Source organism: Cupriavidus sp. SZY C1 (assembly GCF_032190535.1).
GTDB lineage: Bacteria > Pseudomonadota > Gammaproteobacteria > Burkholderiales > Burkholderiaceae > Cupriavidus > Cupriavidus pauculus_C.
The window spans coordinates 57,382-170,035 of the sequence record NZ_JAUANU010000013.1 but is presented as its reverse complement, the minus strand read 5'-3'; the positions used below and the strand labels follow the sequence as shown (position 1 = coordinate 170,035).

The following is a 112,654-nucleotide window of genomic DNA, read 5'->3' as shown; positions in this document are numbered from 1 at the left end:
TTGACGAACTTCTTGTTGCCCGGGTGGATCCACTCCCGCTTGCCGCCCTGGCCGTGATGGAAAATCGGCTCGGAGATGTCCTTGACCGGAATGGACACCTGCCCGCTCTGTTCGATGTCCATGATCTTCCGGCCGGACACCGCCTTCGCCACCGCTTGCCGGATCTGCTCGCGGTAGCGCTTGATGAAGCGTTGCTGATTGACGGCGCTTTTATTGCCGCCGTTCTCGCGCCGATCGATGACCGTAGCCATATGCCGTTCGCCCGCCTGTTAAGACGCCAGAAAAGTCAGCGCCGTGGAAAAAGACCGCGTCCGGTGTAATTACGACGATTTCCTGACGCGCAGATACCACTCCACCAGAAGCCGAACCTGCTTGGGTGTATAGCCTTTCTCAACCATGCGGTTGACGAAGTTCTCGTGCTTGTCCTGGTCCTCCCGCGACGACTTCGCGTTGAACGAGATCACCGGCAGCAGGTCCTCCGTGGTGGAGAACATGCGCTTCTCGATCACCATCCGCAGCTTCTCGTAGCTGGTCCAGACCGGGTTCTTGCCTCCATTGTTGGCACGCGCCCGCAGCACGAAGTTGACGATCTCGTTGCGGAAGTCCTTCGGGTTCGAGATGCCCGCCGGCTTCTCCACCTTTTCGAGCTCGTCGTTCAGTGCGTTGCGGTCAAGGATTTCACCGGTGTTCGGATCGCGGTACTCCTGGTCCTGGATCCACAGGTCGGCAAACACCACGTAGCGGTCGAAGATGTTCTGCCCGTACTCGGAATACGATTCCAGGTACGCCGTCTGGATCTCCTTGCCGATGAACTCCACATAAGGCGTGGTCAGGTACTCCTTGATGTACGACATCAGCTTGGCTTCCTGCTCCGGCGGAAACTGCTCGCGCTCGATCTGCTGTTCGAGCACGTAGAGCAGGTGCACCGGATTGGCGGCCACCTCGGTGTTGTCGAAGTTGAAGACCTTGGACAGCACCTTGAACGCGAAGCGCGTGGACAACCCGTTCATGCCCTCGTCGATGCCGGCGTAGTCGCGGTACTCCTGGTACGACTTGGCCTTCGGGTCCACGTCCTTGAGGCTTTCGCCGTCGTAGACGCGCATCTTCGAGAAGATGTTCGAGTTCTCGGGCTCCTTGATCCGCGTGAGCACCGCGAACTGCGCCATCATCTTCAGCGTGTTCGGGGCGTTGGGCGCGGCGGACAGCGAACTGCTGCGCAGCAGCTTGTCGTAGATCTTCACCTCGTCGGACACGCGCAGGCAGTACGGCACCTTGACGATGTAGATCCGGTCCAGGAATGCCTCGTTGTTCTTGTCCGCCTTGAACGTCTGCCATTCGGCCTCGTTCGAGTGGGCCAGGATGACGCCATCGAACGGAATCGCGCCAAAGCCTTCCGTGCCCTTGTAGTTGCCTTCCTGCGTGGCGGTCAGCAGCGGGTGCAGCACCTTGATCGGTGCCTTGAACATTTCCACGAACTCCAGCAGGCCGCGGTTGGCCAGGCAGAGCCCGCCCGAATACGAGTACGCGTCCGGATCGTCCTGCGGAAAGTCTTCCAGCTTGCGGATGTCGACCTTGCCCACCAGCGACGAGATGTCCTGGTTATTTTCGTCGCCCGGCTCGGTCTTGGAGATGGCGATCTGCGCCAGCACCGACGGCCGCAGCTTCACCACGCGGAACTTGGTGATGTCCCCGTTGAACTCGTGCAGCCGCTTGACGGCCCACGGCGACGGGATGGTATTCAGGTAGCGGATGGGAATGCCATAGTCTTCCTCCATGATCTTGCCGTCCTCTTCCGGAGAGAAGAGGCCGAGCGGCGATTCATGGATGGGCGAGCCCTTCAGTGCGTAGATGGGAATCTCTTCCATCAGCGCCTTGAGCTTCTCGGCCAGCGACGACTTGCCGCCTCCGGGAGGCCCCAGCAGATAGAGGATCTGCTTGCGCTCTTCCAGGCCCTGCGCCGCGTGCTTGAAGAACGAGACGATCTGCTCGATCGTGTCCTCCATGCCATAGAAGTCGCGGAACGCCGGGTAGACCCGGATCACCTTGTTGAAGAACAGTCGGGACAGGCGCGGATCGTGGTGGGTGTCCACCAGTTCGGGCTGTCCGATTGCGGCGAGCATGCGTTCGGCAGCGGTCGCGTAGGCAGTAGGATCCTTCTTGCAGATCTCCAGGTACTCCTGGATGCTGTATTCCTCTTCCTTGCGAGCTTCGAAGCGCGTGGCGTAGTGGCCAAAAATGTCCATACCTCACTCCCGTCAGAGTCCCACGTCCGAGGCGAAGGTAGTTCTACTCCCCTAAGATCTTCGCGGCAACTTTGCTGGTCCACCACCCCGGCCTGGTGGAGTTGCCAAGTTGCGAAGTCTTTACTTCATCATAGTCAAATAACGGCGAACGTGAATCCGGAGTTGACCGCTTCTGTTGCCGGTCGGTTCGGTCGCCGACACGCACGCTCATGACATGCACGCCGTTCACCGAACCCTCGCGTCATCACCCCGCTGCGACGGGCCATTGACCATGCTTGTGACACACATTACACCTTAAGCGCGGATGATGCACAGCGTGTTGTGTAACGGCCCATCAAATCCGGAAACATCTGACAGCAACTGTCGGCTGCGCTCCTACAGTCAGCGCGGCGCGATGCATGAACGCTGCCGCCGCCGGCATCGTGCAAACGCATGATTTCCCCCGCTTTTCGCATATCGAAGCGCGCGCCGCGCATGCGCGGCGAGCCAGCCTCGCGGCATGTTCGCCGCCGCACCATCATGCACGCATGACCCTGTGCGCGACATGGAAAGTCTGCCGGCCGGCAACGTCGCCGCCGGCGTCATCGCGGCATGCGACCCAATGACGCACGCGCGGCGCGTCGCACCAGCACTGTCGGCGCGAGAGTGCCAGCCCGCGTCACGCACATCGCCGGGCGCGCGCATGCACCGCCATGCGTCCCGGCCCGCCACGCCGCACAGTCGAGGTGCGCGGGACCGGCGCCAAACGCCTGGCCGACATCACGAAAGTCGAATAAGCCAGGATAAGGACCGAATGAGCAGGTTGCGTGCCACGCACTGGCGTTGCTGCGCCGCAGCGTGCGGTGCCGCACGTGGAATGCGGCGGCTGCGGCGCCCCGGGGTGACTCCGGTGGATCAGATCGGATCCCAGTTGATCACATCGGGCGAGCGTTCGAGCTTGAAGAAGCTGCCCTGCATGGCCGGCATGGCGATCTCGGCCACGGTCTCGGGCGTCCAGCCTTCGCTGGTATGGACCGAGCGCACCGGGCGCGGCTGGCTCATCAGCATGATCTCGTTGGCGCGCACGGCAAAGATCTGGCCGTTCACCTGCTGCGCCGCGTCGCTGGCCAGGAACACCGCCACCGGGGCGATCTTGCCCGCCTCCATCTTCTGCAGCCGGGCCACGCGCGCCTTTTCCTCGGGCGTCTCGGCGGGGATCGAGCTGGTCATCCGGCTCCAGGCAAATGGTGCAATGCAATTCGACCGGACGTTGAAGCGCTGCATGTCCAGCGCGATCGATTTGGACAGCGCCGCAATGCCGAGCTTGGCCGCCGAGTAGTTGGCCTGCCCCAGGTTGCCGATCAGCCCGGAGGTCGACGTCATGTGCACGAACGCCCCACCCTCCTGGTCCTTGAAATAGCTGGCCGCCGCCCGGCTGACGAAGAACGTGCCGTGCAGGTGCACGTCGATCACGGACCGCCATTCTTCCTCGTTCATCTTGAAGAACATGCGGTCGCGCAGGTTGCCTGCATTGTTGACCACGGCGTCGATGCGGCCGAAATTGTCCATCGCGCACTGCACGATGGCATTGGCGCCGGCCCACGTGGACACGCTGTCGGTGCTGGCCACGGCCTCGCCGCCGGCGGCCCGGATCTCCTCGACCACGCGCTGCGCCGGGCCGGCGTCGCCGCCCTCGCCGCTCATCGATACGCCAAGGTCGTTCGCCACCACGCGCGCGCCGGCAGCGGCCATGCCCAGCGCGATGCCACGGCCAATGCCGCCGCCTGCGCCCGTCACCACCACGACCTTGCCTGCCATCATTCCACTCATCTTTGCCTCCTTGGCTGCCGGATTACCGGGGTCCGGACTGGCCCCCGTTCTATTGCCGAGGCGGATACGATAAATTGGCGGCGCCGTTTGTGGAATTCTCGAATGACAAAAGCGGGCTTCACGCCCGCTGAACCCATGCACTACGACCTGACCGACCTGCGCCTCTTCCTCAATGTCGGGGAAACCGAGAACCTGACCCGCGCCGCGGAACGCAGCTTCCTGTCCCTGCCCGCCGCCAGCTCCCGCATCAAGCAACTGGAGGAAGCGTTCCAGACGCAGTTGCTGATCCGCCAGGTGAAGGGCGTCCGCCTGACGCCCGCTGGCGACGAACTGCTGCGCCACGCCCGCGAGGTGTTCCGCCAGCTGGAATGCCTGCACGCCGACCTGCGGCCCTATGCCAAGGGCGTCAAGGGTCGCGTCCGCCTGCTGGCCAACACCACGGCCACCAACTCGTTCCTGGCGCACGGGCTGTCGCGCTTCCTGTCCGAGAACCCCGATGTCGATGTCGAGCTGGAAGAACACCTGTCGGCCGACATCGTCTCGGCGGTGGGCGCCGGCGCCGCCGACCTGGGCATCGTGGCCGGAGAAGTGGCCACGGCCGACCTGGACGCCATGCACCTGTGCAGCGACGAACTGATCGTCATCGCGCCCGTCAACCATGCGCTGCCGGCGTTCAAGGCGCTGCATTTCGCCGATCTGCTCGATACCTGCCGCTTCGTGGGCCTGAACCAGTCATCGGCGATCCAGTCGTTTCTGGACCGCATTGCCGGCGGCATGGGTAAGCGCATCAGCCTGCGCATCCAGGTGGGCAGCTTCGACGCGGTGTGCCGGATGGTGGAAGCGGGCGCGGGCATCGCCATCGTGCCGAACAGCTGCGCGCGCCGCTACGCCAGCCGCAAGGTGCTGCGCTTCATCAAGCTGGAAGACGACTGGGCCCGCCGCGAGCTGCGCCTGGTGCGCCGCCCGGGCCGCGAGCTGCCGCAGTTCGCGGAAACCCTGATCCAGTACCTGGCGGAAGCGGCAAGGCAGCCGGTGTAGAAACCGGCTGCCGCTGCCTCGTTGCTCCCTGGCCGGTTCAACCCATCAATCCGCCTTCACCCCCGCGGCCTTGATGATCGGCGACCACTTGTCGATCTCCGATGCCAGCCACGTGTGCAGTCCTTCGGGGGTCTGCTTGTCGGCCGGCACGATCACCGCGCCCAGTTCCGTCATGCGGGTCACCACGGCCGGGTCCTTGAGCGCCGCGCGCAGGGCGCCGTTGAGCTTGTCGATGACGGCCGGCGGCGTGCCCTTGGGGGCGTAGATGCCGTGCCAGACCTTGACCTCGAAGCCCTTCAGCCCGCCCTCGCGCAGCGTCGGCGTGTCCGGCAGCGCCGGAATCCGCTCGGTCGTGGTTACGCCGTACAGCTTGACCTTGCCGGACTTGATATGGGGCAGCGTCTGCGTGGTCTGGTCGCACAGGATGTCCACCTGCCCGCCCAGCAGCGCGGTCAGCGCCGGCGCCGTGCCCTGGTAAGGGATGGTCTGCAGGTCCACGCCGATCGCCTTCTGGAACAGCATGCCGCACAGCTGCGACACCGCGCCCAGCCCCGCATTGGCCAGGTTCACCTTGGTCTGGTTCTGCTTGATGTAGCTGACCAGCTCGGGCAGCGTGCTGGCCGGCAGGTCGTGGCGGCCCAGCAGCGTCATCGGCACGTCGGCTACCTGGCCCACGAACGAAAAATCGGTCAGCGGCTTGTAGGGCAACTTGGAATAGAGCGCCGGCGCGGTGGCCATGCCGTTGTGGTGGATCAGGATCGTGTAGCCGTCCGGCGCCGACTTGGCCACGTAGGCGGCCGACACCGTGCCGCCCGCGCCCAGCCGGTTCTCGACCACCACGCTCTGGCCCAGCGACTTCGACATCGCCGCGGCCACCGAGCGCGCCACCACGTCGGTGGGGCCGCCCGCCGCGAACGGCACCACCATCGTGATGGGCCGCGACGGGTACGGGTCGGCCGCGAGCGCCGTGCCGGGCGTCACCGCCACGGCGGCCACGCTCATGGCGGCCCAGGCCAGCCAGGCCGGCATCCGGGGGATCAGGGTGGGGAAAGGGATCATGCGGATCATGCGGGTCATGCGTCGTCTCCGGTCTGCGCGCGTGTCGCGCGTCTCTCGTTCGGGCTGCGAAATCATCCAGGTGCCAGCGTGAAAGCAAACGCCGCCGCACACAATTCCGATTTGCCGAAGGCTGGACACGGCGCCGGAAAAGCCACGGGATAACCCTGACCGGCCCAGGCAAACCCTAAGCCCCGCAAAAGCCGCGCTTCAGCAAATCCGAATAGGGCGGCCGGGGCGGCTCGGGGAATAATGGCCACCACTCCCCGACATCGACCGGACATCGCCATGCAAGCAGCGCAGGACCCCGACCAGCTCTACCCCGAAATCCGCGAGGCCGTACGCGACCTCTGCGCGCAGTTCGACTCCGCCTACTGGCAGCGGATCGAGGAACACAACGGCTTTCCCGAGGAATTCGTCCAGGCCCTGACCCAGGCCGGCTGGCTGTCCGCGCTGATCCCGGAGGCGTATGGCGGCTCGGGCCTGCCGCTGACGGCCGCGTCCGTGATCATGGAGGAAATCAACCGCAACGGCGGCAACTCCGGCGCCTGCCACGGCCAGATGTACGTGATGGGATGCCTGCTGCGCCACGGCTCCGACGCCCAGAAGCAGCGCTGGCTGCCCGGCATCGCCTCGGGCGAACTGCGCATGCAGTCGATGGCCGTCACCGAGCCCACCACGGGCACCGATACCACCAAGCTCAAGACCACCGCCGTCCGCAAGGGCGACAAGTACGTGATCAACGGCCAAAAGGTGTGGATCTCGCGCGTGCAGCACTCTGACCTGATGCTGCTGCTGGCCCGCACCACGCCGCTGGACCAGGTGAAGAAGAAGTCCGAGGGCCTGTCCGTGTTCGTCGTGGACCTGCGCGAGGCCATCGGCAACGGCCTGACCGTGCAGCCGATCCGCAACATGGTCAACCACGAGACCAACGAGCTGTTCTTCGACAACCTTGAAATCCCTGCCGAGAACCTGATCGGCGAGGAAGGCCGCGGCCTCAAGTACATCCTCGACGGCCTGAACGCCGAGCGCATCCTGATTGCCGCCGAGTGCATTGGCGACGGCTACTGGTTCGTCGAGCGCGCCAGCGGCTATGCCCGCGAGCGCATCGTCTTCGACCGCCCCATCGGCCAGAACCAGGGCGTGCAGTTCCCGATCGCGCGCGCCTACGTCAACGTGGAAGCGGCCAGCCTGATGCGCTACAAGGCAGCGCAGCTGTTCGACGCCGGCAAGCCCTGCGGCAAGGAAGCCAACATGGCCAAGCTGCTGGCCGCCGATGCCTCGTGGGAAGCGGCCAACGTCTGCCTGCAGACGCACGGCGGCTTCGGCTTTGCCGCCGAATACGACATCGAGCGCAAGTTCCGCGAGACCCGGCTCTACCAGGTGGCGCCGATCTCGACGAACCTGATCCTGTCCTACGTGGCCGAGCACGTGCTCGACCTGCCACGTTCGTTCTGATTCCGCCCCACTGCCCATGCCCACCGACCTCTACCCGACCCGCCAGCTCTGCGACTTCCTGGCGCGCCTGAAGCTCGAAGACGTACCCGCGCCCGTGGTGGCGCGCACGCAGGACCTGTTTCTCGACTGGATCGCGTCCGCCATCGCCGGCAAGGACGCCCCGGCCATCCGCCGCATCCAGGAATTCGCCGCCGCGATGGGCCCGTCCACCGGCGACGCCGAAGTCTTTGTCGACCGCCGCCGCACCTCGCCCTACTTCGCCGCGCTGATCAACGGCGCGTCGTCGCACGTGGTGGAGCAGGACGACGTGCACAACGGCTCGGTGCTGCACCCGGCCGCCGTGGTCTTCCCGGCCGTGGTGGCCGCGGCCCAGGCCGAGGGCAAGACCGGAGCCGACGTGCTGCTGGCGTCGATCGCCGGCTACGAGGCCGGCATCCGCATCGGCGAATTCATGGGCCGCTCGCACTACCGCGTGTTCCACACCACGGGCACCGTCGGCACGCTGGCCGCCGCCGCGGCGGTGGCCAAGCTCTACGGGCTGGACGCCGAAGGCATCAACCAGGCGCTCGGCTCCGCCGGCACGCAGGCCGCCGGCCTGTGGGAATTCCTGCGCGATGCCGCCGATTCCAAGCAGCTCCACACGGCCAAGGCCGCCGCCGACGGCCTGCAATCGGCCTGGCTGGCGCGCGCCGGCTTTACCGGGGCGAAGCAGATCCTCGAAGGCGCGCAGGGCATGGCCGCCGGCATGTCCAGCGACGCCAATCCCGCCGCGCTGACCGACGGGCTGGGCACGCGCTGGGCCACGGCCGAAACGTCGTTCAAGTTCTTCGCGTCGTGCCGCCACACCCACCCCGCCGCCGACGCGCTCAAGGCGCTGATGCTGCGCGAGGGGCTGCAGGCCGACCAGATCGACGCCGTGACGGCCCACGTGCACCAGGGCGCCATCGACGTGCTCGGCCCCGTGGTCAACCCGGTCACGATCCACCAGGCCAAGTTCTCGATGGGCACCGTGCTGGGCCTGGTGGCCGTGCACGCGCACGCCGGCCTGGGCGAGTTCGAGCAGCACGCGCTGCAGGACCCGCGCATCGCCGCATTCTGCAACCGGGTGTCGATGGCGCTCGACGACGAGATCAACGCCGCCTATCCGCGCCAGTGGATGGGCCGCGTGACCGTGCGCACCACCGACGGCCGCACGCTCGAAGCGCGCGTGGACGTGCCCAAGGGCGACCCCGACAACACGCTGTCGCGGCCCGAACTGGAAGCCAAGGCCGTGCAGCTTGGCGCGTTCCGCCACGGCGCCAGCGAGGCCGAGATGCGCGCCATCATCGCGCGCGTCTGGCGCCTGGACGGCGAGGCGCACGTCAACGACTGGCTGCCCGCCGCCCAATGACCCCTGGAGCCACGATGACCACCCCTACGCTCGAACACCTGCGCGAATGGATCGGCCGCTCGGAGACGCGCACCGAGACGCTCGCCGCCGAACCCGTGCACGCGCTGGCCGCCACCTTCGACCTCGACGGCCCCGCCATCGCCGCGCAGCCGCTGCCGCCGCTCTGGCACTGGCTCTACTTCCTGCCGCGCGCGCCGCAGCACACGCTGGGCCCGGACGGGCACCCCGCGCTGGGCGGCTTCCTGCCGCCCGTGCCGCTGCCGCGCCGCATGTGGGCCGGCGGCGAGCTGACGTTCCACCGGGGGCTGTCGGTCGGCGAGACGGTCACCAAGACGTCGACGATTGCCGATGTCCAGCACAAGTCGGGCCGCACTGGCGAATTGTGGTTCGTCGGCGTGGACCACCAGTACACGGTCGGCGGCGAGACCCGGCTGACCGAGCGCCACGACATCGTCTACCGCGCGATGCCCGAGCGCGGCCAGCCGCAGCCGCCGCGCCCCCGCCTGCCGCACGCGGCGCAGTTCGGCCGCACGCTCCAGGCCGATCCGGTGATGCTGTTCCGCTTCTCGGCGCTGACGTTCAACGGCCACCGCATCCACTACGACCTCGACTACGTGCGCGACGTGGAAGGCTATCCGGGCCTGATCGTCCATGGCCCGCTGCAGGCCATGCTGACGCTGGAGCTGCTGCGGCAGGCTCGACCCGATGCCCGCGTGCGCCGCTTCGGCTTCCGGGGCGTGGCGCCGCTGTTCCACCAGGACACGGTGACCGTCGGCGGCATGGACGACCCCGCCACACCGGGCAAGGTCGTGCTCTGGACCGGCGACGACGCCGGCGGCCAGGCCATGTCGGCCTGGGCCGAGGTCGACCGCTGACGTTCAGCTTGGCAGCGGATTCACGGCGATCAGGTACAGCACGGGCTTGTTAGCGCTCTCCCGGCTGCTGAACTGGAACACCCGCCCCGCGCCCGCGCCGCGGATGCAGAACGCCACGGTGTCCCGCCCGGCGGCCAGCGCCTCGTTGACGGCCTGGGTGACCGTGAAGCCCCGGTACTGCATCGTGTTGTCGAGGTAGAGCGCGGCGCTGGTGCCGCTGCACGCCGGCGCGTTGGTGCCCGAGATCGTCTGCTCCGACCACGCCGTGGACACGCTGTACGCGTGGATGTTGACGGCCGACGTGTCGGTCACGTTGCCGCCGTCCACCAGCAGCACGTAGCGCGCCGCGAAATCCGGCGGCAGCGCCGCCGCGCCCGACGGGATGCGCACCTTGATGTAGATGGTCGACTCGGGCGTCGTGCCGCTGGCCTGCTCGGCGTACAGCGCGGGCTCCCCGCCCCGGTTGGTGGCGTCGCCGCTGCGCACGGTGGCGTCCTCGGCCACCTCGTCATAGGCGTAGGCCACCTCCCGGTTGCACACGCGGCCCTTGTTCATGCAGTACTCGGCCATGAACCGCGCCGCCTGCTCGCGCCATCCCATGAAGAAGTCGCCATGGGCCGTGTACAGCGACCCCCAGCGCTGGCGCACCACGTTGCCCTGCGCATCCAGCTCCGGATCGAGCGAAAGCTGCACGTTCGTCAGGTCCGTGATCTGCCCCAGCCGGTACGCGATGTTCATGTTCACCTCGGGCAGGTGCACCGGGTAGCCGGCCGGGCAGTTGCCGTCGTTGTCCGGGTAGGCCATGTTGTCGCGGCCGCCCATCACCGGCGCCAGCGTCCGGCCGTCCCAGCACGTGGGGAAGTTCATGCCGATGTTGAACTGCGTGCCGGTCTCCGGGTCGGGCTTGCAGTTGGTCGGGATCGTGTTGGTGTAGCCCCGGCCCGTGCACAGGAACGAGACGCGCGGGTTCGGCCCGCTGCCGGAATGGTCGCCGACCATCATCTGCAACCCCAGCGGGAACGGCCGCACCGTCACCCGGCGGCTCGAAGGCACGGCCTGGTTCGTGTAGTAGGTCTTCTGGTACATCGGCGCCACCACCGTGCCGTCCGGCAGCCGCAGCGACGGCGCCCAGTAGCCCGACGCATCGGCCGCGTTCTCGCAGGTCGTGCCGGACACGCGCTGCAGCGTGCTGGCCGTGGTGTACGCGTTGGCCGTGGTGTTGCCGAAGAAGTCGTGCTGCATCGAGATGCCCGGCTGGCCCGGATAGACGATGGGGTCGTCGGGCAGCCGGTGCGAGAAATTGCAGACGATGTTGTTGCTGCCGTCGGTAAGCGTCTGCGTGGGCGGTGGCGTGTGCACGCAGCCGGGCAAGCCCGGCAGGCTCGCCAGCGCCGCCAAGCCAATCCATGCCTGCCTCATGATGACCTCCGTTGTGGCCGTTGGGGTGCCCCCATGCTGGGGGGCACCCACGGTTGCCACAATGGAAGACGCTGGATCAGGTGGATCGGCGCGCGGTCAGATCACCAGTTCGATCAGGAACGGCCCCTTGCGCTGGTTGGCGCTGGCAAACAGGTCGTTGAACGCGTCCATCGTATCGGCGCGCGCGGCCTCCACGCCCATGCCGTTGGCCATCGCCACCCAGTCCAGGTCCGGGTTGCCCAGGTCCAGCATGTCCATCGCCGTCTTGCCGGGATTGGCGCCCACGCCGGCCAGCTCGCCGAGCAGGATGGCGTACTTGCGGTTGGCCAGCAGCACCACGGTCACGTCCAGCCGCTCGCGCGCCATGGTCCACAGCGATTGCAGCGTGTACATGCCCGAGCCGTCGGCCTGCAGCGCCACCACGCGGCGGCCCGGCGACGCGATGGCCGCGCCCGTGGCCAGCGGCAGGCCCGCGCCGATGGCGCCGCCAGTCAGCTGCAGCCAGTCGTGCGGCGCCGCGTGCACCGTGCCCGGATAGAACGCACGGCCAAAGCTCACGCTTTCCTCCACCACCACGGCCTGCTCGGGCAGCAGCGCGGTCAGCGACTGCGCCACCGCTTCCGACGTGATCGCGCCGCGCGCGACTTCCGTGGCCGGGGGCGTGGACGCGGGCAGCGCCGCGCCCCGTGCGCCCACTTCATCGGCCAGCCGCGCCAGCGCCTCGCCCAGGTCTTCCTCGGCGCGGGCCAGCACGTGGATCACCGCATCCTCGGGATACGGGCGCGGCGACTTGCCCGGATACGCGAAGAACGTGACCGGCGCCGGCGCACCCACCAGGATCACGTTGCGGATGCCAGCCAGCTTCTGGCGCGCCGCATCGCCCGAATACGGAATGCGGTCGACGGCCAGCCGGCCCCGGCCGCGCGTCACGCGGGCGTTCGACATCGGCGTGATCAGCCGCGCGTCCGTGGCGGCGGCGATGCGGTGCGCATCGGCCAGCGCCGCTTCGCGCAGCGCGCCGCCGGCCAGCACGATCAGCGTCGGCTGGCCGCTGCGCAGCACGCGCGCAGCCTTCTGCACGGCATCGGGCGACACCTTCGGCACCGGCAGCGCGGGCAGCGGCCCGGCCACCTGGCCGCCGTCGTCCCAGCACACGTCGGATGGCAGGATCAGGCTCGCGATGCCGCCCGGCGCGCCGCGCGCGGCCTGCACGGCTGCGGCCGCATCGGCACCGACCGACGCCGCGTGCGTCGCGGTGCGCGTCCAGACCGACACCGGGCGGGCCCAGCCCTCGGTATCGGCCGTGAGCGGCGCATCGAGCGGGCGATGGTAGGTGGCCTGGTCGCCGACGATGTTGACGATCGGCGTCTGCGCGCGCTGCGCGTTGTGCAGGTTCGCCAGCCCGTTGGCCAGCCCCGGGCCGCAGTGCAGCAGCGTGGCGGCCGGCTTGTCGGCCATGCGCGCGTAGCCATCGGCCGCGCCGGTGACCACGCCTTCGAACAGCCCCAGCACGCAGCGCATGCCGGGAATGCGGTCGAGCGCGGCCACGAAGTGCATCTCGCTGGTGCCGGGGTTGGCAAAGCAGGTGTCCACGCCGCAGGCCAGCAGCGTCTTCACCAGGCTTTCCGCGCCGTTCATCTTGTCTTGAGTCTCCATCTGGGTATCCGTACGGGTTGGCGGTGTCAGGAAGGGTTGGCGAGCAGGTCGAAGTCCAAGCAGACGTACTCGGTGGGGAATTCGATGCGTGCGTAATAGACGATGACGTCGTCCACGCACGCGAAGCGGCGCAGCTCGGCCACCGGCGCGCCCACGGCCAGCGCCAGCGCGCGCGCGGCCTCGGCGCCGGCCGGCACGATGGTCAGCCGCTGGCGCGCCGCGCTGACCGTCAGGCCCGGAAACCGGTCGAGCACCGGCACCGACGCGCCCTGCCGGAACGCCTCGGGCTCGCGCGCAAAGACATCGGCGGCAATGTAGACCTCGCCCACGGCGAACGGCCGCCCGTCCACGCGGTGCGCGCGGTGCAGGAAGTGGTAGGCGTCGGCCCGGCGACAGTCGCAGAGCATGCCCAGGTCGGCGGGCAGGCTGACGTCGGCCGTCGACTCGACAATGGCTTCGGTCGATAGCTGGCCGCCCACGGCCACGGCTTCGTGCCAGCTCGTCGGCAGCGCCATCGGGCGGCGCGCCCGGCCGGCGGCCTTGACGAAGGTGCCCCGGCCGCGCGCGCGGTCCACCAGGCCCTCGGCATCGAGCTGGGACAGCGCGTGGTGCATCGTCATGCGCGCCACGCCGTACTGGCGGCACAGCGCGTCGAGCGACGGAATCTGCTCGCCCGGCTGCCACGCGCCGCTTTCGATCTGTCGACGAAAGATGGTGGCGAGCTGCAGGTAGACGGGTTCGCGGCTGCGGGAAAGGAGTTCGTTGGCGTCCGGCATCGGTGGCGGCAGGCAGCCCCCCGCCGCACGCGGCACGCGTGGCGGGAGGGCCGATACCGGACTCTAGTAAAAGTCTAGGTAGCTAGACTACTAGGGTTTACGCCGCGCCGTTTCGCCCTGCAGGCCGCCAGGGATCAGGCGGCCGGGACGATGGCCGGCAGGCCGTCGTCGTTGCCGGCGGCGTGGGACGCCGGGTGCAGCGCATCGGCCACCGTATCGCGGATCAACGCCGCCAGCGCCTGCTTGCGCCGCCACGCCGACCGCTTCTTCGAGGCGATTTCGGCAATGTCGCGCTCGGGCGGCTGCGCCGGCATCTCGATGTTGCCATCGGGCAGCGCCGCGCCGTGGTACTCGGCCCAGAAGCCTTCGTAGTCGCACTGGATCTGCCGCGCGTGCAGCCGGTGCCGTCCCACGTGGTTGGCGCGCGAGACCGCGACGATGCGGCGCGCGCCAATGCGCCGGGCAAACCCGAACAGCGCCTGCATCACCGCATCCTTGGGCCGCAGCCCTTCGCAGGCACGTGTGGACGCGCGGATCCAGTCGAGGCTGGCGTCATGCATCGGCCCCTGCAGGCCGCCGATGTAGATCTCGGGGCCGTCGGCGCCACGCCGCAGATAGAAGGAGAGCTGCGACAGGCAGGCGCCGGTCGCCGTATCGGTCCAGTAGAACGCCAGCTCGCCCTCGCGCGTGTTCTGTCCGGCATCGGCCAGCCGCAGCGTGTAGGCGCCCTCGGCAAACGACCGTGTCATGCCACCGGACAGGTAGACGCTGTCGCACACGCAGACGGGCAGCGTGTCGCGCACGGCCGCGTAGTGATCGAGCACCAGCCGCGCCCGCTCGGCAAAGCACAGCCCGTTGGCGCCGAGCGGCCGGTACGGCCGTTCCAGCAGCACCGGCCGCGCGGTCACCACGCGCTGCAGCAGCGCGCACGACGCCGCCGCCCGCAGCCACGGCCGCGCGATCCGCCCGTGCAGCGCCGACAGCGCGACGAGCTTGATGCGGCGCGACAGCCATTTGCGGCTGCCCACCGGATAACAAAACCTGGAAACCGACGCCACGGCCGTCAGGTAACGGACGTACTGGCTCGGAAAAAAGTCAAAGATTCCCCCTGCCCGGGCTTTTGCAAGCCCTTGCAGACACGATACTGGCCCATGCACGACTGACTGCTCCCCTGTCTGGCGCGCCGGTCCTTCTGCGGAACCTGGTCGCGTGGTGTAGACCCTGCGTGCCGCGACCCGAAGCCGGGTGCAGCCGGCGGCCTGCCGTTTTTTCTTGTCGTGGGGAAGCAGGCCCGCTCGTAATCATTCGTAACGCGCCGAAATATTCCGCGTTGACGCCGTTACAAATTTGACAAGCCGTTGACATGGGCGGAGACAAACGGAAAGCGGCGGAGCCGAAGCTCCGCCGCCCTTGGTGCATGCCATGCGTGTCCGCGCACGACATCCAGCCGGCCCTTGCGGGCCCGGTGGCTTACCAGCGCGTGTCGCGCTCCCAGGCCTTCATCTCGTCCTCGACCTGTTCCTTCGTGTAGCCGTAGCGTTCCTGGATACGGCCGGCGAGCTGGTCACGCTTGCCGTTGATGACCGCGATGTCGTCGTCGGTCAGCTTGCCCCACTTTTCCTTGACCTTGCCCTTGGCTTGGTCCCATTTGCCTTCGATCTGGTCCCAGTTCATATCTGGCTCCTTCGTGTCAGTGGACTGCGGATCATGCAAAGCGCCAGCCGTCCGACTGGCGCCTTGCGATGGACTGTGGATGACGGATTACTTGTTGTACTTGGCCTTCACGTTGGCCTGGCACTTGTCCTTGGCATCGCCGGACATGGCATCGCACTTTTCCTTGTCAGCCTTGTAGGCGGCGTCGGCGGTGTCCTTGCGGGCGTCGGCGCGGGCCTCGGCCACGTCGGTGCTGGTGCCGGTGGCGGCAGCCTTCTCGACCTTGGCGCTGCTCAGGGCACGTTCGTGGGTAGCCTTGGCTTCCTTCACGCACACGTCCTTGTCGTTGCCCTTCTTGTCGTCGCACATTTCCTTGGCGACGTCGTAGTCACGGTCGGCCTTGGTCTTCAGGGCCTTGGCGTGGGCCTTCTCGGTGCCGTCGCGCTTGGCTTCGGCGTTGGCCTTGGCCACGTCGTGGTCGCGCTTGGCTTCAGCCTTGCAGACGTCCTTGGCGTTGCCCGACTGGCCGTCGCAACGGCTCTTGGCGGTCTTGTAGTCCGCGTCGGCCTGCTTCACGGCGGCGTCATAGTCGGCCTTGGAGCCGGCCTGTGCGTACGCCACGCCCACCGGGGCGGCAACCATCAGCGAACAAACTGCTGCACTCAGCCACTTCTTTGCAATCATGTCGTGCTCCTTTTCTCGAGGTGGATACTGATCAGGCCCGGCAATCTCCGTGTGACTTGCACTGGATTGCGTTGTGGCCCTGCTGTAGTTGCAGGTTATGTTTTGCGACCTTTCCAAAGCAGAAGTCCGCTGCTGAAACATTCGTAAGACAATTCCCACAACGTCACATTTGCTTAATCTTTCTGTGTGGTGACAGGCAAAGAAAAAGGCCGGCGCGATGCCGGCCTTGCTGAAGAAAAAAAGCTGGCGTGACGCGGGCGTCTCGTTAATAATGCAACACTGTTGCAATAACGACGCCCTCGCCTGCCCATGTCCGGACGCCGCCTCCCGCCCGCCTTCTTCTTCGCCGCCACCGCCGCCACCTCGCCATTTGCCGGCGCCGCCGAGGATCAAACCCTGCCCGAGGTATCGGTCCGTGCCGCCACCACGCCCTACGCCACCGGCGCCACGCGCACCGACACGCCGCTGCTCGAGGTGCCGCAGTCGGTACAGGTGGTGCCGCGCACGCTGATCGATGACGCCGCGGCCACGCGGCTCGACGACACGTTCGACTACGTGAGCGGCGTGTCGCGCCAGAACAACCTGGGCGGCCTGTGGGACAACTTCGCCATCCGCGGCTTCACCGGCAACGAGAACACCGGCGCGGGCTACCTCGTCAACGGCTTTGCCGCCAACCGCGGCTACACCGCCCCGCGCGACACGGCCACCATCGAGCGCATCGAGGTGCTGAAGGGCCCGGCATCGTCGCTCTACGGCAGCGCGGACCCCGGCGGCGTCATCAACCTCGTCACCAGGACACCGCAGTTCAAGCCGGCGCAGACCTATGGCTTCGAGGTGGGCAACCACGACCGCTACCGCGCGTCGGCCGACGTCACCGGCGCGCTGGGCCAGGACGTGGCCGGCCGCCTGATCGCCGTGGCCGAGCACGATGGCAGCACGCGCGACTTCGTCAACAGCCGCCGCTTCCTGCTGGCGCCGTCGTTCACGTGGATGCTCGGCCCGCGCACCGTGATCCAGTACACCGCCGAGTTCCAGCGCTACACCGTGCCGCTGGACCGCGGCATCGTGGCCGTCGCGGGCCGGCTCGACGCGCTGCCGCGCTCGCGCTTCCTGGGCGAGCCCGGCGACGGCGACATCCGGCTGGACAGCCAGTCCCACCAGCTCTCGGTCGAGCACGAGTTTTCCGACCGGTGGAAGGGCCGCGTGGCCATGGCCTACCGCGGCGGTTCGCTGGAGGGCTACTCCACCGAGGCCACCGCGCTGCTGCCCGACAACCGCACGCTGACGCGCCAGCGCCGCTACCGCGACTTCCAGTCCGACGACCTGTCGCTGCAGGCCGACGTGACCGGCCGCTTCGACACCGGCCCGGTGGGCCACGAACTGCTGCTGGGCGTGGATACCTACCGCTTCAGCAACACCCAGGTCATGCTGCGGCGCAACCCCACGGCGGCCGCGCCGTACGCCATCGACATCTACGACCCGGTCTACGGCCAGACGCCGCCGTCGCTGCTGCCCAACACCAGCACCTACGAGCGCCAGACCAACGTCGGCCTGTACGCGCAGGACCAGCTTCGGCTGGGCGACCGGTGGCGCGTGCTGGCCGGCGCGCGCTTTGACATCTACAACCAGTCTCTCGACAACCGCCTGCGCGCCAGCACCGCCAGCCAGCACCAGACCGCGTTCTCGCCCCGCATCGGCGTGACCTACCTGGCCACGCCCACGGTGTCGCTGTTCGCCAACGCCAGCAAGTCGTTCCGGCCCAACCCCGGCAGCGACGCCAGCGGCGACGCGTTCTCGCCCGAGCACGGCCGCGCGGCCGAAACCGGCGTCAAGTACGTCTCCACCGACCAGCGCACCACGGCCACGCTGGCCCTGTTCGACATCCGCAAGCGCAACGTGCTGACCACCGATCCGGCCAACACGTCGTTCCAGATCGCCGCCGGCGAGGCCCGCAGCCGGGGCGTGGAACTGGACGTGGCCGGCCGCATCGGCAACCACTGGCGCGTGACCGGCAGCTTTGCGTTCACCGATGCCGAAGTCACGCAGGACGCCCGGCTGGCCGCCGGCACGCCGCTGGCCAACGTGCCGCGCACCAGCGGCAGCCTGATGGCGATCTACGAGGACCGCGCGCCCGTGGGCCAGCGCTACGGCGTGGGCGCCGGCGTGCGCTACGTGGGCGCGCGCAGCGGCGACACGCAGGACACCTTCTCGCTGCCCGCCTACACGCTGGCCGACGTGCTGGCCTACTGGCAGTACAGCAAGGCCGTGCGCGTGACGCTGAACGTCAACAACCTGTTCGACCGCACCTACTACGCCAGCTCGTACAGCAACGTCTGGATCGCCCCCGGCGAAGGCCGCACGGTGCGGCTGGGCCTGCGGCTCAGCTACTGATGCCGATGCCGCCCCGATCCCCCCGGCGGCGCCGCCTGCTGGGCGCCGCCGCGCTGGCGCCGTGGCTGGCCACAGCGCCGGCCCGCGCCACGGTAGCGCCCGACCGCACGCTGCGCGTGATCGGCCCGTGGGAGCTGTCCAGCCTCGACCCGCTGCGCAACGGCTACCTGTTCTCGCGGATGCAGGTCACCGAGACGCTGGTCGACTACGACGCGGCCGGACGCCCCGCGCCGGGGCTCGCCCGGCAGTGGACGGTCAGCGCCGACCAGTTGCTGTGGACGTTCACGCTGCGCCCCGGCGCACGCTTCCATGACGGCGCGCCGGTGCGTGCAGCCGACGTGGCGGCGGCGCTGGAACGCGCCCGCCACGCGGCCGGCGTGCTGGGCGTGGCACCAATCGCCGCCATCGCGGCGGCAGACACGCCCGCCGAAACCATCCGCATCCGCCTGACCCGGCCCTTCGCGCCGCTGCCGGCGCTGCTGTCGCACAGCAGCACGCAGGTGCTGGCGCCGTCCGCGTTCGGGCCAGACGGCACGGTGCGCACGATCGTCGGCAGCGGGCCGTACCGGATCGTCGAACTGGAGCCGCCGCAGCGCTTTGCCGTGGCCGCGTTCGACGGCTGGCAGGGCGCGCGTCCGGCCATCGCGCGGGCCAGCTACCTGTCCGTCGGCCGTGCCGAGATGCGCGCGCTGATGGCCGAGGGCGGCCAAGCCGACCTGGCCTACGGGCTCGATCCGGGCAGCGTGGTGCGGCTGGCGCAGCGCGCCAGCGTGCGGCTGCGCGCGGTGACACTGCCGCGCACGACCGTGCTCAAGCTCAATGCCGCCCATCCGCTGCTGGCCGACGTGCGCGTGCGGCAGGCGATGTCGCTCGCGCTCGACCGTGCCGGCATCGCCACGGCCATCCTGCGCGACCGGTCGCTGGCGGCGGCGCAGTTGTTCCCGCCCGCGCTGCCCGGCTGGCACGACCCGGCGCTGCCGCCGCTGCCGACCGATCCGGCCCGCGCCCGCGCGTTGCTTGCCGCCGCCGGCTGGCGCCCCGGGCCCGACGGCACGCTGCGGCGCGGCGACGATCGCTTCGCCCTGACGCTGCGCTCGTTCCCGGACCGCCCCGAACTGCCGGTCATCGCCACGGCCATCCAGGAGCAACTGCGCCAGGTCGGTATCGCCGTGCGCGTGGCGGTCGGCAATTCCAGCGAGATTCCGCTGGGCCACCGCGACGGCTCGCTGGAGATGGCGCTGATGTCACGCAACTACGGCGTGGTGCCCGACGCCTTCGGCACCGTGGCGCAGGACCTCGGCGGCCGGGCCGGCGATGGCGGCGACTGGGGTCCGATGCACTGGCGCGCACCCGACGTGACCGATGCACTGGCCGCCCTGCCCGCCGCCAGCGAAGCCGACGCGGCCGCGCTGCGCCGCACCGTCGCCGGCACGCTGCAGCGCGACCTGCCGCTGATTCCCGTGGTCTGGTATCGCCAGACCCTGGCGGCCAGCCCGCAATTGCGCGGCGTGTCGATCGACCCGTTCGAACGCACGTACCGCCTGACACAGATGGAGTGGAACCGATGACCGATCGCGTGGCGGCCCTGCCGGGCGAACCCTCGGACCAGCCGCGCGCCATGGCGGCGCCCGGATCGCTGGTCGGCCGCATCGTGCTGCAGCGGACGATGCAGGCGCTGGTCGTGGCCGCGCTGGTCGGCACGCTGGGCTTCCTGATGATGCGGCTGCTGCCGGGCGATATCGCCTACCGCATTGCCGCCGGCCGCTATGGCTACGACATGGTGACCACGGCCGCCGCCGAGGCCGTGCGCGCGGAGCTGGGGCTGGACCAGCCGTGGACGCACGCGCTGCTGCAATGGTGGAGCCAGCTAATGCGGTTCGACCTGGGCGTGTCCGTGGTGACCGGCGCGCGCGTGGCCGACGAGATCGCGCATCAGCTCGGCCATACGCTGCAACTGGCGCTGGCCGCGCTAGCCGTGTCGTGCGCCATCGCCGTGCCGCTGGGCTTTGCGGCCGGGCTGCGCGCGGGCGGGCTGGCGGACCGCGCCACGCTGGTGGCGTCGGTGCTGCTGCGCGCGCTGCCGCCGTTCGTGCTGGGCATCGTGCTGGTCAGCGTGCTGGCCATCGAATGGAACCTCGTGCCGGCCGGCGGCCACGACACCCACGGCACGCTGCTGCTGCCGGCGCTGACGCTGGGCCTGGGGCTGTCGGCCACGGCGATGCGCGTGGCGCGCCACGCGATGGCGTCGGTCACGGCCGCGCCCTACTTCCAGTTTGCCCGCACCAAGGGCCTGGGCGACGCGCAGGCGCTGTACCGCCATGGCGTGCGCAACGCCGCGATTCCGCTGGTGGCCTACCTGGGCGTGCAACTGGTCTACCTGGTGGAGGGCGTGGTGGTCATCGAGACGCTGTTCGCGTGGCCCGGCATCGGCCATGCGCTGGTCCACGCGATCTTCGGGCGGGACATTCCGATGATCCAGGGCACGGCCATCGTCATGGGGCTGTTGTTCGTCGCGCTGAATGCGCTGGTCGACCTGGCCTGCGCGTGGATCGATCCGCGCGTGCGCGTTGCGCGGGGGGCGTCATGGTGACGCGCCGCCGTCTGGGCATTGCCCTGCTGCTCTGCCTGCTGGCGTTCGCGGTGGCCGCGCCATGGCTGGCGGCGCGCGCGCCGTTCGAGCAGGACCTGTACGCGATCCTGCAGGGGCCGGCGTGGCGCGAGCCGCTGGGCACCGATCACCTGGGCCGCAGCATGCTGGCCCGGCTGGCCAGTGCCACGCGGCTGTCGCTGGGGCTGGCGCTGGCCAGCGCGCTGTCGGCGGCCATTCCGGGCACGCTGCTGGGCCTGGCTGCCGCGTGGCGCGGCGGCTGGCTGCTGCGCATCGCCAACGGGCTGGCCGACACGGTGCTGGCGCTGCCCGGCCTGCTGCTGGTGCTGCTGCTCAGCGCGTTTGCGCCGGGCGCGTACTGGCCGCTCTACGTGGGGCTGTCGCTGGTGCTCTGGGTCGAGTACTTCCGGCTGACCAGCGCCACCGCGCGCGTGGTGCTGGCCAGCCCGCATGTGGAAGCGGCGCGGCTGCTCGGCTTCGGCCCGGCCTACATCCTGCGCCACCACGTGCTGCCCGCGCTGCTGCCGCTGCTGGCCACGCTGATGTGCTTTGGCGCCAGCGCGGCGGTGCTGGCGCTGGCCGCCATGGGCTTTGTCGGGCTCGGCGCGCAGCCGCCGCAGGCCGAACTGGGACTGATGATGACCGAACTGCTGCCCTACGCGGCCGAGGCGCCGTGGATCATCGCCAGCCCGATCGTCGTGCTGACGCTGGCCACGCTGGCGCTGTTGCTGCTGAGCGGGCGCGACGACGCGCAGGGAGACGTGCCATGACGCCGGCGTCCGACATCCTGCTGCGCGTGGACGCGCTCACCGTCGGCAGCGCCACCGGGCCGCGCATCGGGCCGTTCTCGTTCAACCTCGTGGCCGGCCGCGCGCTGACGCTGATCGGCGAAAGCGGCGCGGGCAAGAGCCTGCTGGCCCACGCCATCCTCGGCACGCTGCCGCGCGGGCTGCGCGCGGACGGCCGGATCACGCTGGGCGAGCGGCACTTCGCGGCGATGGACGTACGCGCGCGCCGTGCCGCCTGGGGCCGGCGGCTGGCGCTGCTGCCGCAGGAGCCCGCGCTGGCGCTGGACCCGACCATGCGGCTGGGCCGCCAACTGGCGGAGACGCACGCGCTGGTCGGCGGCCAGTCCTGGCGCGCGGCGTGGCAGCAATCCGCGCACGATCTGGCCGCGCTGGGCATGCCGCAGGCCGGCGACGCCTGGCCGGGCACGCTGTCCGGCGGCATGGCGCAGCGCGCGGCGCTGGCAATCACGCGGGCCGGCCGCGCGCCGGTGCTGATCGTCGACGAGCCGACCAAGGGGCTCGATCCGCACTGGCGCGACGCGGTCATCGCCCAGCTACAGGCCGCGCTGCGCGAAGGCTGCGCCGTGCTGGCCATCACCCACGACCTTGCCGTGGCCCGCGCGCTGGGCGGCGACGTGGCCGTGCTGCGCGACGGCCAGATCGTCGAACAGGGGCCCGCCGCAGACCTGCTGCACGCGCCGCGCCATCCGTACACGGGCACGCTGCTGGCCGCCGCGCCCGACGCGTGGCCGGCGCGGCCCCATCCCGCCACGGGCGACACGGTGCTGCACGCCAGCGGCCTCGCCAAGCAGCTTGGCGGGCGGCCGCTGTTCCGGCAGATCGACCTGACGCTGCGCGCCGGCGAGCGGCTGGCCGTGACGGGCCCGAGCGGCAGCGGCAAGTCGACGCTGGGCAACGTGCTGCTCGGCCTGCTGCCCGCCGATGCCGGCACCGTGCGCCGCGCGCCGCAGGTAGCGCGCGAGCGCTTCCAGAAGCTGTACCAGGACCCTGCCTCGGCCTTTGCGCCCGCGCGCACGATGGGCCGCGCGCTGCACGACCTGTGCGCGCGCCACCGCATGCCGCCCAGCCGGATCGCACCGCTGATGGCGCGCATGCACCTGCGCCCGGCGCTGCTGGAGCGGCGGCCGGCGGCCATGTCCGGCGGCGAGCTGCAACGGTTTGCGCTGCTGCGCGCGCTGCTGGTCGACCCGGTCTTCCTGTTTGCCGACGAGCCCACGTCGCGGCTTGACCCGCTCACGCAGCGCGAGGTGATCGACCTGATGGTCGAGGCCACGGCCGAGCGCGGTTGCGCGCTGATGCTGGTCACGCATGACGCGGCGCTGGCGCGCAACGTGGCCGCGCGGCAGGTGGCCATCGGCGGCTGACCCTGCCTTGCCCCTGCCGCCGGCGGGGTCACTGCCTCCGCCTTGCGTTTTGTATCGATCGATCTATAATCGCTTCCACGGTTTCATACTGATCGATACAAAACGAGGGATGCGATGGCACGACCCCGCCAATTCGACGCCGACGCCGCGCTGTCGGCCGCCCAGCACACGTTCTGGGCCAAGGGCTACCACGCCACGTCCACGCGCGAGCTGACGCAGGCGATGGGCCTGACCCAGCCCAGCCTGTACAACGCGTTTGGCGACAAGCGCCAGCTCTTCCTGCAGGCGCTGGACGACTACCTGAACCGCACGCTGCGCGAGCGCATCGCGCGCATCGAGGCCGGTTTCGCGCCGGCGCAGGCGCTGGTGCGGTTCTTTGCCGAAAGCGTCGAGCGCGGCGCCACCGAGCTGCCGAACCGGGGCTGCATGCTGATCAACACGGCGCTGGAAGCCTCGAACGACGATCCCGAACTCCAGGCCGCCGTGGCGCAGGAGCTATCGCTGCTGCGCGACTTCTTTGCCCGCGCCGTGCGCGGCGCGCAGGCCGACGGCACCATCGCGCCCGGCCATGACCCCGACGAGGCGGCCGCGATGCTGCTGTCGCTGCAGGTGGGCATGCGTGTGCTGTCGCGCGTGATGCCGGACCGCGCGCTGCTGGAGGCGGCGGTGCGGCCCGCGCTGGCGTCGCTGGGCCTGCCCGCCCGCTAGCCTCCACTCCCCCTATCCCGACGTGCACGTCCCGCGCGGCCACCCGCCACGTGGCGCGGGCACTCGTCCTGACCCAGCCGAAGGAACCCCATGTCCGCCGATGCCCCCGCCACCGCTTCCCATCCACCCGTGCCCGATGGCCGCACGCTCGACGCCCGCGCCCTGCACGCCGCATTTGCGGGCCTGTGCGCCAGCCTTGTCGCCATCGGCCTGGCCCGCTTTGCCTATACCCCGCTGATACCGTCGCTGATCCAGGCCCACTGGTTCAGCGCCGCCGATACGGTCGCGCTGGGCGCGGCCAACTTTGCCGGCTACCTGGCCGGTGCGCTGCTGGGCCGGCCGCTGGCCGCGCGGCTGTCGAACCGCCACGCGCTGCGCTGGCTGATGGTCGCGGCCACTGCCGCGTTCTTTGCGTGCGCGTTCCCGGTGTCGGTGGGCTGGTTCTTCGTCTGGCGCTTCCTGTCGGGGCTGTCGGGCGGCGCGATCATGGTGCTGGTGGCCACGGCCATCCTGCCGCATATCGCCCCGGGCCGGCGCGGGCTGGTCAGCGGGATGATCTTCCTGGGGCTGGGGCTCGGCATTGCCGCGTCGGGCACGCTGGTGCCGGAGCTGCTCACGCTCGGCCTGCGCGCCACGTGGTTCGGGCTCGGCGCCGTCGCGCTGGTGCTCACCGCGCTGAGCTGGACGGGCTGGTTCGCCGCCGATACGCCGCCGGCCATGCCCGCCGCCACCGCGGCCGGACACCATGCGGCGGACGGCGCGCTGTCCGGCCAGCGCCACGCGCTGCGCGTGATCTACGTGCAGTACGCGGCCAACGCGCTCGGGCTGGTGCCGGCGATGGTATTGCTCGTGGACTTCGTGGCGCGCGGGCTGGGGCAGGGTGCGGCGGTGGGCGCGCGTTACTGGGTGCTGTACGGCGTGGCCGCCATTGCGGGGCCGCTGCTGACCGGCTGGATCGGCCCGCGCCTTGGCTATCGCAACGGCTACCGCATCGCGATGGCGCTGCAGGGGCTGGCCGCCGCGATGCTGGCGCTGTGCCATGCGCCGGCGGCGCTCTGGACGGCCACGCTGGTGCTGGGCGCCTGCACCACCGGCATCGTGCCGATGGTGCTCGGCCGCGTGCAGGAACTGCTGCCGCACGACCCCGTGGCGCAACGCGCCGCGTGGAGCCGCGCCACCGCGTCGTTCGCGCTGTTCCAGGCCGTGGGCGGCTATGGCTACGCCTGGCTGTTCTCGCACACCCACGAGAACCACGCGCTGATCTTTGCCTGCGGCGCGGTGGCGATGGCGGTGGCGTTCGCGGCCGACTTCACCGTGCGCAAGCCCGCCCCGGCCGCCTGACCGCGTGCGGACGGCCTACTCGCCGTCCGCGAACTTGCGCAGCAGGCGCATGAACTCGTTGAATTCGTCGACGGAGAAATTGCGCAGCCGGTGGTTCAGCACCTCGGGCGCGATCTCGGGCACCTGGGCGGCCACCGCCCTGCCCTTGGCCGACAGGATCAGGTGGATCACGCGCCGGTCGTCCTCGCTGCGCTCGCGCTTGAGCAGGCCCTTGTTTTCCAGCTTGTCCAGCATCCGCGTCATCAGGCCCGTGTCGATGCCGAGCAGCCGGCTGACCTCCAGCGGGGTGCTGGCCACCCCGCGCAGCAGCGACAGCAGGATGCCCATTTGCTGGGCGGTGATGTCCAGCGGGCGCAGCGCGGCATCCATCTCCATCAGCAGGCCGTTGCGCGCCCGGTTCAGGTGAAAGCCAACACTTTGCGTAAGCTGGAAATTTTCGCGTGTGTAGTGTTTCACGGCATTTCAGACAGATCACGAGACGCCAATGTATCTGAGCGATCAGGAAAAGGAAAGGGACGCCGGGGCGTCCCTTTTGCCTGCCGGGGCGCGGGTTTCAGAGCCGCGCGGCACCTGCGGCCGGCGCCTGGCCCAGCACGGCCAGCACCTGGGTGGCCACCGCATCGCCCACGCGCCGCGCCTCGGCCTGCACGCTGTCGCGCTTGATTTCGGTGGCGCCATGCACGCCCACGCCGGCCGCGGCCGATAGCGCCACGTGGCTGGCGGCGGCGCCCACGCCCGCCACTTCGGCGATGCCGGGCATGTGGCCGCTGTCGGCATGGGTGTCGAACAGCGCCAGCGGCACGGCGGCGGCGTTGGCCGGCTGGTACAGCACCTGCACCGACGCCGACACGTCGCTCTGGCCAGCACCCAGCCCGATCAGCGTGCGGCGGCGCTGCATGCCTTCGTCGATCTGGTCGAAGCGGCCCTCGACGATCACCGCGTTGGCGTCGGCCGGCACCGGGCCGTCCAGGCGCACCGCGTGCAGGCCCCGCGCCTGGAGTTGCTTGACGATCTCGTCGGCCGCGGCGTTGCGCGCAGTGTCGGCGGCCTGCGTGGACTCGCTGCCGGCGTTGTCGCCCGTGGCCATCGCCTTGAGCCGGTGGACCATCGTGCCGTCGACCTTCACCTGCCGCGCGTCGGCGTCGAAGCCGCGCACGTAGACCACGTCCGGCCGCACCGGGGCGATTGATGCCGGGACCGATGCCTCGGCGATCATCGTCGCGGCCGATGCGCCGCCGGCCATCAGCAGCGTGGTGGCGGCCACGGCGGCTACGGCGAGGTGGCTGGCGCGGCGGGAAAGGGTGTGGAGCACGTGGGTCATGATGGATTCCTTGCTGGGTAGTTGCCGGTTCGGGTGGCACCGGACATCGGTGCCGGGCAGACCCAGTATTGGACGAAGCCGCGCCACAAGCCAGCCAGGAACTATGTCAATCCATGTCACGCCGGCAGCGACACCACCACGGCCAGCCCGCCGCCCTCGCGCGCGTGGAACGTCAGCGCGCCGCCGTGCATCCGCGCGATGCGGTCGACGATGGCCAGCCCGAGCCCGGTGCCGCCTTCGCCCTGCGTGTTGCTGCCCCGGCTGAATGGCTCCCGCAGCCGCTCCAGCTCAGCCACGCCGATGCCGCTGCCACGGTCGCAGATCGCTACATGGGCGCGGGCGTCGTCCTGCCACGTGCGCACCAGCAGGCCGGTCTTGCCGTACTTCACCGCGTTCTGCATCAGGTTCATCAGCATCCGCAGCATGCTCGTGGGGCGGTACGCCACGGGCCGCAGCGGCCCCAGCTCCAGCGCGAACTCATGCCCGAGCCCGGCAAAATCGGCCGCAAGCTGGCTGACCAGCGCGTTCAGGTCGCCCGGCTGCGGCACCTCTTTCTCGCCACTGCCGGCGTAGTCCATGAATTGCTGGAGGATCGTGTCGATGTGATCGAGATAGCCCTCGACGGACCCCACGAAGGCGTCGTCGGTGCCACGCGGCAGCGCCATCGCCATGGCCAGCCGCAGCTTGGTGAGCGGCGTGCGGATGTCGTGCGAGACGCCCGCCAGCATCAGCGCGCGCGTGGTCTCGGCCTGGCGCAGCGCATCGGTCATGTCGTTGAAGGCGCGGCTGACCTCGGCAATCTCGGTGGGCCCGCTGGTAGGCAGCGGCGCGGGCAGCGCGCCAGCGTGAATCTCGCGCGCCGCCTGCGCCAGGTCGCGCAGCGGGCGGTTGATGTGGCGCTGCAGCAGGTAGCCGGTCAGCGCCGCCAGCGTGGCCAGCGCCGCCGACAGCGCAATGGCGGCCGTGATGCCGCTGGCCTGCGCGTCGGCCGTCATCGGCAGGCCGATCCAGGCCGGATGGCCGGCAGCATGCACCTGGATCCAGATCTTCTCCTCGTCGCCGCCGCTCTGCCAGCGCACGTCGGTATCGCGGTCCAGGTGGCGCCGCAGCGCCTGCATGAAGACGTCGCGCTGCCAGGTACGGAACGGATGCGCCATGTCGGCGCCGGGCGGGTCGTGGGGCGGCGGATCGGCCTGCCCGCCGATGCGGGCCAGCGCGGCGCGGCCCTCGGCGGGCGCCATGTCGTGCAGCGCCCGATCCATCATGGCGATGTACTGCGAGAACACCGTGGCGGCGCGCTCCACGCGCGGGCGCTGCACGTAATGCAGCAGCACGAACAGGGAACACGCCTGCGTGACGACCACCAGGATCACCAGCAGCCCGATGCTGCGGGCCAGCAGCGTGCGGGGCAGCAGGCGCCGCATCACGCGTCCACGCCCGCCACCAGCATGTAGCCCACGCCCCAGACCGTCTTGATGAAGCGCGGCCTGGACGGGTCTTCCTCCACGATCTGGCGCAGCCGCAGGATCTGCACGTCGATGCTGCGGTCCAGCGCGTCGTGGTCGCGGCCGCGCGCGCGGGCCAGCAGGTTCTCGCGGCTGACCGCTCGGTTGGGCGACGAGCCCAGCGCGTGCAGCAGCAGCATCTGGGCCGAATGCACCGCCACCGGCTCGCCAGCGCGCGTGAGCGTCTGCTTGCCCACGTCGAAGCGGAATTCGCCGAAGCTCAGCGTCTGGCTGGTGACGGTGGGATCGCCCGCCGCGATCTTCTGGCGCCGCAGCAGCGCGCGGATGCGCGCCACCAGTTCGTCGGGCAGGAACGGCTTGGCCAGGTAGTCGTCGGCGCCAGTGTCCAGGCCGACCACGCGGTCGGCCGGCTCGCCCTTGGCCGTCAGCATCAGGATCGGCAGCGTCTGGCCCTCGGCGCGCAGCCGGCGGCAGATCGTCAGGCCGTCCTCGGGTTCCATCATCAGGTCCAGCACCAGCAGGTCGTACGGCTCGCGCTGCAGGTAGCGGTTCAGTTGCTTGCCGTCGGCCACGGCGCGCACCTGAAAGCCGTGGCCCGTCAGAAAGCGCTGCAGCATGTTGCGCAGCTCCGCCTCGTCGTCCAGCACGATGATCCGGTGTCCCTGCTCCATGGCGTGTCTCCGGTTCTTGTTCTTGCCGGCGCGGCCTCAGCGCTGCCGCATGCGCTGCGCCAGGAACGCCTCCACCTGCGGCAGCGTGACAAAGCCGGCGTGGTGCGTGTCGATCTCGTCGAAGTGCTTCGCCACCATCGGCATGCCGGCCTGGGCCTGCGTCCGCGTCAGCCGGCCGTCGTGCGTGGTGTTGGCACTGGCAAAGCGCGCCTGCAACTGCGACAGCACCTGCTCGGTCCGCGCCATGCGGTCGCCGCCGCCCATCAGGCCCTGCGCGCTGGCGCCTGCCGAAACAATACACAAGATCATGACTGCGATCATCTTCTTCATGGTGACACTCCGTTGGGTTGCCGACGCAGGCGCCATGCCTGGGCGGCGGGTCGGGAATCGACGGGCTGAACTCTAGGCGGCCCGCCCCGCGTTGTCGCCCTGCAAACCATGTCACGGCATGTCACGCCGGGCCGGTGACATGCGGCGACACAAATGGCCGCCACGCGCGGCGCCGGTGTGCGATCATCGTGGCCTGTCCCGCACCCTCCGGCCGCCGCCCCCATGCCCGAACGCATCAGCGAAGACATCACCTTCCGCAAACTCGAAGCGCTGCTCGCCTTCATGGAGACCGGCAACCTGGCCAAGGCCGCCGAGACGCTGGAGATCAGCACGGTCAGCGTGCACCGGGCGCTGCATTCGCTGGAAGAGGGGCTGCGCTGCGCGCTGTTCCGCCACGAGGGCCGCAACCTGCTGCCCACCGAGGCCGCCCACGTGCTGGCCGACGTGGCGCGCGACGTACTCAAGACCATGGCCGACGGCGTGCGCGTCACGCGCGAGGCGGCCGGCTATTCGGCCGACCAGCTCAAGATCGGCTCGCTCTACTCGCTGACCATCCGCACCGTGCCGCAGGTGGTGATTGGCATCAAGATGCGCCGCCCGGAGCTGCAGACCGAGCTGGTGCTGGGCTCCAACGCCGACCTGCTGGACAAGCTGCGCCAGGGCACCATCGACGCCACGCTGATGGGCATGCCCGAGCCCAGCGCCGAGATCGAGTCGATCCCGATGTTCGAGGACGACATCTTCTTTGCCACCCCGGCCGATTCCCCGTACGCCCGGCTGGACGCCATCGACCTGCGCCAGTGCCGCGACGAGCCGTTCGTGTCGCTGGGCGACGGCTTCGTGACGTCGAGCGGCTTTGCCGAAGCGTTCCGCATTGCCGATTTCACGCCCAACGTGGTGATGAAGGTGGGCGACATCTTCTCGCTGATGAACCTCGTGGGCGGCGGCATCGGCTACTCCCTGCTGCCGGGCCGCGTGCGCGACGTATTCGCGCGCAACGTGGCGTTCGTGCCGCTGACGGCCGACTACGGCATGAAGCAGACCATCGGCCTGTCGTTCCTGCGCCGCCGCGAGCGCGACCCGAACCTGCTGGCGCTGGCGGCCGTCTGCCGCATGCTGACGCCGGCCGGCAAGCCCGCCTGACGAGCGCCGCGCCCAGCGCCGCCGCCATCACATTTACGCCGGCCGTAATGATCCGTCGCCGACGTTGATTGTTCCGCCCGGCCGGCCTGGCCTATCTTTCCGGTAACGACCGCAGCACACCGGAGATGTCATGCTGAACCCGATACCGGAACGACAATGGGACACGCGCCGCACCGAGAAGCGGCGCCGCCAGGCCCTGGGCGCACAGATCGCCACGGGCAAGGTGGTGCCCACGGCAGACATCGTCCGCTTCCTGGAGACGATCACCGCCCCGGGCGACCGCGTGGTGCTGGAGGGCAACAACCAGAAGCAGGCCGACTTCCTGTCCCGCGCGCTGGCCGAGACCGACCCGGCGCGCGTGCACGACCTGCACATGATCATCCCGAGCGTGAGCCGGGTGGAACACCTGGACCTGTTCGAACGCGGCATCGCCCGCAAGCTCGACTTCGCGTACGCCGGCGCCCAGAGCGTGCGGATCTCGCAGTTCCTGGAAGACGGCCTGCTGGAAGTGGGCGCCATCCACACCTACATCGAGCTGTACTCGCGGCTGTACGTGGACCTGACGCCGCACATCGTGCTGACGGCCGGCTACAAGGCCGACCGCCACGGCAACCTGTACACCGGCCCCAGCACCGAGGATTCCCCGGCGCTGGTGGAGGCCGCGGCGTTCCGCGACGGCATCGTGATCGCGCAGGTCAACGAGATCGTCGACGACCCGGCCGACCTGCCGCGCGTGGACATTCCGGGGTCCTGGATCGACTACGTCGTGCAGTCCGACAAGCCGTTCTTCTGCGAGCCGCTGTTCACGCGCGACCCCCGGCTCATCAAGCCCGTGCACATCCTGATGGCGATGATGGCGATCCGCGGCATCTACGAGCGCCACAACGTGCAGTCGCTGAACCACGGCATCGGCTTCAACACGGCGGCCATCGAGCTGATCCTGCCCACCTACGGCGAGCAGCTTGGCCTGAAGGGCAAGATCTGCAAGTACTGGACGCTGAACCCGCACCCCACGCTGATCCCGGCCATCGAGTCCGGCTGGGTGGAAAGCGTGCACAGCTTTGGCAGCGAACTGGGCATGGAGGACTACGTGGCGGCGCGGCCCGACGTGTTCTTCACCGGCGCCGACGGCAGCATGCGCTCCAACCGCGCGTTCTGCCAGTTGGCCGGCCAGTACGCGGTGGACCTGTTCATCGGCTCCACGCTGCAGATCGACGGCGACGGCCATTCGTCGACGGTCACGCGCGGGCGCCTGTCCGGCTTTGGGGGCGCGCCGAACATGGGCCACAACCCCGGCGGCCGCCGCCATGCCACGCCGGCTTGGCTGGACCTGATCGAGACCGACGACCCGCTGGCCCGCGGCCGCAAGCTCGTGGTGCAGATGGTGGAAACGTTCCAGGCCGGCGGCAAGCCGACCTTCGTCGAATCGATGGACGCCGTGCAGGTGGCGCGCGACAGCGGCATGCCGCTGGCCCCGGTCATGATCTACGGCGACGACGTCACCCACGTGCTGACCGAGGAAGGCATCGCCTACCTGTACAAGGCGCGCTCGCTGGAAGAGCGCCGCCGCATGATTGCCGCCGTGGCCGGCGTGACGCCGATCGGCATGAAGCATGACCCGGCCACCACGCGCCAGATGCGCAGCGACGGGCTGATTGCCCTGCCCGAGGACCTTGGCGTGCATCGCGCCCAGGCCACGCGGTCATTGCTGGCCGCGCGCAGCATGGCGGACCTGGTCGAATGGTCGGGCGGCCTCTACAACCCGCCCGCACGCTTCAGGAGCTGGTGATGATGGCGACCCTGGCAGCGCGCCCGCCCGTGGCGCACGGCATGGCCGAGGCGCTGGGCGACCTTGCCGTGGCGGTACTCGTCGACGAAGCCACGCTGGCGCCCAAGCCGGGGCTGGTGGATGCGCGCGGCAACGGCGCCCACGCCGACATGACGCTGCCGCTGATGCTGGCCTCCGCGCGCAGCCTGCGCGACGGCTTTGCCGCGATGGCGCGCGCAGGCCGGCAGGCACCCCGTATCGACGTGACGCTGCGCGAGCGGCTGGGCGCGCTGGGCCGCGACGCCGAGGCGACGATGCTGCACGCCACGGGCGGCGTCAACACCCATCGCGGCGCCATCTGGGCGCTGGGCCTGCTGGCCGGCGCGGCCGGCTGGCTGGGCAAGACCGATGGCGCGCGGCTGCACGCCAAGGCCGTGGTGCAGATGGCCGCCGTGATCGCGCGGCTGCCCGACCGGCATCGCCCCGCCCAGACCGGCAACAAGGGCGAGCTGGCCTGCGCGGCCTACGGCGTGGGCGGCGCGCGCGAGCAGGCCGAGGCCGGCTTTCCGCACGTGACGGGTATCGGCCTGCCGGCGCTGCGCGATGCCCGCGCGCGCGGCGACGCCGAGCCCACGGCGCAGGTCAACGCGCTGCTGGCCATCATGGCGCGGCTCGACGACACCTGCGTGCTGGCCCGCGCGGGCCGGGCCGGGCTGGACGACGTGCAGGCCGGCGCCGAGGCGGTGCTGGAAGCCGGCGGCATCGGCACGCTGGTGGGCCGGCGCCGGCTGCACGACCTGGAAGCCACGATGCAGGCGCGGCACGCATCGCCCGGCGGCGCGGCCGACCTGCTGGCCGCCACCCTATTCCTTGACCGGCTTCCGGCCGTGCAATCTGGAGACATCTGATGGAACAGCTCCGTTTCGAATACGCCGCCGGCAACCCGGCATCACGCCGCGTGCTGGTGGGCGTGGTGGGGTCCGGCGACCTGGAGGTCATCATCGAGCCCGGCGACGCGGGCAAGACGCTGATCGACGTCACCACGTCGGTCAACGGCTACGCGCGCGTCTGGGACGCCCAGCTCACCCGCGTCTTCAGCGCCGAGCCGCGCGCGGCGATGAAGATCCGCATCCACGACTTCGGCGCCACACCGGGCGTGGTGGGCATGCGGCTGGCCGAGGCGTTCGAGGCCCTGGACAGCAAGGAGCCGACATGACCCGCGCCACGCTGCTTTCCCGCGAGAGCTTTGTCGAGATGGGCGCCCGCGAACGCGCCCGCGCGCTGCTGGACCCCGGCAGCTTCCGCGAACTGGCCGGCCCGTTCGACGGCCTGACCTCGCCGTGGCTGGAACGCCAGGGCGTGGTGCCGCAGGGCGACGATGGCGTGATCGTGGCCAAGGGCACGGTCGACGGACTGCCCACGGTGGTCATGGCCATCGAGGGCGCGTTCCAGGGCGGCAGCCTGGGCGAAGTGGGCGGCGCCAAGATTGCCGGCGCGCTGGAGCTGGCCGCCGAGGACAACCGGCGCGGCGTGCCGATGCGCGCGGTCATCCTGTTCGAGACCGGCGGCGTGCGGCTGCAGGAGGCCAACCTGGGCCTGGCCGCGATTGCCGAGATCCACGCCGGCATTGTCGACCTGCGCCGCTACCAGCCCGTGATCGGCGTGATTGCCGGACAGGTGGGCTGCTTTGGCGGCATGTCGATCGCGGCCGGCCTGTGCAGCGCGCTGGTGGTGACGCGCGAGGCGCGCCTGGGCCTGAACGGCCCGGCCGTGATCGAGCAGGAAGCCGGCATCGGCGAATACGATTCGCGCGACCGCCCCTTCATCTGGGGCCTTACCGGCGGCGAGCAGCGCTTTGCCACGGGGCTGGCCGACCGCTACGTCGACGACGACGCGGCCGTCATCCGCGACACCGTGGCCGAACTGGTTGCAGCCCCGGCCACGCCGGCCGCGCGCAGCGACGACTACGACCGCTACCTGCAACGGATGGCCGCCTACGCCGCGGCCGACGCCGTGCATCAGCCCGATCCGGCCACCGTGCGCCGGCTCTATGGAGAACGACAATGAGCGAACCGCATCTGCCCAGCCGTGGCGCGGCGTGGCTGGCCGCGCTGGCCGGCGCCGCCCCCCGGCTGCCCGGCTATCCGCCGTCGGTGCAGGTGGCCGATACCGAGATCGCCGGCCGCGCCGCGCGCCTGATCGCCGTGGTGCCAGACGCCGCCAGCCCATTCCCGCGCGCCCGCCAGGGCGAGGTGGGGCTGCTGGAAGGCTGGTCGCTGGCGCGCGCCGTGCATGACGTGGTGGACGCGGACCGCGACCGGCCGGTCAAGCGCGCCATCGTCGCCGTGGTCGACACGCCCAGCCAGGCCTACGGTCGGCGCGAGGAAGCATTCGGCATCCACCAGGCGCTGGCCAGCGCCGCCGCGGCCTACGCGACGGCCCGGCTGCAGGGGCATCCGGTGATCGCGCTGCTGGTCGGCAAGGCCATGTCGGGCGCGTTCCTGGCGCACGGCTACCAGGCCAACCGCATCCTCGCGCTGCACGACCCCGCCGTGCAGGTGCACGCGATGGGCAAGGAAGCCGCCGCGCGCATCACGCTGCGCAGCGTGGAGGACCTGGAAGCATTCGCGGCCACCGTGCCGCCGATGGCCTATGACCTCGACAACTACGCCACGCTGGGGCTGCTCTGGCGCACGATTCCCGTGCAGCCGGCCGCCACGCCATCGGCCGACGACCTGGCCACGGTCCGCCGCCATCTGCAGGAAGCCCTGGACGATATCGATGCCGATCCGCACCGCGACCTGCGCAGCCGCCTGCATGGCGAGAACCGTGGCGCCACGCGCCGCGCGCGGGAGGCCCTTGCCAGCCAGTGGCACGGCTGACATGCGCCCGCAGCCGCACGACCTGGTCTGGCTGCGCGACCCCGCCGCGTTCATCGCGGCCGGGGACGTGCCGGACTGGGCCGATGCGGACTGGCTGGCGCAGGCCCCGCTCGTGGTGCGGCGCGACCGCGACGGCACGGGCCGCATCCCGGTGGGCATCCGCGGCCGCGTGCGCGCGCAGCGCCATGCCACGTGGATCGATGCCGCCCAGTGCGCCACCGTGGTGTCGCCGTTCGACATCGCACGCGAAGGCTTCTGGCGCCTGCATCCGCGCCGCGACGACATCCCCGCGCTGCATGCGCTGGACCCCATCGCCAGCCGGCTCGCCGCGCTGCCCCACCACTGGGGCGTGACCGGCGCGGTCGGCTTCACGCTGGCGTCCGGCATCGACGTGCTGCACGCCGGCAGCGACATCGACCTGCTGATCCATTGCCCGCAACCGCCAGCGCCCGACGTGCTGGCCGCGCTGCAGGCGCTGGTCGAGCGGGATGACGTGCGGCTCGATATCCAGATCGCCACGCCACACGGCGCGTTCGCGCTGCGCGAGCGGCTGCGCACGCAGGGCCGCGTGCTGCTGAAGACCGACACCGGCCCGGTGCTCTGCGACGACCCGTGGCAGCCGCCATGCCAACCCTGCTGACGTTTCCGGGCCAGGGCGCGCAGCGTCCCGGCATGCTGCACGCGCTGCCGGACGCGCCGGCGGTGGCCCGCACGCTGGCCGAAGCCAGCGACGCGCTGGGCGCCGACATCCTGGCCCACGACGACGCCGCGCACCTGGCCTCGACGGTATCAGTGCAGCTATGCCTGCTGGTCGCGGGCGTGGCGAGCGCCCGGGCGCTGCTGGCAGACGGCCCGCCCGCGCACGCCGTGGCCGGGCTGTCGATCGGCGCCTACGCGGCGGCGGTCACGGCCGGCGTGCTGCCGTTCGCCGATGCCGTACGGCTCGTGGCGCTGCGCGGCCGGCTGATGGAAACCGCCTATCCCGGCGGCTACGGCATGACGGCGATCCTGGGGCTCGACGAGCGCGCGCTGGCCGCCAGCGTCGCGCAAGTCCACGCGCCCGACATGCCGGTCTATATCGCCAACTACAACGCCGAAGGTCAACTCGTCATCGCCGGATCGGACGCCGCCATGGACCGCGTCGCCACGCTGGCCCTGAACGCCGGCGCCCGCACCGCGCAACGCGTGGCGATTGCCGTACCGTCGCACTGCCCGCTACTCGACGAACCGGCCCAGGCCTTGCGCCGGGCCTTCGACGGCATCGCGCTTGCACGCCCGTCGCTACGCTACTTCAGCGCCAGCGCCGCCCGCGAACTCCGCGACCCGTCCCGCATCGCCGAAGACCTGGCCCGCAACATGGCGCTGCCCGTCCGCTGGCACGAAACCATGCTCCTGGCCCGCGCCTGCGCCATGCGCCTGGCCGTGGAAATGCCCCCAGGCAACGTGCTGACCCGTCTGTGCCAGCCAACGTTTCCCCAGGCGGTGGCGCTGGCGGAAATACGTGCCGATAGCGTGCGGGTGCTGATGGGGCGGGAGGACGGCTGAGGGTGGGTGCCAGCGGTTCAAATGGCGACCATCGCGTCTTGCACTGCCTGCCCTCACCCCCGACCCCTCTCCCGCAGGCGGGAGAGGGGAGCAAACCAGTAGCTATTGATGGGCCGATAGCCTGCCGCACACCATGACCTGCTCCCCTCTCCCGCGACGCGGGAGAGGGGCTGGGGGTGAGGGCCAGCGGTTCAAATGGCGACCATCGCGTCTTGCATTGCCTGCCCTCTCCACCGACCCCTCTCCCGCAGGCGGGAGAGGGAAGCAAACCAGCAGCGATTGATGGGCCGGTAGCTTGCCGCACACCATGACCTGCTCCCCTCTCCCGCGTCGCGGGAGAGGGGCTGGGGGAGAGGGCCAGCGGTTCAGATGGCGACCATCGCGTCTTGCACTGCCTGCCCTCTCCCCCGACCCCTCTCCCGCAGGCGGGAGAGGGGAGCAAACCAGCCGCGATTGATATGCCGGTAGCTTGCCAAATCCGATGACCTGCTCCCCTCTCCCGCGGCGCGGGAGAGGGGCCGGGGGTGAGGGCCAGCGGTTCAAATGGCGACCATCGCGTCTTGCACTGCCTGCCCTCACCCCCGACCCGTCTCCCGCAGGCGGGAGAGGGAAGCAAACCGGATGCGATTGATGGGCCGATAGCTTGCCGCACACCATGACCTGCTCCCCTCTCCCGCGCCGCGGGAGAGGGGCTGGGGGTGAGGGCCAGCGGTTCAAATGGCGACCATCGCGTCTTGCACTGCCTGCCCTCTCCCCTACCCCGGAGAGGTAAGCAAACCATGATTCCCCAACGCCTTACCCCACCCCCAACGCCGCCGTCACCGCTTCGCGCAGCGCCTGCAGCAGGCGGTTGTCTTCGTCGGCCTTGCGCAGCACCAGCGACATCTGCAGCACGGGCGCGTCCGGGCCCAGGCGGATGCGGCGGACCGGATAGCGGTCGATCACCGTCGGGTCCATCAACTGCACCACCGACACCCCCAGCCCGGCGCTGACCATCGCGACGATGGCGGTAACGCTGTCGAATTCCATCGCGCTGCGCTTGTCGGGCAGCAGGCCGTGCACGTGGCGGGCGGCCATGGCACCGGTGACGGTGGCCTTGTCGTAGCGGATCCAGTCGTAGCGGGCCAGCAGGTCGGCGGCCGATTCGCCACGGCTGCCGGGTGGGGCGATCAGTTGCAGTTCGCGCGTGGCCACCGGATACCAGCGCAGGCTCGCAAGCCGGCCCGTTTCGGGGCGGGCCACCACGGCGGCGTCCAGCTGGGCGGCCTTGACCATTTCGATGAGCCCCGCGCTGCGGCCGCGCACGGGCTTGACGGTCAGGCGCGGGTAGCGCTCGCGCAGGTAGCGTAGCGTGCCGGGCAGCAGCACCGGCTGCATGGACTCGATGACCCCCAGCCGCACCGTGCCCTCCACGGCCACGCTGGCGCGGCGGCGCAGCGCGTTCAGGTGCCGCAGGCCGCCTTCCATCGCGGCGGCTACCTCGCGGGCCAGCGCGTTGGGCCGCACCTGCAGCCCCGAGCGGTCGAACAGCGGCTGGCCGAGGTACTGTTCCAGCTGCTTCATCTGCATGCTGACCGCGCTCGGCGTCAGGTGCATCGTCGCGGCCGCCGCCGCGAACGAGCCTTCCTCGATCACGGCCGCCAGCGTGGCGAAGGTCTCCAGCTTCATCAGCAATCCTTATGAAGGACGTCAAACAACGTCACTTTTTCTTGTTGCCGGGCAAGCATAGACTGGCTTCACGACGTCGCGCAAGGCTGCACAGCCCCCGCCCACAACCTGACAGAGACAACGATTCCCATGCCCGCACAACGCCCCCAAGCCTGGCTCGCCGCCGATGCCCAGCGCGACACTTCCTGGATCCTGCGCCTGACCGATGCCGAGGTGGCCAGCTTCGACCACGCCCTGGCGCACGCCCGCGCCCTGGGCAAGCCGCTGCTGGAGATGACCCGCGACGACTTTCCGCTTGATGCCGGCGCGCGCCAGGCGCTGGACCGGGCCGTGGCGATGACGCAGGGCCGCTGGGGCATGTGCCTGGTCAAGGGCTTTCCGGTGGACCGCTGGACCGAGGACGACACCCGCCTGGCCTACTGGGGCATGGGGCTGCACATGGGCGTGGCCCGCACCCAGAACCGCACCAGCGACTTCATGAACGACGTGCGCGACGTGGGCGCCGCCTACAAGACCACCAACGGCCGTGGCTACAACACCAACGCCGGGCTCGATTTCCATACCGACTCGGGCGACATCGTCGGCCTGATCTGCCGCCGCGCGGCCCGCTCCGGTGGCGAGAGCAAGGTGGTCAGTTCCATCGCGCTGCGCGATGCCGTGGCCCAGCGCCGCCCGGACCTGATCCCGGTGCTGCAGCAGCCGTTCTACTACAGCTACCAGGGCGCGCAGGACCCGTCGCAGCCGCCGTACTATCCGCTGCCGATCCTGGGCAGCCACCCCACGGCGTTCGCGTTCCGGATCAACCGCAAGAACGTGGTGGCTGCCCAGCGCGACTTTCCCGAAGTGCCGCGCCTGACGCCCGCCCAGTCCGAGGCGCTGGACCTGCTCGACACGCTGCTGGCCGACCCCGCGCTGTGCTTCTCGATGCAGCTGGAGCAGGGCGACATGCAGTTGCTGAACAACTATGTGACCGTCCACTCGCGCACCAACTTCGAGGACTACGAGGCATTCGACCGCAAGCGCCACCTGCTGCGCCTGTGGCTGGCGGTGCCGGGGTCGCAGCCGCTGCCCGACGACTGGGCGGTCTATTTCACCGATGTCCGCGCCGGCGCAGTGCGCGGCGGACTGCGCGGCAGCGCGCGCAGTGCCGCGTTCGACGCCTTCGAGCAGCGCCAGGCGCAGGCGATGGGCATGCCGCTGATGCCCTGGCCGGGCACCGCGGCAACACACCCGGCGGAGCCCGCCACGGCCTGACCCCAAGCCTTGCGGCCGGCGCCCCCCGGCCGCATCCCCGCACGGCGCCCGCCAGACGAGGCGCCGGATTCGAAAGAGAAACGGAGACAACCCATGCAACGACGCGACTTCCTGGCGCTGCTTTCGGCAGCGCTGGTGTTGCCCCCTGAACTGGTACACGCCGCGCCCTCGGTGACCAAGCTGCTGGTGGGTGCCACGCCGGGCGGCGGCACCGACATCGTCGCCCGCGCGCTGGCGGCCGATCTGGAGCAGCGGCTCAAGCATCCGTTCATCGTCGAGAACCGCGGCGGTGCGGCCGGTAACATCGCGGCGGTGGCCGTGTCCAAGGCCGAGCCCGACGGCGGCACGCTGCTGCTCAGCTACACCAGCCACGCGATCAACCCGGCGCTGTTCGACAAGAAGCCGTTCGACCCGATCAAGGACTTCACGCCGATCTCGCTGATCGCCAGCTCTCCGCTCATCCTGGTGGCGCGGCCCGGGCTGGAAGCCAACAACCTGCGCGAGCTGATTGCGCTGGCCAAGGCCAAGCCCGGCAAGATCAGCCTGGCCGTGGCGGGCGTGGGCAGCGCCAACCACCTGGCCGGCGAGATGCTCAAGCACGAGGCCGGCGTCGACATCGTCAGCGTGCCGTACAAGGGTGCCGGCCCGGCCGTGGCCGATGTGGTCGGCAGCCAGGCCGACCTGCTGCTGGGCAACGTCGCCACGGTGCAGCCGCTGCTGCAGGCCGGCAAGATCAAGGGGCTTGGCGTCAGCAGCCCGAACCGGCTGCCCGCCTTTCCGAAGCTGGCGCCAATTGCCGAGACCATCCCGAATTTCGACTATCGATCCTGGTACGGGCTGCTCGGGCCCGCCGGCATGGCGCCGGAGACGGTCAGGGAGCTGGAAGCCGCCGCCGCAGCGGCCGTGGCGTCGCCCGCCACGCGCAAGCGGCTGACTGGCGAAGGGCTGGAGCCGGTTGGCAACAACGCGGCCCAGTTCACGCAATTCCTGCAGGGCGAGATTGCGCGCTGGGCCAAGGTGGTATCGGTCACGCAGACGCGCATCACCTGACGCCGGCGCCGGCCGCAGTGGCGATTACGGTGGCCCGGCCTGCGCCGCCTGCACCGCGTCGCCGATCTCGGCGGCCAGCCGCATCAGCCGGGGGGCCAGCTCGCGCGTGACATCGCCAATGGGCGCGCGCGTGGACACGCTCACGTTCAGCACGTGCACCGGATAGTGTTCCAGCGCCAGCGGCGTGGCGATGGCCACCACCTCGGGCTGCCAGCTTGCCGCGCACCAGCCGTGGCGGCGCACGTGCGCCACGGCCGTGTCGATCTCGCGCCGCAGCGCCGGCCAGTGCGCCGAGCGCGCCGCGAAATCGGCCATGCGGGCCGCGTAGTCGGCCTCGGGCGCCACCGCCAGCCACGCGCGCCCCAGCGACGTGAGCGCCATCGGCACCCGCTGCCCCGCCACCACGCTGCGCAGCGACGCCTTGCGGCCATGCCGGATCGATTCCAGGTACACCATCTCGTCGCGGTCGGCCATGGCCAGCCCCACGTTCAGCGATGCCGCCTGCGCCAGGTCGCGCATGCGCGGCGCCGCCAGTTGCAGCACCGTCGACCCGCTGCGCATCGCATGCGCCAGGCTCAGCACGGGCACGCCCAGCCGGTAGGCGCGCAGCGCCGCGTCGTACTGCAGGAATCCCATGTCGACCAGGCTCTGCGTCAGGCGGCTGACCGTCGAGCGCGCCAGCCCGGTGCGCTCGGCCAGTTCGCCGTTGCCCAGCACCTCCGATCCCGGCCGGAACGCGCGCAGGATCTCGATGCCGCGCTCCAGCGATCGGCTGGACTGCGCATTGGCCGGGCGGCCGCGCGCCCGGCGCCGGGCGTCACCGGCGTCCACGGTCGATGCCGCCGCCCGCCAGCCAGTCGTCCAGCCGCGCATGCACGGCATCGGGCGCCTCGTACTGGACCCAGTGGCCCGCGCCCGCGACGATCGCGCCCTGCCGATCCGCACGGCCGTCGACCAGCGCGGCCAGCACGGCCGGCGGATCGGCCGTGACATCGTGCTCGCCGTAGATGACCAGCACCGGGCCGCCGAAACGGTCCAGCGCCTCGGCCAGCCCGCCCGCGCGGGAAATCTGCTTGCTGCGAAAGCGCGCGTGGCGGCAGGACTCGGTGTAGGCCAGCACGGCCAGCGCGTCGATGCGGCGCGCGTCGGCAATCATGAACGCGGCGATGTTGTGGCGCATCGCGTCGGCCAGCGCCGCCGCGTCCGGCGCGCGGCGCCAGTCGACCAAGTCGATGGCCTGCCGGCGCACGCCGCCGTGGCCGCCCGGCCCCAGCAGCGCCAGGCGGCGCACCGCCGGCAGCACGCTGGCCAGATTCGCGGCGGTCAGGCCGCCGAACGAGAACCCGGCGATGTCGACCGGCCCGTCCACGGGCAGTTGCGCAAAGCCGGCCGCCACGGTGTCCACCAGCGTGCGCAGCGTGCCGTCGCCGGGATCGCCGGACGCGCCGTAGCCGGGCAGGTCCGGCACCCAGACCGTATGCCGCCGCGCCAGCGCCGCGATGTTGTGCGCCCAGTGCAGCCAGCTACCGTGGCCGCCGTGCACCAGCAGCAGGTGCGGCCCGGCGCCAAAGCGGCGCCAGACCATGCGGCAGCCCAGCGCATCGGTCACATGGACGTCCGCCTGCCGCGCCAGTTGGTCGACGAACGCCGCGGCGTCGCGGCTGGCATCGGTGTCGATCGGTACCGCTGTGGCGGCGGCGGGTTCGGTCATCGTGGGCACTCCCCTGTGCTTGCTGTCATGGGCCGATCACCGCCACGCCGTCCGCCGCGCGCACTCCCTGGCCCGCCGGCAGCACGAAGATCGGGTTGATCTCGGCCTCCACCAGACGCGGCCCCAATGCGGCCGCCATCCGCGAAAACGCCACGATAGCATCGACCAGCGCGTCCACGTCGGCCTTCGGGCGGCCGCGATAGCCGTCAAGCAGCGGCCACGTCTTCAGCGCGCGCACCATCGACAGCGCCTCGGCCCGCGACAGCGCGCCCGACGCGGACAGCAGCCGCAGCGTGGTGTCCTGGAACAGTTCGGCCGTCACGCCGCCCATGCCCAGCAGGATGGCCGTGCCGAGCGCATCGCGGTGCGTGCCAAGGATCAGCTCCACGCCGCCGCCGACCATTTCCTGCACCAGGAAGCGCGTGGGCGCATGGCCCGTGTGCTGCCGCACGGCGTCACGCATGGCGGCCAGCCGCGTGCCGATGGCGTCCGGCGCCACGTTCACCGCCACGCCGCCGACGTCGCTCTTGTGCGTGATCGACGCGGACAGGATCTTCAGCACCACGCGCTCGCCCAGCGTGCGCGCGGCGGCCTCTGCGCCGGCCTCGTCCGCCACCACGGTCTCGCGCACGACCGGCACGCCGAACCGCGCGAACAGTTGCTTGGCGGCGTGTTCGTCGAGCGGGCCTTGCGGCAGGTCGCCGGGCGTGGCGGCGGCGGGCACCGGTTCGGCATCGGCGGCGGCCTGGGGCGGCTGGCCCGCCGCCAGCATCGCGGCAAACGCCACCGCGCAGCTTTCGGGCGCGCTGAAGGCCGGCACGCCGCGCTGGTTCAGCACGGCCGCCACCTGCGGCGCGTGCGGGCTGACGTAGGCCAGTACCGGCTTGTCGCTCTCGGGCAGGCAGTCGTTGATCGCGTCGGCCATCAGGTCCGGCATGGCCAGCCCGGATGAGCCGACGATGATCGTCACCGCGTCGTAGCTGGGGCTGGCCAGCAGCGCGCGGATGGCGCCGCGCAGCAGGTCGGGCTGCAGGCCGGCCAGCGTCACGTCGATCGGATTGCGGTCCAGCGCGGCGTGGTCGCCCGTTTGCAGCGCGCGCAGGCGGGCGGCGGTCTGCGGGTCGGGCGCGGGGGTCTCGAAGCCCGACACGCCCAGGCTGTCGGACACCAGCGTCCCGGCGCCGCCGGTGGACGTCAGCACCGCGATGCGGTTGCCGTGCAGCACGCGGCCCGTGGCCAGCGCGGCCGGGATGTCGATCAGGTCCGAGAACGTCTGCGCGCGGATCACGCCGACCTGCCGGAACAGCGCGTCGTACATGCGGTCGGCGCCGGCCATGGCGCCCGTGTGCGACACCGCAGCGCGCGCGCCGGCCTCGGAGCGGCCGATCTTGAACGCCACCACGGGCTTGCCGGCCGCCGCCGCCTTCAGCGCCGCCGCACGAAAGCGCTCGACGTTGCGCACGCTTTCCACGTAGAGCGCAATCACGCGCGTGGCTGGGTCGTCGGCCAGGTAGTCGATGAAGTCGGCCAGCTCCAGGTCGGCCTCGTTGCTGGTGGACACCAGCTTGGACAGCCCGATGCCGCGCGCCGCCGCGCGCGACAGCAGCGCGCCCAGGATGCCGCCGCTCTGCGACACCACGCCGATGCTGCCGGCCGGAAAGTGGTCCATCGCCAGCGCGCCGCTGGCCGACAGCGGGATGTTGTCGGTCAGGTTGACCAGCCCGATCGTGTTCGGCCCCAGCAGGCGCATGCTGCCGGCGGCCTCGATCAGCTCGGCCTGGCGCCGCGCGCCGGCGTCGCCGGTCTCCGTGTAGCCGCTGGCCAGCACGATGGCGGCGCCGGTGCCGCGCGCGGCCAGTTCGCGCACGGCCTGGTGCGCGCGCTCGGCGCCCAGCAGCACGATGCCCACGTCGGGCACCTCGGGCAGCGAGCCGATGTCCGGATAGCAGCGGATGCCGTCGATCGTGTCGACCTTCGGATTAACCGGGTAGATCGCGCCGGCAAAGCCGTGGCGCGTCAGGTACGACACCGGGCGCCCGGCGATCTTGGTGGGGTCCGCCGACGCGCCGATCACGGCCACGCTGCGCGGTTTGACGAGCCGGGCGATGGCGCCGGCGGAAGACTGTGCGGCCATCATGTTCAACCCTTGCTGGCGGTCTTGGCCAGGAACGCCAGCACCGATTCGCGATGCGCGCTGCTGGTGTAGCAGATGCCCTGCGCCTGGCTGCCCTGCGCAAAAACCTGGTCGGCCGTCAGCTCGAAGGTCTGGTTCAGGATCGACTTGCCCAGCGCCAGCGCCGTGGCCGAGCCCTGCGACATCTCGGCCGCCCAGGCCACGGCCTCGTCGACGAGCGAATCGCCCGACGCGCTGAGCCGGTCGGCGATGCCCAGTTGCAGCGCCTCGGCCGCCTCCACCTTGCGGCCGCCGAAGATCAACTGCTTGGCCTGCGCCAGCCCGACGCGGCGCGGCAGGAAGTACATGCCGCCGCCGTCCGGGATCAGGCCGCGATGGATATACGACCACGTGAAGCTGGCCGCCGGCGCGGCGATCACGAGATCGCAGGCCATCGCCAGGTCGGCGCCCAGGCCGTTGGCCCCGCCATTGACGGCGGCGATGACGGGCTTGGGCATGTCATGCAGCAGCGCCACGGAGTGGTGCACGCGCTGCTGGCGCGACCAGCCGTTGAAACCCACTTCGCCCGGCGGCGCGTCCATGCGGCGCTGCATGCCGGCCACGTCGCCACCGGCGCAGAAGCCCTTGCCGCTGCCGGTCAGCACCAGCGCGCGCACGGCACGGTCGGCCGTCACGCGCTCCAGCGCATCGATCAGTTCGGTGCGCATGTCGTCGCTGATGGCGTTGCGCTTGTCGGGTCGGTTCAGGGTCAGCACGGCGATGCCGTCGCGCTGGTCGAGCTGGATCAGGGTGTATGCGGTCATGATCGGGTCAATGCATTGCGGATGGATTCGGGGGTGTGCGGCGCGCGGTCAGTTGACGCCGATGCGGGCGTCCTTGACGACCTTGCCCCAGCGCGCCTCTTCGGCGCGGACGTAGCGGCCCAGTTCGTCAGGCGTGCCGGGGGTGACGATCAGCCCTTCGGCTTCGGCCCGCTTGCGGAATGCGTCGGCCGTGACGGCCTTGCGCGCGGCGGCGTTCAGGCGCGCCACCACGGGCGCCGGGGTGCCGGCCGGAGCGAACAGGCCGTACCAGCTTTCGGCCACGTAGCCGGGTACGCCGCTTTCGGCGATGGTCGGCACCTTGGACAGGTCGGGGCTGGGCGACCGCTGCGCCGTGGTCACGCCCAGCGCGCGCAGCTTGCCGGTTTCCAGCAGGTTGGCGACGGCCGACGCCGTGGCGAACATCAGGTCCACCTGGCCGCCCAGCAGGTCGGTGATGGCCGGGCCGGCACCCTTGTACGGGATGTGGTTCAGGTCCACGCCGGCCAGCCGCTTGAACAGCTCGCCCGCCAGGTGCGCCGACGTGCCCGGCCCCTGCGACGCGAACGACAGGCCACCGGGCTTGCCCTTGGCCGCCGCGATCACGTCGCGCACGGTCTTGTACGGGCTGTCGGCGCGCACCACGAGCACGTTGGGCGAGCGGCCCACCAGCATCACCGGCGTGAACGCCTTGTCGGTGTCGTAGGGCAGCTTCGGCTGCAGGCTCGGATTGATCGCATGCGCGAACGTGGCCATCACGAGCGTGTAGCCGTCCGGCGCGCTCTTGGCAACGTTGTCGGTGCCGATGATCGTGCCGCCACCGGGCTTGTTGTCGACCACCACGGGCTGGCCCAGGTCCTGCGCCATCGCCACGCCCATCGCACGGGCAATCAGGTCCGTGCCGCCACCGGGCGAGAACGGCACGACGATGCGGATCGGCTTGTCGGGGAAGGCGGCGTGGGCCGGTGCGCCGGCCATCACGGCCAGCGGAAGCGCCAGCGCCAGCAGTTGGCGCGCGGCGCGCAGTGCAAAGGTTGCCAAGGGGGTCTCCTGTCTCTGTTCTGGTATGACAGGAGGTTAGGCCGGGCGGAGGCGGAATGCAGCGGGGTAATTCCGTGGGATGGAATTGGGGGTGGCGGGTGGCGGGTGGCGGGTGGTGGGTGGTGGGTGGTGAGTGGTGAGTGGGGAGGTGGGCAGGCGGAGGGAGGTGTGGCGGTGGTGTGCTCCCCTCTCCCGCGCGCGGGAGAGGGGTCGGGGGTGAGGGCAGGCAATGCAAGACGCGATGGTCGCCATTTGAACCGCTGGCCCTCTCCCCCAGCCCCTCTCCCGCAGGCGGGAGAGGGGAGCAACCAAGCGGGATGGACGCGCGCCGGCGTTACACCGCCGACGCCTCCCTGCCCTGCTTCACTTTGGCGTCCAGCACCGGCGGGGCGGTGACGATCGACGTCAGCGCCGGTTCGGCCGGTTTCAGCGCGTCGAGGTCGGGCAGCGGGCGGCGCAGGGACGGGATGGCCGCGAAGGCCTGTTCCATCGCGTGGGAGATGCCCAGCGTCTCGTGGTCCTTGCGGAAGCCGCCCACGACCTGCAGGCCGAACGGCATGCCCTGGCGGTCGCGGCCGCATGGCAGGGACAGTGCCGGGTGCGTGGCCAGCGTGACCACGTACGTCAGCGACAGCCAGCGGTAGTAGTTCTCCTGCCGCACGCCGTTGATCGATTCCGCGTACAGCGACGTCCACGGGAACGGCGACACCGGCGTGGTCGGCGACAGGATCACGTCGTAGTCGCGGTACAGCTGCTGGAACCGCTGCAGGATGCGCGTCTGCTCGGCCTGCGCCCAGGCGCTGTCCAGCAGCGACATCCGAGCGCCCATCTCGAAGTTGGCGCGCGTGTTCGGCCCCAGTTGCGACGGGTCGCGCTCGTAGGCGTCGCGCATGCCGGCCACGAAGCTTTCCGCGCGCAGCACGTCGAAGCAGCGGTGCGCCTCGCCCAGGTCCACGTCGATGGCGTCGCAGGTGCGGAACAGGTGCCGCATGGCGTCGATCTTCTCGCGGAACGTGCGGCGGATGCCGTCGTCCACGTCGCAGCAGCCAAAGTCCTCGGTGTAGGCCACGCGCAGGCTGCCCAGGTCCACCGCCGCCGGGGTCAGGAACGACAGCGGGTCCAGCGGGTAGGTCAGCGGATCGCCGGCCGACACGCCGGCCGACGCGGCAAGCTGCAGGCAGGCGTCGGCCACGGTGCGGCCCATCGGCCCGACCACCGAGATCGGCGTCCAGCCCAGCAGCTTGCGCGAACTGGGCACCACGCCCGGCGACGGCCGGAAGCCCACCACGCCGCACTTGGCGGCCGGGATGCGCAGCGAGCCGCCGGTATCGGACCCCGTGCACACGGGCAGCAGGTCGGCCGCCAGCGCCGCGGCCGAGCCGCCCGACGACCCGCCCGCATTGAGGTTCGGGTTGAACGGGTTGCCCGTGGCGCCCCAGACGTCGTTGCGCGAGTTGGCGCCGGCGCCCATCTCCGGGATGTTGGTCTTGCCGGCCACGATGGCGCCGGCCGCGCGCAGGCGCGCCACCAGCACGTTGTCCTCGGCGGGCACGTTGTCGCGGTACAGCGGCGACCCGTAGGTGGTCAGCAGGCCGGCCGTGGCCTCCAGGTCCTTCACGCCGAGCGGCAGCCCGTGCAGCAGCCCCAGCGGCTGGCCGTCCAGCACGGCGCGCTCGGCGGCGCGGGCTTCGTCGCGGGCCCGGTCGAAGCAGGTGGCCGTCACCGCGTTCAGGAACGGGTTGACCCGCTCGATCTGGGCGATGCACGCGTCGAGCAGCTCGACCGGCGAGATTTCCTTGCTGCCGATCATGCGGCGCAATTCGGTGGCGGGGCGCGCCACCAGCGTCTTCTGGGCGTCGTTCACGACTGTCTCCGGTATGGCTGGGCCATTATTCTGCAGTAATGCTGGCGCGCTGCGCGGTGGCGCGCATCAGCGGCAGTTCCTTGTTGATCAGCGCCGACACGGCCGCGCCGTTGCCTTCCACCGGTTCGAAGCCGGCCTGCGTGAGCTGCTTGCGCGTGTCGGGATCGGCCATGACCTCGGCCAGCGCCTTTTCCAGCTTCTGCTTCACGTCGGCCGGCAGGCCGCGCGGCGCCACCAGCGCCAGCCACGTGTCGGCGTCGATGCCCGGGTAGCCGGCCTCGGCCGCGGTCGGCACATCGGGCAGCAGCGTGGACCGCTTGGCGGTGGTCACCGCGATGGCCTTGACCTTGCCCGACTTCACCTGCGGAATGGCGGCGGCCACGGTGTCCACCGAGAACGGGATCTGTCCGCCGATCAGGTCGGTCATGGCCGGGGCGCTGCCCTTGTACGGCACGTGCAGCAGTTTCACGCCGGCCAGGTTGAACAGCATCTCGCCCGCGAACTGTGCCGTGGTGCCGGTACCGAACGACCCGTACGAATACTTGCCCGGCTGCGCCTTGGCGGCGGCCACGAGCTGCTTGAGGTTGCTGACCGGCTGGTCCTTGTTGGCCAGCAGGATCAGGCCCGTGCGGCCGGCAAACCCGATCGGCTCGAAGCTCTTGACCGGGTCGTACGGCAGCTTGGCGTGGATGGCCGGGTTGACCGTGAACGTGGTGCCCGAGCTGGCCAGCAGCGTGTAGCCGTCCGGCGCGGCCTTGGCCACGAAGCTGGCGCCGACGATGGTGCCGGCGCCGGGCCGGTTGTCGATCACGACCGGCTGGCCCAGCTTGTCGCCAAGCTTCTTGCCCACCAGGCGCCCGATGACGTCGGTGGCGCCGCCGGGCGGGAACGGGATGACAAGCTGGATCGGCTTGGTCGGAAAACCTTGCGCGCACGCCAGCGAGGCGCCGGCAGCCAGGACGCCGGCAACGACGGCGTGGGCGATGGGGAGGGACGATCGGTTCATGGTGAAGCTCCGCAACGATGCAATCGAAAGGAAGAGGTCAGGCCGGCTGGGTGGCCGCCAGCGCCGCGCCGCGTTCGGCAAAGCGCGCGTATTCCTCGGGAGGAACGAACAGGCCGCCGGTGGTCCACACGAGGTGCGTGACGCCGGGCATTGCGCTGTCCAGGTGGTGCTGCCGCAGGTAGGCGCGGCCGGCGTCGGTGCCGGTCAGCATGTGCGGGCCGCTGAAACCGGCCGCCGCAGACGGTTCGATGCGCAGGTCCTGGGTCTCGCGCACGCGGTGCAGGTCTGCGAACAGCGTGTCGTCGGCCACCGTGTAGACGCCGCCCAGCATCGGGCGCATGGCCTGGGCCGCCAGCTCCGATGCCTGCGGCACGGCCAGGCCATCGGCCTCGGTGCGGTTGGTCAGGCCGATGTCATAGACCGACGCACCGGGTGCCACCATTTCGACGAGGAAGCACGGCGACTGGGTGGGCTCCGCGAAGAACGCGTGGACGTGCGGCCCGTAAAGCTGGCGCAGGCCGAACGCGATGCCGGCCGGCGCGCCGCCCACGCCACATGGCAGGTAGACGCACAGCGGGTGGGCAGCGTCGACCTGCACGCCGGCGGCGGCCAACTGGTCGGCCAGATGCAGCGCCGCGGCGCTGTAGCCGAGCATCAGCGACAGCGAGCGCTCGTCGTCGACAAAGTAGGCGTACGGGTCGGCATCGGCCTCGCGCCGGCCGGCGGCCACGGCGGCGGCGTAATCGCCCGTGTGCTCCACCACCTGCACGCCGCGCTTGCGCAGGCGGTCCTTCTTCCACGCCTTGGCATCGGACGACATGTGGACCGCCGCGCGGAAGCCCAGCGCCGAGGCCATCACGCCGATGCTCAGGCCCAGGTTGCCCGTGGAGCCCACGGCCACCTGGTAGCGGCCGAACAGCGCGCGCGCCGGGGCATCGGCCAGGACGGCGTAGTCGGCGTCGAGCGTGACCAGCCCGTGTTCCAGCGCCAGCGACTCGGCAAATTCCAGTACCTCGTGGATGCCGCCACGTGCCTTGATCGACCCGGCCACGGGCAGGCTGTGGTCGGCCTTGATCCACAGCGCGCCGGCCGACGCCGGCAGGCCCAGCGCCTGCTGCATCGCCGGGGCGGGCAGCAGCGGCGACTCGATGCGCCCGGCGCTGTCCTGCAGTTCGGGGAACAGCCGCGCCAGCAGCGGCGCAAACCGTACGAAGCGGGCCTGGGCGGCGCGCACATCAGCTAGACTAATGGCACGCCCGTCCACCGACGTCTGTATCGCGGGCGCCGCACTGCGCGCCGGATTGGCCCAGAACACGGGCCGGCCAGCCTGCAGGTCGGCGAGCAGACTAGGGGTAAATGCCGATACGTCGGCGGTTACATCGCTTGACATGGCAACTCTGTCTTCGGAAGGGGTGATCCCATTCTTGTCCCATTACGCGGGTGTGACAAACCATTTGTACTGATCCAAGCATTAGTCTGACTAATGGCCAACACGCTTTCTGCATCATTATTGGGATGGCTGCGCTGTTTTGAGGCGGCGGCGCGGCATTGCAACTTCACCCAGGCCGCCGCCGAGCTTTGCGTGACCCAGGGCGCGGTCAGCCAGCAGGTCAAGCAGCTGGAACAATGGCTGGACCGGCCGCTGTTCCTGCGCACGCCCCGCGCGCTGGTGCTGACGCCCGAGGGCGAGCGGCTGCGCTTTGTGCTGCGCGAGTCGTTCCAGGCCATCGAAGGCACGCTCACGCAACTGCGCCGGCCGCGCGAGAAGCAGCCCATCGCGCTGTCGTGCTCGCCGTCGTTCGCCATGGTCTGGCTCACGCCACGGCTGGGCGGCTTCTTCCGGCAGCATCCCGACATCGGGCTGCGCGTCTATGGCGAATTCCACGCGCTGGACCGCTCGCGGATGATGCGCGACGGCACCGAGGCGGCCGTGCGTTTCGACCCCGGCGGCTATCCCGACCTGAAGGCGCACCGCTTTCTCGACGAATGGCTGATCCCGGTGGCCAGCCCGGCCTATCTGGCCGCGCACCCCGAACTGCGCACGCCGGACGGCCTGCGCGGCGCCATGCTGCTGCACGACGTGACGCCATGGGACGGCGCCGGCGAGTTCGAGGAATGGCAGGGCTGGCTGCGCCATGCGGGCGTTGACCTGCCCGACGCGGCCGAGGGGCAGCGCTTCAACCTGTCGCAACTGGCCATCAATGCCGCGCTGGCCGGCCAGGGCGTGGCGATGGGCCGCTCCGCGCTGATCCTGGAAGACCTGGAATCGGGCCGGCTGGTGGACCTGTGGGGCATCCACGCGCCGAGCGTGGCCGCCTACCACTTTGTCTGCGCGCACGGGCAGACCGCGCAGGTGGCCGAGGTGGAAGCATGGCTCGTGGCCGAGGGCGCCGCCTTCGACGCCGCCCGCCGGCGCGTGCTGCAGACCGGCTAGCCTAGCCCGGCTGCATGTCGATGATGATTTCCGATTCCAGCGTGCGATGGACCGGGCATTTGTCGGCGATGGCCATCAGCGACGCCCGCTGCTCGGCGGTCAGCTCGCCGCGGATTGCAATGCGCCGCTCGATCCGGTCGACCTTGCCGACCTTGGTCTCGCAGGTGGCGCAATCCTCGGCATGAACCTTCTCGTGGCGCAACTGCACGGCCACGTGCTCCAGCGGCAGCGCCTTGCGTTCCGCGTACATCCGCAGCGTCATCGACGTACACGCGCCCAGCGCCGCCAGCAGCCATTCGTACGGATTCGGCCCGGCATCGTCGCCGCCGAGCGTCGCGGGCTCGTCGGCCACGAGTTCGTGGCGCCCCACGCGCACGGTCTGCTGGTAGCGGCCCCGGTGGCGCTCGGCCACCACGACCACGCCCGGCTCCGGAATCTCGGCCTGCACGTCCTCGGCCAGCGTCGGCAGGTAGTGCTGCGACCAAGCGGCAATCATGCTCGCGGCATAGGCGGCGGCCGCGCGGTTCTGCAGCAGGTGGTCGGCCCCGTCCAGCGACACGAAGCTCTTGGGCTGCGCGGCGGCCGCAAAGATCGCGCTGCCGTTCTCGGGCTCCACCGTATCGTCGATGGGCGATTGCAGCACCAGCAGCGGCTTGCCGAGCCGGGCCACCTCGTCCAGCAGCGCGTGGCCCGACAGGTCGTCGAGGAACTGCCGCGCGATGCGGAACGGCCGGCCCGCCAGCTTCACCTCCAGCTCGCCGGCCTCGCGGATGCGCGTGACGTTGTCGCCAAGCAGCCCGAGCACATGGGACGGCTCGCTGGGCGCCGCAATCGTGGCCACCGCCCGCACCTCGGGCAGCCGCCGCGCCACGCCCAGCACGGCGGCGCCGCCCAGGCTATGACCGATCAGCAGCGCCGGGGCCTGCCCGCGCGCGCGCATGAACTGCGCCACGGCCTCCAGGTCGGCCAGGTTCGACGAGAAGTTGGTGCTGGCGAAATCGCCCTCGCTGGCGCCGATGCCGGTGAAGTCGAAACGCAGCACGGCAATGCCCTGCGCGGTCAGCGCCCGCGCGATGCGCGACGCGGCCAGGCTGTCCTTGCCGCAGGTGAAGCAGTGCGCGAACAGCGCGTGCGCGCGCACCGGGCCGTCCGGCCATTCCATCCGCCCGGCCAGCGTGCCGCCCTGGCTGCCGGGAATTTCGATCTTTTCCACGCTCATGGTCGCCCCTGTGATGCCGCGTCTCGAACCTCCCCAGCATAGTCCACGCCGCCCCGCGCGTCAGGCGGCGTCGATCAGGCGTCGTCGATCAGCGCCGGGTCCATGTAGCGCGCGGCATAGGTCCGGTGGATGCCCGCGCCCAGGAACAGGTCGAACAGTTCGGCGTCGATATGCTGCTGGTCGCGCAGCCGCGTCATGATGGCGATGGCCTCCGACAGCGTCTTGGCCTTCTTGTACGGCCGGTCGGCCGCCGTCAGCGCCTCGAAGATGTCGGCGATGCCCATCATCCGTGCCAGCGGGCTCATCTGGTCGCGGGTCAGCCCGCGCGGGTAGCCGGTGCCGTCCATGCGCTCGTGGTGCCCGCCCGCAATCTCCGGCACCTCGCGCAGGTGCTTGGGGAACGGCAGCTTCGACAGCATGATCTGCGTCTGCACGATGTGGTCCTCGATCTTGAACCGTTCCTCCGGCGTCAGCGTGCCGCGCGCCACCGTCAGGCTGTGCAGCTCGCCGCGGTCGTACAGGTGCGGCGGCATGGTCAGCCGGAAGCCCCACGGGTTGTCCGCGGCGATGCGGTCGCGCGGCCCACGCTCGATGATGTGCTCGGGCCGGTCCGCCAGCAGCGGCTCGTCCGCCGGCAGTGGCGCGGCGGGCCGGCCGCGCCGGCGCGCCAGTTCCTCCTGCGAGATGCCGAGCCGGTCGTCCAGCGTGCGCCGCCAGGTGCGCGCGCCAATCTCGCGCAGGCGCGTCTGGTCCGCCGCGTCCATCTGCTCGCCGCCGATGTTGCAGGCCGCCACGAACGCAAAGTCGTCGTCCAGCCCGCGCAGCGCCGCGTCACGGCGCGCCCGGGCCTGCGCCGGGTCCTCGCCATTGGCCACGGCCTCCAGGCAGGCAATCTCCGCGTCGCGCTTCAGCACCTCGAAGCGCATGCGCACCTCGTGGATGCGGTCGTAGCGGGCCTCAAGCTTGGTGGCCTTGTCGATGACGTCGTCGGGCGTGGTGACCTTGCCGCAGTCGTGCAGCCACGCCGCCACGTGCAGCGCCTCCCATTGCGCCTCGGTAAGCTGGAACGACCGGTACGGGCCGTCCGTCGCGTCGCAGGCGGCCCGGGCCAGCATCTTGGTCAGCTCGGGCACGCGCGCGCAGTGGCTGCCCGTGTGCGGGCTGCGGGCGTCGATGGCGCCGGCCAGCAGGCGGATGAACGCGTCGAACAGGTCGCGCTGGGCCGTGGTCAGCTCGCCGACCTCGATCGCGCCGGCCGACAGGCTCGCCATCGTGCTGACAAACGCCAACTGGGCCGCCTCCATCGGCGTGTCGCGCAGCACCAGCACCACGCCCAGCAGCGCCTGCTGGCGGTTGATCAGCGGGATCACGGCGCCGTGCATCGGCGCCGGCCCGCCCAGCACGTCCAGCCGGGCGCCGCGCACGTCCTGGCTGCCCAGATGGCCGGCCAGCGCCCGGCCCTCGCGCACGGCCGAGCGTGCCAGCGGCAGCGCATCGCGGGGCAGCGGCTCGCCCATTTGCGCGGTCACGTCCTGGCCCTGCCGGTCAAAGCCGACCACGGGCCGCAGGCCGTCGCCCGGCTCCGCCAGGTACAGCGCGCCGGCCTGGCCGCCGGCGGCGCGCAGTGTCTCGCGCAGCAGCAGCGGCAGCAGCGTCTCCAGCCGATGCTCGGCCGAAACCGCCTGCGTGACATGGAGCATGCGCTGGATCGTGGCCCGCATCTCGTCCATCGTGCCGGCCAGCGCATTGACCTCGGTAATGCGCGAGCGGACCGAAACCGGGCGGACGAAATCGAAGCGGCGCACGGCGTCGGCCTCGGTGGCCAGCGACGCCAGCGGCCGCGAGACGCTGCGCGCCACCAGCCAGACCAGCGGCAACGCCAGCAACAGCACCAGCCCCGTCACGGCCATGCCGAGTGCCGCCTGCCGCCGGGGCTCGTGCAGCAGTTCCGACTGCGGGATGGCCGACACCAGCACCAGCGAGTCGCTGGCGCCCGGGTTCAGCCGGTCGATCGACGTGTACCAGTCCTCGTCATCGGCATGCTCCAGCCCGATGCTTTCGGGGCCGCCGGCCGGGCCAGCAGATGGCCCGGCGGCCGGCGGCCGCGACACCGTGCTCGCCGCCAGCCGCGTCAGCACCGCCAGCCCGTAGTCCTGCGGATTGCCGAGCGGATGGGCCTCCATGGTGTCGGGCGCCGAGGCGGAATCGGGCGGCCGGCGGTTGATCGCCACGAGCCGGCCCTGCGGGTCCAGCAACGCTAGCACCGCGCGCGGCGTCACGGTCTCGTGGTTCAGCAACTGGCCCAGCGCATCGAGCCGGAAATCGCCGCCCACCACGGCCCGGCGCGATCCGGTGGGCAGGGCCAGCGTGGCGCCGGACTCGCGGTCCGAATAGAACAGGTAGGGGTCCGTGCGCACCAGCGCGCCAGACGCCATCGCCTGCCGGTACCACGGGCGCTGGCGCGGGTCGAAGCGCGTGGCCAGGTCCGGCGCCGGCGCCTCGCCGGTCACGCGCAGGTCGGCGTCGAGGTAGAAGTAGCGGCCGCGCGGCGCGCCGGCCTCGCGGTCCACGCTCTGGATCAGGAAGGCGGTATGGCCCGGGGCGCCGTAGGTGGCTCGCTCGCGGTCGTCACGGACGGGCCGCACGAAGAAGAAGCTGCCATCCTCGTAGCCGATGTACAGCGACTGCAGCACCGGCGACGTCTCCAGCGCGTCGCGCACCAGCGCCACGCGCGCCATGCGCTGCGCGACGGTGGGCGCATCGGCCAGCGCGCTGTGGCTGACCAGCTTGACGGCCATCTGGGCCGGCCGCATCAGGTTGTCCACTTCCTCCAGCGTCTCGCGGCTGATCCGCTGCGTGGTGTCGGCCACCGAGCGTTCCAGCGTCGCCTTGGTCATCGTGTACTGGATGCCGGAGATCAGCGCGCCCAGCAGCAGCACCAGCGAGGCGAACCATAGCCAGACATGGAGATGGAGCGGCATGCTCCTGCGCACTGCGGTTGCCATACAGCCCTCCCGGTCGGGGTGCTTCATGAAACGACAGTTCAGCGTCCATCGAACCTGCGCGCAAGGCCCCGATTCTCAAAAGCGTCGACGACGAAGTCGATGAACACGCGCGTCTTGGGCGGCAGGAGCTTGCGGTTGGGATAGTAGAGCGTGAGCGGGCCGTTGTCTGCACACCAGCCCGGCAACAGCCGCACCAGCGCCCCGGTTTCCAGCCACGGCGCCGCGTGGGGCATCGGCAGCAGCGCCACGCCCAGCCCCTGCATGGCGGCGTGGGCCATGGCCTCGGGGTCGTCGAAGATCAGCCGCGTGCGCGGTTCGGCCAGCGCGTCCTCGCCCACCTGGTTGCGCAGGCTGTAGGCCCGCAGGCGGCCGGTGGACGCCGAGCGGCGGGCGATGCCGTCGAACGCGGCCAGGTCGGACGGGTGGCGCGGCAGCGGGCGGCCGCGCAGGTACGACGGCGCGGCCGTGGCGACGATGTGAGTGCGTGCCAACTGGCGCGCCACCACGCCCTCGGTCAGCTCGATGCCGCCGCCGATGGCGGCATCGAAGCCGCCGGCGATCAGGTCGACCGCGCGGTTGTCGAAGTGCCAGTCCGGGACGATGGCCGGGTAGCGCGCCAGGAAGTCGCCCAGCAGCGGCACCAGGTATTCGCGGCCGAACGCCACGCCCATGCTCACCCGCAGCACGCCGGCCGGCTTGCCGTCGTCCTGCGCGGCGCTGGCAAACGCGTCGCGCAGCGTCGAATACGGGTGGGCCACCTGCCGCAGGAACTGCTCGCCGCCCAGCGTCAGCGTGAGCTTGCGCGTGCTGCGCTGGAACAGGCGCAGCCCCAGGTGCTGCTCCAGCCGGGCCACGTTCTTGCTGACGGCGGCCGGGGTCAGGCCCAGGCGCCGGGCGGCGGCCGAAAAGCTGCCGGTCTCGGCGCTCTGGACAAACGATTCGAGCAGGTTCAGGGCTTCCATGGCGCCGCATCTTATACCAATGGTTGAAGAAGTTGATCGGGATTTCCGCCTACCGGCAACGGAGTGCGCCGCCCATACTCGGTTCACCTTCACTGACATCCCAAGGAGCCGATCATGACCACCCCTCTCACCAACAAGGTAGCTTTCGTCACCGGCGGCGCACGCGGCATTGGCGCGGCCATCGTCCGCCGGCTGGCCCGCGACGGCGCCGCCGTGGCCTTCACGTACCAGAGCTCGGGCGCCGCCGCGCAGGAACTGGTGGCCGCCATCGAGGCCGCCGGCGGCCGGGCCCGGGCCTATGCCGCCGACGCGGCCGACGCCGCCGCGCTGACCCGCGCCGTCAACGACGCCGCGATCGACTTCGGCCGCATCGACATCCTCGTCAACAACGCCGGCGTGCTGTACCTGGGCCCGGTGGACACCTTCGCGCTGGAAGACTTCGACAAGACCGTGGCCGTCAACGTGCGCGCCGTGTTCGTGGCCAGCAAGGCGGCGCTGTCCCACATGGGCGAAGGCGGCCGGATCATCAACGTCGGCAGCACCAATGCGGACCGCATGCCGTTCGCCGGCGGCGCGGCGTACGCGATGAGCAAGTCGGCGTTGAAGGGGCTGGTGCAGGGCATGGCGCGCGACCTGGGCCCGCGCGGCATCACGGTCAACAACGTGCAGCCGGGGCCCGTGAACACCGACATGAACCCGGAAAACTCCGATTTCGCCACGTCGCTGCACGGGCTGATGGCGCTGCCGCGCCACGCCCATCCGGACGAGATCGCCAGCATGGTCGGCTACCTGGCCGGGCCGGAATCGAGCTTCGTCACCGGCGCCAGCCTCAATGTGGACGGGGGCTTTGCGGCGTAACGGCTGGCTGGCCTCCACGACGCGCGAGGGGCGGACGATGGTCCGCCCGTTGTCATTCTTGTATCTATTTGGAGACAAAGATCGCAAGCAAGGCGCAAATGCGAACAATTCCTATTTATAATTCGGCGCTTTCGTCACCTCGGTGACGCCTTTTTCGCCGCATCTTGCGGCCCCGCCGGAAATCCCCGATGTCGCTTCGCTGTCTGCTCACGCCCACCGCCCTCGCCTGCCTGTCCCTGTTTGCCCTTGCCGCCCATGCCGATGACGACGGCAGCGTGCTGCCCACCGTCACGGTCAGCGCCGGCGCCAATACCGGCGCCGACGTCGGCTTTGCCACGCGCCGGGCAGCTGGCGTGACGAAATCGAACGAATCGGCGGCGGACAGCGCGCAGTCCATCACCGTCATCACGCGCGACCTGATGGACAGCCAGCAGTCGCAAACGCTGAGCGACGTGCTCTGGAACGCCGCCGGGGTCTCCGCCAACACCTACGGCCGCCGCGGCTGGGACGACTTCATCATCCGCGGCCAGCGCGCGTCCGAATCGGTCTTTGCCGACGGGCTGCTGGTGGACAGCAACAACCGCGTGGCGCAGGAAGTGTTTGGCGCCGAGCGCGTGGAAGTGCTCAAGGGGCCGGCGTCGGTCCTGTTCGGCCAGGTGCAGCCGGGCGGGCTGGTCAACATCGTCACCAAGCGGCCCCGGCCCGAACTGTTCGGCGAACTGGGCCTGACCGTCGGCAACTACGGCCTGCGGCAGGTGACCGCCGACGTCGGCACGCCGCTCAAGCCCGGCAGCAAGGCCGCGTTCCGGCTGACGGCGCTGGCGATGGACAGCGACGATCCCACCGACCACGTCTGGTACCGCAACCGCTACGTCGCGCCGTCGCTGACGCTCGATTTTGGCGAGCGCACCGATTTCACGCTGCTGGTCAGCCACAACGAGCGCCACTACGTGCGCCAGCAGGGCCTGCCGGTCAACGGCACGCTGACGCCCAACGTCAACGGCGTGGTGCCGAGTTCGCGCTTCATCGGCGAGCCAGGCGCCCAGCCCTACGATGGCGAGCAGAACCGCGTGGGCTACGCGCTGACTCACCGCTTCGATTCGGGCTGGACGGTCAACCAGAACCTGCGCTACCAGACGTCGTCGCTGACGGGCACGTTCGTCACGGCCGGCACGATGGCCGTGAACAGCCAGACGCTGAACCGCAGCGCCACGCAACAGGACTTCTCGGGCGATTCGTTCGGCGTGGACACCAACGTGCAGAAGACGTTCGCGTTCACCGGCCACCAGCACAGCCTGACCTTCGGCGTCGACTACCGGCACACGAAGGAAGACCGGCTGCAGAAGACGTGCCGCGTGGCCGCGCTGAACGTCTACCGGCCCGTGTACGGCGCCGCCATCAACTGCCCGGCCAGCTTCAGCACCGACAGCACCGACACGCTCAACGCGCTGGGCCTGTACTTCCGCGACCAGATCCGCATTGCCGACCGCTGGACGGTCACGGCCGGCGTGCGCCACGAAACCGCGCGCTCGGCCAGCACCAACCGGCTGGCCGGCACGCGCACCGACAACGACGACCACGCCGTCACCGGCAGCGCCGCCGTGATGTACGACCTGACGCACTGGGCCCGCCCGTACGTCAGCTACGCCACGTCGTTCCTGCCGAACATCGGCACCGACGTGAACAACAGCACGTTCAAGCCCGAGAAGGGCCGCCAGGTGGAAGTGGGCGTGAAGTTCGACATGCCGGGCAAGACCGGCCTGCTGACGCTGGCGGCGTTCGACCTGACGCGCAAGAACGTGCTGGCGTCGGACCCGATCAACACCGGCTTCAGCGTGGCCGTGGGCGAGCAGCGCTCGCGCGGTTTCGAGGCCGAGCTGACGCAGGACCTGGGCAACGGCCTGAGCGTGACCGGCGCCTACGCCTACATCGACAGCGAGGTGACCGAGGACACGGTGGCGGCCAACGTGGGCAAGCCGCTCAACGCGGTGCCGCGGCACAGCTTCTCGCTGTGGACGCAGTACCGCTTCCGCGGCGCGCTGGCCGGCTGGTGGGCCGGCGTGGGCGCGCGCGGCGAAAGCGCCAAACGCGGCTACAGCTTCAGCTACACCGTGCCGGGCTACGCGGTGGCGGACCTGGGCGTCGGCTACACGGCCAACCACTGGCGCGCCGCGCTCAACATCAAGAACGTGTTCGACAAGGCGTACTACGCGGGCGGCCTCAACAACAACGTGCTGCCGGTGGGCAACCCGCGCGTGGCGATGCTGAACGTCGTGGTCAACTACTGATCGGCGGGGGCCTGCGCCGCCAGCTTCATCGGCTTCGCGCGGCGGCGCGACTTCGTCGTCAGGTTCTCTTCCTGCTTCCTGCCAATTAAGGGTCGTAGTTGACGACTCAACCTGAACGGAGCGTGGATTGACATCGGCCGATTGGCTGATCCATGGCGCGGGCCGGCACAAAGTTGCGAACAACAGGCGGTGTGAGACAATCGCAGCCGGTTTCCAGCCGGATTGCCGGCATTCCTTTTTGGCGCCCCCTTCATGTCCAGCACCACCCAGCAGTCCCCGGCCACGTCCGACATGCGCGACCCCTGGTCGGACCTCGACGAAGCCGGCACCGGCCTGACCGTCAACGATTTCCTCACCACGATGCTGAGCCAGCTTGTCACGGCGCTGCGCAACAGCGTGACCGAGCCCTATGCGTCGCAGTTCGACCTGACCGTGCCGGAATGGCGCATCCTGGCGCTGCTGGCCCATGGCGAGCCGATGTCGTTTGCCGAGCTGGTGCGGCAGTCCACGTCGGACAAGGCGCTGGTCAGCCGCACGCTGCGGCTGCTGGAAGACCGGGGACTGGTCACGCTGGAATCGGAAGGCACCACGCCGCGCAAGCGCCTGGCGTGCAAGATCAGCGAAACGGGCGCCGCGCTGCACGCGCAGGTCATCCCGCTCGCGCGGCGCGGCCAGGCGTCGGTGATCCGCCTGCTGACGCCCGAGGAACGGCACGGGCTGTACACGGGCCTGCGCAAGCTGCACGGCATCTGCACCGGCGCTGGCAAGCCCTGAGCTGGCACGCCTAGCGGAACGGCGTCTGAAGGATGCCCATCAGCGTGCGGATGCCGTCGCGGTAGTTGCCCAGCCGCATGTTCTCGTCAAAGCTGTGCTGGTTGTTGTCCGCGTTGACCAGCGGCACGATCACGAACGGCGACTTCAGCGCCTGCACGGCGGCGCCCGTGGGCACCGTACCACCCATCATGCGGATCTGCACCGGCGCGCGGCCGTAGGTGTCCTGCATCACGCCCTGCAGCCACTTGCTGACCGGCGCGTCCAGGTCGGTCCGCGCGGCGGAGCTGGACGCCGATACCTCGCCGGCCGTCAGCGACGCCAGCTTCGGATAGCGCGCCCGTTCCTCGGCCGTGGGCTCGCCGTTCACCAGGTGGTAGCCCTGCTTCTCGATGTGCTTGCGCAGCAGCGCCACCAGCGTCTCGGGCGGCGTCTCGGGCACCGTGCGCAGGTCGATATCGGCCACTGCCACTTCCGGGATGATCGTGCGCGCCTTCGGGCCGACGTCGCCGGCTGCAATGCCGCGCACGTTCAGGCTCGGGTACTGCATCGCCTCCTGGTAATTGGCGCCCACCTTCTCGGGGCTGGCAATGCCCAGCCGGCGCTTCAGCGCGGCCTCGTCGTCGGGCACGGCGGCCATGATCTGCCGGGCGCGCGCGTCGATCTTCACCGGCGTGTAGTAGCCGGGAATGGTCACGCGGCCGTTCTCGTCCTTCATCGACGCCAGCAGGCTGGCCATGCGCTGCACCGGGTTGGCCGAATAGTTGCCGTAGTGGCCGCTGTGCAGCCCCTGCGACGCGCCGAACACCTTGAGCTGCACGAGCTGGATGCCGCGATTGCCGAACACCAGCGTGGGCTGGTTGCTCTGGTGCATCGGGCCGTCCAGGATCACCATGCCGTCGTTGCGCAGCAGCGCGAGGTTCTGGCCGATGACCTGCCCCAGCGACGGCGAGCCCTTTTCCTCCTCCGAATCGAGCAGCACCTTGATGTCGACGCCGGGCTCCACGCCGGCGGCCTTCAGCGCGTCCATCGCGGCCAGGAACATCACGATGGGCCCCTTGTCGTCCGACGATGACCGCGCAAACAGCCGCCATTCCGGATCCACCGGACCCGCGTAGAGCTTGTCCAGCGGCAGCGCCTCCCACTTGCCGTCGGCCGTGCGGGCCTTCAGCGTGGCGTCCCACGGGCTCTTCTGCGCCCACTGCGACGGCGTGACCGACTGGCCGTCCAGGTGCATGTAGAACAGCACGGTCTTGCGGCCGGCAGCCGGGGCGCCCGGCGCCGCGTACTCGGCATAGACCATCGGCTTGTCGCCATTGGGCAGCGCGCGGGCCTGGAAGCCGCGCCGCGCGAACGCCTTGACCAGCCAGTCCACGTTTTTCTGGATGTCGGCCGGCACGGTGGCGTCGTTGGGAATGGCGAGCAGTTCCACCCACTCCTTGTAGCTGGCCGCCGCGGCGCGGTCAGCCGACTGTTCCAGCTGGCCGCGATCCAGCGTGGCGGCCTGCGCCGTGCCAAGCGTGGCCAGCACGAAGGCGGCCATGGTCAGCCGGCGAATACGGGCGTGGGGAGCCGATGGGGCGTGCATGTCTTCCTCTTCTGTCGTGGTAGGGCAACGCGCATTATGCGCCGCATCTGCAGCATGCAAGAAGCCGCGCCCGCTGCCCAGGTGCCGGCCGCCATGGGCCCTGGCGCGGCGAAATTTACAACGGTGCGCAACTTGGCGACCCGGAATGCGCGCGCCGCGGCCTGCAGCCCGCGCCAGCGCTGGCGCCACGCGCTGGTACGAAACATGCGCTGGCACGAATCCACCCGCATCCTTCCTGGAGACGCCCATGGACCCGAACGATCCGAACAACATCAATCCGCCGACTTCCCAGCAGAAGCTGCAATCCGATACCCGGCAACTGGCGCAGGACCTGGACGACCTGCTGGCCCAGCTGCCCAACCTGACCGGCGAAGCCATCCAGGCGGCCAAGGAGAAATTCCTGTCCAAGGCCGCGCAGGGCTCTGACAAGCTCGCGTCGATCAAGGCGTCGGTCACCGACAGCATGTCGCGCGGCCAGGATGCGTGACCGATTACACGCACAAGGAGCCGATGAAGGCGCTGGGCATGGCGCTGGGCGTCGGCGTGCTGCTGGGCGCGCTGCTCTGCCGGCCGACCCATCGTTCCAGCCGCTACGACGACTGAACGTCTTCCGGACGACCGTCCGCCCGCCTGACGCCGCGCATCGCGTGGAGGGTCAGGCCGGCGGGCCGTCGCGGCGCGCCAGATCGCCAAGTGCCGTGTGGAGGATATCGGCCAGCCGTTCCACCTCCGGCGGCATCGTCGCGGCGGCGCGCACCATCGCCAGCGACATCGAGGGCAGCGCCGGCAGGCCCGACGCCTCGGGCGACAACGCGCGCACCCCGGCCGGCAGCCCGTAGCGCGAGCGCACGGTCAGCCCCAGCCCGGCGGCGGCCGCGGCCCACAATCCCCCCAGGTTCGGACTCGAAAACGTGACCCGCCAAGGCCGGCCCGCACGGTCCAGCGCCGCGGTGGCCGCCGCGTGGAACTGGCATGGCCGGTCGAAGGCCACCAGCGACAGCGGATCGCCATCGGCCGACTCCCAGCGTTCCGTCGCGGAACCGACCCAGCACATCGGCACGGCGTCCAGCCGCTCCACGTGCCGCGGGCCCAGCACATAGCCGTCGATCTCCGCCGCCATGGCGGGCTGCATGTCGGCCCACACCAGCGCCAGGTCGCAGCGGCCGGCATCGATCCGCGCCAGCAGGTCGGCATTGCGCGACACCACCGCCTCGATGCGTATCTTGGGATGCGCCCGCGCAAACCGGCCCAACACCTCGGGCAGCAGCCCCTCGCCAAATTCCTCCTGCAGGCCGAGCCGGATGCCGCCCGACAGGTCCACGCCCCGCACGGCCGTCACGGCTTCGTCGTTCAGGTCGACCAGCCGGCGCGCGTAGCCCAGCATCGCCTCGCCGGCCGCCGTCAGCGCCAGGCCCCGGCCAGCCTTGCGGAACAGCGGCGTGCCGGCCTGCTCTTCGAGCTTGCGGATCTGGGCGCTGATGGCGGAGGTGGAGCGGCCCACGCGATCCGCCGCGCGGGCAAAACTGCCCAGTTCCATGCCGGCCAGCAGACTGCGCAGCGCGGCCACATCGAGATTGGTGCGAGACATGGCAACCATCCTGTTTTATCGAACGATGAGCGGAATATTTTCTGATTTTCAGGATAGATTCTCGGTGACAGACTGGATCGCGTCAAACCACTTCCGGATCACGTGTCACCCATGTCCCCGCACACCTTGTGTCTGTCCGATGGCGGCCGGTTGCTGGCGCCATCCCATCGCTGGAAGGTCCTGGGCGTCGGCGTGGCGGCCAACGCCAGCGTGCTGGCCGCCGTCAGCGGCCTGCCCACCACGGCCGTCTGGATGCGCAGCGGCTACCAGCTCGACACCGCCGAAGTCGGCCTGGCCGTGGGCGCCATCGGGCTCGGCACCGCCCTGTCCGAACTGCCGTGGGGCCTTGCCGCCGACCGCTGGGGCGACCGCCCCGTGCTGCTGGCCGGCCTGACGGCCACCTGCGCGGCGTTGCTGGGCATGGCGCTGTGGCTGGCGCCGGCCGCCGGGCATCTGCCGTCGCTGGCGTGGCTGGTGGTCGCCATGACGGTGGTCGGGCTGGTCGGCGGTAGCGTCAATGGCGCCAGCGGCCGCGCCGTGATGCGCTGGTTCCGCGAGGGTGAGCGCGGCCTGGCGATGAGCATCCGCCAGACCGCCGTGCCGCTCGGCGGCGGCATCGGGGCGCTGACGTTACCGTGGCTGGCATCGACCTACGGCTTTGCCTGGGCCTATGGCTGGGTGGCATTGCTGTGCGGCATCGCGGCCGGGCTGACATGGCACTGGCTGCACGAACCGCCGGACAGCCACATCAGCGCTGCCGCCCCGCCCACGCACGAGAATCCGCTACGGCGCGCCGCGGTCTGGCGTCTCGTGCTCGGCATCGGCCTGCTCTGCGTGCCGCAGTTCGCGGTGCTGACGTTCGCGTCGATCTTCCTGCACGACTACGCCCACGCCGGGCTCGGCACCATCACCGCCACGCTGGTCGCGATCCAGGCCGGCGCGATGGCCGCCCGCATCTGGAGCGGCCGCTGGACCGACCGCCACGGCAACCGCCGCGCCTACCTGCGCGGCTGCACGCTGCTATCGGCCGCGGCCTTCCTGCTGCTGGCCGCCGGCGTGCGCGGCAGCGCAGCCAGTCCCGCGCTGATGGCCGCGCTGCCGGTGCTGCTGGCACTGGCCGGCATCGCCGTCTCGGCCTGGCACGGCGTGGGCTACACCGAACTGGCCGCCATGGCCGGCGCCGACCGCGCCGGCACCGCGCTCGGCATGGCCAACACCGCAGTCTTCCTCGGCTTCTTCCTGACCCCGCTCGCGCTGCCGCATTGGCTGGCGCTGACGTCATGGCCGGTGGTGTGGGCCACCACGGGCGGGCTGGCGCTGCTGGTCTGGCCGTTGTTTCGGGCGGGTGGGCGTCGGTGAGGATTTGCTGCGGGTGATGGCCTGACCGCCGGCCAGGCGCCGGCGGCGTACTCCCCGTCGCGCCAGCCAACAAAAAAAGCCGGAGCACCCGCCCCGGCTTTTTCCATCCCACCCCGGCTCAATGCGCCAGCGAGTCGGTCAGGCGGTTGTCGTTGTCCGGCTCGCCTTCCTCGTCGGGCCAGCTTCGGCCAACCATCCACTCGTAGAGCGTCGGCAGCACGATCAGCGTCAGCAGCGTGGCCGTGATCAGGCCGCCGATGATGACGATGGCCAGCGGGCGCTGGGTTTCCGAGCCGATGGCACGCGAGATGGCCATCGGGAACAGGCCCAGCATGGCCAGCATGGCGGTCATCAGCACCGTGCGCAGCCGGTCCATCGATCCGGTCAGCACGGCCTGGCGCACCGACATGCCTTCCTGCCGCAGCTGGTTGAAGTACGTCACCATCACCACGCCGTTCAGCACGGCCTGCCCGAACAGCGCAATGAAGCCGATGGCGGCCGACACCGACAGCGGGATACCGGTCAGGAACAGCGCGAACACGCCGCCGATCAGCGCGAACGGGATGTTGGAGATGATCAGCGCAGCGCTCTTGAACGACTGGAACGCATTGAACAGCAGCAGGAAGATCAGCAGCACCGACAGTGGCACCACGATCGACAGCCGTGCCATGGCGCGCTCCTGGTTCTCGAATTCGCCAGACCAGCTGATCTTGACGTCTTCGGCATTGACGTTCTTCTTGACCAGCGCCTGCATGTCCTTCACCACGCTGCCCATGTCGCGGTCGTGGATGAAGATGCCGATCGACGTGGTGCGCTGGCCGTTCTCGCGGCTGATGTTCATCGCCCCGGACGCCGCGCGGAACGTCACGAGCTGCGACAGCGGCACCTGCGCGCCGTCGGCGGTCTGCATGAAGATGTTCGGCAGGTTCGGCAGCTCGCGCTCGCCGGGCCGCAGCCGCACCACCACGCTGAAGTGGCGCTCGCCTTCCCACAGCTCGGTGGCCGCCTTGCCGGCCAGCGCGCTTTCCATCAGGTCCTGCACGTCGGCCACGTTGATCCCGTAGCGGGCCGCCTGGGCGCGGTCGAATTCCAGCACGTACTGCGGCAGTTCGCCGTCGCGGTCGATGAACGCGCGCATCACGCCCTTGACCGACTGCACGTTGGCCAGGATCTGGTCGGCCACCTGCTTGTTGTGCTCCAGGCTGTCGCTCTGCACCTTGATCACGATCTGGCCCTTGATCTGCGAGATGCTTTCCAGGATGTTGTCGCGCACCGGCTGCGAGAAGTTCGGCTCGATGCCCGGCAACTGGCGCAGGTTGTGGTTGATCTCCTCGATGATCCGGCGCTTGTCGTAGCCGGCGCGCCACTTCTGGTCGCCCTTCAGGTCCACCAGGATTTCCACGGTGTTGATGAGCTTCGGGTCGGTGCCGTCGTCGGGGCGGCCCACCTTCGAGATCGTCGTGTTGACCTCCGGCGTCTTGCGAATCACGCCGCGCAGCATGCGGGCCTGGTCGCGCGCCTCGTCCAGCGACACCGACGCCGGCAGATCGAAGCTGACCCACATCGAGCCCTCGTCCAGCTCTGGCAGGAATTCGCTGCCCAGGAACTTGCCCACGCCGAACGTCACCACCAGCAGCCCCAGCGCCACGCCCACCACCGTCTTCTTGTTGTCCAGCGCCCAGGCCAGCATCGGCTCGTAGAGCCGCTTGCAGAAGCGGACGACGAAGTTGTCGTCGTGGGCGATGTTCTTCGTGAGCAGCAGGTGGCACAGCAGCGGCACCACGGTCAGCGACAGGACCAGCGATCCGATCAGCGCGCCGGTCACCGTGTACGCCATCGGCGCGAAGATCTTGCCCTCGTGGCGCTGCAGCGTGAAGATCGGGATGTGCGCGGCGATGATGATGACCATCGAGAACACGGTGGGCCGGCCCACCTCGGTGGTGGCCTGCAGGATCGCGTACAGCCGCGCCTTGCTGTCCTGGATCTGCTGCTCCTTGAGCTCGCCCAGCCGCTTGAAGATGTTCTCGACGACGATCACCGCGCCGTCGACGATGATCCCGAAGTCCATCGCGCCCAGCGACAGCAGGTTGGCCGGGATGCCCACCCAGGTCAGCCCGATGAACGTGGACAGCAGCGACAGCGGAATCACCAGCGCCACGATGGCCGCCGCGCGCACGTTCGCCAGGAACAGGTACAGCACGGCCAGCACCAGCAGCGCGCCTTCCACCAGGTTGCCGAACACCGTGTGCAGCGTCTTGTCGATCAGCGTGGAGCGGTCGTAGTACGGCACGATCTTCACGCCCTTGGGCAGGATCTGCGTGTCCAGCAGATCGATCTTCTGCTTCAGCGCCTCCAGCACCACCGACGGGTTCTCGCCCTTGCGCATGACCACGATGCCCGACACGATGTCGTCCTCGTCGTCCTGCCCCATCAGCCCCTGCGGCGGCGCCGAGCCCACCTTCACCTCGGCAATGTCCTTCACCAGGATCGGCGTGCCGTTGTTCTCGGCCACCACCACGTTGGCGATGTCGGCCGACGAGCGGAAGCTGCCCAGCGAGCGCAGCAGGTACTGCTGCCGCCCGTGCGCCACCGCGCCGCCGCCGGCGTTGGAATTGCCGCGCTGCAGCGCCGTGAACAGTTGCGACAGCGAGATGCGGGCGTCGCGCATGCGGCCCAGGTTCGGGTTCACTTCGTACTGCTTGATCGACCCGCCGATCGTCACCAGGTCGGCCACGCCCGGCACCTGGCGCAGGTTCTTTTCCACCACCCAGTCCTGCAGCGTGCGCAACTGCTGGGGTGTGTAACCCTTGCCGGTCAGCCGGAAGCGGAAGATCTCGCCGATGGCCGTCGACAGCGGCGCCAGCTCGGGCTGCACGCCGTCGGGCAGGTCCACGCTGCGCAGGCGCTCGATGATCTGCTGGCGCGCGGTCACGTCGGTGGCCTTGTCGTTGAAGGTCACCATCATGAACGACAGGCCGAACTGGGTGTGCGAGAACACCCGCACGGAATTCGGCGTGCCGGCCAGCGCGGTCTCGATCGGGATCGTCACCTGGCGCTCCACCTCCTCGGCGGCGCGGCCCGGGTACAACGTGATCACGTTGACCTGGATGTCCGAGACGTCCGGAAAGGCCTCGATCGGCAGGTTCTTGAACGCGGCCAGGCCGCCCGCGATGAAGATGATCAGGCCGAGCCAGACAAACAGCTTCTGGTGCAGCGCGAAATGAACAATGCGCGAAATCATCGGTCCGCCGTCCTCATTGCTTGGCGGACGCCCGCGCGGCGTTCACCGCGGTGGCATCGCGCAGGATGTCCTGCAGGTAGAGGTTGCCGTCCGTGATGACCACGTCGCCGGCCTTGAGGCCCTGGACCACCTCGGTCGTGCCGGGCAGCGTCACGCCGAGCTTCACCTCGCGGCGCTCGAACACGAACGGCGTGGCCGACGTGCGCACGAACACGTAGTTCCTGTTGTCGGCCAGGAACACGGCCTTGGACGGCACCGAGATACCCTGGAACGACGCCGCCTGCAGCTTCGCGGTCACGTACATCTCGGCCTTCAGGCGGCGGTCGGCGTTGGGCACCGCCAGCCGCACCTTGACGCTGCGCGACGTGGGGTCGACATAGTCCGCGATCTTGACCACGGTGCCCAGGAACGTCTCGCCCGGATAGGCCGCGCTGGTGAGCTGCACGGACACGCCGGCCTTGAACAGGCCCAGGTCCGCCTCGGCCGCGTCAAGCTGGGCCCAGAGCGTGGACGGATCGGTAATCAGGAACAGCGGCGCGTTGGGCTGCTGGTCGGGCCGGAGCTCCATGCCGGTATTGATATTGCGCTCGACCACCACGCCGTCGATGGGGCTGCGCAGCGCGAAGCGCTGGTTTACCGCATCGCCGCCGCCCGCGCCGTACATGCGCAGCGCGGCCTGCGTTCGGGCCAGGTCGGCCGCGGCACGGGCGTTGTCGGCCTGGGCTTGCTCGAAGTCCTTCTGCGCGATCACGCCGGCCTGGTACAGCTCGCGCTGGCGCGCCAGCGACTTGGCCGCCACGGCGCTGTCGGCGGCGGACTTGCGCGCGTCGGCCTGCGCCACGCCAAAGTCCGGCGACGTCAGCATGGCCAGCGGCTGCCCGGCCTTCACGGTGGCGCCGGGCTGCACCAGGATCTCCATCACGCGCCCGGCGAACGGCGTGGCCACGCGCACGGTGCGGTCCTCGTTCCAGACCAGCCGGCCCGGCATGCTCAGCATGCGATCGCCGCCGCTCTGCACGGGCTGGCCCACCACGCCCGGCAGCGCCTTGACGCTGGCCGGGTAGGCGATGGTCTGCCCGGTGATCTTCGGATCGTCGTCGTTGTCCGGCACTTCCTTCTTGCCGCAGCCGGCCAGCACCAGCGCGCACAGCGACAGGACGGCGGCCATCCGCACGGCACCGGGACGGCCCGAGCGGGCGCCACGGGAGAAAAACGGGAAATCAAGGACGCGACGCATCGGTACGAACCTGGGGAAGCTTGTTGATATCGGATTGGGTGGTCTGCAGCGCGGTCAGGTAGGCCGACAGCGCCTTGGCATAGTTGCCCTGCGCCTCCACGGCCTCCACCCGCGTCTGGCGCAGCGCGCGGCGCGCGTCCAGCAGGTCCAGCACGCCGCTGGCGCCCTTCGAATAGGCGAACTCGGCGCTGTTGGCCACGCTCTCGGCGGCCGGCAGCACCGATTCCCGCATCTGCTGCAGGCTGGCCCGCGCGGCATCCAGTTGCGCGCGCAGCCGGCCGATGTCGTTCTGGGCTTCGAGCAGGATGCGGTTGCGGTCGTCCAGCGCGGCGTAGTAGTCCACCTCGGCGCGGCGCGCCTCGCCGCCGTAGCTGTGGCGCACGAACAGCGGGATCGATACGAACGCGCCGTAGCTGTTGCCGCTGCCGGTGGTGTTGGTCTCGGAGATCGGATAGTGCTCGTACTGCACGCCGACGGTCACGTCGGGCACGCGACCGGCGCGGGCCAGGTCGCGCTGCGACGCCGCCGCCGCCAGCCGGGCCTCGGCCGCGGTCACGTCGGGCCGGCGCTGCAGCACGTCGGGGTCGAAGGCCGGCACGGGGGCATCGGGCGCCGGCCAGTCGGCCACCAGCCGGTTGTCGGCCAGCGTGCTCGGCACGCCCATGGCGGCGGCCAGTGCGGCCTTGTCGCTGGTGTGGTCGGCAATTGCGTTGCGCAGGTCGCTCTGGGCGCGCAGGGTTTCCAGCTGGAGCTTGGTCACATCGGCGCGCGACACGTCGCCCGCCTTGAGCCGCACCTCATTGGCCTGCTGCGTGCGGCCGTACAGGCCAACCATCTCGGTGAGCACTTCCACGCGGGTCTGGCTGACCACGGCCTCGTACCACGCCTGGTCCACCGCGCCAAGCTGCTGGGCCACCACGGCCTGCGTCTGCTCGCCGGCCGCGGCGCTGGCCTTGCGGGCGGCCTCGGTGCGCAGGTTGCCCTTGTTGGCGGTCTCGATGACTTGGTCCACGCGGACCGTCGAATCCACGGTCTTGCTGCGCAGGTTGCCGGCGCCCACGCCCAGGTGCGGGTTGATGTTGGCCACGCCCAGGCTCAGCACCGGGTTGGGCCGCTGGGAGGCAATCTGGATATCGGCCTGGCTGGCTTCCTCGCTGCGGCGGGCCGCGATGATGTCGCGGTTGCAGCGCAGCGCGTCGAGCCGGGCCTGCGCCAAGGTCAGGGCCGCCCGGGCCGGCGGCGCCACGCACGGGCCGTCGGGCGGCATGGGCGCGCTGGCCGCGCGGCCAACGCTGGCGGCCAGGGCAAGCAACGCTGCCACGGCCACGCGGGGTACGGGAAAATGCACGATCAGTCTGGCTCGATTCGACTTGCGGTCTGCAGTAAACGACCGTGCCAGCGGATTGGTGCACCGGGTAAGCGACTTTTATGGTTGTTTCATTTCCCGGGCGGCTTCCGTTGCCGCGATGCAATGGGCGTGGCACGACTCCACGCGCATTGGAACGCAAGCTGATTACAAACGGCTTTCATCCTGCTGCGTTTGTTCGACATTTGCCGCGAACCCGCCGGTCAGGGAAAACACCGATTGGCGCCGCAGGGCCGCTATCGCCCCAACGCCGCGACAATGCGCTGCGCCCGTTCCAGCACCGGGCGGTCCACCATCTTGCCGTCCACGGCGATGGCCGCGCCCTGCGCCGCGGCGGCCTGCTCCACCACCCGGCGCGCCCATGCCGCCTCCTGCCCGGTCGGCGCCAGCGCGCGATGCACGCTTTCCACCTGGTTGGGATGGATCAGCAGCTTGGCGCCAAAGCCGAAGCGCCGGCCGCGCTGCGTGTCGGCGGCCAGTGCGTCGGCGTCGCCGATGGCGGTGCAGACGCCGTCCACCGGCGCGGGCAGCCCGGCCGCGCGCGAATGGAGCACGATCTGGCTGCGAAACGCATGCAGCGGCAGGTCGTCGTCGGCCACGTCGAGGTCGAACATCAGGTCGATGCTGCCGAACAGCAGCCGCGTGACGCCCGGTGCCTGCGCCACGTCGCGCAGGCTGGCAAACCCGGCGGCGGTCTCCAGCAGCGCATGGCAAGGCGTGTCGGGCAGCCCGGCCCGCAAGGCCGCCAGCGCGCCGGGGTCGGCCTTGGGCAGCACGATCTCGCGCACCGACTGCGCGCGGCAAAACGCCAGATCGTCGGCAAAGTAGACGGTATCGGCGCCATTCACGCGCAGCAGCAGCGCCACGCCGGCCGCGTCGGCCTGGTCCTGCAGCGTGCGCCATGGTTCGCGCAGGCCGTCCCGCGCCGCCTGCTTGGCGTCGGGCGCGACGGCGTCTTCCAGGTCGACGATCACGGCATCGGCGCCGGCCGCGATGGCCTTGCCGATGCGCTCCGGGCGCGATCCCGGCACGAACAGGTAGCTGCGCGGCAGGCGGGCGGTGGATGTGGTCATGCCGGCTCCCTCAGACCACGCCATCGGCATGCAGGCTGGCGATCTGCGCGGGCGTGCAGCCGGCCTCGGCCAGGATGGCGTCGGTGTGCTGGCCCACGGCCGGCACGGGGTCCATCCGCGCATCGGTCATGCCCGGCGGCAGCAGCGCCGGCACCGGGCCGGCAGCGGTATCCACCTGGCGCCAGCGCTGGCGCGCGGCCAGTTGCGGGTGGTGCCAGACGTCGGCCATGGTATTGACGTTGGCGTTGGCGATATTGGCCGCTTCCAGCCGCGCCACCACCTCGGCGGCGGTTAGGCGCGCGAAGGTCTCGACGATCCGCGCGCGCAACTGGGCGCGGTTGGCGCTGCGCAGGCTGTTGGTGGCAAACGCCGCCTGCGTGGCCAGTTCCGGCTCCTGCAGCACCACCTTGCAGAACACGGCCCACTCGCGCTCGTTCTGCAGGCCCAGCATCACGGTCTTGCCGTCGCCGGTGGGGAACGGGCCATACGGGTAGATCGTGGCGTGGGCGGCACCGGCGCGCGGCGGCGGCTCGGCGCCTTCGAACGCGTAGTACATCGGGAAACTCATCCACTCGACCATCGATTCCAGCATCGACACGTCGATGCGCTTGCCGCGCCCGGTCTGGCCCCGCTCGATCAGCGCGGCCAGCACGTTGCTGTAGGCGTACATGCCGGCGGCGATGTCGGCCACCGACGCGCCGGCCTTGACGCCTTCGTCCGGCGTGCCGGTCACCGACACAAAGCCCGATTCGCTCTGCACCAGCAGGTCGTACGCCTTCTTGTCCCGGTAGGGGCCGTCGCCGCCGTAGCCCGAGATATCGCAGACGATCAGGCGCGGATAGCGGGCCGACAGCGTGTCGTAGTCCAGCCCCAGCCGCGCCGACGCCCCCGGCGCCAGGTTCTGCACCAGCACGTCGGTCTTCTCCAGCAGCGCCGCCAGCACCGGGGCCGCGCCGGGCGCCTTGACGTCCAGCGTCAGGCTTTCCTTCGAGCGGTTGGTCCAGACGAAGTGCGACGACAGCCCGCGCACCCGGCTGTCATACGCGCGTGCGAAATCGCCCGGGCCCGGCCGTTCGATCTTGATCACGCGCGCGCCCAGGTCTGCAAGCTGGCGCGTGCAGAACGGCGCGGCAATGGCCTGTTCGAGGGAGAGGACGGTGATGCCTTCAAGCGGTCTGGACATGGCAGTGTCTGGGGCGGATGGTGCGCATGGCACGATGGCGCCCAATCTACCCGCCCGCGCCGCCGCTGTGAAATAGCAATTGCGGAAGGCACCATAAGTAGAATCAATACCCTGGCGTTTTGCAATCTGATAGATCGACCAAGGGGAGAACCGGGATGGACATCCGCGCCATGCGCTATTTCGTGGCCATCGTCGACCACGGCAGCCTGACCCGCGCCGCCGAGGTGGTCTGCGTGGCACAGCCGGCGCTGTCCCAGCAGCTTGCCGCGCTGGAGGACGAGTTCGGCGTGCCACTGGTGCACCGGGGCGCCAAGGGCGTGCGGCCCACCGAGGCCGGGCGCACGCTCTACCGCCATGTGCGCAACATCCTGCGCCAGATCGAGATTGCCGGCGCCGACGTGCGCGTGGCCGGCAGCGAGGTGTCCGGCACCGTGGCGGTGGGGCTGCCCACCACGGCGGCGGCGGCCTTCGGCATGGCGCTGGTGCGCACGGTGCGCCAGCGCTACCCGCAGGTGCGGCTGCAGCTTTTCGAGAGCATGAGCGGCTATATCTCCGAACTGCTGAACCAGAACCGGCTGGACTTTGCCATCCTGTTCCGCGACACGCCGTCGCGCGCCGTGGAGCCCGAGCCGCTGGCCACCGAACCGCTTTACCTGATCGGCACGCCACCCGGCCCCGCGCCGCGCGGCCGGGGCGACACAGTGCCGCTCAAGGCGCTGGACGGCCTGCCGCTGGTACTGCCCAGCGGATCGCAGGGCCTGCGCGAGGTGGTGGAGCGCAGCTTTGCCAAGGCCGGCATCGCGCTGAACGTGGTGGCGGACCTGGATTCGCTGCCGATCCTGCTGGCCGCAGCGCGCGAGGGGCTGGCCTGCACGGTGCTGCCCGCGTCGTCGCTGGACGAATCCGACGCCGCCATGCCGCGCCGCCGCATCACGCCCGAACTGCGCCGCACGCTGTCGCTGTGCTGGCCCCGCGCGCTACCCCGGTCCCACGCCGCCGAAGCCGTGGCCGACATCCTGCGCGAGATCGTGGCGGAGAGAGTTGCCTCGGGCGGGTCGCTGGCGGCGGTCTCCCGGCCGACGTGACGCCCCTCTGCCTATGGGAGGGGTTGGGGGTGGGGGCTGGCGGTGCAGGCGCCGACCTGTCTGGCCGCCACCGCTGGCCCTCACCCCCGGCCCCTCTCCCGCGGGCGGGAGAGGGGAGCAACCCGTCGGCATGTGATATCCAACGCAGCGCCCCGCCGTGGAGACCGCCCGATAAGAAAACCTTATGGCGCCAGTCGCCGATTGAATTTCTCCTGCGGCGGGCGCTCGGCTAGAGTGGGCGGCACATAACAGGAGACAGCATGATCCGCACCCTTCGCGCCGTGGCCTGCCTGGCGCTGGCGGCCACCGCCATCGGCCACGCCCACGCCGACACGTACCCGTCGAAGCCGATCCAGATGATCGTGCCGCAGGCCCCGGGCGGCACCAACGACATCGTGGCGCGGCTCGTGGCCGCGGACCTCTCGCAGCGGCTGGGCCAGCAGGTGGTGGTGGAAAACCGCCCCGGCGCCGGCGGCAACATCGGCACCCAGGCCGCGGCCCGCGCCACGCCTGACGGCTACACGCTGCTGATGACCATCAGCAGCACGCAGGCCATCAACCCGTCGCTCTACCGCAGCGTGCCGTTCGACCCGGTCAAGGATTTCGAGCCGATTGCCACCGTGGCCACCGTGCCCAACGTGCTGGTCGTCAACCCGGCGTTTCCGGCCCGGACGATGGCGGAGCTGATCGCGCTGGCCAAGGCCAAGCCCGACTTCTATCGCTACGCATCGGCCGGCAACGGCACGCTGAACCACCTGCTCGGCGAGATGCTGAACACCACGGCCGGCATCAAGCTCGAACACGTGCCCTACAAGGGCGTGGCGCCCGCGCTGAACGACGTGCTTGGCAACCAGGTGCCGATGGCATTCGCCAGCCTGCCGTCGGTGCTGTCGCACATCAAGGCCGGCAAGGTCCGCGCGCTGGGCGTCAGTTCGGCCAAGCGGTCGCCGTTCGCGCCGGACATCCCGGCCATCGGCGAGACGGTGCCCGGCTACAGCGGCGACCTGTGGGTGGCGCTGTTCGCGGTGCGCGGCACGCCCAGGGACGTCACGCAGAAGCTGTCCACCACGCTGCAGGCCGCGCTGGCCGACAAACCGCTGCGCGACAAGCTGGCCGCGCAGGGCGCCGAGGTGCTGCCCGGCTCGCCGCAGCAACTGGCCACGCTGCTGCGCGCCGACATGGACAAGTGGGCGAAGATCGTCAGGCAGTCGGGCGCGCAGGTGGACTGAGCGCTGCACGGCCCCTCGACCCGGGCCGCCGATCCGGTCGCCGGACGACCGACTGTCGGTCCGGCATTTCGCGCCATGTCTGCGCCATGTCCGCGTATCATCTGCCGCTCGCCTGAACCGAACGCCCCCTTCGATCGCCATGCCTGACCATTCGCTGCTGTCCGCCCTGCTGATTTTCGGACTTGGAGGGCTGCTCGGCGGCGTGGGCGGGTTATTCGGCATCGGCGGCGGGCTGATCGCCATCCCGGCGCTGGGCCTGCTCTACGGCATGGACCAGCAGCTCGCGCAGGGCACCTCGCTGGTCATGATCGCGCCAAACGTGGTGATCGGCTTCTGGCAGTACCGCAAGCGCGCCGACATCGACCTGCGCACGGCCATCGTGCTGGGCCTGTCGGCCGTGCTGGCCACGTGGGCGTCCGCCCGGCTGGCCACGTCGATCGACGCCGCGCTGTTGCGGCGCATCTTCGCGCTCTTCATGATCGGGCTGGCCGTCTACTTCCTCTGGCGCCTGATGCCCGGCCGCGCCGCGCCCCAGCAGCAGGCGCGCGTGTCGTCGTCATGGATACCGGCCGTCGGCGTGGTCGGCGGCGCATTCTCCGGATTCTTCAGCGTGGGCGGCGGCGTGGTGGCCGCCCCGGCCCTGGTCGGCCTGTTCGGCATGCGCCAGGCCGCGGCGCAGGGGCTGGCGCTGGCGCTGGTCACGCCCGGCGCCGTGGTCGCGCTGGCCACCTATGCGCATGCCGGCCATGTCGACTGGTACAGCGGCATTCCGCTGTCGCTCGGCGGCATGCTGACGATCTCGTGGGGCGTGGCGCTGGCGCACCGCATGCCCGAGCGGCGGCTGCGCGCCGCGTTCGCCGTGTGCCTGATCGCCACCGCGCTGGTGATGCTGGTCAAGGGCTGAGGCGGGCTTATCCCTGCTTATCCCGCCTTGCGGAACACCAGGCTGAAGTTGTTGGCCGGCATCGGCACCGGCGCATCGCACACCAGCCCCTGGGCCGCGCCCAGCGCCATCACGTCCGCCATGTCGCGCACGCCCCAGGCGGCATCGGCCGCCCTGAGCTGCCGGTCGAATGCCTCGTTGCTGGGCGCCGTGTGCGCGCCATCGCGCCGGTAGGGCCCGTACAGGTAGAGAATGCCGCCCGCGCCCAGCCGCGTGCCGGCGCCCGCGAACAGCGCCTCGGCGGCGGCCCACGGGGCGATGTGGATCATGTTGATGCAGACGATGGCGTCCACGCGGTCGATGCCCCACGGCTCCTGCCGCACGTCCAGCGCCAGCGGCGGCAGCACGTTGGCCGCCTGCGCGTGGGCCGTCCAGGCGGCAATCGACTCGCGGTGGGTGGCATCGGGATCGCTGGGTTGCCAGGTCAGGCCCGGCAGCGCGGTGGCAAAGTGCACCGCGTGCTGGCCCGTGCCGCTGGCAATCTCCAGCACCGTGCCGCGCGGCGGCAGCACGTCGCGCAGCACGGCCAGGATCGGTTCTCGATTGCGCTCGGTGGCCGGCGCCATGCGGCGCGCGGTGGGGTCTGCGGCGGGCTGGGTCATGGGGTCTCCAGTGGGTGCGCCGGGCGGACGCCGGCGCCGAACGCACAGGGTAGCAAACCCGCCACGCCCGCGCGGTCAGAAACCGCGCGGGGGACAAACCGGTCAGCCGCGCCGGCTCAGCCGGTTGAGCCGGATCGCGGCCGGCGTGGCGGTCAGGTAGCCCACGGCCGCCCCGAAGCCGCCGTGGTAGTTGGCTTGCACCAGCGGCTCCAGCCGGGGCTTGACCTTGTCGTGCAGGCCCTTTTCCCAGTCGCCGGCGTGCTGGAAGTTGCTCATGATGTAGGTCCAGCCGTGGATCTCGTCCACCGCGTGCAGCCCCGTGGATTCGGCGCCGGCCGGGCACGACATCAGGCGCGATAGCTGCTTCGTGTCGACGTTGTAGGCCCACAGGTAGTTGTTCACGTGCGTGTTGCTGTCTTCGCCGATGAACAGCGTGCGCAGCGATTCCGAGAACTTCAGGTTGTCCGGCGTGGCCACCTTGTCCGGGTTGGCATAGTTGCCGAGCGCGTCCTGCGCCTTCTTCGGCCCGCCGCCCAGGTCCTCGGACACCAGCGCCGGCACCGGCGCCATGTCCACGGGCACCCATTCGCTGTCGATGCGGTTGCCGGCCTGGTCCGACTGCCCGCCGCGCAGGTTCAGCTCGTACACGGCGCCCGAATACGGCCCTTCCACGCGGATGTCGCCGGCATTGGCGGCGTGGCCGGCCAGCATGCTGGTCTCGATGCGCGAGATGGCCGAGTACGCCTTGCGGTCGGCGATGTTGACCGTCGTGCCTTCCATCTTGGTAAAGCCAAGGCTGCCGCCGGCCAGCGCCGCGTAGCGGTGCGTTTCCAGGAAGGCCGCGGCCTTTTCCTGGCCCGGCTTGACCTTCACCCAGTTCGGCTTGCCGTCGAACATGATGCGGGTATAGCCGGCGTCCTCGGGGTCCTTGAACTGCACGTCCATGATGTCGGCGATGCGAATGCCGCCATCGACAAGCCGGCGGATCTCGTCGCTGCTGGCGCTGCCCAGCGGGATCCACGTCAGCGTGGCCGCGCCGGGGCCCGTGCCCGACGTCTGGTGCCACTTGGCCACGTAGAGCCGGCCGGCCGACAGGTCGCGCGGACGGTCGGCGATGAACAGGAACAGGCCGCCGTTGGTGGCGTCGTCGCCCATCAGCACGGTGCGCTCGTCGGGCATCACCTGCACCAGTTCGTGCGAGATGCGGCCCAGGCAGTAATGCTTGCGGATGGACCCGGTGCCGTCCGGGTGGACCGTCACCTCGGGCAGGTGGCCGTAGTGGTACGGATTGGCGCGCGCCGGATCACCGTACAGGTGCTGGCTGAAGCCGCGCAGCTTCTTGTCGGTGGCGGCCTTGGCCGCGTCGGGCTCGTATTCCTCGCTCGACAGGTGGGTGTTCCACGGCGACAGGCTGGCGCCGCAGGTGATCCACAGCCCGTTGACGCCCGACGTATCGACGTTGTGATAGCGCACCAGGCGCAGGCTGCCGGTCCGGGGGTCCTGGTCCAGCGTCAGCACGGCAATCGGCGACGGCAGCATGCCGTGCATCTCGGCGTTGGCCTGGTTGCGCGACGTGTACTCGAACTGCACCACCGCAAAGACCGCGTTGCCGCGCACGCCGGGCACGCGGGCGTTGCGCAGCGTCAGCAGCGAGCTGCCGTCGGGCGCATCGGAATAGAACTGGCGCGACTTGCCGGGCACCGAATCGTCGACGATCGGCCGGTTCTGGATGTCGTAGTAGCCACCGGCCAGCACCTTGCCGCCGCGCCCGTCGGGCACCATGTCGCCGGTGACGAAGAACGGCTGGTAGGCCAGCGTGTACGACTGCGAGGTGCCGTCGCGGTACGACACGGTCAGCGACGACCCCACCGTGGTGGTCGCCATGGCCGCCGGATTGTCCAGCGACGGCGCCGCCATGCCCGTGAACGTGGCCGATGCGAACGCGGCCGGCTTGCGGCGCGCCGGGGCGGCCAGCGCGGCCTCCATCGCCGTCATGCCGCCCGCCAGGGTCGCGGCGGCGGCGCCGAGCGGCAGCATCGGGGCGCCGCCCAGGATCTTCAGGGCGCGGCGACGGGCGGTAACGGTCTGGTCGGTCATGGCGGTCAGTGGCGGCAAGGGGGAATCGGGGAAGGCGGGCGCGGCGCACCGGGATCGGACGGATGCGGGCCCGTCCGGATGGTAAGGCGTTTTCGTGACCGCCATTTGACCGTCAGCAAGCTGTCACACGAATGGCCCCGTCGCGCGCTGCGCTACACTCGCCTCCTGCATCCCGTCCCGACCCTGTCTTGCCCACCTTCACGCTTGCCCACCCCGTCCACGCCGACATCGAGATACGCAAGAGCCGCTTTATCGCGCTGGCGGTGCCCGTGCCCGACCGCGACGCGGCCATGGCCGTGATTGCCGGCCTGCGCGCGGAGCATCCGGCGGCCACGCACGTCTGCTGGGCGCTGCTGGCCGGCGGCCAGTCGGGCATGTCCGACGACGGCGAGCCGTCCGGCACGGCGGGCCGGCCGATCCTGGAAGTGCTGCGCCACCACGACCTCGACGGCGTGCTGGCGGCCGTGGTGCGCTACTACGGCGGGGTCAAGCTGGGCGCCGGCGGGCTGGTACGGGCCTACACCGACGCCATCGCCGGGGCGCTCAAGGACGCGGCGCGGATCGAGCGCATCGCCTATGCCACGCTGACGGTGCAGGTCGACTACGCCGACGAGCCGCGCGTGCGGCGCTGGATCGAGCAGATGGCCGATGCCGGCTGCACGCTGGCCGATACCGCGTACGGCGCGCTGGCGACGCTGGTGATCCGCCTGCCCGCCGCGATGCGGGATACGGCCGAGGCCGCGCTGCGCGACGCCACGCACGGCCGCGCCGCGTATCCGGCCCAGCAGGACGACGCGCCATGACCGACGACGATCGCACCTTCACGGCCCGCGTGCTGCCAGGCGGGGCCGGCTTTGCCGCGCCGGCGTCGCTGAGCCTGCTGGAGGCCGCGCTGCTGGAGGGCCTGCCGCTGCCGAGTTCGTGCCGCAACGGCACGTGCCGCGCCTGCATGAGCCGGCTGCACGCCGGCAGCGTGCGCTACCGGATCGACTGGCCCGGCCTGAGCCTGGACGAGAAGGAAGACGGCTTCATCCTGCCCTGCGTGGCCTGCCCGACCAGCGACGTCGTGTTCGAACCGGTCGGCGCGGGCTGAGCGGGTCACGCGGGCAGCCGCCCGTTCACCGAGAAAAACCGCAGCGCGATCTTGAGCGCGTCGGGTCCGCCCGGGTCGGAGAACGCCTGGCCCGGTGCGCCGCCGCTCCACGCGTGGCGCAGCCCTTCCACCTTCACCACGCGCAGGTACGGCCGGGGGCCGGCCTGCCAGTCGAATACGTCGACAGCCCGGCGCGTGCCCCGGCGCACGCGGCGCGCCGGCAGCGCCGTGGGCGGTGGCGATCCCGGCGGCAGCAGTTCGAGCCACATCGCCGCCGTGGACGTGGCGTTGTCATAGGACACCACGCCGTCCTCGTCGCCATGCAGCAGCAGCAACGGCGGCGCGCGGCGGCCCGCCAGCGCCAGCCGGGCGGCCACGGCGTCCGGGCCGCGCTCGCCGCGCATGGCCTTGTGGGCCTGGGCGGCATTGATGGCGCTGAACGGGGCCGCGCCCGAGTGCGAGCCGATGGCGGCAAAGCGGTCGGGGTAGCGCAGGCCCAGCATCATCGCCATGGCCCCGCCGGCCGACAGGCCGAACGCGCAGACGCGATGCGCCACGATGGCGTAGCGCTGGCAGACATGGTCGATCAGGGACATCAGCAGCGCGCTTTCCGATGCGCCGCGCGCGGCAGGCCGGAACCAGTTCCAGCAGCGCTGGGCGTTGGCCTGCACCGACTGCTCGGGCATCAGCACCACCCAGCGCGCGTCGCGCGCCACGGTGGCCACGCGGGCGCAGGCGGCAAAGCTGGCCGAATCCTGCCCGCAGCCGTGCAGCAGCACCAGCAGCGGGGCCGGCCGCGCCGCGCTCACGCCGGGCGGCACGAACACGCGGTACTTGCGCGGGCCGATGCGGCCCAGGCCGACGCTGAAACCCCACAGGCCCTCTTCCCACGTGCCGCCGCTGCGGCTGACCGGGGCGCGCGCCGGCGTGACCACGCCGGTCATGGCCTGGCGTGTGACCTTGCCGACGGCCTCGCCCACGGCCTTGCTGACGGCGTGGCTCTGCTTGCGGGCCGCGCGCATCATCGGATCGGTCACGGTCTGGGTGACCGTGCGGCTGAACTGGCGTGCGCTGCGCGCCGCCTGCTTGCTCAACGTTGTCCACAGCTTCGTGCCGCCCGTGCGCCGTCTCATGCCGCCTCGCCCCTCGTGTCCCGGTGCCGCGTGGTAGACCCCCGATGATGCACGAGTGTAACGGCCGAATATGTCAGCTTGTCAGGAAGGCCGGGGTCGGCGCCCGGCCCGCCGTGCGCTACCGGGTGGCGGCGTCGTGCGCGGCGCGGCTGTCGGCGGGCGCCTCGTCGCGCTCGTGCAGGCCGTAGTCGCGCAGCACCTGGGCCACGCGCAGCCGGTAGTTGGCAAACACGCCGCCGCGCCCGGCCGCCTGCGCGCGGCGGTGATCGAGCGTATTGCGCCACGCCAGCACCGCCGCCTCGTCGCGGAAGAACGACAGCGACAGCAGCTTGCCCGGCGTGGTCAGGCTCTGGAAGCGCTCCACCGAGATGAAGCCGTCGATGCCTTCCAGCGTCGGCTTCAGGTGGGCGGCGATGTCCAGATAGGTGTCCTGGCGGCCCGGCGCGGGCTCGACTTCGAAGATCACGGCGATCATGGGGGCTCCTGTGTCAGGGTTGGGATGTGAACTGCGGAATGCGCGCGTTGACCGATGGCCGATAGCGTACGCCAGCGGCCAGCCGCGCGGGCTGCACGCCGCGCGCCAGCAGCGCCTGGACCGTGCAAGCGGCCAGCACCCGCGCCAGTGCGTCGCCGGGGCAGCCGTGGCGGCCGGCGCCGAAGGTCCACGGCCGGCCGCCCGACGGCGCCGACGGATCGTGCGCGGCGGCGGCCAGCAGCACCAGCACCGCGTCGCCGGCCCGCAGCGGCTGGCCACAGACGACGGCATCGGCGGCCAGAAAGCGCCGCGTGTTCTGCACCGGCGGGTCGAGGTCGGCCACGCGCCCCACGGTCGCGTCGATGGCGTCGAAGTCCTCCACCGGGCGCCCGGCCGCGTCGCGGCCCAGGTGGACCAGCGTATTGCCGATCAGCCCGGCCGTTGCCTCGCAGGCCTGGATCATCAGGCCGACGGCGTTGGCCACGCGCGCCGCCGGCTCGACGTGCGCGGCATCGCGCCACAGCGTCGGCAGCAGGCCGTCGGGCGGCGCGGTGTCGGCATGGTCGGCTTGGTCCGCGACACAGCGGGTCAGCCATTGCGCGGCGGCGGCGCCGGCAGCCACATCGGCGGGCGATGCCAGCGGCGACATGGCGGCGGCGAACGTCGTGACAAAGCCGGCAATCCGCGTCAGGACATGGCCATCGGCGGCGCGCGCCAGCGGCAGGCCCAGCAGGTCGGCCACGGTCAGCACCGGCAGCGTGAACATCCACTGCATGGCCTCGTGGGTGTCGTCGGTGCCCAGCCGTGGCAGCGCGGCGGCCAGCGCATGCGCGCGCACGCGCACCAGCCCGAGGTCCAGCCCGGCCAGCCCGCGCAGGATGGCCGGCTTCAGCGCCGCGTGCGCCGGCCCGTCGTTCATCCGCACCAGCCGGCCGAACAGGTCGCCCGCCGGCCCGCCAGCCAGCGCCGGCGGCACGGGCTGGCCGGGCGGACGCACGCGGGCATCGGGGTGCGCCAGCACGGCCGCCACGGCCTCGGCGCCAGCGGCCACCCAGAGCTTCAGGCCCTGGTCGAAGTGGAACGGCCGCGTGCGGGCCAGCGCGCGGTAGTAGGGATACGGGTCCGGATGCGTGACGGCGGCGACGGGATCGGCGGGCTGCATGGGCGTGGAACGTTGCTGATGGGATGGTCATGATCGCCGCGGACGGCAGCGCGATGCTTCGGCGCGTCGTGAAATGTCGAATACGTCGCCTGCGCCATGGGCGCTGTACGAATCGGTAACTATCGTGGACGAACGGCCGTCCGGGGCACCAGGGGCCGCCGCATACTTCCCGCCATGCCAACGGAGTTTCCCGCCATGACCGATTCCCTGCTCCAGCCCGCGCCCGCCTGGGCCTTCCAGCAATGGTTCAACACCGACCAGCCCCTGTCGCTCGAAGCGCTGCGCGGCAAGGTGGTGGTCCTCGAAGCCTTCCAGATGCTCTGCCCCGGCTGCGTGTCGCACGGGCTGCCGCAGGCGCTGCGCGTCCACCAGACGTTCGCGGCGTCCGAGGTGGCCGTGATCGGCCTGCACACGGTGTTCGAGCATCACGACGCGATGACGCCGACAGCGCTGGCCGCATTCCTGCACGAGTACCGCATTCCGTTTCCGGTGGGCGTGGACCAGCCCGACGGCCACGGCGGCATTCCGCACACGATGCGCGCCTACGCCATGCGCGGCACGCCGACGCTGGTGCTGATCGACGCGGCCGGCAACCTGCGGCACCAGCATTTCGGGTCGGTGGCCGACCTGACGCTCGGCGCGCAGATCGCCGCGCTGGTGCTGGAAGCCCGCGAGGCCGCATCGGTGGCCGCCACGGCCGGGCCCGCGCAGGCCGCGCAAGGGTGCGCATCAGGCGCGTGCCCGGTCGACACGAAATAGCCAGCCCGGCCGGCCTCGCCGGCGTCTGGTTGCCCTGGCAGTATCGGATCTGGCAGCGATATCGTTCTGCTATCCTGCGTCGCACTGTTCACGGCTCTTCTCCATGACGCGGCGCCTCTGGCTCTTCATGTTCTGTGTGGTGGCGCTGGGCGTCTGCGGCCCGGTGGCACTGACCACGTGGCTGTCGCGGGAATTCGCCGAGCAGCTTTTCCGCCAGCGCGTGGACCGCTTCACCGAGCGCGCGCTCCAGCGCGTGGAAGTGGTGGCGCGCGACGCCATCCTGGCCGCCCGGCAGGCCGACCGCTTTGCCGGCGCCCCCTGCAGCCCCGCGCACCTGGAAGCCATGCGCGAGGCCGATCTCCAGCACCGCTACGCCCGCCAGATCACCTATCTCGACGACGAACAGCTACTGTGCGCGTCGTCGTCGTTTCCGGGCGCCCTGCGCAGCATCGAGGGCCAGCGCCGGCCCTGGGTGGCGCTGCCGCAATTGGCGGCCGCCTACCGCGTGGATGCCGCCGGCCAGCCGCCGCGCATGGTCCAGTTCCGCGTGGGCCGCCACGTGGCCGTGGTCGACGCCCAGTTCTTCATCGACATCGTGCCGCTCGACACCCAGATCCGGCTGGGCCTGATCGACGCACACACGGGCCATGTGCTGGCGTCGTGGAACGGTACCGATCCGGGCACGCTGGCGCACGCCTGGGCCAGCCAGCTCGACGGCCAGGTGCGGCAGGGCCAGTACCTTGACGTCAAGGCGTCGCGCGGGCTGCCGTTCGCGGTGGTGGCCTACGAGCCCGTCAACGAGGTAGCCGGCACCTGGCGGCGGCTGCTCTACGTAGGGCTGCCGCTGGGCCTGGCGGTCAGCGCCATCGCCACCTGGCTGATGCTGCGCTGGGGCCGCGGGCTGCGCAGCCCGCGCTACGTGCTGCAGGACGCCATCCGCCGCAAGGAATTCTTCGCGGTCTACCAGCCCGTGATGGCGCTGGACGACGGCCGCTGCGTGGGCGCCGAGGCGCTGGTGCGCTGGCGGCTGCCGGACGGGTCCATCGTGCTGCCGGACCGCTTTATCCCGATGGCCGAGGAAGTGGGCGCCATCCACGCCATCACGCGCTGCATGATCGACGCCGTGGTGGCTGACCTGGGCGAGCAGATGGCGGCCAACCCGGCGCTGCACGTGTCGATCAACCTGTCGCCCGACGATTTCCGCGCGCCGGACACGCTGCCCGCCATCGACGCCGCGCTGCGCCGCGCCGGCATCCGCCCGGCGCAGCTCTGGATCGAGGTCACCGAGCGCGGCTTTGCCAACGACGCGGCCTGCCGCGAGACCATCGCCGCGTTCCGGCGCGCCGGGCACCCGATCTACATCGACGACTTCGGCACCGGCTATTCGAGCCTGGCCTACCTGGAAGACCTGGACGTGGACGGGCTCAAGATCGACAAGGCGTTCGTCGGCGCCATCACCACCGACGGGCCGTCGCGGTCGGTGGGGCCGCACATCATCGGCATGGCGCGCGCGCTGGACATCCGCATGGTGGCCGAGGGCATCGAGACCGACGCCCAGCGCCTGGCGCTGCGCCAGCGCGGCGTGCAGTACGGCCAGGGGTGGCTGTTCGGCAAAGCCATGCCGGTGGCCGATTTCCTGGCCTTCTGGCAAGCGCACGCGCGCGCGGCGGTGCCCGCCTGACGCTTGCGCGCCACGCGGGCTCGCGCTGTTTGGTCCTATACTCGCCGTTTCCATGCCCCTGCGCCCCACGCGAAAGAAGCGAACGACCATGCGTTAAGCCATCAACCTGACGGAACGACGGTTCCGCCCTGCCGGCCTTCGGGGACATGCCGGCCCGGCGGACTTGCACCACGGTTCCTGATCCTGGCGCCGCCGGCACCGATCGCGCGGCACAGCGAACACATCAGAACAAGCAGCGGGAACCGGACTATTCAGGACGCGGAAGACCGCCCGCCGGCGTGGCCGGACGGGTGGCGGTGAGCATGAACCGATGAAAACAACGCATAGCGCGCGGGGGAAGGCGTTCCACGCCATGCGCGCCGAGGCGGGCACCGTGGCGGCCCTGGACGCCACGCAGGCCCGGCTGACCCGGCACGACCAGTTGCTGGCGGTGCGCCGCACCGTGCGGCTGTCGATCCCGATCAACATCATCCTGGGCCTGTGCGTGCTGGCCGTGTCGTGGCACGCGGGGCGCGGCGCCATCGCGCTGGGCTGGTTTCTGGTGTCGCTGGTCTGGAACACGCTGCGCATCCGGCTGTGCGGGTTGCCGGTGTCGCGCGTGCCCGCCGGGCTGGGCCACGACGACGCGCGGCTGCCCCGCACCGTCGACCGCCACCTGCGCCTGCACTGCACGCTGGCGCTGCTGTCCGGCCTGACCTGGGCCGCCATTCCGCTGCTCTGCGACGGCTACACGTCGGCCCAGTCGCTGTTCTATCTCACCGTGGTCTGTGGCATCACGGCCGGCGCGGTCACGCACGGCTTTGCCTACGCGCGGATTCCGCTCTGCTTCATCACGCCGCCGCTGCTGTCGGCCGCCGCGTGCCTGGTCTGGTTCGGCAACTTCGACAAGTACTGGCTGGCCGGCACGACCGTGCTGTACCTGGCCGCGCTGGTGCGCTGCACGCTGGAGAGCGAACGGCAGATCCGGCAGTCGATCCAGCTCAAGAACGAGGCCACGGCACTGCAGGACGCGCTGCGCATTGCCCACGACGACGCCGTGAACCGCGCCGACGAGATGTGGACGCTGGCCAGCCTGGACCCGCTCACCGGCCTGCTCAGCCGCAGCGGCTTCTTCGACCGCGCCAACAAGCGCTTTGCCAACGGCCTGTCTGGCCGCCACTGCCTGCTGCTGCTGGACCTGGACGGCTTCAAGCTGATCAACGACGCCTTTGGCCACAAGGCCGGCGACGGCGTGCTGCGCGAGGTGGCGCGGCGGCTGGAGGCCGTGGGCGGGCCGAACATGCTGGTCGGGCGCATGGGCGGCGACGAGTTCATGATGCTCTACGACCCGTTCGACGCCAGCGATTGCCCGTCGGCGCTGGCCGCGCGGCTGATCGCGGCGGTGCGCCGCCCGCTGGAGGGCTACGAGTTCTGCCAGGTCGGCGTCAGCGTGGGCATCTGCCGGGGCCCCGATATCAGCCTGGACGACATGCTGCTGTTTGCCGATGCCGCGCTCTACGCGGCCAAGCGCATCGGCCGCAACAGCCATTACGTGTTCGACGACGAGCTGCACCGCCACCTGCAGATGCAGCGCGACATCGAGCGCGACCTGCCCCGCGCGCTGGCCGACGACACGCTCGAAGTCTGGTTCCAGCCGATCTTTGGCGATGGCGGCACGCAGGTGCGCAGCCTGGAGGCGCTGATCCGCTGGATGCACGCGCGGCACGGCTGGGTGCCGCCGCCCGAGCTGGTGTCGGTGGCGGCGGCGTCGGGCCTGTCCGAGGCGCTGCTGCGCGCTACGCTGTCCAAGATCTGCCGGCTCTCCACGGCGCTGCACGCCGAGGGCGGCCGGCGCATTCCAATCGCGATCAATCTCTCGCCGCGCGAGATGGCGCAGGTGGACGTCGACCGTCTGCTGCTGTCCACGCTGGAGTCATGCAAGCTCGAACCGGGCCTGCTGACCGTGGAAATCACCGAGGAAGTGGCGCTGGACGTGGTGGCCGTGCAGGGCAAGCTCGCCAACATGGCGCGCGCCGGCGTAGCCATCGCGCTGGACGACTTTGGCGTGGGCTATTCGGGGCTGGGCGCGCTGCGCCAGCTTGGCGCGGCCTGCGTGAAGGTGGATCGCAGCTTCATCACCGGCATCGCGGGCTCCGCGCGCAGCCAGGACCTGATGCGCGCGGTGCTGAACCTGGGCCGCTCGTTCGGCTTCGAGGTGGTGGCCGAGGGCGTGGAGCACGAGGCCGACCGCCAGGCGCTGATCGACATCGGCTGCCACACGATGCAGGGCTACCTGCTGGCGCGGCCGATGCCCGAGGCAGACCTGCTGGCGTGGCTGCGCACGCGCGAAGCGCCCGCGCCCGTGCCGCCGGCCGCGCTGGCATGAGCGGTCAGCGGCCGCCGACGGGCATGCAAAAGGGGCCGTCGTGGCGGCCCCTTGGCGTGCGTGGCGTCAGCGGAGCAGGTTGAACGTCAGCACGTTGAATGCCAGCCCCAGCGCGATGGCGCCGCCGAGTGTCTCCAGCGCGGCCAGCGCCACCAGTTCGCGGAAAATGCGTGTCTCGTCCTGCTTGGTCACCATGGTATTGTCTCCAGTCGGTTTTCCAAACGGCCAGCCGGTGGTGTCGCATCGGCCGGTCACACTGCAACCTGCACCTTCAGTAGACTGCAACCCCGGGGTGGCGAACAGTTGGCACAAACCCGCATGGGGTGATCCCCGATGACCGACGCCCCGCGGGGAAAACCCCTACAATAGCCACCCGCGCACGGCCACCCGACACCCGCGCCGCGCGCGTCTCCGCTGCCCCCTGAATCCCTGTATGTCCATGATCTCCAACGCTTGCGGCGTCGACTTCGGCACGTCCAATTCCACCGTCGGCTGGCTGCGCCCCGGTGCGCCCACGCTGCTGCCGCTGGAAGACGGCAAGGCCACGCTGCCCTCCGTGCTCTTCTTCCACGCCGAAGACCCGCTGGTCAGCTACGGCCGCGCCGCGCTGGCCGACTACCTGGCCGGCTACGAGGGCCGCATGATGCGGTCCATCAAGAGCCTGCTCGGCACGTCGATGATGGACGACAGCACCGAGGTGATGGGCCAGGCCATGCCGTTCCGCAAGCTGCTGGCGCATTTCATCGGCGAGCTGAAGGGCCGCGCCGAGCGCGCCGCCGGCCGCGAATTCCATGCGGCGGTGCTGGGCCGGCCGGTGCATTTCATCGACGAGGACGCCCAGGCCGACCAGCTGGCCGAGGACACGCTGGCCGAGATCGCGCGCGACGCGGGCTTTCGGGACATCGCGTTCCAGTACGAGCCGATTGCCGCGGCGTTCGACTACGAGGCCGGCATCGGTGGCGAGGAACTGGTGCTGGTGGCCGATATCGGCGGCGGCACGTCGGACTTCTCGCTGGTGCGGCTGTCGCCGGAGCGCGCGAAGAAACTGGACCGCCGCGAGGACATCCTGGCCAATGGCGGCGTGCACATCGGCGGCACCGATTTCGACCGCGCGCTGAGCCTGGCGAGCGTGATGCCGCTGTTGGGGCTGAACAGCCAGCTGCGCAACGGCAAGGCGATGCCGTCGGGCCAGTACTTCGACCTGGCCAGCTGGCACACGATCAACCTGGTCTACACGCGCAAGGCGTGGGCCATCGTGATGGACAACTACCGCGACGCGGCCGAGACCGAGAAGCTCGACCGCCTGATCCGGCTGATCAAGGACCGCGCCGGCCACTGGCTGGCCATCCAGGTGGAGGCGGCCAAGATCGCGCTGTCGGCCGACCCGCGCACCACGCTGGACCTGGGCCGCATCGCGCCGGACACCACGCTGGACATCACGCGCGACGACTTCGACCGGTCCATCGACAAGCTCGTGGCCAGGACGGCCAGCACCGTGCAGGGCATGCTGAAGACGGCCGGCGTGGCCGCCGACAGCGTCGACACGATCCTGTTCACGGGCGGCTCCAGCAGCGTGCCGATGCTGCGCGAGCAGCTGGCGCGGCTGCTGCCGGCCGCGCGGCGCGTGGAAGGCGACCTGTTCGGCGGCATCGGCTCGGGCCTGGCGCTGGACGCCGCCCGCAAGTTCGGCTGAGGCGCGCGGCGCCCCGGCCCGTTACTTCTTCAGCACCACCAGCGGCGCCCCGGTCTTGACGATGTAGGTGGCCAGCTCCGACGCCTTGCCGGTGCCCACGTTGCGCGCCGAATGCGCGACGCCATCGGGAATGAACAGCGACTCGCCAGCCTTCAGCGTGACCGGCGGGCGGCCTTCGAGCCGGTATTCCAGCGAGCCTTCCACCACGTAGGCAATCTCCTCGCCCGGGTGCGTGTGCGCCGGGGCAAACGCGCCCGGGTCGAAATCCACGCGCACCTGCACGGTCTGGTGGCCGGGCACCGAGATCGGCTGCTGCACAAGATCGGTGCGATGGATGCCGGGCGCCTGGGCGTGCGCGGCGGACAGTTGCAGCCCCGCGCCCAGCATCAGCAGCGCGGCGGTCATCAGGCGAATCGGTTTCATGGCGGGCTCCTTGGTACGGTATGTGGTGGAGCCCCCATTTCAGGGCCGCCGTGTATCGGCGGGATATCCGGCGCGCGGCGGTCTTGTCAGCCACTGTGGCCTGGCGGCCTGCGGATACATTGGGATACGAAGCGGGCGGGCTACTGGTCTGCCTGGCATAGCCCGATCTGCTGCGCCATCAGCACCAGGTCGGCAAACGTGCGCGCGTGCATCTTGCGCATGGCCTGGCCGCGATGGATCTTGACGGTGACCTCGCTGATGCCGATCTCGCTGGCAATCTGCTTGTTCAGCAGCCCCGAGACGGCCTTGCCCATGACCTCGGCCTCGCGCGGCGTCAGCGTGGCGTAGTGCGCGCGGATGTCCTGCAGCCGGCGCAGCCCGCGGCGGCGGTGCCGGTCCTTCTGCAGCGCGGCGGACACCGCATCGAGCAGGTCCTGCTCGCGCAACGGCTTGGCCATGAAGTCCTCGGCCCCGGCCTTCATCGCCGTGACCGTCATCGCGATGTCGCCGTGGCCCGTCATGAAGATGATGGGGATGCGCACGCCCATCTGCGCCAGCCGGCCCTGCAGGTCCAGCCCGCTCGGGCCGCGCAGCCGCACGTCCAGCACCAGGCAGCACGGCGTGTCCGGCAGCGGAAATTCCAGCAGCTCGGCCGCCGAGCCAAACAGCGCCACGCGCATGCCCACGGAGCGGAACAGGTTGCCCAGCGCGGCCCGCAGCATGGCGTCGTCGTCCACCACCAGCACCAGCGCGTCGGCGTTGTCGCCGGGGCCGGCCGGGTCTGCGTTCTGCGATGTCACGACGGGACTCTCCAAGGTGCCCTGTGGGCGGATTGCGGATGGATGGCGGGATGCGCGGCGGGCGGGCCAGCGATGGCCGCCCCGGTCCGCCCCGCATTTCAGCACAGCCCCCGCGGCTGCGCCACCCATACCAATTGATGAGTGGACAACGCGCATCGCGCCGCCCGCCCGCACCGCATCCGCCCGACTAATACCAAGTGCGTAGGGCCGCCGCGCGGCCGTTGCGCGCCATGGACAGCGCCGTGCCGCCACCCGCCGGCCACGGCCACCCCCGGCTAATACGATCAGCCAATGGTTGCCCGCGCACGCCGCGTCTAGTCTTGCGGCGGGTTGCGCCGTGCGCGCGCCCAACGGCGCTTCAATTTTTTTGATGAACTCATGCAGGACGGGTGCCGCGAACAGCGCATCCACCCCGCTAAAGTTCCATCCATCGCAGCGCCAGACGGCGAACCCGGCCAGCGCCGGCGGGATCACCAAATCAAACAAACTGAATACACCTTTAGCCAGGAGAAGTCTCATGTCGAACCTCGCCCCCCAGCCTTCCGCCGAACAACCGGACGCCTCGCGCCGCAAGCTGCTGGTTGGCAGCACCGTGGGTGCCGCCGCCGCGTCGGTGGCATCGATGGCCGCGCTGGCCCCCGCCGCCGCCGAGGCCGCGCCCGCCGCCGGCCGCCCGGGCAAGCAGGGCAGCTACGTGACGACCCGGGACGGCACGCGCATCTTCTACAAGGACTGGGGCTCGGGCCGCCCGGTGGTGTTCTCGCACGGCTGGCCGCTCGATGCCGACGCCTGGGACGCCCAGATGCTGTTCCTGGTGCAGAAGGGCTTCCGCGTGATCGCCCATGACCGTCGCGGCCATGGCCGCTCGGACCAGCCGGCGCAGGGCAACGACATGAACACCTACGCCGACGACCTGGCCGCCGTGCTGGACGCGCTGGACATCAAGGGCGCCACGCTGGTGGGCCATTCCACCGGCGGCGGCGAAGTGGCGCGCTACATCGGCCGCCACGGCACCCGCCGCGTGGCCAAGGCCGTGCTGATCGGCGCCGTGCCGCCGACGATGGCCAAGAGCGCCGCCTACCCGAACGGCCTGCCGCTCGAAGTGTTCGACAACATCCGCAAGGGCGTGGCCGAGAACCGCTCGCAGTTCTACAAGGACCTGGCCACGCCGTTCTTCGGCTTCAACCGTCCGAACGCCAAGGTCTCGCAGGGCACCATCGACGCCTTCTGGGCGCAGGGCATGGCTGGCGGCATCCTGGGCCAGTACCTGTGCATCAAGGAGTTCTCGGAAGTGGACTACACGGCCGACCTGAAGAAGATCGACGTGCCCACGCTGATCCTGCACGGTGACGACGACCAGATCGTGCCGATCGACAATGCGGGCAAGCTGTCGGCCAAGATCGTCAAGAACGCCACGCTGAAGGTGTACCCGGGTGCGTCGCACGGCATGTGCGTGATCAACGCCGACCAGGTCAATGCAGACCTGCTGGCCTTCCTGAACGCCTGAGCGCCGCAGCCATGTCAGTGACCCGCCGGCAATTCATCGCCTCGGCCGCCGCCCTCGGCGCGGCCGCCTCTTCGGAGCTTTTCGCCATGTCGCCAAACCCGACACCCGACCTCATCCTCGTCAACGGCAAGTTTGCCACCCTGGACCGGGCCAACCCCCAGGCCGACGCCGTGGCCATCCAGGACGGCCGCTTCCTCGCCGTGGGCACCCGCGACGAGGTCATGAAGCTGGCCGCGGCCGGCACCCGGGTCATCGACCTGAACGGCCGGCGGGCCATTCCCGGGCTGATCGACAGCCACATGCACATCATCCGCGGTGGCCTGAACTACAACATGGAGCTGCGCTGGGACGGCGTGCGCTCGCTGGCCGACGCCATGCGCATGCTCAAGGACCAGGTAGCCCGCACGCCGGCCCCGCAGTGGGTGCGCGTGGTGGGCGGCTTCACCGAGCACCAGTTCGTCGAGAAGCGCCTGCCGACCATCGAGGAACTGAACGCCGTGGCGCCGGACACGCCCGTGTTCATCCTGCACCTGTACGACCGCGCCATCCTGAACGGCGCCGCGCTGCGCGCCGTGGGCTACAACAAGGACACGCCGAACCCGCCGGGCGGCGAGATCATCCGCGACGCCCGCGGCAACCCCACCGGGCTGCTGCTGGCCAAGCCCAACGCCACCATCCTCTACGCCACGCTGGCGAAGGGCCCGAAGCTGCCGCCGGAGTACCAGAAGAACTCCACGCGCCATTTCATGCGCGAGGTGAACCGGCTGGGCGTGACCGGCGTGATCGACGCCGGCGGCGGGTACCAGAACTACCCCGAGGACTACAACATCATTGAGGAGCTGCACAAGGACGGCCAGCTCACGGTGCGCCTGGCGTACAACCTGTTCACGCAGAAACCCAAGGAGGAACTGGCCGACTTCAAGACCTGGACGTCCACGGTCAAGCCGGGCCAGGGCGACGACCTGTACCGCCACAACGGCGCCGGCGAGATGCTGGTCTACACGGCCGCCGACTTCGAGGACTTCCGCGTCGAGCGCCCGGACATGCTGCCGTCGATGGAGGCCGACCTGGAGCCCGTGATCCGCCTGCTGGCCGAAAAGCGCTGGCCGTGGCGCCTGCACGCAACCTACGACGAGACCATCACCCGCGCGCTGAACGTCTACGAGAAGGTGGCCAAGGACGTGCCGTTCAACGGCCTGAACTGGTTCTTCGACCACGCCGAGACGATCTCCGACCGCAACATCGACCGCATCGCGGCACTGGGCGGCGGCATCGCCGTGCAGCACCGCATGGCCTACCAGGGCGAATACTTCGTCGAGCGCTACGGCGCCAAGGCGGCCGAAGCCACGCCGCCGATCAAGAAGATGCTGGAAAAGGGCGTGAAGGTGGGCGCCGGCACCGACGCGACGCGCGTGGCGTCGTACAACCCGTGGGTGTCGCTGTACTGGCTGACCACCGGCAAGACCGTCGGCGGCATGTCGATGTATCCGCAAGCCAACCTGCTGGACCGCGAGACCGCGCTGCGGCTGTGGACCGAGGCCAACACGTGGTTCTCGTCCGAGGAAGGCAAGAAGGGCCAGATCAAGGCCGGCCAGCTCGCCGACCTGGCCGTGCTGTCCGCCGACTACTTCAGCGTGCCCGGCGACGACATCCAGGACATCACGTCGGTCATGACCGTGCTGGGCGGCAAGGTGGTCTACGGCGACAACGAGTTCGGCAAGCACTCGCCCGACATCCCGCCGGCCATGCCCGACTGGTCTCCCGCCCGCCACGGCAGCCAGTACCAGCCGCGCCCGACCGCCCAGGCCAGGCAGCTCGCGATGAACACCGCCTGCGGCTGCGCCAGCTCGTGCGGCGTCCACGGCCACGCGCACGCCAAGGCGTGGACGTCGAGCGTACCGACATCGGACGAAAGCAGCTTCTGGGGCGCGCTCGGGTGTTCTTGCTGGGCGTTCTGAGGCTGGATGTTGGTTTGACAAGCGCTGAGCTTGACCGACCGATTGTTGTCTCCCCTCTTCCGCACGGCGGGAGAGGGGTCGGGGGAGAGGGCTGGCGGCTCGCGGTGCTGGTATCGGCAATTTGCACCGCTTGCCCTCACCCCCAGCCCCTCTCCCGCGTGCGGGAGAGGGGAGCAGGCCCAGCGTGTTTGACAACACCTGAGCTTGACCAACCGATTGTTGTCTCCCCTCCCCCGCACGGCGGGAGAGGGGTCGGGGGAGAGGGCCGGTGGCTCGCGGTGCTGGTATCGGCAATTTGCACCGCTTGCCCTCACCCCCAGCCCCTCTCCCGCGCGCGGGAGAGGGGAGCAGACCCGGCGGTGTATTGAAACCGCCAAGCTGCGATCACCCATTGTTGTCTCCCCTCTCCCGCATGGCGGGAGAGGGGCCGGGGGTGAGGGCCAGCGTCTCACATGCTGACCCCCGCAACCCGCCCCACCCCCAACCCGTTTTTCTTTTCCGGAGACCCGCCATGCAAGTTTCTTCCTCATCGCCGACGGCAGCCGGCGCCAGCACGGGCTGGTTGCGCTGGATTGCCCTGCTGCTGCTTTGCGCGGCCTATCTGCAGGGCGGGCTCGTCAAGCTGTTCGATTTCCCCGGTGCCGTGGCCGAGATGCAGCACTTCGGGCTGGCGCCTGCCGTGCCGCTGGCGGCGGCGACCATTGCGCTGGAGCTGGCCGCGCCGGCCATGATCCTGCTGGGCGTGTATCGCTGGCTTGGCGCGCTGGCGCTGGCGGCCTTCACGCTGGCGGCCACGTTCATGGCCAACCGGTTCTGGAGCGCGCCGCCCGAAGCGCAGTTCATGCTGATGAATGCGTTCTTCGAGCACCTGGGCCTCGTTGGCGGCTTCCTGCTGGTGGCCTGGCACGACCTGCGGAGCCGGCCATGACGGAGGCCGCTACCTCCGCCAAACCCGCCGGCTCGTTCGCGCCGCTGGCGCAGCCGACCTTCGCCGTGCTTTGGGCGGCCACCATCCTGGGCAACATCGGCAGCTTCATGCGCGACGTGGCCAGCGCGTGGCTGGCTACCGACCTGTCGACGTCGCCCGCCGCCGTGGCGACCATCCAGGCCGCGGCCACGCTGCCAGTCTTCCTGCTGGCGATTCCGGCCGGCGTGCTGTCCGACATCCTGGACCGCCGCCGATTCCTGATCGTGATCCAGGTAGCGCTGGCCGCCGTCAGCGGTACGCTGGCGTTCCTGGCATGGCAGGACGGCCTGACCATCGAGATCCTGATCGCGCTGGCGTTTGCCGGCGGCATCGGCGCGGCGATGATGGGCCCGACATGGCAGTCGATCGTTCCCGAACTGGTGCCGCCCAGCACGCTGCGGCAGGCCGTGGCGCTGAACGCGCTGGGCGTGAATATCGCCCGTGCCATCGGGCCGGCCACGGGCGGCCTGCTGCTGGCCGCGTTCGGCGCGGCGGCCACCTATGGCGTGGACCTGCTCAGCTACGTGTTCGTGATTGCCGCGCTGATCTGGTGGAAGCGGCCGGCGCAGCCGACCGACCCGCTGCGCGAGCATTTCTTCAGCGCCTTCCGTGCCGGCCTGCGCTTCACGCGGGCGCACGGCAAGCTCCATAACGTGCTGCTGCGCGCGGCCGTGCATTTCGCGTTCGGCAGCAGCGTCTGGGCGCTGCTGCCCCTGGTGGCCAAGCAACTGCTGCACGGCGGCGCCGGCCTGTACGGGGTGCTGCTGGGCGCCGTGGGCGCCGGGGCCATCGTTGGCGCGCTGACGATGCCGATGCTGCAGAAGCGGCTCGATGGCGACGGCGTGGTGCTGGCATCGGCCATCGCCACGGCGGCGGTCATGGCCGGGCTGTCGTTCGCCCCGCCGGTCTGGCTGGCGCTGCCGCTGCTGCTGGTGCTGGGTGCGGCGTGGATTCTGGCGCTGACCACGCTGGGCGGCGCCGCGCAGGCCATCCTGCCGAACTGGGTGCGGGGCCGTGCGCTGGCCGTCTATCAGATGGTCTTCAACGGCGCGCTGGCCGGCGGCAGCCTGCTGTGGGGCTTTGTCGCGCAGGCCATGGGCACGCCGCACGCGCTGCTGATCGCGGCGGGCGGGCTGGTGGTGGCCGCGCTGCTGCTGCACCGCATCCGCCTGCCGCGTGGCGAGGAAGACCTGGGTCCGGCCCGCCACTGGCCCGAGCCCGAGATGGCCGACGCCATCGGCCACGACCGCGGCCCGGTGATGATCCTGATCGAGTACTGCATTCCGGCCGCCAACCGCGACGCCTTCCTGCGCGCCGTGCACCGGCTGTCTGAAGAACGGCTGCGCGACGGCGCGTTCAGCTGGGGCGTGATGGAGGACCCGGCCAACCCCGAGCTGCTGACCGAGTGGTTCCTGGTGGAGTCGTGGGCCGAACACCTGCGCCAGCACCGCCGCGTGCCCAACGCCGACGCCGACCTGCAGCGCGACGTGGCCGGCTTCCACGTCGCCAGCGAGCCGCCGCGCGTGCGCCACCTGCTGGGCGTGGGGCTGCCGCCGGCATCGCGCTGACCCTTTTCCGACATAGCGAGAACCAACCATGAAGATCTACCTTGTTTCCCTGGGCGCCGGCGTGCTGGTCGGCGTCATCTACGCCCTGCTGCAGGTGCGCTCGCCCGCGCCCCCCGCCGTGGCGCTGCTGGGCCTGCTGGGCATGCTGATCGGCGAGCAGGTCGTGCCGCCCATCAAGCGCATGATCGCCGGCGAGCCGGTCAGCGTGGCATGGTTCCACGCCGAGTGCGTGCCGAAGATCACCGGCACGCCGGGTCCGCTGGTGGCAGCCAACGACAAGAAGGCGGGCGATGCGTCGACGCACTGAAGCATCCACGCGCGGGCGCGTCGGCGTACCCCTCGCGCTGGCCGCGGCCAGCCTGGCCTCGACGCCCGCGCTGGCCGGCACCGTCACCGTCTACGGCCGCCTGAACACCGCCATCGAATACTCGCGGGCCAGCGCGGCCACCGACGGCACGTCGCTGGGCAGCGTGGTGCGGCAGACCAACAACCGCTCGGTATGGGGCCTGCGCGGCGAGGAGGAACTGGGCGGCTCGCTGAAGGCGCTCTGGCAGATCGAGAGCAACCTGTCGGTCGACAACGGCCAGGGCGGCATTGCCACGCGCAATTCCCGGATCGGGCTGCAGGGCGACTACGGGCTGCTGTTCATGGGCCACTGGCACACGCCGTACACCGAGTCGACCATGGCGTACGACCCGTACTACCCGACGACGGCCGGCTACATGGCGCTGATCGGCAACGGGTCCACGTCGACCTCCGACAACGTGCAGGACACCAGTTCGTTCGACCGGCGCCAGAAGAACATCGTGCAGTACCGCTCGCCGCAGCTTGCCGGCGTCAGCGTGTGGCTGGGCTGGGGGCTGCCCGAGGAAAAGACCACGGTGGCGCGCAACCCCGCGCTGTACTCGGCCGCGGTGGTCTACAACAAGGGCCCGCTGAACGCGACCGTGGCGTACGAGATCCACCAGCATTACCAGGCGGCCGGCCGCAACGACGACGCGCTGAAGGTGGGCGTGGCGTACCAGCTCTTCAAGGGCACGCGGATCTCGGCGCTGTACGAGCACCTGCACTACCGCACCGACAGCGGCGACCTGCAGCGCAACGGCTACTACGCGTCGCTGGTGCAGCAGCTTGGGCCGGGCAGCCTGCGGGTGGGCTTTGCGCTGGCGGCCAACGGCACGGGGTCGTCGACCGATACGGTCGGCTTCTTCCGCAGCGGCGCGGAAACCGGCGCCACGCAGTTCACGGTGGGCTACGACTACCCGCTGTCCCGGCGCACGGCGCTGTTTGCGTACTACAGCCGCATCCAGAACCGGCGCAACGCGGTCTACGACTTCGCCATCAACGAGCTGGGGGTGGGCGCCGGGGCCGACCCGCAAACCTTCGCGCTGGGCATGCGGCACAACTTCTGATCCCGGTGCACGCTCGGCGCGTCACTGATACGTTGGTATCGGCGGCGCGCCGTGTCGGCGGGGCGCTGACAATACCACCGTATGATATGGGCCGCGTCCGGGCGCGATTATGCTGCGGGGCTGGCGGTGCCGCGCGTCGCCCCACTACAGAGGAACCTGATTGACTGCCACCCCCGTGATCGCCATCGTCGACGACGACGCTTCCGTCCGGCAAGCCATGGGGCGGCTGGTGCGCTCGCTGGACATGGCCGCCGAGCTGTACGACGGCGGGCCCGGGCTGCTGGCGTCCCCGTCGCTGGCCGGCATCGACTGCGTGATCACCGACGTCCAGATGCCCGCGATGAACGGCTTTGCGCTCTGCAACGCACTGCGGGCCGGCGACCACCGCATGCCCGTGATCTTCATGACCGCGTTCGTGTGGGACGGCTACGCCCAGCGCGCCCGCGACGCCGGCGCCACCTGCTTCCTGACCAAGCCGTTCCACGACACCGAGATCATTGCCTGCATCGAGCACGCGCTGCGCGGGCCCGGCTAGCCACGCCGTGCGAATCCGGAACGCCGCGCGCCGGGGCGGAACCCGTGCCCGCCGGCGCGGCGTAGCCTGTGGAATCTTTCGCCGCCGCGCGAATCCCACAGGCATCCCCAACCGGACAAGGAGCACAGCATGGCCACGGAGAACGCAGCCGACCTGATTACCTCGGTGCTACATGGCGTGGGCGTCCGCCGCATCTACGGCGTCGTCGGCGACAGCCTCAACGGGCTGACCGAATCGCTGCGCCGGCGCGGCGACATCGACTGGATCCACACGCGGCACGAGGAAACGGCAGCGTTCGCGGCCGGCGCCGAGGCGCACCTGACCGGCGAACTGGCGGTCTGCGCCGGCAGCTGCGGGCCGGGCAACCTGCACCTGATCAACGGGCTGTTCGACTGCCACCGCTCGCGCGTGCCGGTGCTGGCCATCGCCGCCCACATTCCCAGCGCCGAGATCGGCCGCAACTACTTCCAGGAAACCCACCCCGAGCAACTGTTCCGCGAATGCAGCCACTACTGCGAACTGGTGAGCAGCGTGGAGCAGTTGCCGGGCGTGCTGGAAACGGCCATCCGCACCGCCGTGGGCCGCCGCGGCGTGGCCGTGATCGTGATTCCGGGCGACGTGGCGCTGCGCGCGGCCACGGCCGCGCTGTCGGCACCGGCGTCGATGGCGCTGCCGGCGCCCGTGGTGGTGCCTGACGCCGCGTCGCTCGACGCGCTGGCGCACCTGCTGCGCGACAGCCGCCGCACGACGCTGCTGTGCGGGCGCGGCTGCGCCGGCGCGCACGACCAGGTGGTGCGGCTGGCCGAGACGCTGAAGGCGCCGGTCGTCCACGCGCTGGGCGGCAAGGAGTACATCGAGTACGACAACCCGTACGACGTCGGCATGACCGGCCTGATCGGCTTCAGCTCCGGCTACCACGCGATGCAGAACTGCGACACGCTGGTCATGCTCGGCACCGACTTTCCCTACCGGCAGTTCTACCCCACCGACGCCCGCGTGGTGCAGGTGGACGTGCGGCCCGAGAACCTGGGCCGCCGCACGCGGCTGGACCTGGGCCTGGTGGGTGACGTGGCCGCCACGCTCGACGCGCTGCAGCCGCGCCTGGCGCCGCAGGCCGACACCGCCCACCTGGACGCCAGCGTGCGCCACTACCGCGAGGCCCGCCAGCAGCTTGACGACCTGGCCACCGGCGACAGCGGCCGCAAGCCCATCCATCCGCAATACCTGGCGCGGCTGCTCAGCGAGCAGGCCGACGAGGATGCCGTCTTCACGTTCGACGTTGGCACGCCGACGATCTGGGCCGCGCGCTACCTGCGCATGAACGGCCGGCGGCGGCTGATCGGGTCGCTGGCCCATGGCTCGATGGCCAACGCGCTGCCGCAAGCCATCGGCGCGCAGGCCGCGTTTCCGGACCGGCAGGTGATAAGCCTGTCTGGCGACGGCGGCTTTGCGATGCTGATGGGCGATTTCCTGACGCTGGTGCAGCAGGGGCTGCCGGTAAAGGTGGTGATCTTCAACAACAGCGTGCTGGGCTTCGTGGCGCTGGAGATGAAGGCGTCCGGCCTGCTGGAGACCGGCACGTCGCTGCAGAATCCCGATTTCGCGGCCATGGCGCGCGCCGTGGGCGTGCACGCCCAGCGCGTGGAAGACCCGCTGCTGCTGCCCGAGGCCGTGGCGATGATGCTGGCGCACGATGGCCCCGCGCTGCTCGACGTGGTGACCAACACGCAGGAACTGGCGATGCCGCCCGCGCTGAAGGCCGAGCAGGTCAAGGGTTTCAGCCTGTGGGCGCTGAAGGCGGTCATGAACGGCCGCGCGGACGAACTGGTGGAACTGGCGAAGACCAACCTGCTGCGATAGGCGGGAGCCGCCGGGTCAGTCGCCGGCGGCGGTCGCGCCGGCGCGCCGGGCGCGGGGCGTCACCAGCCCCAGCGCCTGGGCCATCAGGATCAGGTCGGCAAACGTGCGCGCGGCCATCTTGCGCATGGCCTGCCCCCGGTAGATCTTGACCGTGGCCTGGCTGATGCCGAGTTCATCGGCCACTTCCTTGTTCATCAGGCCGTGCACCAGCAGCTTCATGACCTCCTGCTCGCGGCCGGTCAGCGCGCCAAAGCGCTCGCGGAGCTGCTGGGTCTGGGAACGCGCCTGGCGGCGCAGGCGGTCGCGCTGCAGCGCCTCGTTCACGGCGTCCAGCAGGTCCTGCTCGCGGAAGGGCTTGGCGATGAAGTTGACGGCGCCGGCCTTCATGGCCGCCACGGTCATCGCCACGTCGCCGTAGCCGGTGATGAACACGATGGAGGCGGTGCGGCCGGCCAGGTTCAGGTGGCTCTGCAGGTCCAGCCCGCTGGCGCCACGCAGCCGCACATCCAGCACGATGCAGGTGGGCTGGTCCGGAAAGCCGTGGGCCAGCAGTTCCTCGCCCGAGGCGAACGCCAGGCTGGCCAGCCCCACCGAGCGGAACAGGCCCGACAGCGCACGCCGCACGTCGTCGTCATCGTCCACGACGAGCACGAGCCCGTCGGCGGCGTCTTCGGCCGGTTCGCGCAACATGGCGGCACTGCTGGTCATCTGGCTCTCACTCTGCATTCAGGGGCACCGCGCCGGGGCGCGGTCGGGACGGACCATGCACGACCCGATGGCCGACATTGCACGAGGATGCGCTGGATTTGCCGGCAACGGCCGCAAACCGGCATCGTTCCGCCCGATGCGAAGCGGGATTATCGGCGCTTTCCGCGAGATTGCCAACGACGGCGGGCCGGTCAGGCCGCCCTAGACGGCCTCCAGCGCCCGGCTCAGCGTGTAGGCGGTGCGCACCGCCACGTCGAACGACCGGTCGCAGGCCAGCTCGCGCCCGGCCACGGTGATGTGCCACCAGTCTCGGGTGCGCTCGCAGCTCAGGCGGTGCTCCTCCATCTGGTCCGAAAACCAGCGCCACAACCGCGCGTCCTGGCTCGACGCGGACGCCGCCGCGCGCAGCCGGACCATTTCGAGGCCATTCGATTGGTTCATGTGCTTTCTCCCCGGAGCCAACGCCCGCGTGCCCCGTGAGCACATGGTAGGCAGGCGGGGCGAATGTGTGCATCGCCCGTTGGTTCGACCGCCGTAGCGCGTCGGCGTGGCAGTGTCATACCAAAGTCGTATCGCGGCGGCGGCGCCGGGGCCCGCCCGCCACCCCGCCCGGGCCGCCCTTTTTGTATCGGCGTGCCCCAGCGGGGCGGCCAAATACATTGCGATACAAAACCGGGCCAGTCCGACACATGCCGCCTGCGGGGGGCCCCTAGACTCACTGCCAACAAGCCGCCCGCTGCCGGGCGCGCCGGCCGGATCGGCGCCCTGGCGTGCCATTCGGAAAGCAGTGGTCCCGGGTCTATATCGCCGTGGCCGCCGGGGCGCTACACAGCATAGGTCGGTCTTGCATCGGCCGTGACCCGAATGTTTCACGTACCCGGCGCCGTGGCGCCGCATCGCAGTACAACGCCTGCGTCTGGACGCAAAAAGGAGAAATCATGAAGAAGAACATCGACCTGCCCCGCCGTAACTTCCTGGGCACCGCCGGCCTGGCCCTGGCCGCCGCCCAGCTTGGCATGATCGGCTCGGCCAACGCCCAGTCGGCCGTGTCCAAGGCCGCGCCGCTGACGCCGGTCACGCCCGGCACGCACACCTCGTTCGGCACGATCAAGCAGATCAACGCCGGCGTGCTCAACATCGGCTACGCCGAAGTGGGCCCGGCCGATGGCCCGGTGGCGCTGCTGCTGCACGGCTGGCCGTACGACATCCACGCGTTCGTCGACGTGGCGCCGCTGCTGGCCCAGCGCGGCTACCGCGTGATCATTCCGCACCTGCGCGGCTACGGCACCACGCGGTTCCTGTCGGCCGACACGATGCGCAACGGCCAGCCGTCGGCCATGGCCGTGGACATGATGGCGCTGCTGGACGCGCTGAAGATCCGCAGCGCCGTGGTGGCCGGCTTCGACTGGGGCGCGCGCACCGCCGACATCATGGCCGCGCTGTGGCCGGACCGCTTCCGCGGGCTGGTGTCGGTCAGCGGCTATCTGATCGGCAGCCAGGCCGCGGGCAAGCAGCCGCTGCCGCCCGAGGCCGAGCTGCAGTGGTGGTACCAGTTCTACTTCGCCACCGACCGTGGCGTGGCGGGCTACCAGAAGTACACGCACGAGTTCTCGAAGCTGATCTGGAAGCTGGCGTCGCCGCAGTGGAAGTTCGACGACGCCACGTTCGCGCGCAGCGCCGCGTCGCTGGACAACCCCGACCACGTGGCCATCACGATCCACAACTACCGCTGGCGCCTGGGCCTGGTCGAGGGCGAGGCGAAGTTCGACGACATCGAGAAGAAGCTGGCCACGGCGCCGACGATCAGCGTGCCGACCATCACGATGGAAGGCGACGCCAACGGCGCGCCGCACCCGTCGCCCAGCGCCTACAAGAGCAAGTTCACGGGCCGCTACGAGCACCGCGACATCACGGGCGGCATCGGCCACAACCTGCCGCAGGAGGCGCCCACCGCCTTCGCGCAGGCCGTGCTCGACATCGACCGCAAGTAAGGCGCCGCCATGCTGCACCGGCTGCTGATCCTGGCGACGATGGCGCTGTCCGCGCTGGCCTGCGAGATAGGCGGCGGCGCCGACCGCTGCGCGTGGAAGGGCACGCCGGGCCAGTACCGCGTGGACCCGCCACCGGGCCGGCGCCGCAAGCCGTAAGCGGGCCACCCCGGCGCGGCAGGCGTCCTCCCCCCGCCTGCCGCGCGCCCTGGGCCGCTACGACACGCTGACGTCGGCCGTGTTGGCTGCCACCTCCAGCAGCCGCGTGCTGGCCGTGGCCGGAGATGGCGCCGTACCGCCGTTGAGCCGCTGCATCGTGTGGAATGTGCAGCTGAGCTTGCCCGGCGTCAGCGTGACCAGCGCGTAGCCCTCGGCGTTGGTGTCGACATGGCGCAGCCACGGGTTGAACGTGCGCAGCGTGGTGTCGAACGTGTTGACCAGCGTGCCGCCCACGTCGCTGTAGATCAGGTCCCGCAGTGCGGCAAACGCCGCGTCGCTGTCCACCACGGTACGGAACGAACTGAGCAGCGTGTTGCTCGATAGCCCCGCCGTGACCAGGTCCACCATCACCGGGACCGGGCTGGCGGCATCGTAGTCGTCCATGACCTGCCCGCCGAAGAACGCGTGGATGTCCCCGCTCAGCGCCACCACGTTCTTGACGCCGTTGGCCTTCAGGAAGGCCATCAGGTTCTTGCGCTCGGCGTTGAAGCCGTCCCACTGGTCCGCATTGAGGATGAACTTGCCCAGCAGCGACGCCGGCGGCAGCCGTGCCTCGACGAACGGGCGGACATTGGCGTCGAAGCTGGCCGCGTCGATGCCGGCCTGCGACAGCACGTTGCGCAGCGCCGCATAGGCCAGGTTGGCGTAGCTGCCAGCCGCCCGCGCCGCGGCAAGGTCGCTGGCCAGCGCCGTGGCGATCGCGTCCTCCACGGCCGCCAGCGCGCTGTTCGCCAGCACCAGCGCCCGCGCCACCAGCCGCGAGACGGCCTGCGTGATGTCCACCTGCATGCGCAGCGCGGCAAGCTGGTTGCCCCAGAGCTTCCACGTCGTGCCCGCCCCGCCCACGCGGTCCTGCCACCACGTGCGCTGCGCATCGCCCAGCATCGACACCGGCGTCAGCGCGCCGCCCGCCGTGGCGATCTTGGCCGCCTCGGCCGTCGCCAGCGTGTCGAACGGCACCAGGTACAGGCTGCCCACCGAGCCGCCTGCCGTCTGTTCCGGAATCACGTGGTCGGCCCGGTACAGCCGCTCGTCGGTCATCAGCAGCGTGGCCAGGTTGCCGAACGTGAACGCGCGATAGATCTGGATGTTCTGGAACGACGGATTGGCGGCGTCGAAGCTGACATCGGCCGGCATGTATTCGAACCACGCCTGGCTGGCCGCGCGCCGGCGGGCCGTGCGAGGCGTCAGGTCGTCGTCGGCGTCGTAGGTCTGGCGGTCCTGCCAGCAGTTGTCGGAGAACTCGTGGTCGTCCCAGATCGCGATCATCGGCGCGGACGCGTGCAGCGCCTGCAGCCCCGCGTCGGCGCGATAGCTGCGGTACAGGTAGCGGTAGTCGTCGATCGTGGTCGCATAGACGCTGCCGTCGGGCAGCGCGGTGCCGTTGGGCAGCGTCAGCGCGCCGTGGCGGTCTTCCACATTGCCCGCGCGCGAGCCGCCCGGCACGGCCTCGTAGATGTAGTCGCCCACGTGGACGATGAAGTCCAGGTCCTGCTGCGCCAGTTCCTCCATGCCGCCCCAGTGGTTGGCGTTCCAGTCCTGGCAGCTCACGAACGCGAAGCGAAGCTGCGACAGCGCGGTGCCGGCCGCCGCCGCGGTGCGGGTGCGGCCGACCGTGCTGGCCCGGTTGCCCAGCAGGAAGCGGTAGTAGTAGCGCGTGCCGGCCGTGAGCCCGGTGACCTTGTTGCGCAGCGTGTAGTCCCATTCGGGCCGCGCCATCAGCGGTTCGTTGACGATCAGCCCCTGCGGCGGGAAGTCTGCCTGCGTGGAGACCTGCAGCCGCACCACCACGGGCCGCTTGCCGTTGCTGCCCTCGACGCGCGTCCAGACCACCACGCTGTCGGCGCGCGGGTCGCCGGAGGCCACGCCATGGACGAAGTTGAAGTTTTCGGGATTGCCGGTGTCGGGGGGTGGATCGTCGCCGCCCCCTCCGCCGCACGCGGCAAGGCCGCCTGCGGCAACGGTGACAGTGAGAAATCCTCCGAGCCTGAGAAAGTGACGACGGTCCATGGCTGTTCTTCCTTGATGTGGGGAAACAAACAGCCGGAGACGGGATGCCGGGAAAGCATCGGGCTGTCTCGCCGGCAGGTCGCATCTGGATACTAGTGTCGGGCGCGCGCGCCTGCCGTCAGTAAAGCGCCGACATCGGCATCGGAGTCACGCTGACAAGCGCCGCCATGTCCTGCCTGCGCCACACCAAAACGCCGCGGCGATCTGCTACGCTAGCCGCACCTCAAAGAACCCGCCCCCAAGGCGCATGCCCCGTGCCCCTGTCATCCCGGCTTCCGCTCCGCTTCGATCCCACCGCCGCTTGGCTGCCCCGGGCCGTGGCGCTGCTGCTGTTCGTCGCCCTGTGCGCGCTGGTCACGCACTGGGTGCTGGCGTTCAGCGCGATGCGGACCATCCCGGTGCCCAAGTCGGCCCGGATCGCCCAGACCGAGGCCGTGGAAACCGGCGCCGTGGCCACGCTGTTCGGCGGCAGCGCGCAGTCGGGCGTGCGTGACGTGCAGTTGATCGGCGTGGTGGCGGACCTCGACGGCGTGGGGCCGGCGGCGGCCATCGTGTCGCTCGACGGCGGTCCGCCCAAGGCGGTGCGCGCGGGGGCGACGCTGTCGTCGCAGATCCGGCTCGTGGAGATTCACGGCCGCAACGTGGTGATCGAGCGCAACGGCGTGCGCCAGGAGATTGCGCTGCCGCTGCAGAACACCGTGGCGGCCGGCGGCCGGGCCAACGTGCCCGCCGCGCCGCCTGCCGGGGCCGCCGCGCCGCTGTCCACGCCGATGCCGGCGCCGGTGCAGTCCACCGCGCCAGCCGTGTCCAGCGCACCGGTACGGCCCGCGCCGCAGTACCAGCCCGCACAGCAGGCGCAGCAGGCCCAGCCGGCGCAGATGCCGCAGCCGACGCCCGATCCCAACCAGCAGATTCCCGGCCAGCCGTTCCAGGCGGTGCAGCCGCCCGGCGAGCCCAACCAGATGCCCAAGCCCTGACGGGCGCGGCTACAGCGGCAGGCAGCAGAGCAGCACGGTGGCCGTGGTACGGCCAAGCGCGCCCAGGCGCCGCAGCGTCATCGACAGCCGCTGGCCGATGCGGGCCAACAGCCCGTGCCGCGTGCCGGGCTTGCGTGCCAGCCGGCGGGCAATGCGCACCGGCAGCCGCAGGCCGCGCGGCACCGGGCTATGGCAGAACGCCACCTTGCGCACATAGCGGTCCACTTCCCAGAGCCACGACGACCCATAGGGAAAAAACGCCACGTCGCCTTCGGCCAGCACGCGGGACTGGCCCTGGCTGTCCGTGACGCGCACGCTGCCTTCCAGGATCACCACGACTTCGTCGAACTGGTAATGCCATTCGAACGTGCTGCGCGTGCAATCCCACATCGTCGTCCAAGCCGAGCCGTCCTGCGTGGACGAATGGTCGCGGCAGCGGGTGACCGGCGCACCGGTGCGGATCCAGTCCGGTTCGATCGGACAGGGCTGGTCCGGCAGGTTGCCGATGTTGCCGAAGACGCCTGCCTGGGGATGCTGCCGGGGCGGGGCTGCGGGGGTATCGAGCATTGAGGTTCCTCGTGTCGGATTCTGTCGGCTCAGGGCCATCGCCATGGTCCCTGCTCGAAATCGGCCGCAATATGCGCCAACGCACATAACACCCGCATTGACAGCATTGCCAAAGACGTCACGCGCCGCCCGCGCGCCACGTACGATCCTTGCTTGCCCGGTGGTCTTCTTTCCCGTGGCGCACCATCGCGGCGCCGCACGCACCAGACGGAGGTCCCCCATGAAGAACCCGTGGCTGAAGAAGAACCCGATGCTGAGCCTGTGGCTCAGCGGCGCCAACGCCGTGGCGGGCGCGGCACGTGGCCGGGCAACCAGCGAGGCCCGGCGGCAGACGGCGCTGGCCAGCACGGCGTTCACCAACGCCGCCATCGACGCCTGGACGGCCGCCCTGACGCCGCCAAAGCCACGCAAGAAGCGCAAGGCGTCGCGGCGCGCCAAGCGCTAGCCGCGCTGGCAGGTTCCTTGCTGTGTCGCGTCAGCACGACGGCGGCAACGCGCGCATCGCCATCGTGCAGCGGCCCGGCTCCCACGTTCCCGATGCGGTTTCAGCAGGAACGTGTAGGCACTGCTACCCGGCATTACAAGCGTGCGGACAGCAGGTTCCAGGAGCCAGCCATGACCAGCAGCTTTCGGTGGGTCGCCAGCGTTCTGCTCGGCGGATGCATATGCGTACTGGCCGCCTGCGGCGGCGACGGGTCGGGCAGCGGCACCACGGCCGACGCCGGGGCGGGCTCGGGATCGGCGCCCGGCTCGGGCACGGCCGCCGGCCCGGCCACGCTGTCGCTGGCTGTCGCTGGCCTGCCTGCCGGCACCGACGCCAACGTGTCGGTGGCCGGTCCGGGCAACTTCCAGCAGACCGTGACGCGCTCGGCCACGCTGCCGAACCTGGCGGCCGGCACCTACACCATCACGGCCGGCAACGTCCTCAACGGCACCTCGCTCTACAACGCCGCGCAGGCCACGCAGTCGGTCACGGTCGATGCCGGCAACCTCTCGCCGACCGTCACCGTGGCCTACAACGCGCCCGAGACGATGCGGCTGAGCCTGGCCGCGGTGGCGGGCGGGCTGGACGCGCCGATCTACCTGACCGCGCCGGCCAACGACCCGCGGCTGTTCGTGGTCGAGCGGCCCGGCCGCATCCGCGTGATCCGCAATGGGGCGCTGCTTGGCACGCCGTTCCTGGACATCTCGTCGCTGACCACCACCGACGGCGAGCGCGGCCTGCTGTCGATGGCGTTCGACCCGGACTTCGCCACCAACGGGCGCTTCTTCGTCTACTACACCGATACCGGCGGCGCCATCACCGTGGCCCGCTACCGGGTGACCACGCCGGGCGCCGACGTGGCCGACGCCAGCGGCACGGTGCTGCTGTCGATCCCCCACCCAGGGCAGTCGAACCACAACGGCGGCCAGCTTGCGTTCGGGCCGGACGGCATGCTCTACCTGGGCACCGGCGACGGCGGGGGCGCCAACGATCCGCCCGGCAACGCGCAGAACAACGGCTCGCTGCTGGGCAAGATGCTGCGCATCGACGTGCGCGGCAACGGCTACGCGGTGCCGCCGGACAACCCGTTCGCCAGCGGCGGCGGCGGCCGGGGCGAAGTCTGGGCGCGCGGCCTGCGCAACCCGTGGCGCTTCTCGTTCGACAGCGCCGGGCTTGTCTACATTGCCGACGTGGGCCAGGACGCGCGCGAGGAGGTCAACATCGTCCCCGCCTCGGCCCCGGGCCTGAACTACGGCTGGGTGCGGCTGGAAGGCACCGTCTGCGTCAACGGCACCAACTGCGACACCACCGGGCTCACGCCGCCCGCATTCGAGTACAGCCACGACGACGGCAGCTGCGCGATCCTGGGCGGCTTTGTCTACGCCGGCAGCGCCGTGCCGGAGCTCAAGGGCCGCTACTTCTACACCGATCTCTGCAAGGGCGCGCTGAAGAGCTTTGCCTACCGCGGCGGCACGGTCAGCGAGTCGATCGACTGGTCGCTGCCGCTGCCGGGCACCGTGTACTCGTTTGGCAAGGACGCCGCCGGCGAGCTGTACGTGCTGGCCGAGACCAGCGCGGGCGGCCAGGTGCTGCGCCTGCAACGCGCGCCGTGAGCGCCGCCATGCGCGCCATCGCTCAGGCCACGCGCGCGGCAAGCAGGTCGATCATCCGCTGCGCCAGCGGCGACAGGTAGGCGCCCGCGCGCGACATCACGCCGACGCGCCGGCCCAGGTCCAGCGCGTCGGCGCGCAGCGCGATGGGCCGCAGGCTGGCGCGCTCGCTGTTGCCGGTAGCGCCGGCGATGCACAGCAGTTCGGTGCCGCGCACCAGATCGAACAGCGTGGCGCTGCCGAAATCCGTTTCCACGCGCAGGATCGGCGCGGGCAGCCCCAGGTCGGCGAATGCCACTTCGAGCTGCTGGCGCACCAGCACGTGGGCGCTGGGCAGCAGCCAGTGCTGGTCGACCAGATCGGCCAGCCTGAGGTTGCGCCGCCGGTGCAGCGGATGGTCCTCGTCGGCCACCACGGCCAGCCGGTCGGTGAACAGCTCCCGCGACGCCAGGCCAGGATTGGGCTGGCGCGGCAGCGGCGCCACGGCCAGGTCCAGGTCGCCGGCTTGCACCAGATCCATCAGCTCGCGCGCCACGCGCATCGTCAGCCGCAGCCGCGCCACGGGCCGCTCGCGGATCAGCTGCCGACAGGCGCCCAGCACCAGCCCGGCCGGCATCGAGGGCGAATAGCCCAGCCGCAGCAGCCCCTGCTCGCCGGTCTGGATGCCGCGCATCTCCTTGATCGCGTCTTCGTATTCCAGCCGGATCCGCCGCGCGCGCTCCAGGAACACGGCGCCGGCCTGCGTGACGCGCATGCCCAGCGTGGTCCGCTCGAACAGCGGCACGCCCAGTTGTGCCTCCACGCGCTGGATGGCCTTGGTGACGGCCGGCTGCGTCATGCCCAGCGCCTCCGCCGCGCGCCCGATGCCGCCATGGGTGCCCACCGCCAGCACGTACTCTAGATCCCGCGTCTCCATCGTCCATTCCCGTTGGTTATGACTTGATTACCGACGCAGCATTGTAGTCATGCCCGGCATGACCGAGACTGCTGGCACACAAGATCAGAAATGCAAGGAGACACCATGACGTTCGCCTATTTCCTGCGGCGCGCGGCGCGCTACTGGGGCGACAACCCGGCCGTGCTGTACCGCGACCGGGTGCTGACCTTCCGCCAACTCGACGAAGGCTCGACGCGGCTGGCCAACGCGCTGCTGGCGCTGGGCCTGCGCAAGGGCGACCGCGTGGCGATCCAGTCACGCAACTGCCCGGAAGTGGTCGAGATCGAATGTGCGCTGTACAAGGCCGGGCTGGTCAAGGCGGCGCTGAACCCGCGCTTCACGGCCGCCGAGGCGTCCGACGTGGCCGAGAACTGCACCCCGCGCGTGCTGATCGCCGGCCCCGGCTACACGGGCTATTCCCGCGCCACGCCCGGCTTTGGCAGCGTCGAGCATTTCTTTGCCATCGCGGGCGCCACCGACGGCTACGGCGCCTACGAGGACCTGATCGCCCACGGCGCCCCCACCGCCATCGACTACGTGCCGCAGCCCGACGACCTCGCCGTGCTGCACTTCTCGTCCGGCTCCACGGGCAAGATCAAGGCCGCGATGCAGAGCTACGGCAACCGGCTGGCGTCGATGCGCAAGCTGATCCTGACGATGGACCGCCCGGCCCGCCCCGGCGACCGCCTGGCGCTGATCGGCCCGATCACGCATGCGTCCGGCATGCTGATGCAGCCCTACCTGTTCCTGGGCGCCACGCTGGTGCTGTTCGAGAAATTCGACACCGCGCAGTTCCTGGCCGACGTGCCGCGCCTGCAGCTCACGCACGTGTTCATGGTGCCGGCGATGATCAACATGCTGCTGGCCGAGCCCGCGCTGGCCACGGCGGACCTGCGCAGCCTCAAGACGCTGGCCTACGGCGCCGCGCCGATGGCACCGGCCCGCATCCGCGAGGCATGGGAGCGCATCGGCCCGATCCTGTCGCAGGGGTACGGGGCCAGCGAATCGACGTCGGGCGTCACGCGGCTGTCCACCGCCGACCACGCCAAGGCACTGGCCGACCACCCCGAGCGGCTGGCGTCGTGCGGGCGCGCGATGAGCGAGACCGAGGTACGTGTGGTGGACGAATGCGGCCAGGAGGTCAGCGGCGACGCGATCGGCGAGCTGGTGATCCGTGGCGCCGACGTGTTCCAGGGCTACTGGGGCGAGCCCGATCTGACGCGCGAGGTGCTGGTCGACGGCTGGCTGCACACCGGCGACCTGGCGCGCGTGGACGCCGAGGGCTACATCTACCTGGTGGACCGCAAGAAGGACATGATCATCTCGGGCGGCTTCAACGTGTACCCGACCGAGGTGGAGGCCACGCTGTACCAGCACCCGGATGTGATGGAAGCGTGCGTGATCAGCGTGCCGGACGACACCTGGGGCGAATCCGTGAAGGCCGTGGTGGCGCTGTGGCCGGGCCGGCAGGCCAGCGCGGCCGAGTTGATCGGCCATTGCCGCGCGCGCATTGCCGACTACAAGTCGCCGCGCTCGGTCGACTTCGTGGCCGAGCTGCCCAAGAACGCCAGCGGCAAGCTGGCCCGCAAGCTCGTGCGCGAGCAATACTGGGTGGGCGCCGCCCGCCGCGTCAACTGAGGGGCCGCCATGTTCGACCATCTGACCAACCCGGTGCTGATCGAGACGCGCGCCGCCGTGCGCCGCTACATCGACGAGGAACTGCGCCCGCTCGAACGCGAGCTGGGCCTGGGCACCGAGGACCCCTGGCCGCGCGACGTGCTGCGCGGCGTCTGGCGCCGTTCCAGCGAACTGGGCCTGTACGCGGCCTGCCTGCCCGTGGAACTGGGCGGCCGCGGGCTCAATATCGCCGAGCAATGCGCGCTGAAGGCCGACCTGGCCGCCAGCGGCGCGGCGCTGGCATCGCATGTGCTGGGCGACCTGGGCGGCCCGCCGCGCGTGGGCAACATGCTCAAGTACGCCACGCCGGACCAGCTTGCGCGCTACTTCGAGCCGGTGATCCGGGGCCACAAGTCCACCTGCTTCGCGCTGACCGAGCCCCATTCGGGCTCCGACGCGCAGAGCATCCGCACCAGCGCCGTGGCCGATGGCGACGACCTGCTCATCAACGGCACCAAGCACTACATCAGCGGCGCCCCGTTCGCGGACTTTGCCATCGTGATGTGCGTGACGGACCCCGCCACCACGCCGCCGGCCATCACCGCCGTGCTGGTGGACCTGGACCTGCCGGGCGTGACGGTCAGCACCGAGTACGTGCCGATGTCGGGCCAGCACATCGACGCCGACATCCACTTCGACAACGTGCGCGTGCCGCGCGCCAACATCTTCGGCGGCGAGGGCCAGGGCTTCCGGCTGGGCATGTCGCGCATCAACGTGAACCGGCTGCTGCACTGCCCGTCGATGCTGGGGCTGGCCACGCACGCCTACGCGGCGTCGGTGGCGTATGCCGGGCAGCGCCGCCAGTTCGGCGGGCCGATCGCGCGCTTTCAGGCCATCCAGCATATGCTGGCCGACATGGCCGCCGCGCTGTGGGCCTGCGAGAGCATGATCGCGCAGACCGCGCTGCTGGCCGATGCCGGCGCGGACCTGCGCATGAAGGCGGCCGCGTGCAAGCTGTTCGTGTCAGAGCGCTGCTTCGAAGTGGCGGACAAGGCCGTGCAGATCCACGGCAACCTTGGCGTGACG

101 protein-coding genes (2 of these 101 running past the window's edge) are annotated in these 112,654 nt (G+C 70.4%); 54 read left to right on the top strand and 47 right to left on the bottom strand.

The features are described 5' to 3' along the window. Together QTN24_RS19765 and QTN24_RS19760 are read right to left on the bottom strand one after the other, a co-directional pair. A protein-coding gene (locus QTN24_RS19765) for a YeaH/YhbH family protein (protein ID WP_124685527.1) crosses the window boundary here: on the bottom strand, positions 1-251 show its 5' end (the start). Its footprint begins 1,012 nt before the window's first position; only the first 251 of its 1,263 coding nucleotides appear in the window; it begins with the start codon at positions 249-251; its stop codon lies beyond the left edge, outside the window. Positions 252-320: 69 nt separating this feature from the next. Then, positions 321-2,243 (bottom strand): PrkA family serine protein kinase, encoded by a 1,923-nt coding sequence (locus QTN24_RS19760; RefSeq protein ID WP_124685528.1) that lies wholly within the window; start codon positions 2,241-2,243, stop codon positions 321-323. A 398-nt stretch (positions 2,244-2,641) separates the two neighbouring features. On the opposite strand from QTN24_RS19760, the gene QTN24_RS19755 reads away from it, so the two are divergent. Continuing rightward, positions 2,642-2,848 (top strand): hypothetical protein, encoded by a 207-nt coding sequence (locus QTN24_RS19755; RefSeq protein ID WP_313839177.1) that lies wholly within the window; start codon positions 2,642-2,644, stop codon positions 2,846-2,848. A 289-nt stretch (positions 2,849-3,137) separates the two neighbouring features. Here the strand turns inward: QTN24_RS19755 and QTN24_RS19750 are convergent, their stop codons facing one another. After that, the gene (locus QTN24_RS19750; protein WP_124685530.1) at positions 3,138-4,052 is read right to left on the bottom strand and encodes an SDR family NAD(P)-dependent oxidoreductase; all 915 of its coding nucleotides are present in this window, start codon (positions 4,050-4,052) and stop codon (positions 3,138-3,140) included. A gap of 135 nt (positions 4,053-4,187) precedes the next feature. On the opposite strand from QTN24_RS19750, the gene QTN24_RS19745 reads away from it, so the two are divergent. After that, entirely contained in the window at positions 4,188-5,090 is a 903-nt protein-coding gene (locus QTN24_RS19745) for a LysR substrate-binding domain-containing protein (RefSeq protein ID WP_313839220.1), read from the top strand. A gap of 45 nt (positions 5,091-5,135) precedes the next feature. Here the strand turns inward: QTN24_RS19745 and QTN24_RS19740 are convergent, their stop codons facing one another. Next, positions 5,136-6,167 (bottom strand): tripartite tricarboxylate transporter substrate-binding protein, encoded by a 1,032-nt coding sequence (locus QTN24_RS19740; protein ID WP_409559057.1) that lies wholly within the window; start codon positions 6,165-6,167, stop codon positions 5,136-5,138. Between the two features lie 267 nt (positions 6,168-6,434). On the opposite strand from QTN24_RS19740, the gene QTN24_RS19735 reads away from it, so the two are divergent. The 3 genes from QTN24_RS19735 to QTN24_RS19725 are packed head-to-tail and all read left to right on the top strand — an operon-like array spanning position 6,435 to position 9,869. Continuing rightward, positions 6,435-7,604 (top strand): acyl-CoA dehydrogenase family protein, encoded by a 1,170-nt coding sequence (locus QTN24_RS19735; RefSeq protein WP_124685531.1) that lies wholly within the window; start codon positions 6,435-6,437, stop codon positions 7,602-7,604. A 16-nt stretch (positions 7,605-7,620) separates the two neighbouring features. Then, complete coding sequence (locus tag QTN24_RS19730; RefSeq protein WP_313839175.1) at positions 7,621-8,994, top strand: MmgE/PrpD family protein; 1,374 nt, start codon at positions 7,621-7,623, stop codon at positions 8,992-8,994. 14 nt (positions 8,995-9,008) lie between these two features. After that, complete coding sequence (locus tag QTN24_RS19725) at positions 9,009-9,869, top strand: MaoC family dehydratase N-terminal domain-containing protein (RefSeq protein WP_313839173.1); 861 nt, start codon at positions 9,009-9,011, stop codon at positions 9,867-9,869. 3 nt (positions 9,870-9,872) lie between these two features. Here QTN24_RS19725 and QTN24_RS19720 read toward each other — a convergent pair whose 3' ends face one another. From QTN24_RS19720 to QTN24_RS19695, 6 genes are all read right to left on the bottom strand, one after another. After that, complete coding sequence (locus tag QTN24_RS19720) at positions 9,873-11,288, bottom strand: DUF1996 domain-containing protein (RefSeq protein ID WP_313839171.1); 1,416 nt, start codon at positions 11,286-11,288, stop codon at positions 9,873-9,875. A gap of 96 nt (positions 11,289-11,384) precedes the next feature. Beyond that, positions 11,385-12,926: an acetolactate synthase large subunit gene (locus QTN24_RS19715; RefSeq protein ID WP_313839217.1), complete on the bottom strand. Its 1,542-nt coding sequence runs from the start codon at positions 12,924-12,926 to the stop codon at positions 11,385-11,387. A 44-nt stretch (positions 12,927-12,970) separates the two neighbouring features. Next, complete coding sequence (locus QTN24_RS19710; protein WP_313839169.1) at positions 12,971-13,720, bottom strand: GntR family transcriptional regulator; 750 nt, start codon at positions 13,718-13,720, stop codon at positions 12,971-12,973. Between the two features lie 134 nt (positions 13,721-13,854). Further along, on the bottom strand, positions 13,855-14,748 hold the full coding sequence (locus QTN24_RS19705; protein ID WP_313839167.1) for a DUF535 family protein: 894 nt from the start codon (positions 14,746-14,748) through the stop codon (positions 13,855-13,857). Positions 14,749-15,190: 442 nt separating this feature from the next. Further along, a complete protein-coding gene (locus QTN24_RS19700) occupies positions 15,191-15,394 on the bottom strand; it encodes a CsbD family protein (RefSeq protein ID WP_124685537.1) in 204 nt (67 codons plus the stop codon). Positions 15,395-15,481: 87 nt separating this feature from the next. After that, entirely contained in the window at positions 15,482-16,054 is a 573-nt protein-coding gene (locus QTN24_RS19695; protein ID WP_124686696.1) for a hypothetical protein, read from the bottom strand. Positions 16,055-16,366: 312 nt separating this feature from the next. Here QTN24_RS19695 and QTN24_RS19690 point away from each other — a divergent pair, with 312 nt between their 5' ends. The 7 genes from QTN24_RS19690 (at position 16,367) to QTN24_RS19660 (ending at position 25,278) form a co-directional block, all read left to right on the top strand. Further along, positions 16,367-18,448: a TonB-dependent siderophore receptor gene (locus QTN24_RS19690; RefSeq protein ID WP_313839164.1), complete on the top strand. Its 2,082-nt coding sequence runs from the start codon at positions 16,367-16,369 to the stop codon at positions 18,446-18,448. 5 nt (positions 18,449-18,453) lie between these two features. Beyond that, positions 18,454-20,016 (top strand): ABC transporter substrate-binding protein, encoded by a 1,563-nt coding sequence (locus tag QTN24_RS19685; protein ID WP_313839162.1) that lies wholly within the window; start codon positions 18,454-18,456, stop codon positions 20,014-20,016. 50 nt (positions 20,017-20,066) lie between these two features. Continuing rightward, complete coding sequence (locus QTN24_RS19680) at positions 20,067-21,038, top strand: ABC transporter permease (RefSeq protein ID WP_409559061.1); 972 nt, start codon at positions 20,067-20,069, stop codon at positions 21,036-21,038. Then, on the top strand, positions 21,032-21,826 hold the full coding sequence (locus QTN24_RS19675) for an ABC transporter permease subunit (protein WP_313839160.1): 795 nt from the start codon (positions 21,032-21,034) through the stop codon (positions 21,824-21,826). The genes QTN24_RS19680 and QTN24_RS19675 overlap by 7 nt, the downstream gene beginning before the upstream one ends. Beyond that, complete coding sequence (locus tag QTN24_RS19670) at positions 21,823-23,229, top strand: ABC transporter ATP-binding protein (protein WP_313839158.1); 1,407 nt, start codon at positions 21,823-21,825, stop codon at positions 23,227-23,229. The genes QTN24_RS19675 and QTN24_RS19670 overlap by 4 nt, the downstream gene beginning before the upstream one ends. Positions 23,230-23,343: 114 nt before the next feature. Further along, on the top strand, positions 23,344-23,937 hold the full coding sequence (locus QTN24_RS19665) for a TetR/AcrR family transcriptional regulator (RefSeq protein ID WP_313839156.1): 594 nt from the start codon (positions 23,344-23,346) through the stop codon (positions 23,935-23,937). A 90-nt stretch (positions 23,938-24,027) separates the two neighbouring features. After that, positions 24,028-25,278, top strand: coding sequence for a YbfB/YjiJ family MFS transporter (locus tag QTN24_RS19660; protein ID WP_124685543.1), 1,251 nt, complete (start codon positions 24,028-24,030; stop codon positions 25,276-25,278). Positions 25,279-25,293: 15 nt separating this feature from the next. Here QTN24_RS19660 and QTN24_RS19655 read toward each other — a convergent pair whose 3' ends face one another. The 5 genes from QTN24_RS19655 to QTN24_RS19635 all read right to left on the bottom strand — a co-directional run bounded on the left by QTN24_RS19655 (position 25,294) and on the right by QTN24_RS19635 (position 29,066). Continuing rightward, entirely contained in the window at positions 25,294-25,734 is a 441-nt protein-coding gene (locus tag QTN24_RS19655) for a MarR family winged helix-turn-helix transcriptional regulator (RefSeq protein WP_313839153.1), read from the bottom strand. A 97-nt stretch (positions 25,735-25,831) separates the two neighbouring features. Next, positions 25,832-26,599 (bottom strand): DUF4410 domain-containing protein, encoded by a 768-nt coding sequence (locus QTN24_RS19650; protein ID WP_313839151.1) that lies wholly within the window; start codon positions 26,597-26,599, stop codon positions 25,832-25,834. A gap of 116 nt (positions 26,600-26,715) precedes the next feature. Then, positions 26,716-28,023: an ATP-binding protein gene (locus QTN24_RS19645; protein WP_313839149.1), complete on the bottom strand. Its 1,308-nt coding sequence runs from the start codon at positions 28,021-28,023 to the stop codon at positions 26,716-26,718. After that, positions 28,023-28,736: a response regulator gene (locus tag QTN24_RS19640; protein ID WP_124685547.1), complete on the bottom strand. Its 714-nt coding sequence runs from the start codon at positions 28,734-28,736 to the stop codon at positions 28,023-28,025. Before QTN24_RS19640 ends, QTN24_RS19645 begins: the two co-directional genes overlap by 1 nt. Before the next feature lie 36 nt (positions 28,737-28,772). Further along, positions 28,773-29,066 carry an EF-hand domain-containing protein gene (locus tag QTN24_RS19635; protein ID WP_313839147.1) on the bottom strand — a complete coding sequence of 98 codons (294 nt, stop codon included), beginning with the start codon at positions 29,064-29,066 and terminating at the stop codon, positions 28,773-28,775. A gap of 222 nt (positions 29,067-29,288) precedes the next feature. On the opposite strand from QTN24_RS19635, the gene QTN24_RS19630 reads away from it, so the two are divergent. The 8 genes from QTN24_RS19630 to mdcH all read left to right on the top strand — a co-directional run bounded on the left by QTN24_RS19630 (position 29,289) and on the right by mdcH (position 36,404). Continuing rightward, complete coding sequence (locus tag QTN24_RS19630; RefSeq protein ID WP_124685549.1) at positions 29,289-30,209, top strand: LysR family transcriptional regulator; 921 nt, start codon at positions 29,289-29,291, stop codon at positions 30,207-30,209. 130 nt (positions 30,210-30,339) lie between these two features. Next, positions 30,340-31,998, top strand: coding sequence for a malonate decarboxylase subunit alpha (gene mdcA / locus QTN24_RS19625; RefSeq protein WP_313839146.1), 1,659 nt, complete (start codon positions 30,340-30,342; stop codon positions 31,996-31,998). A 2-nt stretch (positions 31,999-32,000) separates the two neighbouring features. Next, positions 32,001-32,885 (top strand): triphosphoribosyl-dephospho-CoA synthase, encoded by an 885-nt coding sequence (locus QTN24_RS19620; protein WP_409559060.1) that lies wholly within the window; start codon positions 32,001-32,003, stop codon positions 32,883-32,885. Further along, positions 32,885-33,193: a malonate decarboxylase subunit delta gene (locus QTN24_RS19615; RefSeq protein WP_124685552.1), complete on the top strand. Its 309-nt coding sequence runs from the start codon at positions 32,885-32,887 to the stop codon at positions 33,191-33,193. The genes QTN24_RS19620 and QTN24_RS19615 overlap by 1 nt, the downstream gene beginning before the upstream one ends. Next, on the top strand, positions 33,190-34,044 hold the full coding sequence (locus QTN24_RS19610; RefSeq protein ID WP_313839140.1) for a biotin-independent malonate decarboxylase subunit beta: 855 nt from the start codon (positions 33,190-33,192) through the stop codon (positions 34,042-34,044). Before QTN24_RS19615 ends, QTN24_RS19610 begins: the two co-directional genes overlap by 4 nt. Continuing rightward, the gene (gene mdcE, locus QTN24_RS19605; RefSeq protein ID WP_313839138.1) at positions 34,041-34,859 is read left to right on the top strand and encodes a biotin-independent malonate decarboxylase subunit gamma; all 819 of its coding nucleotides are present in this window, start codon (positions 34,041-34,043) and stop codon (positions 34,857-34,859) included. The genes QTN24_RS19610 and mdcE overlap by 4 nt, the downstream gene beginning before the upstream one ends. Before the next feature lies 1 nt (position 34,860). Further along, on the top strand, positions 34,861-35,499 hold the full coding sequence (locus QTN24_RS19600; RefSeq protein ID WP_313839136.1) for a malonate decarboxylase holo-ACP synthase: 639 nt from the start codon (positions 34,861-34,863) through the stop codon (positions 35,497-35,499). After that, entirely contained in the window at positions 35,484-36,404 is a 921-nt protein-coding gene (gene mdcH, locus QTN24_RS19595) for a malonate decarboxylase subunit epsilon (protein WP_313839134.1), read from the top strand. Before QTN24_RS19600 ends, mdcH begins: the two co-directional genes overlap by 16 nt. Positions 36,405-37,199: 795 nt before the next feature. Here the strand turns inward: mdcH and QTN24_RS19590 are convergent. After that, positions 37,200-38,072, bottom strand: a complete 873-nt coding sequence (locus tag QTN24_RS19590) for a LysR family transcriptional regulator (protein ID WP_313839132.1) — start codon at positions 38,070-38,072, stop codon at positions 37,200-37,202. A 129-nt stretch (positions 38,073-38,201) separates the two neighbouring features. Here QTN24_RS19590 and QTN24_RS19585 point away from each other — a divergent pair, with 129 nt between their 5' ends. Together QTN24_RS19585 and QTN24_RS19580 are read left to right on the top strand one after the other, a co-directional pair. Further along, entirely contained in the window at positions 38,202-39,326 is a 1,125-nt protein-coding gene (locus QTN24_RS19585; RefSeq protein WP_313839130.1) for a TauD/TfdA family dioxygenase, read from the top strand. A 93-nt stretch (positions 39,327-39,419) separates the two neighbouring features. Continuing rightward, positions 39,420-40,376 (top strand): tripartite tricarboxylate transporter substrate binding protein, encoded by a 957-nt coding sequence (locus QTN24_RS19580; protein WP_313839129.1) that lies wholly within the window; start codon positions 39,420-39,422, stop codon positions 40,374-40,376. A 24-nt stretch (positions 40,377-40,400) separates the two neighbouring features. Here the strand turns inward: QTN24_RS19580 and QTN24_RS19575 are convergent, their stop codons facing one another. The 8 genes from QTN24_RS19575 to QTN24_RS19540 all read right to left on the bottom strand — a co-directional run bounded on the left by QTN24_RS19575 (position 40,401) and on the right by QTN24_RS19540 (position 50,322). Beyond that, on the bottom strand, positions 40,401-41,207 hold the full coding sequence (locus QTN24_RS19575; protein ID WP_313839128.1) for an IclR family transcriptional regulator: 807 nt from the start codon (positions 41,205-41,207) through the stop codon (positions 40,401-40,403). After that, a complete protein-coding gene (locus tag QTN24_RS19570; RefSeq protein ID WP_313839127.1) occupies positions 41,194-42,087 on the bottom strand; it encodes an alpha/beta fold hydrolase in 894 nt (297 codons plus the stop codon). Before QTN24_RS19570 ends, QTN24_RS19575 begins: the two co-directional genes overlap by 14 nt. 25 nt (positions 42,088-42,112) lie before the next feature. Continuing rightward, entirely contained in the window at positions 42,113-44,224 is a 2,112-nt protein-coding gene (locus QTN24_RS19565; RefSeq protein WP_313839125.1) for an acetate--CoA ligase family protein, read from the bottom strand. A gap of 2 nt (positions 44,225-44,226) precedes the next feature. Continuing rightward, positions 44,227-45,024 carry an enoyl-CoA hydratase/isomerase family protein gene (locus QTN24_RS19560; RefSeq protein ID WP_124685560.1) on the bottom strand — a complete coding sequence of 266 codons (798 nt, stop codon included), beginning with the start codon at positions 45,022-45,024 and terminating at the stop codon, positions 44,227-44,229. A gap of 48 nt (positions 45,025-45,072) precedes the next feature. Next, positions 45,073-46,062: a tripartite tricarboxylate transporter substrate binding protein gene (locus QTN24_RS19555; protein ID WP_409559056.1), complete on the bottom strand. Its 990-nt coding sequence runs from the start codon at positions 46,060-46,062 to the stop codon at positions 45,073-45,075. A gap of 334 nt (positions 46,063-46,396) precedes the next feature. After that, positions 46,397-47,872 carry an amidase gene (locus QTN24_RS19550; protein WP_313839213.1) on the bottom strand — a complete coding sequence of 492 codons (1,476 nt, stop codon included), beginning with the start codon at positions 47,870-47,872 and terminating at the stop codon, positions 46,397-46,399. 79 nt (positions 47,873-47,951) lie between these two features. Further along, a complete protein-coding gene (locus QTN24_RS19545; RefSeq protein WP_124685561.1) occupies positions 47,952-48,932 on the bottom strand; it encodes a Bug family tripartite tricarboxylate transporter substrate binding protein in 981 nt (326 codons plus the stop codon). 37 nt (positions 48,933-48,969) lie between these two features. After that, complete coding sequence (locus tag QTN24_RS19540; protein ID WP_313839122.1) at positions 48,970-50,322, bottom strand: D-serine ammonia-lyase; 1,353 nt, start codon at positions 50,320-50,322, stop codon at positions 48,970-48,972. 93 nt (positions 50,323-50,415) lie between these two features. Here QTN24_RS19540 and QTN24_RS19535 point away from each other — a divergent pair, with 93 nt between their 5' ends. Beyond that, complete coding sequence (locus QTN24_RS19535) at positions 50,416-51,366, top strand: LysR substrate-binding domain-containing protein (protein ID WP_124685563.1); 951 nt, start codon at positions 50,416-50,418, stop codon at positions 51,364-51,366. A 1-nt stretch (position 51,367) separates the two neighbouring features. On the opposite strand, the gene QTN24_RS19530 is transcribed toward QTN24_RS19535, so the two are convergent. From QTN24_RS19530 to QTN24_RS19520, 3 genes are all read right to left on the bottom strand, one after another. Next, positions 51,368-52,585, bottom strand: a complete 1,218-nt coding sequence (locus QTN24_RS19530; RefSeq protein ID WP_313839120.1) for an alpha/beta fold hydrolase — start codon at positions 52,583-52,585, stop codon at positions 51,368-51,370. A 74-nt stretch (positions 52,586-52,659) separates the two neighbouring features. Further along, on the bottom strand, positions 52,660-55,566 hold the full coding sequence (locus QTN24_RS19525) for an HD domain-containing phosphohydrolase (protein WP_313839118.1): 2,907 nt from the start codon (positions 55,564-55,566) through the stop codon (positions 52,660-52,662). Between the two features lie 62 nt (positions 55,567-55,628). Then, positions 55,629-56,552 (bottom strand): LysR family transcriptional regulator, encoded by a 924-nt coding sequence (locus QTN24_RS19520; protein ID WP_313839116.1) that lies wholly within the window; start codon positions 56,550-56,552, stop codon positions 55,629-55,631. A 114-nt stretch (positions 56,553-56,666) separates the two neighbouring features. Between QTN24_RS19520 and QTN24_RS19515 the strand changes: the two genes are divergently transcribed. The 3 genes from QTN24_RS19515 to QTN24_RS19505 all read left to right on the top strand — a co-directional run bounded on the left by QTN24_RS19515 (position 56,667) and on the right by QTN24_RS19505 (position 60,472). Further along, the gene (locus QTN24_RS19515) at positions 56,667-57,410 is read left to right on the top strand and encodes an SDR family oxidoreductase (RefSeq protein WP_124685567.1); all 744 of its coding nucleotides are present in this window, start codon (positions 56,667-56,669) and stop codon (positions 57,408-57,410) included. Between the two features lie 188 nt (positions 57,411-57,598). Beyond that, a complete protein-coding gene (locus QTN24_RS19510; RefSeq protein WP_313839113.1) occupies positions 57,599-59,698 on the top strand; it encodes a TonB-dependent siderophore receptor in 2,100 nt (699 codons plus the stop codon). A 252-nt stretch (positions 59,699-59,950) separates the two neighbouring features. Next, positions 59,951-60,472: a MarR family winged helix-turn-helix transcriptional regulator gene (locus QTN24_RS19505; protein WP_313839112.1), complete on the top strand. Its 522-nt coding sequence runs from the start codon at positions 59,951-59,953 to the stop codon at positions 60,470-60,472. Positions 60,473-60,482: 10 nt separating this feature from the next. Here the strand turns inward: QTN24_RS19505 and QTN24_RS19500 are convergent, their stop codons facing one another. Beyond that, on the bottom strand, positions 60,483-62,057 hold the full coding sequence (locus QTN24_RS19500) for a M20/M25/M40 family metallo-hydrolase (protein ID WP_313839111.1): 1,575 nt from the start codon (positions 62,055-62,057) through the stop codon (positions 60,483-60,485). Between the two features lie 247 nt (positions 62,058-62,304). Between QTN24_RS19500 and QTN24_RS19495 the strand changes: the two genes are divergently transcribed. Beyond that, positions 62,305-62,544, top strand: coding sequence for a hypothetical protein (locus QTN24_RS19495; RefSeq protein WP_313839110.1), 240 nt, complete (start codon positions 62,305-62,307; stop codon positions 62,542-62,544). Then, entirely contained in the window at positions 62,541-62,660 is a 120-nt protein-coding gene (locus QTN24_RS19490; protein ID WP_313839109.1) for a DUF883 C-terminal domain-containing protein, read from the top strand. Before QTN24_RS19495 ends, QTN24_RS19490 begins: the two co-directional genes overlap by 4 nt. 52 nt (positions 62,661-62,712) lie before the next feature. On the opposite strand, the gene QTN24_RS19485 is transcribed toward QTN24_RS19490, so the two are convergent. Then, on the bottom strand, positions 62,713-63,645 hold the full coding sequence (locus QTN24_RS19485) for a LysR substrate-binding domain-containing protein (protein ID WP_313839108.1): 933 nt from the start codon (positions 63,643-63,645) through the stop codon (positions 62,713-62,715). 111 nt (positions 63,646-63,756) lie between these two features. On the opposite strand from QTN24_RS19485, the gene QTN24_RS19480 reads away from it, so the two are divergent. Continuing rightward, positions 63,757-65,004, top strand: a complete 1,248-nt coding sequence (locus QTN24_RS19480; RefSeq protein WP_313839107.1) for an MFS transporter — start codon at positions 63,757-63,759, stop codon at positions 65,002-65,004. 118 nt (positions 65,005-65,122) lie between these two features. Here the strand turns inward: QTN24_RS19480 and QTN24_RS19475 are convergent, their stop codons facing one another. The 5 genes from QTN24_RS19475 to QTN24_RS19455 form a co-directional block, all read right to left on the bottom strand. Further along, the gene (locus QTN24_RS19475; protein ID WP_313839106.1) at positions 65,123-68,245 is read right to left on the bottom strand and encodes a CusA/CzcA family heavy metal efflux RND transporter; all 3,123 of its coding nucleotides are present in this window, start codon (positions 68,243-68,245) and stop codon (positions 65,123-65,125) included. 13 nt (positions 68,246-68,258) lie between these two features. Beyond that, positions 68,259-69,482, bottom strand: coding sequence for an efflux RND transporter periplasmic adaptor subunit (locus QTN24_RS19470; RefSeq protein ID WP_124685575.1), 1,224 nt, complete (start codon positions 69,480-69,482; stop codon positions 68,259-68,261). Beyond that, positions 69,466-70,830, bottom strand: coding sequence for a TolC family protein (locus tag QTN24_RS19465; protein ID WP_409559055.1), 1,365 nt, complete (start codon positions 70,828-70,830; stop codon positions 69,466-69,468). Before QTN24_RS19465 ends, QTN24_RS19470 begins: the two co-directional genes overlap by 17 nt. Positions 70,831-71,084: 254 nt before the next feature. Continuing rightward, positions 71,085-71,921: a CoA ester lyase gene (locus QTN24_RS19460; RefSeq protein ID WP_313839105.1), complete on the bottom strand. Its 837-nt coding sequence runs from the start codon at positions 71,919-71,921 to the stop codon at positions 71,085-71,087. A gap of 10 nt (positions 71,922-71,931) precedes the next feature. Continuing rightward, the gene (locus QTN24_RS19455; protein WP_124685577.1) at positions 71,932-73,104 is read right to left on the bottom strand and encodes a CaiB/BaiF CoA transferase family protein; all 1,173 of its coding nucleotides are present in this window, start codon (positions 73,102-73,104) and stop codon (positions 71,932-71,934) included. A gap of 155 nt (positions 73,105-73,259) precedes the next feature. On the opposite strand from QTN24_RS19455, the gene QTN24_RS19450 reads away from it, so the two are divergent. The 3 genes from QTN24_RS19450 to QTN24_RS19440 all read left to right on the top strand — a co-directional run bounded on the left by QTN24_RS19450 (position 73,260) and on the right by QTN24_RS19440 (position 76,322). Next, positions 73,260-74,189 carry a LysR substrate-binding domain-containing protein gene (locus QTN24_RS19450; RefSeq protein ID WP_313839104.1) on the top strand — a complete coding sequence of 310 codons (930 nt, stop codon included), beginning with the start codon at positions 73,260-73,262 and terminating at the stop codon, positions 74,187-74,189. A gap of 260 nt (positions 74,190-74,449) precedes the next feature. Then, the gene (locus QTN24_RS19445; protein WP_313839103.1) at positions 74,450-75,418 is read left to right on the top strand and encodes a tripartite tricarboxylate transporter substrate binding protein; all 969 of its coding nucleotides are present in this window, start codon (positions 74,450-74,452) and stop codon (positions 75,416-75,418) included. A 139-nt stretch (positions 75,419-75,557) separates the two neighbouring features. Continuing rightward, positions 75,558-76,322: a sulfite exporter TauE/SafE family protein gene (locus tag QTN24_RS19440; protein WP_313839102.1), complete on the top strand. Its 765-nt coding sequence runs from the start codon at positions 75,558-75,560 to the stop codon at positions 76,320-76,322. A 17-nt stretch (positions 76,323-76,339) separates the two neighbouring features. Here the strand turns inward: QTN24_RS19440 and QTN24_RS19435 are convergent, their stop codons facing one another. Together QTN24_RS19435 and QTN24_RS19430 are read right to left on the bottom strand one after the other, a co-directional pair. After that, positions 76,340-76,963, bottom strand: coding sequence for a DUF938 domain-containing protein (locus QTN24_RS19435; protein WP_313839100.1), 624 nt, complete (start codon positions 76,961-76,963; stop codon positions 76,340-76,342). Positions 76,964-77,065: 102 nt separating this feature from the next. Then, positions 77,066-79,060 (bottom strand): PhoX family protein, encoded by a 1,995-nt coding sequence (locus QTN24_RS19430; protein ID WP_313839209.1) that lies wholly within the window; start codon positions 79,058-79,060, stop codon positions 77,066-77,068. A 188-nt stretch (positions 79,061-79,248) separates the two neighbouring features. Between QTN24_RS19430 and QTN24_RS19425 the strand changes: the two genes are divergently transcribed. Next, complete coding sequence (locus QTN24_RS19425) at positions 79,249-79,863, top strand: IMPACT family protein (protein WP_124685583.1); 615 nt, start codon at positions 79,249-79,251, stop codon at positions 79,861-79,863. Continuing rightward, complete coding sequence (locus tag QTN24_RS19420; protein ID WP_313839097.1) at positions 79,860-80,153, top strand: 2Fe-2S iron-sulfur cluster-binding protein; 294 nt, start codon at positions 79,860-79,862, stop codon at positions 80,151-80,153. The genes QTN24_RS19425 and QTN24_RS19420 overlap by 4 nt, the downstream gene beginning before the upstream one ends. 5 nt (positions 80,154-80,158) lie before the next feature. On the opposite strand, the gene QTN24_RS19415 is transcribed toward QTN24_RS19420, so the two are convergent. The 3 genes from QTN24_RS19415 to QTN24_RS19405 all read right to left on the bottom strand — a co-directional run bounded on the left by QTN24_RS19415 (position 80,159) and on the right by QTN24_RS19405 (position 82,923). Then, a complete protein-coding gene (locus QTN24_RS19415) occupies positions 80,159-81,286 on the bottom strand; it encodes a PHB depolymerase family esterase (RefSeq protein WP_313839095.1) in 1,128 nt (375 codons plus the stop codon). 118 nt (positions 81,287-81,404) lie between these two features. Further along, entirely contained in the window at positions 81,405-81,761 is a 357-nt protein-coding gene (locus tag QTN24_RS19410; protein WP_124685586.1) for an antibiotic biosynthesis monooxygenase family protein, read from the bottom strand. Positions 81,762-81,774: 13 nt separating this feature from the next. Next, a complete protein-coding gene (locus QTN24_RS19405) occupies positions 81,775-82,923 on the bottom strand; it encodes a cytochrome P450 (RefSeq protein ID WP_313839093.1) in 1,149 nt (382 codons plus the stop codon). Positions 82,924-83,118: 195 nt separating this feature from the next. On the opposite strand from QTN24_RS19405, the gene QTN24_RS19400 reads away from it, so the two are divergent. From QTN24_RS19400 to QTN24_RS19390, 3 genes are all read left to right on the top strand, one after another. Beyond that, positions 83,119-83,682 carry a redoxin domain-containing protein gene (locus QTN24_RS19400; protein WP_313839091.1) on the top strand — a complete coding sequence of 188 codons (564 nt, stop codon included), beginning with the start codon at positions 83,119-83,121 and terminating at the stop codon, positions 83,680-83,682. 103 nt (positions 83,683-83,785) lie between these two features. Beyond that, a complete protein-coding gene (locus tag QTN24_RS19395; RefSeq protein ID WP_313839090.1) occupies positions 83,786-85,363 on the top strand; it encodes an EAL domain-containing protein in 1,578 nt (525 codons plus the stop codon). A 310-nt stretch (positions 85,364-85,673) separates the two neighbouring features. Further along, a complete protein-coding gene (locus QTN24_RS19390; RefSeq protein WP_313839088.1) occupies positions 85,674-87,728 on the top strand; it encodes a putative bifunctional diguanylate cyclase/phosphodiesterase in 2,055 nt (684 codons plus the stop codon). 66 nt (positions 87,729-87,794) lie between these two features. Here the strand turns inward: QTN24_RS19390 and QTN24_RS19385 are convergent, their stop codons facing one another. Further along, entirely contained in the window at positions 87,795-87,923 is a 129-nt protein-coding gene (locus QTN24_RS19385; protein ID WP_301337493.1) for a hypothetical protein, read from the bottom strand. A 244-nt stretch (positions 87,924-88,167) separates the two neighbouring features. On the opposite strand from QTN24_RS19385, the gene QTN24_RS19380 reads away from it, so the two are divergent. Beyond that, a complete protein-coding gene (locus QTN24_RS19380; protein WP_313839208.1) occupies positions 88,168-89,421 on the top strand; it encodes an Hsp70 family protein in 1,254 nt (417 codons plus the stop codon). Between the two features lie 21 nt (positions 89,422-89,442). On the opposite strand, the gene QTN24_RS19375 is transcribed toward QTN24_RS19380, so the two are convergent. Together QTN24_RS19375 and QTN24_RS19370 are read right to left on the bottom strand one after the other, a co-directional pair. Continuing rightward, complete coding sequence (locus tag QTN24_RS19375; RefSeq protein ID WP_313839085.1) at positions 89,443-89,844, bottom strand: cupin domain-containing protein; 402 nt, start codon at positions 89,842-89,844, stop codon at positions 89,443-89,445. A 140-nt stretch (positions 89,845-89,984) separates the two neighbouring features. After that, positions 89,985-90,644, bottom strand: a complete 660-nt coding sequence (locus tag QTN24_RS19370; protein ID WP_313839083.1) for a response regulator transcription factor — start codon at positions 90,642-90,644, stop codon at positions 89,985-89,987. 517 nt (positions 90,645-91,161) lie between these two features. Between QTN24_RS19370 and QTN24_RS19365 the strand changes: the two genes are divergently transcribed. From QTN24_RS19365 to poxB, 8 genes are all read left to right on the top strand, one after another. Further along, a complete protein-coding gene (locus QTN24_RS19365) occupies positions 91,162-92,151 on the top strand; it encodes an alpha/beta fold hydrolase (RefSeq protein ID WP_409559054.1) in 990 nt (329 codons plus the stop codon). Between the two features lie 86 nt (positions 92,152-92,237). Then, positions 92,238-94,109: an amidohydrolase gene (locus tag QTN24_RS19360; RefSeq protein WP_313839081.1), complete on the top strand. Its 1,872-nt coding sequence runs from the start codon at positions 92,238-92,240 to the stop codon at positions 94,107-94,109. A 511-nt stretch (positions 94,110-94,620) separates the two neighbouring features. After that, positions 94,621-95,037 carry a DoxX family protein gene (locus QTN24_RS19355; protein WP_124685595.1) on the top strand — a complete coding sequence of 139 codons (417 nt, stop codon included), beginning with the start codon at positions 94,621-94,623 and terminating at the stop codon, positions 95,035-95,037. After that, the gene (locus tag QTN24_RS19350) at positions 95,034-96,644 is read left to right on the top strand and encodes an MFS transporter (RefSeq protein ID WP_313839079.1); all 1,611 of its coding nucleotides are present in this window, start codon (positions 95,034-95,036) and stop codon (positions 96,642-96,644) included. The genes QTN24_RS19355 and QTN24_RS19350 overlap by 4 nt, the downstream gene beginning before the upstream one ends. A 28-nt stretch (positions 96,645-96,672) precedes the next feature. Further along, positions 96,673-96,951, top strand: a complete 279-nt coding sequence (locus QTN24_RS19345) for a XapX domain-containing protein (RefSeq protein WP_313839077.1) — start codon at positions 96,673-96,675, stop codon at positions 96,949-96,951. Beyond that, positions 96,935-98,056 carry a porin gene (locus QTN24_RS19340; RefSeq protein WP_313839075.1) on the top strand — a complete coding sequence of 374 codons (1,122 nt, stop codon included), beginning with the start codon at positions 96,935-96,937 and terminating at the stop codon, positions 98,054-98,056. The genes QTN24_RS19345 and QTN24_RS19340 overlap by 17 nt, the downstream gene beginning before the upstream one ends. 160 nt (positions 98,057-98,216) lie before the next feature. Next, positions 98,217-98,591: a response regulator transcription factor gene (locus QTN24_RS19335; RefSeq protein ID WP_124685599.1), complete on the top strand. Its 375-nt coding sequence runs from the start codon at positions 98,217-98,219 to the stop codon at positions 98,589-98,591. 129 nt (positions 98,592-98,720) lie between these two features. Continuing rightward, positions 98,721-100,451, top strand: coding sequence for a ubiquinone-dependent pyruvate dehydrogenase (gene poxB, locus QTN24_RS19330; RefSeq protein ID WP_313839073.1), 1,731 nt, complete (start codon positions 98,721-98,723; stop codon positions 100,449-100,451). 15 nt (positions 100,452-100,466) lie between these two features. Here poxB and QTN24_RS19325 read toward each other — a convergent pair whose 3' ends face one another. Beyond that, entirely contained in the window at positions 100,467-101,159 is a 693-nt protein-coding gene (locus tag QTN24_RS19325; protein ID WP_124685601.1) for a response regulator transcription factor, read from the bottom strand. 201 nt (positions 101,160-101,360) lie between these two features. Further along, positions 101,361-101,600, bottom strand: a complete 240-nt coding sequence (locus QTN24_RS19320) for a hypothetical protein (protein ID WP_124685602.1) — start codon at positions 101,598-101,600, stop codon at positions 101,361-101,363. 497 nt (positions 101,601-102,097) lie between these two features. On the opposite strand from QTN24_RS19320, the gene QTN24_RS19315 reads away from it, so the two are divergent. Then, positions 102,098-103,150 carry an alpha/beta fold hydrolase gene (locus QTN24_RS19315; RefSeq protein WP_124685603.1) on the top strand — a complete coding sequence of 351 codons (1,053 nt, stop codon included), beginning with the start codon at positions 102,098-102,100 and terminating at the stop codon, positions 103,148-103,150. 9 nt (positions 103,151-103,159) lie between these two features. Next, positions 103,160-103,306 (top strand): MarR family transcriptional regulator, encoded by a 147-nt coding sequence (locus tag QTN24_RS19310; protein WP_253700294.1) that lies wholly within the window; start codon positions 103,160-103,162, stop codon positions 103,304-103,306. A 57-nt stretch (positions 103,307-103,363) separates the two neighbouring features. Here the strand turns inward: QTN24_RS19310 and QTN24_RS19305 are convergent, their stop codons facing one another. After that, entirely contained in the window at positions 103,364-105,232 is a 1,869-nt protein-coding gene (locus tag QTN24_RS19305; RefSeq protein ID WP_313839070.1) for an alkaline phosphatase D family protein, read from the bottom strand. A 3-nt stretch (positions 105,233-105,235) separates the two neighbouring features. Between QTN24_RS19305 and QTN24_RS19300 the strand changes: the two genes are divergently transcribed. Together QTN24_RS19300 and QTN24_RS19295 are read left to right on the top strand one after the other, a co-directional pair. Next, positions 105,236-105,472: a hypothetical protein gene (locus tag QTN24_RS19300; RefSeq protein ID WP_313839068.1), complete on the top strand. Its 237-nt coding sequence runs from the start codon at positions 105,236-105,238 to the stop codon at positions 105,470-105,472. A gap of 158 nt (positions 105,473-105,630) precedes the next feature. Further along, positions 105,631-106,353: a type II secretion system protein N gene (locus QTN24_RS19295; protein WP_253700295.1), complete on the top strand. Its 723-nt coding sequence runs from the start codon at positions 105,631-105,633 to the stop codon at positions 106,351-106,353. Between the two features lie 9 nt (positions 106,354-106,362). Here QTN24_RS19295 and QTN24_RS19290 read toward each other — a convergent pair whose 3' ends face one another. Beyond that, a complete protein-coding gene (locus QTN24_RS19290) occupies positions 106,363-106,920 on the bottom strand; it encodes a cupin domain-containing protein (RefSeq protein WP_172966147.1) in 558 nt (185 codons plus the stop codon). 220 nt (positions 106,921-107,140) lie between these two features. On the opposite strand from QTN24_RS19290, the gene QTN24_RS19285 reads away from it, so the two are divergent. Both QTN24_RS19285 and QTN24_RS19280 read left to right on the top strand, forming a co-directional pair. Continuing rightward, a complete protein-coding gene (locus tag QTN24_RS19285; protein ID WP_124685606.1) occupies positions 107,141-107,365 on the top strand; it encodes a hypothetical protein in 225 nt (74 codons plus the stop codon). A 170-nt stretch (positions 107,366-107,535) separates the two neighbouring features. Continuing rightward, positions 107,536-109,017 carry a PQQ-dependent sugar dehydrogenase gene (locus QTN24_RS19280; RefSeq protein ID WP_313839065.1) on the top strand — a complete coding sequence of 494 codons (1,482 nt, stop codon included), beginning with the start codon at positions 107,536-107,538 and terminating at the stop codon, positions 109,015-109,017. Between the two features lie 22 nt (positions 109,018-109,039). Here the strand turns inward: QTN24_RS19280 and QTN24_RS19275 are convergent, their stop codons facing one another. After that, entirely contained in the window at positions 109,040-109,930 is an 891-nt protein-coding gene (locus tag QTN24_RS19275) for a LysR family transcriptional regulator (RefSeq protein ID WP_313839064.1), read from the bottom strand. Between the two features lie 105 nt (positions 109,931-110,035). On the opposite strand from QTN24_RS19275, the gene QTN24_RS19270 reads away from it, so the two are divergent. Both QTN24_RS19270 and QTN24_RS19265 read left to right on the top strand, forming a co-directional pair. Beyond that, positions 110,036-111,589: an AMP-binding protein gene (locus tag QTN24_RS19270; RefSeq protein ID WP_313839063.1), complete on the top strand. Its 1,554-nt coding sequence runs from the start codon at positions 110,036-110,038 to the stop codon at positions 111,587-111,589. 9 nt (positions 111,590-111,598) lie between these two features. Further along, positions 111,599-112,654, top strand: partial view of an acyl-CoA dehydrogenase family protein gene (locus tag QTN24_RS19265; protein ID WP_313839062.1) — the 5' portion only. It continues 117 nt past the right edge of the window; the window shows 1,056 of its 1,173 coding nt (coding positions 1-1,056); its start codon is at positions 111,599-111,601; the stop codon falls past the right edge of the window.

Excerpts from the sequence above, each read along its gene's own strand:
- QTN24_RS19500 (WP_313839111.1), bottom strand. The coding sequence starts at position 62,057 with ATGCACGCCCCATCGGCTCCCCACGCCCGTATTCGCCGGCTGACCATG.
- QTN24_RS19420 (WP_313839097.1), top strand. The coding sequence starts at position 79,860 with ATGACCGACGACGATCGCACCTTCACGGCCCGCGTGCTGCCAGGCGGG.
- QTN24_RS19715 (WP_313839217.1), bottom strand. The coding sequence starts at position 12,926 with ATGAACGGCGCGGAAAGCCTGGTGAAGACGCTGCTGGCCTGCGGCGTG.
- QTN24_RS19620 (WP_409559060.1), top strand. The coding sequence starts at position 32,001 with ATGGCGACCCTGGCAGCGCGCCCGCCCGTGGCGCACGGCATGGCCGAG.
- mdcH (WP_313839134.1), top strand. The coding sequence starts at position 35,484 with ATGCCAACCCTGCTGACGTTTCCGGGCCAGGGCGCGCAGCGTCCCGGC.
- QTN24_RS19310 (WP_253700294.1), top strand. The coding sequence starts at position 103,160 with ATGCTGCACCGGCTGCTGATCCTGGCGACGATGGCGCTGTCCGCGCTG.
- QTN24_RS19475 (WP_313839106.1), bottom strand. The coding sequence starts at position 68,245 with ATGATTTCGCGCATTGTTCATTTCGCGCTGCACCAGAAGCTGTTTGTC.
- QTN24_RS19315 (WP_124685603.1), top strand. The coding sequence starts at position 102,098 with ATGAAGAAGAACATCGACCTGCCCCGCCGTAACTTCCTGGGCACCGCC.
- QTN24_RS19650 (WP_313839151.1), bottom strand. The coding sequence starts at position 26,599 with ATGACCCACGTGCTCCACACCCTTTCCCGCCGCGCCAGCCACCTCGCC.
- QTN24_RS19445 (WP_313839103.1), top strand. The coding sequence starts at position 74,450 with ATGATCCGCACCCTTCGCGCCGTGGCCTGCCTGGCGCTGGCGGCCACC.
- QTN24_RS19430 (WP_313839209.1), bottom strand. The coding sequence starts at position 79,060 with ATGACCGACCAGACCGTTACCGCCCGTCGCCGCGCCCTGAAGATCCTG.
- QTN24_RS19300 (WP_313839068.1), top strand. The coding sequence starts at position 105,236 with ATGGACGAAGTTGAAGTTTTCGGGATTGCCGGTGTCGGGGGGTGGATC.
- QTN24_RS19285 (WP_124685606.1), top strand. The coding sequence starts at position 107,141 with ATGAAGAACCCGTGGCTGAAGAAGAACCCGATGCTGAGCCTGTGGCTC.
- QTN24_RS19545 (WP_124685561.1), bottom strand. The coding sequence starts at position 48,932 with ATGAACCGATCGTCCCTCCCCATCGCCCACGCCGTCGTTGCCGGCGTC.
- QTN24_RS19525 (WP_313839118.1), bottom strand. The coding sequence starts at position 55,566 with ATGCCGCTCCATCTCCATGTCTGGCTATGGTTCGCCTCGCTGGTGCTG.
- QTN24_RS19275 (WP_313839064.1), bottom strand. The coding sequence starts at position 109,930 with ATGGAGACGCGGGATCTAGAGTACGTGCTGGCGGTGGGCACCCATGGC.
- QTN24_RS19685 (WP_313839162.1), top strand. The coding sequence starts at position 18,454 with ATGCCGCCCCGATCCCCCCGGCGGCGCCGCCTGCTGGGCGCCGCCGCG.
- QTN24_RS19440 (WP_313839102.1), top strand. The coding sequence starts at position 75,558 with ATGCCTGACCATTCGCTGCTGTCCGCCCTGCTGATTTTCGGACTTGGA.
- QTN24_RS19570 (WP_313839127.1), bottom strand. The coding sequence starts at position 42,087 with ATGACCGAACCCGCCGCCGCCACAGCGGTACCGATCGACACCGATGCC.
- QTN24_RS19520 (WP_313839116.1), bottom strand. The coding sequence starts at position 56,552 with ATGGAAGCCCTGAACCTGCTCGAATCGTTTGTCCAGAGCGCCGAGACC.
- QTN24_RS19510 (WP_313839113.1), top strand. The coding sequence starts at position 57,599 with ATGTCGCTTCGCTGTCTGCTCACGCCCACCGCCCTCGCCTGCCTGTCC.
- QTN24_RS19270 (WP_313839063.1), top strand. The coding sequence starts at position 110,036 with ATGACGTTCGCCTATTTCCTGCGGCGCGCGGCGCGCTACTGGGGCGAC.
- QTN24_RS19585 (WP_313839130.1), top strand. The coding sequence starts at position 38,202 with ATGCCCGCACAACGCCCCCAAGCCTGGCTCGCCGCCGATGCCCAGCGC.
- QTN24_RS19410 (WP_124685586.1), bottom strand. The coding sequence starts at position 81,761 with ATGATCGCCGTGATCTTCGAAGTCGAGCCCGCGCCGGGCCGCCAGGAC.
- QTN24_RS19360 (WP_313839081.1), top strand. The coding sequence starts at position 92,238 with ATGTCGCCAAACCCGACACCCGACCTCATCCTCGTCAACGGCAAGTTT.
- QTN24_RS19615 (WP_124685552.1), top strand. The coding sequence starts at position 32,885 with ATGGAACAGCTCCGTTTCGAATACGCCGCCGGCAACCCGGCATCACGC.
- QTN24_RS19485 (WP_313839108.1), bottom strand. The coding sequence starts at position 63,645 with ATGTCTCGCACCAATCTCGATGTGGCCGCGCTGCGCAGTCTGCTGGCC.
- QTN24_RS19690 (WP_313839164.1), top strand. The coding sequence starts at position 16,367 with ATGTCCGGACGCCGCCTCCCGCCCGCCTTCTTCTTCGCCGCCACCGCC.
- poxB (WP_313839073.1), top strand. The coding sequence starts at position 98,721 with ATGGCCACGGAGAACGCAGCCGACCTGATTACCTCGGTGCTACATGGC.
- QTN24_RS19745 (WP_313839220.1), top strand. The coding sequence starts at position 4,188 with ATGCACTACGACCTGACCGACCTGCGCCTCTTCCTCAATGTCGGGGAA.
- QTN24_RS19560 (WP_124685560.1), bottom strand. The coding sequence starts at position 45,024 with ATGACCGCATACACCCTGATCCAGCTCGACCAGCGCGACGGCATCGCC.
- QTN24_RS19460 (WP_313839105.1), bottom strand. The coding sequence starts at position 71,921 with ATGACCACATCCACCGCCCGCCTGCCGCGCAGCTACCTGTTCGTGCCG.
- QTN24_RS19455 (WP_124685577.1), bottom strand. The coding sequence starts at position 73,104 with ATGTCCAGACCGCTTGAAGGCATCACCGTCCTCTCCCTCGAACAGGCC.
- QTN24_RS19755 (WP_313839177.1), top strand. The coding sequence starts at position 2,642 with ATGAACGCTGCCGCCGCCGGCATCGTGCAAACGCATGATTTCCCCCGC.
- mdcA (WP_313839146.1), top strand. The coding sequence starts at position 30,340 with ATGCTGAACCCGATACCGGAACGACAATGGGACACGCGCCGCACCGAG.
- QTN24_RS19530 (WP_313839120.1), bottom strand. The coding sequence starts at position 52,585 with ATGAGCGTGGAAAAGATCGAAATTCCCGGCAGCCAGGGCGGCACGCTG.
- QTN24_RS19365 (WP_409559054.1), top strand. The coding sequence starts at position 91,162 with ATGTCGAACCTCGCCCCCCAGCCTTCCGCCGAACAACCGGACGCCTCG.
- QTN24_RS19470 (WP_124685575.1), bottom strand. The coding sequence starts at position 69,482 with ATGCGTCGCGTCCTTGATTTCCCGTTTTTCTCCCGTGGCGCCCGCTCG.
- QTN24_RS19400 (WP_313839091.1), top strand. The coding sequence starts at position 83,119 with ATGACCGATTCCCTGCTCCAGCCCGCGCCCGCCTGGGCCTTCCAGCAA.
- QTN24_RS19730 (WP_313839175.1), top strand. The coding sequence starts at position 7,621 with ATGCCCACCGACCTCTACCCGACCCGCCAGCTCTGCGACTTCCTGGCG.
- QTN24_RS19435 (WP_313839100.1), bottom strand. The coding sequence starts at position 76,963 with ATGACCCAGCCCGCCGCAGACCCCACCGCGCGCCGCATGGCGCCGGCC.
- QTN24_RS19390 (WP_313839088.1), top strand. The coding sequence starts at position 85,674 with ATGAAAACAACGCATAGCGCGCGGGGGAAGGCGTTCCACGCCATGCGC.
- QTN24_RS19740 (WP_409559057.1), bottom strand. The coding sequence starts at position 6,167 with ATGACCCGCATGATCCGCATGATCCCTTTCCCCACCCTGATCCCCCGG.
- QTN24_RS19350 (WP_313839079.1), top strand. The coding sequence starts at position 95,034 with ATGACGGAGGCCGCTACCTCCGCCAAACCCGCCGGCTCGTTCGCGCCG.
- QTN24_RS19565 (WP_313839125.1), bottom strand. The coding sequence starts at position 44,224 with ATGATGGCCGCACAGTCTTCCGCCGGCGCCATCGCCCGGCTCGTCAAA.
- QTN24_RS19385 (WP_301337493.1), bottom strand. The coding sequence starts at position 87,923 with ATGGTGACCAAGCAGGACGAGACACGCATTTTCCGCGAACTGGTGGCG.
- QTN24_RS19280 (WP_313839065.1), top strand. The coding sequence starts at position 107,536 with ATGACCAGCAGCTTTCGGTGGGTCGCCAGCGTTCTGCTCGGCGGATGC.
- QTN24_RS19750 (WP_124685530.1), bottom strand. The coding sequence starts at position 4,052 with ATGAGTGGAATGATGGCAGGCAAGGTCGTGGTGGTGACGGGCGCAGGC.
- QTN24_RS19405 (WP_313839093.1), bottom strand. The coding sequence starts at position 82,923 with ATGCAGCCCGCCGATCCCGTCGCCGCCGTCACGCATCCGGACCCGTAT.
- QTN24_RS19395 (WP_313839090.1), top strand. The coding sequence starts at position 83,786 with ATGACGCGGCGCCTCTGGCTCTTCATGTTCTGTGTGGTGGCGCTGGGC.
- QTN24_RS19355 (WP_124685595.1), top strand. The coding sequence starts at position 94,621 with ATGCAAGTTTCTTCCTCATCGCCGACGGCAGCCGGCGCCAGCACGGGC.
- QTN24_RS19320 (WP_124685602.1), bottom strand. The coding sequence starts at position 101,600 with ATGAACCAATCGAATGGCCTCGAAATGGTCCGGCTGCGCGCGGCGGCG.
- QTN24_RS19550 (WP_313839213.1), bottom strand. The coding sequence starts at position 47,872 with ATGATCGGCAGCAAGGAAATCTCGCCGGTCGAGCTGCTCGACGCGTGC.
- mdcE (WP_313839138.1), top strand. The coding sequence starts at position 34,041 with ATGAGCGAACCGCATCTGCCCAGCCGTGGCGCGGCGTGGCTGGCCGCG.
- QTN24_RS19345 (WP_313839077.1), top strand. The coding sequence starts at position 96,673 with ATGAAGATCTACCTTGTTTCCCTGGGCGCCGGCGTGCTGGTCGGCGTC.
- QTN24_RS19680 (WP_409559061.1), top strand. The coding sequence starts at position 20,067 with ATGGCGGCGCCCGGATCGCTGGTCGGCCGCATCGTGCTGCAGCGGACG.
- QTN24_RS19760 (WP_124685528.1), bottom strand. The coding sequence starts at position 2,243 with ATGGACATTTTTGGCCACTACGCCACGCGCTTCGAAGCTCGCAAGGAA.
- QTN24_RS19700 (WP_124685537.1), bottom strand. The coding sequence starts at position 15,394 with ATGAACTGGGACCAGATCGAAGGCAAATGGGACCAAGCCAAGGGCAAG.
- QTN24_RS19515 (WP_124685567.1), top strand. The coding sequence starts at position 56,667 with ATGACCACCCCTCTCACCAACAAGGTAGCTTTCGTCACCGGCGGCGCA.
- QTN24_RS19600 (WP_313839136.1), top strand. The coding sequence starts at position 34,861 with ATGCGCCCGCAGCCGCACGACCTGGTCTGGCTGCGCGACCCCGCCGCG.
- QTN24_RS19660 (WP_124685543.1), top strand. The coding sequence starts at position 24,028 with ATGTCCGCCGATGCCCCCGCCACCGCTTCCCATCCACCCGTGCCCGAT.
- QTN24_RS19450 (WP_313839104.1), top strand. The coding sequence starts at position 73,260 with ATGGACATCCGCGCCATGCGCTATTTCGTGGCCATCGTCGACCACGGC.
- QTN24_RS19630 (WP_124685549.1), top strand. The coding sequence starts at position 29,289 with ATGCCCGAACGCATCAGCGAAGACATCACCTTCCGCAAACTCGAAGCG.
- QTN24_RS19540 (WP_313839122.1), bottom strand. The coding sequence starts at position 50,322 with ATGTCAAGCGATGTAACCGCCGACGTATCGGCATTTACCCCTAGTCTG.
- QTN24_RS19480 (WP_313839107.1), top strand. The coding sequence starts at position 63,757 with ATGTCCCCGCACACCTTGTGTCTGTCCGATGGCGGCCGGTTGCTGGCG.
- QTN24_RS19635 (WP_313839147.1), bottom strand. The coding sequence starts at position 29,066 with ATGAAGAAGATGATCGCAGTCATGATCTTGTGTATTGTTTCGGCAGGC.
- QTN24_RS19590 (WP_313839132.1), bottom strand. The coding sequence starts at position 38,072 with ATGAAGCTGGAGACCTTCGCCACGCTGGCGGCCGTGATCGAGGAAGGC.
- QTN24_RS19670 (WP_313839158.1), top strand. The coding sequence starts at position 21,823 with ATGACGCCGGCGTCCGACATCCTGCTGCGCGTGGACGCGCTCACCGTC.
- QTN24_RS19675 (WP_313839160.1), top strand. The coding sequence starts at position 21,032 with ATGGTGACGCGCCGCCGTCTGGGCATTGCCCTGCTGCTCTGCCTGCTG.
- QTN24_RS19725 (WP_313839173.1), top strand. The coding sequence starts at position 9,009 with ATGACCACCCCTACGCTCGAACACCTGCGCGAATGGATCGGCCGCTCG.
- QTN24_RS19535 (WP_124685563.1), top strand. The coding sequence starts at position 50,416 with ATGGCCAACACGCTTTCTGCATCATTATTGGGATGGCTGCGCTGTTTT.
- QTN24_RS19340 (WP_313839075.1), top strand. The coding sequence starts at position 96,935 with ATGCGTCGACGCACTGAAGCATCCACGCGCGGGCGCGTCGGCGTACCC.
- QTN24_RS19290 (WP_172966147.1), bottom strand. The coding sequence starts at position 106,920 with ATGCTCGATACCCCCGCAGCCCCGCCCCGGCAGCATCCCCAGGCAGGC.
- QTN24_RS19640 (WP_124685547.1), bottom strand. The coding sequence starts at position 28,736 with ATGGAGCAGGGACACCGGATCATCGTGCTGGACGACGAGGCGGAGCTG.
- QTN24_RS19735 (WP_124685531.1), top strand. The coding sequence starts at position 6,435 with ATGCAAGCAGCGCAGGACCCCGACCAGCTCTACCCCGAAATCCGCGAG.
- QTN24_RS19415 (WP_313839095.1), bottom strand. The coding sequence starts at position 81,286 with ATGAGACGGCGCACGGGCGGCACGAAGCTGTGGACAACGTTGAGCAAG.
- QTN24_RS19720 (WP_313839171.1), bottom strand. The coding sequence starts at position 11,288 with ATGAGGCAGGCATGGATTGGCTTGGCGGCGCTGGCGAGCCTGCCGGGC.
- QTN24_RS19495 (WP_313839110.1), top strand. The coding sequence starts at position 62,305 with ATGGACCCGAACGATCCGAACAACATCAATCCGCCGACTTCCCAGCAG.
- QTN24_RS19665 (WP_313839156.1), top strand. The coding sequence starts at position 23,344 with ATGGCACGACCCCGCCAATTCGACGCCGACGCCGCGCTGTCGGCCGCC.
- QTN24_RS19505 (WP_313839112.1), top strand. The coding sequence starts at position 59,951 with ATGTCCAGCACCACCCAGCAGTCCCCGGCCACGTCCGACATGCGCGAC.
- QTN24_RS19710 (WP_313839169.1), bottom strand. The coding sequence starts at position 13,720 with ATGCCGGACGCCAACGAACTCCTTTCCCGCAGCCGCGAACCCGTCTAC.
- QTN24_RS19645 (WP_313839149.1), bottom strand. The coding sequence starts at position 28,023 with ATGCGGCGCCTGCTGCCCCGCACGCTGCTGGCCCGCAGCATCGGGCTG.
- QTN24_RS19610 (WP_313839140.1), top strand. The coding sequence starts at position 33,190 with ATGACCCGCGCCACGCTGCTTTCCCGCGAGAGCTTTGTCGAGATGGGC.
- QTN24_RS19580 (WP_313839129.1), top strand. The coding sequence starts at position 39,420 with ATGCAACGACGCGACTTCCTGGCGCTGCTTTCGGCAGCGCTGGTGTTG.
- QTN24_RS19325 (WP_124685601.1), bottom strand. The coding sequence starts at position 101,159 with ATGACCAGCAGTGCCGCCATGTTGCGCGAACCGGCCGAAGACGCCGCC.
- QTN24_RS19375 (WP_313839085.1), bottom strand. The coding sequence starts at position 89,844 with ATGAAACCGATTCGCCTGATGACCGCCGCGCTGCTGATGCTGGGCGCG.
- QTN24_RS19380 (WP_313839208.1), top strand. The coding sequence starts at position 88,168 with ATGATCTCCAACGCTTGCGGCGTCGACTTCGGCACGTCCAATTCCACC.